Source organism: Nocardia brasiliensis NBRC 14402 (assembly GCF_000308475.2).
GTDB classification, from domain to species: domain Bacteria; phylum Actinomycetota; class Actinomycetes; order Mycobacteriales; family Mycobacteriaceae; genus Nocardia; species Nocardia brasiliensis.
The window spans coordinates 1-92357 of record NZ_BAFT02000091.1 but is presented as its reverse complement, the minus strand read 5'-3'; the positions used below and the strand labels follow the sequence as shown (position 1 = coordinate 92357).

The following is a 92357-nucleotide window of genomic DNA, read 5'->3' as shown; positions in this document are numbered from 1 at the left end:
GGGCCTGAGTGCCGCCCCCACACGAGCTTCCGCGCCTGCACTGCCTTGCTGCATCGCTTTCGGTTCTGCCGCACGCTTTCTGCGCTGACGCACCCGCTGTGACGTGGCATAGCGGGTGCGTGAACGCGGAAGTGGTGCGGCAACGCAGACGCACCCGGTGGCGGGGGCATATCGGGTGCGTGGGCGCAGAAGTGGTGCGGTAAGGGAGGTCCGCGACCCGTGGTGCGTGGTGCGTGGTGCGTGGAGTGTGGTGCGTGGAGTGCGGTGCGGTGTGGTGCGGTGTGCGGAGTCTAGTGCCGGGGGCATCCAGCCGGAGGGGGAAAGAGACGGGCGCGGGGGCCGTCCACGTAGGGGCGGCGCGCCTCAGCCGACGCGGCGGAAAGGGGTGCGGCGGGACTGCTGGGTGCCGGTGCCGGGCCAGTTGCGCTTGCTGAGTTGTTTGTCGACGGCGGCGACGACCTCGGTGACGCCGATGCGGAGCAGGCCCGCGTCGGGTGTGTCGGCGTAGGGGTCGCCGAGTTGCCCGGCCCAGAGCACGGCGTGGCGGTTCAGCAGATGCGGGGGAGGCCCGGCCCAGCGCGGCGGTGTGGGGCCGAAGAGCAGGACGGTGCGGGTGCCGAACGCGGTGGCCAGGTGCGCGACCCCGGTGTCGCCGCAGACCACCAGGCTCGCCTCCGCGACGGTGGCGGCCAGTTCGGTCAGGTTTTGTTCCCCGGCGAGTACCCGGCCGATCGGTAGTCCGGCGCGCGCGGCGATGTTCAGCGCGATCTCCCGCTCGTATTCGTCGCCGGTGAGCACCACCTCCCGGCCCAGCACCAGCAGATGCCGGACGACGGCGGCGAACCGGTCGGGCGGCCAGCGCCGGGCGGGCGCGCCCGCGCCGACGTGCACCACCACGCAGTCCCGGTGGCTGGTGGTGGAGACCGGCGGCACCAGGCCCAGGTTGCGCCGGTCGGCCACGATCTCGTCGGATTCCAGCAGATGGCACCAGCGGTCCACCTGATGCATGTCCGGCTGCCACTCGGGGCCGGACAATTCCGGGAACGCCGGATTGCGATAGCTCAGGATGCGCCCCGGCTCGGTCTTCTCCAGCGCCACAATGCTTTCGGTGCTCGGCCCGTGCAGGTTCACGGCCAGCTGCGGTCCGGGTGCGTCCCAGCGCAGGGCGCCCGCGTCGGCGGTGGGCACCATCGTGTCGACGGAGGCGATCAGGTCGACGATGGGCTTGAGGCGAGGCGGCGCGGCGAGCACGATGCGGTCGTGTGGCCTGGCACGACGCAGCGCACGAAGCGCCGGGACCGCGGTGAGCAGATCACCGAGCCCACGTGCCTGCAGCACGAGTACAACCGCCACCCTCTTCTCCTAGCCACCCGGGACCCACGAAAACGTGACCCACATCCGTTTCACCCCAGGAGAGTGCACCCGACGAGAGCCATTGAGAGATAACTACCCGACCCCCAGCGGCGATAAACCCCGGCGCGCCAGGCGTTACTTATCGCACCCGGTGCTGAGGACAACTAACCTCGTGACATGACCTCCCGGCTCAACCCGTACCTCAGTTTCGGCGACACGGCCCGCGCAGCTCTGGAGTTCTACCGCGACGTGTTCGGCGGCACCCTGACCATCAGCACCTTCGGCGATTTCAGTGACGCGGAGGCGCCCGGCGCCGAGCTGGTCATGCACGGCATCCTGGAGACCCCGAGTGGGTTCACCCTGATGGCCGCTGATACCCCGCCCGGCATGGAATACAAACCGGGAAGCAGCATTTCGATCAGCCTCAGCGGTTCCGACGCCGCGGAGTTGCGCGGCTACTGGGATCGGCTCGCGGCCGCGGGCACGGTCTCGGTGCCACTGGAGAAGCAGATGTGGGGCGACGAGTTCGGCCTGTGCCAGGACCGGTTCGGCACCGGCTGGATGGTCAATATCGTCGCCGACGCGGACGCCGCCGGTGCGCCGAGCGGAAACGGCGGGTAATTCGCGGTAGCGCGACGCCGCGGGTTCGGGGAGCAAATGTCCAGGGAACCTGTGTAGCAGGGCCTAACATCTGATCATGACGACAAACAGCGTGCTCGAGGGTCCTCTGCAGTCTCTTGCCCGCAGTGCGTGGCAAACAATTTTGGTCACCGGCATCCTTTCGGTGATCCTCGGCGTGATCATTCTCGTGTGGCCCGGCGTCACCCTGCTCGCCGCGGGTGTGCTGTTCGGCATCTATCTGGTGGTCAGCGGCTTCCTGCAGCTGATGGCCGCCTTCGGCGCGCCGACCGGCACCGGGATGCGGGTGCTGGCCTTCATCAGCGGCGTGCTGTCCATCGCGATCGGCGTGTTCTGCTTCCGCGACGAGCTGACTTCGATTCTGCTGCTTGCCATCTGGATCGGGATCGGCTGGTTGTTCCGGGGCGTCGCGGCGGTGATGATCGCGCTGTCCGAGCCGGACGTGCCGGGCCGCTGGTTGACCGTGTTCTTCGGCGTGCTCACCGTGATCGCGGGCATCGTGCTGATCGCATGGCCGTTGTCGTCGGTGGCCACGCTGGCCGTCGTGGTCGGCGTGTGGTTGATCGTGCTCGGCGTGATGGAAATGATCACGGCGTTCGGAGTCCGCAAGGACGCCAAGCGGCTTCAGCACTCCGGTATCTGAACCGGTCGGTTCTTTTCGTGGTCGCGGCCGCCGTGTCCCGCCGGGCACGGCGGCCGCACCGCGTTCACCTGCACTCTTTCCGCCGGGACCGCGCTCGTGTCAGAATGCAGGCGCAATAGACACCGAGGTCGGCATCGGGGTTGGTCGACATCGAAATGAACTGGAGGCACGAATGTTTCGTACTGCTGGGTTTGTCGGTGCGGTCGCCCTCGCGGGTGCGGTCGGTTTTCTGGCACCGGGCACGGCGCAGGCCGCGACCGGCACGGTGACCATCAACAACACCGCGCACGACAACCCGGTCGGCTGCATCAAGGCCGAGGACAACTTCTACACGACGCTGCAGATCTCCGTCGGCAACGCGACCGACCGGGCGATCAAGGCGTATGCGAGCGGCGACTGCTCGGGCGCGTCCTTCGGTGAGGTGCCGCCGGCGACGATCGGCTACCTGCCCAAGGGCGGCAGCGTTTTCGTCGAGTAAATGGCTCGGTCCGCTGCCGGCCGCGGTCGGCAGCGGACCTCCGCCCCACGATTCGAACCGTGACTACCCGATGTATCCGCCCGGCGTGGACCGCCGGTTCACGAATCGAACCGCAACTATCCGATGTATCCGCCCGGCGCGGACCCCCGCCTCACGATTCGAACAGCGACTGCCCGATGTATCCGCCCGGTGCGGCAACCCCCGGCGGAATGACGAACACCGCCGAACCCACGGGCGTCGTCCACACATTGAGCGCGTCGAACTCCGCGAGCCGCTGCTGCACCGGTAAGAACTGGGCGTCCACGTCGCGCTGGTAGGCGGCGAACAGCAGGCCCGAGTTCGAGATCTGCCCGGCCGCCGGGGCATCGTCGTAGTTGTAGCCGCGGCGCAGGAAACGTTCCCCGTCGTGGGTGTGATGCGCGCGGGCGATATGCGAGGACGGCGGGATGACCGGGATGCCGTTCGCGTCGACCGCGGCGAAATCCGGTTCGTCGAATTCGTCGGTGCCGGTGAGCGGAGCCCCGGTGGCGACCGTCCGGCCGACAGTGAGTTCCCTGCCCTCCTGGTCGATCTCATCCCAGGTGTCCAGCGTCATCGCGATGCGTCGCAGCACCAGCGAGGTGCCGCCCGCCAGCCAGGGTTGCCCGGCACCGTCGTCCCAGACCAGCCGATCGAAATCGGGAGTACCGGGCGCGATGTTCACCGTGCCGTCCACCTGACCCATCAGGTTGCGCGGGGTCCGGCCCGGGGCGGCGTCCCGGAATCCGCGCTGCACCCAGCGCACCCGCACCAGCGACGCGACACTGCGGCACAGCACGCGCACCGCGTGCGACACGGTCGTCGCCTCGTCCGCGCACACCTGCAACAGCAGATCGCCGTCGGACCACGCCGGATCGAGGCGGTCGATGGCGAACGGCGGCAGCGGACGCAACCAAGCCGGTCGGCGCTGCGGCACGCTCGCGAACACCGCCGGGCCCAGTCCGATGGTGACGGTGAGCCGGGACGGGCGTTGCGCGAGTTCGGGTTCGGTGTCAGCCAAGGCCGGGCGGCCCTGGGTCAGGCGGGCGGCGTCACCGGTCCAGATCTTCAGGATGCCGATGATGTCGTCACGGGTGACGCCCGCTTTCAAGTCGAAGGCGACGAACGTGGCGTGCGTCTGCGGTGCGGTCGCGATCCCCGCCTGATGCGGACCGTAGAACGGCTCGATCGCGGCGGGCGGTTGCTCGTCGCGAGCCACAGTGAGTGCGCCCCAGCCGAGCCCCGCCGCGCCCGCCGCGGCGGCACCGCCACCGAGCAGGCGACGGCGGTTCAGGCTCGGCCGCGCGCCGGTCCGCTCAGCCACCGTGCGTCGGGGCCTGCGCGCCGTCCGCGTGATCGGGTGCGTAGTTCTCCTGGTTGCCGGAGAAATCACGCACCTGCGCGGTGAACGTGGTGCTCGAGCCGTCCTCGAAGGTGAGGGTGACCGGGGTTTCGGCACCGGTGCGCAACGGGCCGGTGAGCCCCATGAACATGATGTGGTCACCACCCGGCCGCAGCTCGGTCTTCCCGTGCGCCGGAATCACGAAACCGCCCTGCTTCGGCCGCATCGTCTTCGTTCCGCTCGCGTCCGCCACCACCTCGTGCAATTCCACCCGGCTCGACGCCGGACTCGACGCCGACACCACCGTGCGCGGCTGGTCGCTCCCGTTGCTGAGCTGTCCGAACGCCGCCGACATCCCGCCGTCCGCGGCCTTCACCCACTGATCCGTGATCGTCACCGCCTCCGCCGCCTTCGCCTCGGCCTTCTCATTCGATGAACAAGCGACGAGCAGCAGCGGAACGGCGGCAGCCGCCGCCACACCACGCAGCAGGACAGTGGTACGGGAAACCGTTGTGGGGGTACGCATATGGAACTCCGATCGAGAAAAGGAATATGAACCAGCCGATATCGCCCGAGGGGGGCACGATGAACCGCGTTCGCAGCTCGCGAAATCGGTTGCGCCGCTGAGCGAGAACGCCGCACCCGACGCCGACCGGGCCGCGTGCAGTCAGGGCGAGACGCACACGTCGAGCCGCAGCAGTCGCACCCAGAGCCGCCGAGTCGACAGCCTTACCGAGCCGGCCGTCAGCGGGCCGTCGCCGTGGGCTGCGCCGTTGCTCGTCGAGCCGGTGGCGTTGCCGAGCTGGCCCTCACCGGGCTGCCGACGTGGGCCGCGCCGTTGCTGGTCGAGCAGGGTGGCGTTGCCGAGCCGGTTGGCCTTGGCCGCCTGTCTGCGTCGGCTGTGTCGGTAGCTCGTCGAGCCGGTGACGTTGCCGAACCGGTCACGTCGCTGTGCCGTAGGCACCGGCTGCCCGGGTGCGTTGGCCTGTGCCGATCGCTCGGTGAGCTGTCGGCGCAGGCCGTATCGGCGGTGTCACCCGATACGGCGTTGCCGCGCCGACGGAACTACCGAGCCGTCGCCGGGCTCACTGGCATGCGGGCTGCCGGCACGGGCTGTAGCTCGCTGAGCCAGTGACGTTGCCGAGCGATCGTGCTGCCGAGCCGGTGGCGTCGGCCGCCCGCCGGTCGTGCCGATAGCTCGCTGAGCCAGTGGCGCTGCTGAGGCTTTGCTGTGTCCGTCACCCCTTCCGAGTCAGCGGGTTCCCGAGTCGGCGGGGTGGCCGACCTGGTCACGTTGCCGTGCCCGGCGGCGCTGACGGCGTATGCCCGCGCCGCTGGCTCGGTGAGCTGTGGCGTGGCAGTGCCGCTGATGTCGCCTGATATGGCGTCGCCTGGCAGGCGGCGTTGCCCAGCCGACGGCGTTGCCGAGTCGGTTACGTTCGCCGAGCTGACAGCGTTGCCGAGTCGGTTACGTTTGCCGAGCCTCAGCGTTGCCGAGCCGGTTACGTTCGCCGAGCCTCAGCGTCGCCGAGCCGGTTACGTCTGCCGAGCTGACAGCGTTGCCGTGGGTGGCAGCGTTGCCGGGTAACGGCCCGGGTCTCACAGAGACGGTGTTGGCGGCGGTTGTCGTATGGCGAGTCCTGTTGTTCGGCAACGGGACTCGGGCGATACGGCGGCTGCGGGACTGCTGCGGTCAGGGGGTGGGCGGGGGTCCGCGGCGGCCGAAGCCGGAGCTGCGGAGTAGGCGGCGGGGTGTGGTGAGCGATCCGAGGGGGATCGCGTAGGCCGGTTCGAACGGGGGAGCCGGGGCGGTGTGGAGCACCCGCACGGCTTGGCTTGCGGCGGAAAGGGCTCGGACGACGGCGAGTTCGGCGCCGCGGATGAGCGCGGCACCCAGGGGGATGGCGGCGAGGTGTGCGCCGAGCATCACCGCTGACATGCCCGCGCTGTGCTGGTGTCCGGGTGCGGCGGTCAGGGCGAGGTGGCCGACCGCCTGCCCGATCGCCAGCAGCCCCATGATCTCGGCGACGCCATAACGGTTCCGTCGCACACCGACCAGCACACCGACCCCGGTGCACGCGGCGATCAGCAAAACGAGGGGAGACTGCGTGGCCGACACGGTGCCACCACCGACCGCATGGGCCGCGATACTCACCGCCCCCGACGCGGAGCCGACGAACGCACCGCGTACCCGCGCCATGCTCGCCACCGGATTCCGCACCGGCCCATCGTACGGGCCACCCTCACCCATCCTTCCGCCCGCTCCATGCCACTACGAACGATGCCCGACGGTCGTGCGTAGCTCCGAAGGGGCCCGTCTCGCAGGCCGCCCCGGCCTCCCGCCCCATTTCCCCGGATCTCCGCCCCCGTTCTCCCATGCGACCATGAATGCCTGACGTCTGCCGGGTGCGCGAAGTCTCGACGAGACGCTCGCATCGAGAGGTCAGGCGGGCGCGAATTCCACGGCTGCGCATCCGGCGGGCCACCTCAGCTGCCCTTTCGAACCCGCTCGGTCATGCGACGAATGCGTGGCGCCTGCCGGGCGCGCGAAGTCTGCATCGGTGCTCGTATGAGCTGGTCAACTGATCACCAGGTAATGGTGGCGGCATCGGCCGAGAGCCCTCCGCCACCATTACCTGGTGATCAACTGTCCAGCTCGCAGAGCGCGTGTCGGCGCACGCTTCAGGGGCACCTCGGGACTGAGCATCGGGGATAGGGGCCTCGCGTGGCGCCGCCGCCCAACGGTGTCACCTGGGTGGGACTGGGCGGGTCACTCTCCCTCGCGCCGCTGGGCGCGGACGCATGCGTCTCGGCGAATCTGCCTGCGCTGTGGTGTTCGCCGGGACTCGACATGCGGCGAGGCGCGTGGGCTCAGAGGGGTCGGAATCCGGAACCGATGCCGCCGGTGCGATCTATGTCCGCGAGCACCATGCCGATCTGGGTGGCGACGGCGACGTCATGCAGGGGGCCTGCGGCGGATTTGCACATCAGGTCGACGGCGGGGAGGTCGGTGGCGGGGATGCCGATGTGTCCGACGTTCATGCCGATGAGGCGGTCGCCGAGGGTGACCGGCCCGCCGGAGTCGCCGGGCTGCGAGCAGGACTGGTTCTGGAACCACCACCGGTGCGTATCCCAGACGACACCGCAGTTGTATCCAGTGGTCCGTCCGTGTTTGCACACCACGTCCCCGGGGCGTGGCGGTGCGCCGACGCCTCCGATCACGGTCGCGGCGACCTGTCTGCTCGGCCGCACCTTGGCGTGGTCGAATTCGACTACCGCATAGTCGTTCTGGTGGTCGACGGCGGCGACCGTGCCGACCACGCCCGCGTCCGGGCTCTGCTCGGCCCGCACGGACATGCCGAGCTCCGCGCAGTGCCCCGCGGTGAGCCCGACCAGCCGGTCCGCGCGGTCGTAGCCGATGGTGGTCAGGGTGCACGCGCCGCGCCCGAGCAGGATGCCCGAGCCGCCGCCGAGGCTGGTGCTCGGCTCGACCGCCGCCGCGACACCGTGCGCACCGGCGGCGCAGATCAGGGTGAGCGCGCCGACTGCGAGCTGTCTGCCGAACCGTCCCAGCGCAACCATGTCGCACCTTTCGTTCGCGGACACGCGTCAGGGCCACCCGGAATTCTCCCAGACCAGCCGGTCTGTGGCGCGGTCGATGACCGTTCCGTGACCAGATCTCGGTGCAAGCGCAATCAGGCGGCGAGGAACTCGGTCAGGTGGGCGAGCAGGGCTTCCGGCCGTTCTTCGGCGATGAAATGGCCGCATTCGGGAATGGCTGCGCCGGTGACGTTTTCGGCATACGCACGCCAGATCTCCAGGGCCGGTATCTCTTCGAGGAAGCTGGCGGCGCCCCACAGGGCGAGCACCGGCATGCGCAGGCGGTGGCCCGCGTCGGCATTGTCGTGCTCGGTGTCCAGTTCGGCCGCGCGGTAGTCGTCGAAACCCGCGCGCAACGCGCCGGGAGTGCTGAAGGCGCGGATGTATTCGTCGATGGCTTCGCCGGGGAGCCCGTGCCGATTGACCGTCCAGGTTTCGAAGAAGTACCGCAGATACCCGGAAATATCGTGCCCGACAAGACGTTCCGGCAGATCGGGTTGCAGATGAAAGAACCAGTGGAAGAAGCGCCGTCCCAGCGCGGCATCCATCCGCCGCCAGGTCTCTCTCGTCGGAATGATGTCGAGCACAGCGAGTTTCGTGATCTGATCGGGTCGATCGAGGGCCCAGCGGTGGGCTACCCGCGCGCCACGATCGTGGCCGACCACGGCGGCGGTATCGAAGCCGAGGGATTCGAGCAGCGCCGCGGCGTCGGCGGCCATCGTCCGTTTGTCGTAGCCGGTTGTCGGCTTGTCGGTGTGCCCGTAACCCCTTAGGTCCGGGGCGATTACGGTGTGCCGTTCGGTCAGGGCGGGCAATACGCGCCGCCAGCAGTAACCGGTTTGCGGCCAGCCGTGCAACAGCACCAGCGCCGAACCCGATCCCGCGCGCCGGTAGTGCATGTGGATGCCGTTCACGGTGGCGACCCCGCGGCTGATCTCGACCATAGGAGCATTCTCGGCCGGGTCGGGCAGGTCCGGCGGGGAATCGGGTCATCTGCCCGGCGGGTTCACAGCGTGATGGCCGCGCGCACGAGGTTGTGATCGGACAACCCGTCGACGTCCTCGACGGTCACCTCGTGCACCGTCGCGTCGCGCACCACGACGTGATCGATGTACTGCGATTTCGCGCCCGAGGAGCGGGGGCGGGTCGGCAGCGCGCCGGGGGAGAGGCCGGCGACGGTGAAGCCCGCGCCGAACTCCGTGGCGACGGTTTCGCGGTCGATGTTGTAGTCGCCGAGCAGCACCGCCGGGTATTCCGGTGTGCTGGAGGCCAATTCGGCCAAGCGGCGGAACTGGCCCGCGCGCCGCCGGTCGCCGGTCACGTGCGTCGCGATGACGAGCACGCCCGCGGCGGTGATCACCAGCGCGCCCTTGCCCGGGTCGTCGGCGAAGGATTCGGCCGCGATCTCCCGGCTGGGTCCCGCGACGATCAGCACCAGGTGTTCACTCGGATCGCGCAGCTGGCTGGCGTGCCTGCGCGCCGTGGGCAGGCGTTGATACTGCATGGAATGCACTGTGCGGTCGGGCAATCCGGCCCGCAGACTGATCAACTGGTCCCCGCTGACCTCCTGCAGCGCGATCAGCTGTTCGGAGCGGGCCGCGATACGCTCGGTGACCGCGTCGATGCGCGCCGCCTCGTCCGGCCATCTGCTGGAGACGTCCTCGTACCAGTTCTCGGCATGAATGCGATGCAGGACATTCCAGGTGGCAACGGTGATCACATGTCGCGATGCTAGGCGACGCGCGCCCACCCCCGCCCGGCGGAGCGGCGTCTCGCGTCGCCGGACGCGCGAGGCGGCGATCTTCGTGACCCGACGGCAACCTGCTGATGCGCTGGTGAGCGCTGCCGTGCCGGTATAGAAGGAGGTCGGTGATCCCCACATTGCAGTCCCCACCACGAAATGGAGACCGAATGCGCACCATCTGTCTCGGCCGGATTCTCCCGGCTGCGATTGTTCTGGCGGCGACGACCGTGCTGGTCGGTCATGCACCGAGTTCCGCGGCCGAGCCCGGCAGCGGCGATGTGGTCCGGTTGTCTTTCGACAGTAGATCTCCCGATGCCGAGGACGAGGACCTGCGCTGCATGAATCTCGACTCGGACACCACCGCTTCCGCGGCCTCGTGTGAGCCCGCTGCCACTGCGTCACGGCAGCGTTGGGAGTGGAAGATCGTCGCCGACGGCTTCGTTCAGTTGAAGAACGTTGCGACCGGGTTGTGCTTGGACAGCGGCGGGGAGAGCGGAATCGTCTATGGATTCTCCTGCAGCGCCGACAGCGCGAACCAGCGGTTCCGCTACAACCTGAGGGGCACCGCGACCCGCCTGATGAGCGGGGACAGCAGGTATGCCTGCCCGGACATCGTTTTCGGGGATGACAAGGTGCGAATGACCTCAGAGAACCGGAGGTGCCTGAACGACGGCGGCCTCTGGCAAGTAGCGGTCCTCGGCTGACCGAGGGATCGGCGCGACTCGTCCGGCGCAGCAGCGACGAGTCGCGGCCGCCTCCCATCGAGCACCTCACAGGAATCAACCTATGCAGATATAGCGATCTATGCATATGATGTGGTTATGAGCAGCAACGGACGAGCAGCCGGGCACGACCACAAAAGCGCAGGGATAGGGGAACGATCGGAGCTGATCTTCGCGATCGCCTCCGGTATCACCTACGCCGCGGGCATGACCGCGAAATACCTGGTATCCGCACCCGAGTGGGTGGCCATCGTGCTGTTCGCCGCCACCTATTTCTTCGGCGGCTTCTTCACGATCCGCACCGCGATCGCGACGGTGCGGCGCGGCCGGTTCGAGGTCGATTTCCTGATGCTGGTCGCGGCGGTGGGCGCGGCTATGGTCGGCAAGTGGGCCGAGGGTTCGGTGCTGTTGTTCCTGTTCAGCCTCGGGCACGCGCTCGAGGAGTACGCGATGGGCCGGGCGCAGCGGTCGATCGAGGCGCTGGCCGAACTCGCGCCGGGCAGCGCGCTGGTGCGCGGTCCGGACGGTGCGGTGCGTGAGGTGCCGGTCGACGAGCTGGCGATCGGCGATGTGGTTGTGGTGCTGCCGAATTCGCGGCTCGCCGCGGACGGTGTCGTGGTTGCGGGTGTGAGCAGTGTCGACGAATCCTCCGTCACCGGCGAGAGCATTCCGGTGGAGAAGGCGCTGGTCGCCGATGCGCAGGCCGCGCTGTCGAGTAGCACTCCTGTACCGGAAACGCATCGGGTGTTCGCGGGCACGATGAACGGCGCGGGCGCGATGGACGTCCTGGTGACCAGCCGGGCCGCCGACAGCATGCTGGCCCGGGTCATCACGATGGTGCGTGAGGCCGATACCCAGAAATCGCCGACCCAGCGGTTCATCGACCGGTTCCAGGTGTTCTATGTGCCGGTGGTGCTGGCCGGCGTGCTCGGCGTCCTGGCGTTCGGTGTGTTCGTCAATACCGAGCCGTTCGCGGACAGCTTCTACCGGGCGATGGTGGTGCTGGTCGCGGCGAGCCCGTGCGCGCTGGCGATCGCCACCCCGAGCGCGGTGCTGGCCGGGATCGCGCGGGCCGCGCAGGCGGGCGTGCTGGCCAAGGGCGGCGGCCCGCTCGAGACGCTGGGCCGGGTGCGTTCGATGGCGTTCGACAAGACCGGCACGCTCACTTGGGGCCGGCCCCGGGTCACCGATATCGTCCCGGTGCGCGCCGAATTGCGTGACGAGCTGATCACCACGCTGTTCGCCGTGGAGTCCTACAGCGATCACCCGCTGGCGGGCGCGATCACCCGTGACCTCGCGCTGTTGGTGCCCGCCGGCGCCGAACGCACTGCGTCGGAGGTGAATTCGGTGACCGGCCGGGGTGTGACCGCGCTGGTGGACGGTCGTGCCACCGAGGTCGGCAACCGCACCATGTTCACCGAACTCGATCCCGCGGGTCTGCCCGCGGCGCTCGTCGAGATCGTGGACGACCTGCACGATCAGGGCCGTACCACCATGATCGTCCGGCACGCGGGCGCCTACCTGGGTGTCGTCGGTGTGATGGACAGCCCGCGCGCGGAGGCGGCGCCCGTGGTGGCCCGGCTGCGGGAACTCGGGATCGACAACATCGTCTTGATCTCCGGGGACAACCAGCGCGTCGCCGACGCGGTCGCCGCGGACATGGGTCTGGACGCCGCGCACGGCGGGTTGCTGCCCGAGGACAAGGTCACCATGGTCAAGCGGCTGGGCGGCCGCAACGGCACGGCGATGGTCGGCGACGGCGTCAACGACGCGCCCGCGATGGTGAACTCCTCGGTCGGCATCGCGATGGGGGCGAGCGGCTCGGCGGTCGCGCTGGAAACCGCGGATGTGGCGCTCATGGTCGACGATATCGGCAGGCTGCCGTTCGCGGTGGCGCTGAGCCGGCGGACTGCCGGGATCATCCGGCAGAACCTGGCCTTCTCCTTGCTGATCGTCGTCGCGCTGGTGCCCGCGACGCTCCTCGGGCTGCCCATCGGCCCCGCGGTTTTCATCCACGAAGGCTCGACCCTGCTGGTCGTCGCGAACGCGCTGCGCCTGCTGCGCTTCCGCCGTGGCGCCGAGCACGAGGGCATCGAGCACGAGCCGCGGCCGGTCGCACAGCAGTAACGCGGACCTAGTGCGGATCGGAAGTTTGTTCGACGGGATCCCACCGGCGCACGAACGCGGTGAACGCGGTTCCGGTGCGGTCCCGTACGGCCGCGGCGATGATGTCCCACGGCGAGACGACCTCGAAGTCGAAATCCGCGGTGAGCATCAGCGTCGGCGGATCCCCGGCGGCGGGTTGCACCGGCCAGCTCCAGCGCGCGCCGGTGCGCCGGATGAGCAGTTCGCCCAGGTAGGTCGCTACGCCGGCGACGAACGGCCCGACCTCCGGTGCGTCCAGCGCGGCCAACTCGCCGAACCGGCGCAGCACCTCCGCCTCCAATGCGTTCAACGTGGTTCCGTCGCGGAAGTCCAGTTGGATATCGTCGGAAAGGTCGGCCCGCAACCACTCCAGCCGTCCCTCGGCCTCACCAGGCCAATCCCTGTATTGCAGGCGAGGATTCATGTCCGCAGCCTAAAACACCGCCCGGCTTCGCGCGTCGTGCCGAATCCGATCCGGCCGTGTCCCGCGCCCGGCCCGCACACGGAATCTCCACATTTGATGCGGCGGCTCTCCACAGGTGGTGGCTAGGGTTTGCGTGCATGGAGCAGAACGGAGCGGGTGGGGGACAGGTGCTGCGGCGGATCCTGGTGGTCGACGACGAGGTGACCATCGCGGAGTCCGTCGCGGCCCGGTTGCGCGCCGAGGGATTCACCGTGGACCTGGCGCACGACGGGCCGGGCGCGGTGGCCGCGGCCGCCGCGCTGGCCCCCGACCTCGTCGTGCTGGATGTGATGCTGCCCGGGTTCGACGGGCTCGAGGTCTGCCGCCGGATCCAGGCGGAGCGGCCGGTGCCGGTGCTGATGTTGACCGCGCGGACCGACGAGACCGACCAGCTGATCGGGCTCGGCGTCGGCGCCGACGACTATCTGACCAAACCGTTCTCGCTGCGGGTGCTCACCGCCCGGGTGCACGCATTGCTGCGCCGGGTGGAACGGGCCGCCGATCGGGACGGCACGGTGATCGCCGTCGGTGATCTCCGCATCGATATCGACCAGCGCCGGGTCTGGCGGGCCGAGGTCGAAGCCCAGCTGACGCCGCTCGAATTCGATCTGCTGGCCCGGCTGGCGCGCCGCCCGCGCGTGGTGCTGGCCCGCGAACGGCTGCTCGAGGAAGTGTGGGACTGGGCCGATGCCGCGGGAACTCGCGCGGTGGACAGTCATATCAAGGCGTTGCGGCGCAAGCTCGGCGCGGACCTGATCCGGACCGTGCACGGCGTCGGCTACGCCCTGGAGGCACGGTGAGCACGGACCCCGCCGATCCCGGGTCCGGGGGTGTGCTCGCGCGGCGACTGCGGCTCACCTCGGACTGGGTGGCGGACGTGCTGCCGCGCCCGTTGGACCCGGTGCGTTCGATCAAGGTGAAGCTGGCCATCCTCATGCTGTGCGCCGGCGGCATCGCGTTCGGGTTCTTCCGGTTCAAGATCGGCTGGCTGCCGCCGAGGACGACGGTCGCCGCGATGGTGATCGCGCTGGCCACCTCGCAGTTTCTCGCGCACGGCATCACCAGGCCGCTGCGGGAGATGACCGCGGCGGCCAAACGGATGGCGCAGGGCGACTACACCCGCCGGGTGCGGGCGAGTTCGCGCGACGAGGTCGGGCAGCTGGCCGAGGCGTTCAATCAGATGGCCGCCGATCTCGCGGCCGCCGACCAGCAGCGCCGCGACCTCATCGCGAACGTCTCGCACGAATTGCGTACGCCGATCACCGCGTTGAGCGCGGTGCTGGAAAACCTCGTCGACGGTGTCTCCGAACCGGATCCGAAGACCTTGCGCACCGCGCTCGCCCAGACCGAGCGACTGAGCCGGCTGGTGTCCGAACTGCTCGATCTGTCCAGCATCGAGGCCGGCGCGTTTCCGTTGGACCGCGAAAAGCTCGATGTGGCACCGCTGTTCGCCGAGGTGGTGGCCGAGGCCGAGGTCGCGGCGGCCGCGCTGGGCCGCGGCGTGTACTTCACCAGTCACGTGCAGCCCAGTGCCGCAACGGTGTTCGCGGACCGAGCCCGGCTGCACCAGGTGTTGCTCAATCTGCTCGACAACGCCGCCCGGCACGGTCCGGCCGGTGGTGAAGTGCGCGTCACCGCGCGCCGACTGCCCGGGGAACTCGTGATCGAGGTCGCCGACGACGGGCCGGGCATACCGCGTGCGGACCGTGCGCGCGTCTTCGACCGATTCACCCGCGGAGGTCGCTCCGACGGCGGCGGCACCGGCCTCGGCCTGGCCATCTCCCGCTGGGTGGTGGACCTGCACGGCGGCACCATCGCCGTCACCGATCCGGGCTCCCGGATCCGCGTGGTCTTGCCCGACTGATTCCTACTCCCACCGCACCCTGGGCCGCCATCCGGTCCCGGGGCGATCCCGCACACCCTCAGGAGGGTAGTCATGCACGAAAATGCCACCGGAGCAATGTCTTCGACGCTGTCCGGCACGCAGCAGGTCCACCACAAACTGCCGCGCTCCGCGCCGCGGCCGGCTGCGCAGTCGATGCGTATTCCACCGAAAATCCCACGCTGGCAACGGGTCACCCACCCACCCGGCGCACTGGCCGCCACACTGCTGATCGGCCTCGCCGGAGCCGTCCTGATCCCACTGGACCGCCCCGGCCTCGGCTGGCTCCTGGCCGCCGCCATCGCGGTCGGCGCGATCTACGCCGTCGACCGCAACGCCCGTAAAATACTCGCCGAATCCCCCGAACCACCTGTCGCAGCGCAGATCCCGAACCCAGCCGGAGAGGCGGTGACATCGAACCGCGGAGGGGACGGCTCGACGTCCGTGCCGCAACCCACTCCAACACCAACAGTCAGCAACGACGCGACAATCTGGGCCAACCCTGCAACCCGCGCTACTCCCGCCCCCGCCCCTGAGCCCCCGTCCGGCGATGTGCCCGCGGCGCAGGACGCCCCCGCGCACCACGACGTGCCCGCGTCCGGCGATCATGCCGCGGCCGCCGAAGACTCCGCGATTGGTGATGCTCTCGTGTCCGGCGATGACCGCGCGTCCGGTGATGTGCCCGCGGCTGAGGATGCCCCAGTCCGTGGGCCGGAGCCCCGGCTTGGCGACAGGGCTGCGCGGATGTTCTGGGTGGCAATGGTTTTGGTGTTGCCCGCGGTGGGGGTGTTCCGGGCTGCGGGGTGGTTGTTCGTGTGCTGTCTGGTGGGGGCGGGGGTGGCGGCGTCGCTGGCTGTGGTCGGCCGGAGGTCGGCGAATGGGGCTTGGTTCGATGTGTTCGCGGTGCCGCTGCTGGCGGTGCCGGGGGCGCAGTGGCTTTTCGCCGGGGTGGGGCGGATGCGGGCGGGGGCGGCGCGGCGGGAGTGGGGTGTCGCGCTGTCGGCGGTGGTCACGCTCGGGTTGCTGGCGGTGTTCGTGCCGCTGCTCGGCGGGGCCGACGCGACGTTCGCGGCCCTGTTCGACGCGGTGACGCCGCGGGTCGACGGCGGCCTGGCGTTCCAGTGGATCTTCCTGTTCACCGTGCTGGGTCTCGCCGCGGCCGGTGCGCTCTACCTGCTGGCTGCGCCACTGCTGCCTGCTTCGGAAAGTGCTGGGGGACTGCGGGTTCGGCAGCTGCGCCGGATCGAGTGGGTGTTGCCGGTGGGCGCGTTGACGGTGCTGTTCACGGTGTTCGTCATCGCGCAGTTCGTGGCGCTGTTCGGCGGCGACGACTATGTCCAGCGCACCGCCGGGCTGACCTACGCCGAGTACGCGCGGACCGGATTCTGGCAGCTGTCGGTGGTGAGCATCCTGACCTTGGCCGTGCTCCTGGTGGTGCTGCGGTGGGCTGATCAGGCGACGGCGGGCGACCGGATGTGGTTGCGGGCCTTGCTCAGTGCGGTGGCGGTGCTCTCGTTGATCATCGTCGCGTCGGCACTGGGCCGGATGTGGACCTATCAGCAGGCTTACGGGTTCACCGTGCTCCGGCTGCTGGTGGAGGTCTGCGAACTGTGGCTGGGCCTGGTCTATCTGCTGGTGCTCGCGGCCGTGCTCAGTCTGCGCCGAATGTGGTTGGTGCGCACCGTGCTCGGTAGCGCGATGGCGACCGTGCTGGCGCTGGCCGTGGTGAATCCGGAACGACTGATCGCCGACCAGAACATCGATCGCTGGCAGCAGGGTAAGCCGTTCGACGTCGGCTATCTGACCGTGCTGTCGCCCGACAGTTTGCCCGCGATCGATCGCCTGCCGGAGCCGATGCGCACCCAGGTGCGCGAAAGTATCCACGAGCGAATGGATTCCGACTCGTGGAACAGCTGGAACCGGTCGCGCGCGACGGCACGCCGGTGAGTCAGTCCTCGTCGGGCAGCACCCGGCCGGACACGTGCTCCTGCGCGAGCCTGCGTAACGCGGAGAGCATCGTGTCGCCGAGAATCGTTCCGACGATGGCGGTTTCGGTCATGCGCTCGACCGTCGGCACGCCGCGGACGAGTTCGATGTCGATCGCGGCGACGGCTTCGGCGGCCGCGGCGTAGTCGTCCATTTTGGCGATCACGTCGGCGTGCCCGAGCTGGCGCAGCGCGGCGCACACATCGGTCAGGGTGTGGCGGGCGGGGTTCTCGTCGTCGACCGACCATTCGCGGCGGGCGAGCAGGTCGGCCACGTCGGCCTCGGCGGCGGTCTGCTGGTCGGCGCCGACCGGGGAGCGCCGGGCGCCGAGTGCGTACATGGCCTCGCCGAGGGCCTGGCGGGCGGTCAGGTCGCCGGTGTCGAGGACGGAGATCAGCTCGCCCGCCGCGCTGATCGAGATGCCGCCGATGTCGACGAGCGCGCGGATCAGGCGCAGCCGGTTGACGTGCTGGTCGCCGTATTCCACCTGGTTGTGGTGAGTGCGTAGGCCGGGTGGCAGTAGGCCTTCGCGCAGGTAGTACTTGATCGTCGCGGGCGGCACGCCACTCGTGCGACTGAGTTCGGCGATCCGCATGGGCGACTCCTGCTCGGTCGGGGCTATTGACAGTGGGAAGTACAGCTATCCATAATCACGCTAGATAGTACAACTATCGATAGCAGTACTCCGCACTGTCTGTCTGCCTGGCTCGTCGAAAGCAGCACCCATGACCTCCGCATACCGGCCCGCGGCCGGCCGTCCCGCCTTCCTGCACTGGCATCGCCCGTTACTTCTGCTCGCCGCCGCGATGGCGCTCCTGACCGTCTTCGCGATCGGCGGGATGATCGTGGACGACCGCGTGCTCACCGGCCTGCCGATCTGGACCAAGGCGGTGAAATTCGCGCTCTCCACCCTGATCTACGCCGTGACCTGGGCCTGGCTGATCGACCAGCTCACCGCCTGGCGACGGGCCGCGTGGTGGGCGGGCACCGTCGCCGCGATCGGCCTCGGCATCGAACTGGTGATCATCGTGATCCAGATCGTCCGGGGCACCACCAGTCACTTCAACTTCACCACCCCGCTCAACGGCGCGCTGTGGTCGGCGATGGGCTCGACCATCATCGTGGTCTGGCTGGCCACCGTGCTGGCCGCCGCCGCGCTGTTCCGCAGCCCCGCGCGCGATCGCGCCCGTGACTTCGCGATCCGTTCCGGCGCAGTACTTTCCGTGATCGGCGCGGCCCTCGGCATGCTGATGACCCAACCGACCCGGGCCCAGCTCGACAGCGGCGGCTCGATCCGCGGCGCGCATACCGTCGGTCTCGCCGACGGCGGTCCCGGCCTGCCGATTCTCGGCTGGAGCACCGTGGGCGGCGATCTGCGTATCCCGCATTTTCTGGGCATGCATGCGCTGCAAGTGATTCCGCTGGTGCTGATCGCGGTGGAACTCGCGGCCCGGCGCCTGCCCGCGCTGCGCGAGGTGCCGGCGCGACGCGGCGTCATGGTGGTGGCCGGCGTGGCCTACGCGGCGCTGCTCGCGGTGCTCACCTGGCAGGCCCTGCGCGGTCAGTCGGTGGTGCATCCGGACGCGCTCACCCTGCTCGCTTTCGGCGTAATCGCGTTCGCCGCAACAGCTTCGGTCGTGGTGATCCTGCGCGGTGCGGCACCGCAGAAACCAGCCGCGCCGGCCTTGGTCTCGACCGGCGGCGGTGTCCGATGACCAGCTTCCTGTTCGACCTGACGTTCTATACCGCCGCCCCGTTCTGGGCGTTGATGATCCTCGCCCCGTGGTGGCGGTGGACGTCCACCATCGTCGCCTCCCCGCTGATCTGCGTACCGCCGATGCTGATCTACGCGATCGTCGTGCTGCCGGACTTCGGGACTGTGTGGTCGGCCGTGTCCGGCGCGGACCTGGCCGGCATGCAGGTCCTACTCGGAGGCAGCGCGGGCGCCGCGGCCGCCTGGGCGCATTTCATCGCGTTCGACCTGTTCCTGGGGCGCTGGATCTTCCTGGACAGCCGGCAGCGCGCTCTGCCCGCGCTGCTGATCAGCCCGCTGCTGGTGTTCACGATCATGCTCGCGCCGCTCGGTGTGCTGCTCTATCTGCTCGTGCGAGCGTTTCGCGCGCCGAGAGCCGAGGCCGGCGCGATGCCGTGACTCCGGCGAGCCACGAAATCAGGGATGCGAGCGATCGGCGGGGGACAGCGCCGCGAGCCGCCCGACGACGAGGTCGGCGACCGCGGCCATCCCCGCTGCCGTCGGATGGCACGGCGCTCCGTCGTAGGTCCTTCCCGGCCAAGGAAAGTAGAAGTCGACGGTCCACGGGTCGGCCGAGTCGGCGGCATGGTCCAGGCTCGGTGTGCGCACGTCGATCAGCTCGGCACCGAACTGCTCGGCGGCCGCGGCGGTATGTGCGGCAAGGGATTCGGCGAACGCGCGATAGTGGCGATCGACCGTCGAATCGGTGGGCGCGCGCCGCCCGAGCACCGACAGATAGTTGACCACCAGAATCGTGGCCTCGGGTGCGCGTTCCCGAATCGCGTGCAGCACCGCGGCGATTCGATCCTCGACCGTCGGCAATCGCCGCCGGACCGCGCGCGCGTCGCCCAGAGAGGCCAGCGGCGGGAGCAGCAGCAGCGGGCGCGGCAGGCGCCGGGCGATCAGGTACGGCGTCAGGCCGATGTCGTTGCCGCCGATCGTGACGGTGACCAGGTCGGTCTCGGGCGTGACCGCGGTGAGCTGCGGCGGCTGCCGGAACTGCCGCGCGTGCAGGAGGTGCTCGCAGGTCGCCCCGCTGCTGGTGACGTCGGTGAGCGACAGTCCGGCGGCCGCGGCCACGAGGTGTGGGTAGTCGCGTTGCGAGCGCCCGGCCAGCCGCGGCGTGCCCGGCACCCGCGGCGCGATACCCGGCCCCGAAGCGTACGAGCTGCCCAGCGCCACATATCGCTTGCCACGCCAGGCCGCCGCACCCGCCTGGGCCCCGCTGTTGTCCCGCACCGCGCTCATTTCGCTCCTGCCACCGGCCGCAGCCGGGCGCCGCTTCGCGTGTCGTGCCCAACCTTATGCGGGATCGCCGGGTCACGCGCGCCCGGCCAGGTGAGGGCCGCGGCCCCGCCGCAGCGGTGAGACGCGGATGAAACGCAGCGGAAAGGTCGGCGCGGCAACCTGGATCACGCAGGCGGCACTCGCCTGTTTCCGGGGGTGTTCCCGCCGGAGAATGCGGTGGAGGGGACCCGCGGTGCGGCGGCACGAGCACCGCGAGGCATTCTTCGGCGGGTGTGTCCATCGCGCGTACCATCCGAGTACCGGCATTTGCTCGGCGGACGTCGAAAGGGGAAGCGCGGCAACGGTTCCGCTGGGGCCGCGGCCGGCGCGGCGCAGCTATGGAGATCCAGGTGCTCGGCCCGGTGCTCGTCCGGGACGGCGATCGCGAGATCGTCATCGATCGGCCGCTCGAACGCGCGGCGCTGGTGCGGCTCGCGCTGGGCCGCGGCGCCGTGATCGCCGATGCCACGCTGGTGGCGGATCTGTGGGGCGAGGACGGCGGCGGCCGGCCCGTCGAGCGGCTGTGGTCGTTGATGTCGCGGTTGCGCGGCACCCTGGGCCCGCACGCCGGCCTGGTCGTGCGCTCGGCCACCGGCTACTCCACCACCGCAACCGTCACCGACCTGACCGCGGTGACGGCGGCCGCCGAGCGGATCGCCGTGGCGCAGCGGGCCGGCCGGACCGCGCAGGTGCGCGCGACGGCCGCCGAGGCGTTGCAGTGGTGGCGCGGCGCGGCCCTGGCCGACCTGCGCGGGGTGCCGTTCGCGGATTTCGAAGCGGATCGGCTGGAGCGGCGGCGGCTCGACCTCGTGGTGACGCGGATCGAGGCCGCGCTGGCCGCCGGCGCTGCGGCCGAGACCGTGCTCGAGCTGTCCCGGCTGGCCGGCGCGCAGCCGTTGCACGAGCCGCTGCATCGGCTCTCGGCGCTGGCGCTGTACCGCACCGGCCGCCAGCCCGAGGCGTTGGCGGTGCTGGATCGGCTGCGTAGCGGTCTGGCGGAGGAACTCGGCGTCGAGCCGGAACCGGCGACCATCGAGCTGCGCGATCGAATGCTGCGACACGATCCGGCACTGCGCCTGTCAACGGCCCAGGGGGAGGACGAAAAGCACTGGGGCAGTGGCCTTCCGGTTCCGGACACCTCGTTTCTCGGCCGCGCGGACGAACTGGCCGAGCTGGTCGGCCGGGTGGCGGGCGCGGGCCTGGTCACGCTGGTCGGGGCGGCGGGCAGCGGCAAGTCCCGGCTCGCGTTGGAGGCTGCCCGCGTGGTGGCCCGCACCGGCCGCGCGGTGGTGTTCGTCGAGCTGGCGGCGCTGCCGCAGGGCGCGGAGATCGCGCCCGCCCTCGCCGCGGCGGCAGGTATGGACGCGGTGCCGGGTGCCGAACTCGCCGACCCGGCCCCTGGTCTGGCCGACGCGCTGGTGGTCCTCGACAACGCGGAACACCTACTCGCCGAAGTCATTTCGACCGTCGACGCGTTGCTGGCGCACCGGGTTTCGGTGCTGGTCACCTCGCAGCGTGCGCTCGATCATCCGGGCGAGCAGGTCATGCCCGTCGGCGCGCTGGATCGCCGACCGGCCGTGGACCTGTTCGCCGAGCGGGTCGACGGCCCGCTGGCCGAGCCGGACCGCGACGCGGTGCTGCGGATCTGCGCGGCCGTCGAATGGCTGCCGCTCGGCATCGAACTCGCCGCCGGTCTCACCAGAACGCTGACCGTCGCGCAACTGTCGGACCGGATCGACGACCGGGTACGCCTGCTCGTCGGCGGCCGTCCCGATGCCGCTGGGGGCCGGCACGTCAGCCTGCGCGCGGCGCTCGATTGGAGCTACGAGCTGCTCGACGCGCCCGCGCGCACGGTGCTGCGCCGCAGCTCGGTCTTCGTCGGCGGATTCGCCCCTGAGGCCATCGAATCCATCGTTCCCGCAGCCGAACTCGGCGGCGCCGCGGTCGCCGACGTGCTGTCGGAACTGGCGCAGCGCAGCCTGCTCACGGTGCTGACCGACGGCGACTACCGCCGCTACGTGCTGCTGGAGACGGTGCGCGACCATGCCGCGCACCGGCTCGCCGCCGCGGGGGAAACGGCCGAACTGCACCGCAGGCACGCGATGTGGTGCCTCGATCACGCCTGCGCGATCGAGAGCCGGGACGGATTCAGTTCCGCCGCCAGCGTCGCCGCGATCTTCGCCGAGTGGCCCAATATCCTCGCCGCCATGACCCGCGCGCCGGGGACCGCGCACACCGAAACCGGACTGCGCCTGGCGATCACCATGCATCAGGCGTGGAACGCCCGGGCCTGGTACAGCGAGGCCAACCGGCATTTCGAGGCGCTGATCGACACCGTCGACGCCCGGTCCGAGCATCGGGTGCGGGCGCTGACCTGCTGGTCGTTCCACGCGATCATGCTCAGTAAGCTGGACCTGGCCGCCGAGTTGCTCGCCGAGGCGGCCGAACTCGTCGATCCCGCGGCGTCCAAGCAGGTCTTGCAGATCGACTACAACCGCGGCTGTATCGACGTCGAGCGCGGACACTATCGCAGCGCGATCGAGGCGCTGCAGGCCGCCGAGGCACATGCCGACGAGATGCACTATGTGCAGGGCGCGTCGGCGAGCGCGGACGCCTGCGGCTCGGCACAGCTGTTCGCCGGGCTGGCCGAGGACGCGCTCGAAAGCTACCGCCGCGCTACCGAATACGATCGGGTGCTCGGCGACGAACTGGGTCTGGCGCGCGGCCTGGCGAACCAGGCACGGGCGCTGTTCGATCTCGGCCGGTTCGACGAGGCGCTCGAGGTGGCCGCCGAGGCCGACGACTACAGCCGCCGGCTCGACGACCGGCACATGCTGGCCTTCACCGAACAGGTCAGGGGTGGGGTGGAACTCGCCGCGGGCCGCCTGGACAGCGCCGAGTCGCACTGTCGAATGGCGCTGTCGCACATGGGTATCGAGGTCAGCGTCGCCGATATCGATCTGGCCGACGTGCTCATCGCCCAGGGCGCGCTGAGCGAGGCGCGCACGCTGCTCGAGCGGGCCTACGGCGAAACCGAGCCGGGCCGCACCACCTGGTTCGCGGCCCGCGCGATCTCGGCCGCGTTGGCGCTGGCCGAGGGAAACCGGCGCACGGCAAGGGATCTGGTGGAGCGGACGCTGGCGGATTACGCGCGCGGTGGTTTCGGCTGGCGCCGTTACGTCGAGCGGCTGGGGCAGGTGCGCGAGCAATTGCTCGGCTAGTGCCGTCCGGCAGGAACGAATCGGTCCGCGCCGGCGCTCGTGCGCGGACCGTGCGGTCTCTCTTGGCGATTCGCCGGGCGCGGTCCGCGCGGGTGTGCAATGTTGTTACTGCGCAACGGCATTGAGGGGTGCCCGGCTGCGCTGAGCAGGCACCGGTAAGGGGGTGCGGCGGTCATGTCGTCGTCGAACATGTCCGGGGGGCACATCGCCGCACGTCGCGGCAGAGGTCGCGCAGCCGTGCCGCTGTGGCCGGGGATGATTCCCCCGCCGCGGCCGCAGCGCTGGCACGCCTACCGCACGCGCCGGCCCTGGTTGGTCGGCACGGTCGCGCTGGCCGGATCGATGGCCGCGGTCGCGGTGGTGCTCGTGTACACCGCGGAGGCCGGCGCGCCGCGTCAATCGGCCACCTACGCCGATCCGGTGCTCGGCGGCGGCCCCGGCTGCCAGCCGACCCGCGGCGACCAGCTGGTGCGCGGCAACGGCAGCGGTTCGACCGCGTCGGGACCGGACGTGATCCTCGCGTTCCAGTACGCCTACTACGTGGCCCGGTCCGGGTCCGACGCGCGGGCGGTGACCACGCCGGATGCCGCGGTGCCGCCGGTGTCGGTGATCGATGCGGGCATCCGGTCCGTACCGGCGGGTACACAGCATTGCGTGATGATCACGCCGATGGCCGACGGCCGCTTCGACGTGGTGATCACCGAGGTCCGGCCCGACGCCGCGGTGCGCACCTATCGCCAGTTCGTCACCGTGACCGCCGGGGCGGGCGCGGTCTCGATCGCGAAGATCGCGCCACCCACCTGATGGTGTAACGCGCGCGTACCAGCGGGTAATAAGAATGAAGGGGGGTTTGGTGGTGTCTTCGCATGTTATGGTCCGAAACCTTTGCACCCCTGCGTTTCTTGCATCGACCGATCGCGCATGCGAACACACACGGCGAGCCGTGCGTCCGCATCGCAGAATAAGCTGCACAGCACGGGGATCCGAGCCGCGAAGACCGTTGGCCGACCGTGCCGGCGCTACCAAGAGGAAGGGACTGTCGAGTGTTCAGGCGTATCGCAATCGTCAACCGAGGTGAGGCTGCGATGCGGCTGATCCACGCCGTGCGGGAGCTGGCCGCGGAGACCGCGACAACGATCGAAACCATCGCGCTATACACCGACGTGGATCGCAACGCCACCTTCGTGCGGGAGGCCGATACGGCCTACGACCTCGGCCCCGCGGCCGCGCGGCCGTACCTGGACCTGAAGGTGCTCGAACGCGCGCTGGTGGCGACCAAGGCCGACGCCGCGTGGGTCGGCTGGGGCTTCGTCGCCGAAGACCCGGCGTTCGCCGAGCTGTGCGAGAAGATCGGCGTCACCTTCATCGGCCCGAACGCCGACGCGATGCGCAAGCTCGGCGACAAGATCGGCGCGAAGCTGATCGCCGAGGAGGTCGGCGTGCCGGTGGCGCCGTGGAGCCGCGGCGCGGTCGAGAGCCTGGACGCCGCGCTGGCGGCGGCCACCGAGATCGGTTACCCGCTGATGCTCAAGGCCACCGCGGGCGGCGGCGGTCGCGGTATCCGCATGGTCGCCAGCGCCGACGAACTCACCGACGCCTACGAGCGCACCAGCCAGGAGGCCGCGCGCTCGTTCGGCAGCGGCATCGTGTTCCTGGAGCGGCTGATCACCGGCGCCCGCCACGTCGAGGTGCAGGTGATCGCGGACGGTCAGGGCACCGCGTGGGCGCTCGGCGTGCGCGACTGCTCGGTGCAGCGCCGCAACCAGAAGGTCATCGAGGAGTCGGCCTCGCCGCTGCTGAACGCGGAGCAGGTCGGCGAGCTGAAGGCCTCGGCCGAGCGGCTGGCCGTCAAGGTCGGTTACCGCGGCGCGGCGACCGTCGAGTTCCTCTACCACGCGGGCGAGCGGATCTTCGCCTTCCTCGAGGTGAACACCCGACTGCAGGTCGAGCACCCGATCACCGAGTCCACCACCGGCTTCGACCTGGTCAAGGCGCAGCTGCACGTGGCGTCCGGCGGCAAGCTCGAGGGGCAGCCCCCGGTCGAGCGCGGCCACGCCATCGAAGCCCGGCTCAACGCCGAGGACCCCGACCGCGACTTCGCGCCCTCGCCGGGCCGCATCGCCCGCCTCGACCTGCCCGCGGGTCCGGGCATCCGGGTCGACACCGGCGTCAGCGAGGGCGACACCATCCCGGCCGACTTCGACTCGATGATCGCCAAGATCATCGCCTACGGTCGCGACCGCGACGAGGCACTGGGCCGGCTGCGCCGCGCGATGGCCGACACCACGGTGATCATCGAAGGCGGTGCGACCAACAAGAGCTTCGTTATCGACCTGCTCGATCAGCCCGAGGTGATCGACGCCAGCGCCGACACCGGCTGGATCGACCGGGTCCGCGCCCAGGGCAGGCTCGTCTCGCACCGCCACTCCGCCGTCGCGCTGGCCGCCGCGGCCATCGGCGCGTACGAGGAGGAGGAACACGCCGAACAGGAACGCCTGCTGTCCACCGCGGCCGGCGGCCGCCCGCAGGTGCAGCACGAGAGCGGCCGCGCGCTCGATCTCGCGCTGCGCGGGGTGAGCTACCGCGCGCGCGTCGCGCGGGTCGGTGCGAACCGGTTCCGCGTCGGCGTCGAGGCCGGCGACGACATCCGTACCGCGGACGTCGAGCTGGACCGCTTCGACGAGCACACCGGGCAGATCGTCGTCAACGGCACCCGCTACCGCCTGCTCACCGGCTCGCACGGCACCGTGCACCTGGTCGAGGTGGACGGCGTGACGCACCGCGTCAGCCGCGACGAGGGCGGCGTGGTCCGCTCGCCCGCGCCCGCGCTGGTGGTCGCCCTGCCGCTGGAGATCGGCGCCGAGGTCGAGGCGGGCGCGCCCGTCCTGGTGCTGGAGAGCATGAAGATGGAGACGGTGCTGCGCGCGCCGTTCAACGCGCGGCTCAAGCAGTGCGTGGTCTCGGTCGGCACCCAGGTGGAGACCGGCGCGCCGATGCTGTGGCTGGAGCCGCTCAGCGACGAGGCGGACGCCGAAGACGAGGGTCCCGCGGAAACGATCGAGCTGGACCTGCCCGCCGCGCCCGCGGCGCTGCCCGCGCGCGAGCGCACCCGCCGCGGCCTCGAGGATCTGCGCAGCCTGCTGCTCGGCTTCGACGTCGACCCGCACGACGAGGGCCGGGTGCTCGACGACTACCTCGCCGCGCGTCGCTCGTCGGTCGAGGACGGCCAGCGTCCGCTCACCGAGGAACTCGACCTCATCGAGGTCTTCGCCGACCTCGCCGAGCTGAGCCGCAACCGGCAGGCCGGTGACGAGATCGGCGGTCACGTGCACAGTGCGCGGGAACGCTTCCACACCTACCTGCAGAGCCTCGACGTCGAGCGGGCCGGACTCCCGGAAGCGTTCCAGGCCAAGCTGTCTCGCGCGCTCGAGCACTACGACGTGACCGAGCTGGATCGCACGCCCGAGCTCGAGTCCGCGGTGTTCCGCATCTTCCTCGCCCAGCAGCGCGCGTCCGTCGCGGCCTCGATCGTCACCGCGCTGGTGCGCACCTGGCTCGGCGAGGCCCCGCCGGACGAGGCGCAGCACGAGCCCGCGGCCCGCACCCTGGAACGGCTGATCGCCGCGACCCAGGTCCGCTTCCCGGTGGTCGCCGACCTCGCGCGCGGTCTGGTGTTCTCCTGGTTCGGTCAGCCGCTGTTGCGCCGCAACCGCGCGCGGGTCTACGCCGACATCCGCAACCACCTGCGCTACCTGGACACCCACGCGGACGCGCCGGATCGCGCCGAGCGCATCGCCGAAATGGTGCGCAGCACCGAGCCTTTGGTCCGGATCCTCGGCCAGCGGCTCAACCGCGACGATCTCGACAACGCGATCATGCTCGAGGTGCTGACCCGCCGGTACTACGGCAACAAGGAACTGCTCGGGGTCCGCACCACGGTGGCCGCGGGCTGCACCTTCGTGGTCGCCGAGCGGGCGGACTCGTCGGTGGCCTCGGCCGCGGTGAGCTTCGACGCGCTGGGCGACGCGCTGCGCGGTCTCGCCGAGCTGGCCGGCGAGGAAGACGCCGTCGACGCCGACATCTACCTCGCCTGGCCGCAGCAGCCGGAGGACTTCGCGGTGATGGCGCAGCTGCTCGACGAGGTGGTCAAGCAGTACCCGCTGCCGGCGCAGGTCCGCAGGCTGACCGCCACGGTCGCGGGCAGTGGCGCCAACGTCATGCACCATCACTTCACCTTCGAGCCCTCGCCGAGCGGCATGGTCGAGCAGCGGCTGATCCGCGGCCTGCACCCCTACATCGCGCAGCGGATGCAGATGGAACGGCTCAGCAAGTTCGACCTGACCCGCCTGCCGTCCTCGGACGAAGAGGTCTACCTGTTCCGCTGTGTGGCGCAGGAGAATCCGTCCGACGACCGCCTCGTCGCGTTCGCCCAGGTGCGCGACCTGACCGAGCTGCGTGAGCACGAGGGCCGGTTGATCGCGCTGCCGACGGCGGAGAACACCATCGCCACCTGCCTGGACTCGATCCGGCGGGCCCAGTCGCGGCGGCCGTCGAAGAACCGCTTCAACACCAACCGGATCGTGATCTACGTGTGGCCGCCGAGCAGCCTCACCCGCACCGAGTTGCTGGTGATCGCGGACCGGGTGCTGCCCACCGCGGCCGGCGCGGGCCTGGAGGAGATGCTGTTCATCGCGCGCCAGCGCGATCCGCAGACCGGTGAGCTCAACAAGACCTCGATGCGGATCTCCTTCGACGCCACCGGCGGTCACGAGCTGATCGTGGAAGAGCCTTCCACCGCCCTGGTCGAGCCGCTCGACGACTATCGGCTCAAGGTGCTGCGCGCGAGCAGCCGCAACACCGTGTACCCGTACGAATTGACCGGTCTGCTCGGCACTTTCCGCGAGTACGACCTCGACGACACGCACCGGCTGGTGCCCGTCGACCGGCCGAAGGGGCTCAACTCCGCGGCGATGGTCGCGGGTGTGGTCAGCACGCCGACCACCCGCCATCCCGAAGGCGTCCATCGGGTCATCCTGCTCGGCGACCCGACCAAGTCGCTCGGCGCGCTCTCCGAGCCGGAATGCCGGCGGGTGATCGCCGCGCTGGATCTGGCCGAGCAGATGCGGGTGCCGCTGGAGTGGTACGCCCTCTCCTCCGGCGCGCGCATCTCGATGAAGTCCGGTACCGAGAACATGGACTGGGTGGCGGCCGCGCTCAAGCGGATCGTCGAGTTCACGCAGGACGGCGGCGAGATCAACATCGTGGTCTCCGGCATCAACGTCGGCGCCCAGCCGTACTGGAACGCCGAGGCGACGATGCTCATGCACACCAAGGGCATCCTGGTCATGACGCCGGACTCGGCGATGGTGCTCACCGGTAAGCAGGCGCTGGACTTCTCCGGCGGCGTCTCGGCCGAGGACAATTTCGGCATCGGCGGCTACGACCGCGTGATGGGCCCGAACGGGCAGGCGCAGTACTGGGCGCCGAACCTGCTCGCGGCCCGCGAGGTGCTGATGTCGCACTACGACCACACCTACATCGCACCGGGCGAGCTGCACCCGCGGCGCGCGGAGACCTCCGATCCGATCGACCGCGACGTCTCGGACTTCCCGCATCTGCTCGCGGGCAGCGACTTCACCACGGTCGGCGAGATCTTCTCGGCCAAGGCGAACCCGGATCGCAAGAAGCCCTTCGATATTCGCACCGTCATGCGCGCCGTCTCCGACCAGGACCACCCGGTGCTGGAACGGTGGGCGGGCATGGCCGACGCGGAGACCGCGGTCGTGCAGGACGCGCACCTCGGCGGTATTCCGGTGTGCCTGCTCGGCATCGAATCGCAGTCGGTGCCGCGCCGCGGCTTCCCGCCCACCGACGGCCCCGACACCTACACCGCGGGCACCCTGTTCCCGCGGTCGTCGAAGAAGGCGGCGCGGGCGATCAACGCGGCCAGCGGCAACCGGCCGCTGGTGGTGCTGGCGAACCTGTCCGGCTTCGACGGCTCCCCGGAATCGATGCGCAAGCTGCAGCTCGAGTACGGCGCCGAAATCGGCCGCGCGATCGTCAACTTCCGTGGGCCGATCGTGTTCTGCGTGATCTCGCGGTACCACGGCGGCGCGTTCGTCGTCTTCTCCAAGACGCTGAACCCGAACATGACCGCGCTCGCCATCGACGGCTCGTTCGCCTCGGTACTCGGTGGCGCGCCCGCCGCCGCGGTGGTGTTCGCCGGTGACGTGAACGCCCGCACCGCCGCCGACGAGCGGGTTCGCGAGCTGGAAGCGCGGGTCGCGGCCGCCGCGGTCGCCGAGCGCGGCCCGCTCAAGGCCGAGCTCGACGAGCTGCGTTCCTCGGTGCGCACCGAGAAGCTCGGCCAGGTCGCCGCGGAGTTCGACCGGGTGCACAACATCCAGCGCGCCGTGGAGGTCGGCTCGGTGGACGCGGTGATCAGCGCGGCGGAACTGCGTCCGCGCATCTTCGAGGCGATCGAGGCGCACCTGAGCGCCAAGGTCGTCGAGGCACAGCCGAGCTGAGCTCGGCGGTAGCGCACAGCCTCAGCGTCCGGCCCGGTGGAGTCCACTCCACCGGGCCGGACGCGTTGGTGCGCTTGCTCCCGAAAACTCGTCCCGAACTCGACCCATCCGCCGCTGTCGGCCAGGCGAATTCCGTTCCGTCCACTCCCCAGCACGGCTGCGAGCCGTCTCGACGGAAGCGAAAGACAACGATGACAGTTATGCGACGTTCGGTCGTGGCAGCGATGATGCTCAGCGCGGCGCTGGCCGGCGCGTCGGCCTGCTCGTCCGACAAGTCCGATACGGCTGCCGAGACCTCGTCCTCGGCGGCGATGACGACGTCCGCGGCTGCCGCCGCGGGCGATCTGGTCGGCCCGGGCTGTGCGGCCTACGCCCAGCAGGTGCCGACCGGTGCGGGCTCGGTCAGCGGGATGGCGCAGGACCCGGTGGCGACCGCGGCCTCGCACAATCCGCTGCTGACCACGCTGGTCGCGGCGGTATCCGGCAAACTCAACCCGCAGGTGAATCTGGTCGATACGCTCAACGGCGGCCAGTTCACGGTGTTCGCCCCGGTCGACGCGGCGTTCGCGAAAATCGATCCGACCACGGTGGATTCGCTGAAGACCGACTCGGCCACGCTCACCAAGATCCTCACCTATCACGTGGTGCCGGGCCAGGTCGGTCCGGATCGCATCGCGGGCACGCACAAGACCGTCCAGGGCGATACCGTGACGGTCGCGCGCACCGGTGACGACATCAAGATCGGCAACGCGTCGGTGATCTGCGGCGGCGTCAAGACCGCCAATGCCACCGTGTACATGATCGATACCGTGCTCATGCCGCCCGCTGCCTGATCTGCCCCACTGTCCGCCAATGGTCCCTCCCCTCAGGAGTCGAGCTCGACGTGTTGCTGTCGCAGATCCCTACCCTGTTCGCCCTCGCCTGCGGTGGAACGGGGAGGTGACCATGCCGGAGGAACCGAAGCTCACCGCGATCCGCCTGCGCCGCACCGGCGGCGACGGCGGACCGTCCTGTCCGCCCCGGGACAATCCGGAGGAAGCGGCGCTGACCCGGCGGCTGCTCGGGCTGCTGGACACGGTGGCGTCCGGCGATCGAGACGCGTTCACCGAGTTCTATCGGGCGACCAGCCACCGGGTGTTCGGCCTGGCGCTGCGCATCCTGCGCAGCCACGCCGCGGCCGAGGAGATCACCCAGGAGGTGTATCTGCAGGTCTGGTCGCTGGCGGCGGGTTACGACCGCAAGCTGTCCAGTCCGATGGGCTGGCTGATGATGCTGACCCACCGGCGGGCGGTGGACCGGGTGCGCCGGGAACAGTCCGCCGCCACCCGCGACATCGCATACGGCCAAGCACATCTGGGCCGCGACCACGATGTCGTCGCCGAGGAGGTCGGGCAGCGCTTCGACGAACAGTCGGTGCTGGACTGCCTGGACACGCTGACCGAGATCCAGCGCCAGGCCGTCGCGCTGGCCTACTACAGCGGCCGCACCTACAGCGAGGTGGCCGACCACCTGGCGGTGCCGCTGCCCACCATCAAGAGCCGGATCCGGGACGGATTGAAACGGCTGGAGAATTGCCTGACAGGGAGTGATACCCGATGAACGACACCGAGCGGTCCGGCAGGGATCTGCTCGATCTGGCCTACCCGTACGCCATGGACGCGGTCGCCGAGCTCGAGCGGCGCACCATCGAGCACCGGCTGCGCGAGGCCGACCCGGCCGTCGCCGCCGCCTTCGCCACGATCGTGTCCGGGGTGCGGGAAACGTTGGCGGCGTTGACCGTACTCGATGCCACGGCGCCGCCACCGACGCTGGAAGCCACGCTGCTGCGGGCGCTGGACATCTCCGCCGGTGCACCGGCCAAACGGGGGATCGGGCGACTGCGCTGGGTGGCGGCGGCCGCCGCCGTGGTCGTCGCGATCGGTGCGGGTGCGGTGGTGTACCGCAACAGCACGCAGCCGCCGTCCGGGATCACCGCACAGGTGGTGCTCGCCCAGCCGGACGTGCTGGTCCGGTCCGCGCCGGTCGCGGGCGGCGGTCGGCTCGTCGTGTACACCTCGGCCGGAATCGGGGCCGCCACAGCGTCTTTCGAGGATGTACCCGCGCCCGCGCCGGGGCGCTCCTATCAGATGTGGCTGGTCGCCACCGACGGGGCGACGCGCTCGGTCGGTGTGATGACCGAGCTGCCCAGCGGCCCGGCGGTGGTGACGCGCTTCGCCGCCGTCGACGTCCTGGCCGTCACCGACGAACCGGCCGCCGGTTCACCGAAGCCGACCGGGGACGCCATCGCGAAGATCGGGCTCGCCTGATCCGTACTTCGGAGCGGGATTCGTAACGGATCGGCGGTGTCACGCCCGCGGAGTTCTATTCGCCCACGCTCGACGAAGGAGCGAACCATGAAACAGAGTGTGGCACAGCCCTATCCGAATGCGGTCGCCGAGCGCCCTGCACGCGGTATCCTTGCGGCCGCGCTCGCCGGGGTGCTCGCGGCGCTGACCGTGCTCGGCGTCGGCCATCTCGTCGCCTCGGTGCTCGATCCGGCCGCCTCGCCTTTCTACGCGATGGGCGCGTCGGTGGTCGACCACACCCCGCACGCGTTGAAGGACGCCGCGATCCGCCGCTTCGGTAGCAACGACAAACTCGCCCTGTTCATATCTATGGCCGCCGTGATGCTGATCTTCGCCGCGGTGCTCGGCGTACTGGAGCGCAAACGCCCCCTCGGCACCTCGCTACTGGTACTGCTCGGCGCGATAGTCCTCGGCGCAGCCCTCCAACGCCCCACCGCCACACCGCTGTTCGCTGTGCCGACCATAGTCGGCGTGGTCGCCGGAGTCCTGGCCCTGCGCCTGCTCACCAGAGCCGCGAGGGCTGCCAACGCGGCATCGACGGCGAAACCTGCTGGAGCCGAAGGACTTCCGGACAGTGAGCGACCCGGCGGCGCAACTCGCATGTCGGATACGAAAATAGCGGGGACCGTGCAGGTTCCAGACGAAGACGCGCGCCCTTCGTGGTGGCGGGCACTCGCGCGGTCGGTCGGCGTCAATCGTCCGCAGGAGGCGGCATCAGCGGAAGGCGGTAGCGCCGGGGGTGTTCCGGCCGGCGCGGAATCGGGCCAGGCAGAGTCCGCACCGGGTCGGGAAACGGCCCGGGCTGTGCAGCCTGTAGTCCAAGGCAGGCCGTCGGAACATCGTTCGCGGCGGCGGTTTCTGGCGCTTGCGGCGGGGTGGGGGCGGTTGCGATGGGAGCGGGGGTGGCAGGGCAGTGGATCGGGGCGCGGTTGCGGGATGTGGTGGCGGATCGGGCGAAGTTCGTGGTGCCGCGGGCGCAGGCGGCGGCAGCGCCGAGTCCCGAAGTGGCGCCGCGGGTTCCGGGGCTCACCGAATTCGTGACGCCCAATGATCGGTTCTATCGGGTCGACACGGCCTTGCAGCTGCCTGCGCTGACCAGTGGCGAATGGCGGCTGCGGGTGCACGGGTTGGTGGAGCGGCCCCGAGAGTGGGATTTCGACGCACTGCGGCGGCGAACCGCGGTGCAGCGCATGATCACGCTGACGTGTGTCTCCAACGAGGTCGGCGGCGAGCTGGCGGGCACGGCCGTCTGGACCGGATACCCCTTGGCCGAACTGCTGGCCGAGGTGGGTGTGCGTCCCGAGGCCGATATGCTGCTGTCCCGCAGCGTCGACGGATTCACCGCGGGCACACCGGTTTCGGCGGTCCTGGACGGCCGGGACGCTTTGCTCGCGGTCGGCATGAACGGCGCGCCGTTGCCCATCGCGCACGGCTACCCGGCCCGGCTGATCGTGCCCGGCCTCTACGGCTACGTCTCCGCCACCAAATGGGTGATCGACCTCGAACTCACCCGGTTCGACCGTGCCGAGGCGTACTGGACCGAACGGGATTGGGCCGCACAGGCGCCCATCAAGACCGCGTCCCGGATCGACGTGCCCGCCTCCTTCGCGACCGTGCCCGCCGGGGAGGTCGTGGTCGCCGGTGTCGCCTGGGCCCAGCACCGCGGCATCGACGCGGTCGAGGTGCAGGTCGACGATCAGCCGTGGCAACCGGCCACGCTGGCCGCGGAATACTCCCTCGACACCTGGCGGCAGTGGACGTGGCGCTGGCGCGCCGAACCCGGCACGCACACCTTGCGCGTGCGCGCGACCGACCGTGCCGGGATCACCCAGACCGACCATCGCGCACCGCCGTTCCCCGACGGCTCGACCGGTTGGCACAGTCGCGTCGTCACCGTCGGGTGAATCCGCGCCGGACCGTATTTCCGCGACCGTGACGTGAATGCGACGCCGTGCCGAAACTATTGGCACAGTGCGGGGTACGCGATCGTACCAGTATCGCGGGCTTATCCGACAAGTGTTGATATCCGGCTCATCATTCGTCCGATGATGACCCGATTCACCGCGGTTATTCTGACACCAATTGATCATGTCCACCATAAGTGGGCAGGCGGGTTCAGCGAGGCACCGCCGCACCTCGGATGAGTTCAGCAAGGAGCGTGGCAATGTCCACTGGCGTAGCTCCGGAAGGCTCCCGAGGATCACCGCGATACATTCCGGGCGCATTTCCCGGCGCATCCGATCGGGTCCGCGAAGTACTGGCCGAACGGGTTGCCGCGCGCTCGCCGAACATGGTGCTGGCAAGCACCTATGTGCCGCCGGACGGCGTCGTCGCGGCCTATCTGCTGCATCGCTTGCTCAGCAGCGGCGACACCACCGGCGTCGCATGGCATTCGGTGTTCGTGAATTCCGGTGTCGAGGCGCTCGGCACCGTGGCGAAATACCTGCGCAATCGGCACAATCGCCGCGCCGCCGGGGGGCACTGCCGCGTTCTCGTGCTGGACCCCACCGGGACCGCGTACTACGCCTTCGGCCATGCGGTGCCCGGGCTGCGGGCGCTCGTCGCCGACGACATGCGGATCGTGGACTCCGCCGAAGAGTTCTCGGGTCTGCTCGCCACCGGGTGGGATTCGTATGTGGTAGTCCTCGATGGCCTTTCAGCAGGCGAGGCGGCCGCGCTGCGCGGCACACTGGCGGCAGAGCGTGCGAAAGGACGCCCGGTCGCCTGGGGCCTGCTCGGCGCCGAAGGCGCGCTCGGTTTCTGGCGCACCGCCGCGACCTGCGCTGACCTCGCCTTTCTGGGCGAGGTCTGTGTCGGCAACGAGATGCCCTGTGGCACGGTCTCGTTCACCAGGGACATGTTCGCGCTGTGGAACAACACCATGGACAGCATCGCGCACGTGTCGACCTTCGGCGGCAATGGGCTCGCCATGCAGATGCTGTGCGAGACCGTGATTCGCTGGCGTCCGACCGGTCGTCACGAACGCGCGGCGATCGAGCGCATGCGGTACAGCACCGCGACCCGCAGCGCCCGCCTGCGCATGCACGCCAACACCTGGCAGACCAGGGCGATCGATCTCGCCGCGATCAACGTCACCTTCGACCGGGCCGAGGGTGTCACCTATCGGCGGGGCACTCGCGTCTACACGGATCTGGCGTCCGGCACCGGTCCCGCGTTCCGCGGACACAACGTGCAGTCGGTCGAGATGATTCGCACGACGGGCACCGGTGACCAAACCTCGCGCCTGGAACGCGAACTCGCGCGCCTGACCGGACTGCCGTTCCTGTTGCCCGCGGTGAGCGGGCAGAGCGCCGTCGACAACGCGGTGCTCACCGCGCTGTGCTGCCGGCCCGGCCGGACGGCCGTGCTCACGTTGCGCGGCAACTATTCCGGGAAGGGCCCGCTCTCGCTGGCGTTGAGCCGAACCAGTTCGTTCTTCCGCGACCGCGACCGGAATGCTTTCAGCCCTTATCCGGTCGACGTGCTCGAGGTGGATCCCGAGGACACCGCCGCCCTGCGGCAGGCGCTGCGCCGCGACGATCTCGCGCTGGTCTGGCTGGAACTCGTGCAGGGTTACGACTGCCTCGAGATATCGCCCGGCGTGCTCGACGAGATCGAGCGGCACCGCGCGAGCGCCGGCTTCCTGGTCGGGGTCGACGAGATATTCAGCGGTTTCTGGCGCTGCGATATCGACCATTTCCTGACCTGTACCGGTCGCGGCTTCCGCCCGGATCTGGTCGCTTTGTCGAAAGCGCTGAGCGACGCGCTGATCCCCATCGGCGCGACGTTGCTGTCCGCGGCGGTGTTCGAGCAGTTGTCGCACGCCGCGCCGGACACCGCGCAGTGGCTGCGCACGCACTATCGCAACGATCTGGCGGCCGGCCTGGCCGGTGCGGCGATCGCGGCGGCCGAGCCGGACCGGCACCAAGCGGCGCAGGTGGCCGCGGCCTTGGAGGAGATGCTGCGGCGCGCCGCGCGCGCATCGCTGTTCGCGGGCTATCGCCGGGTCGGCCTGCTCGGCAGGCTGGTGCTGTCCCCGCGGGCGATCGGCGCGCAGCCCCGCCCGTCGGTCCAGAATTACGCCGAGGCGGTGATCGCGCGCTTGATCATGCGGCGGTGCGGGGCAATTACGCTGCAAATGCGGATAGCGCCGAGTACCGCCGGCGCGGACGCGGACGAGTTGATCGCCGCTATGGCGCGGGTCGGGGAGTTTCTGGAACGACTGCCGCGATGGACCGTGGACCGCACCACGCTCGCTGCGGCGGCGGGCACGATCGGGCGGGAAATAGCGGCGGGCATCGCAAGGATGCGGGAAGGATACGGTGATCGAATAGCTCGGTCCCCGGAATGAGAACGGATTATCGCGTCCGGTGAAACGACAACGTGCACAGCTAAAATCGTTGATTTGTACATTCCATCGTCAGTGGAACAAAGCGATGGTCGAACTGTTTACGTGCTACCCTGGTGAGCATTCGCTGGGAATGATGGGAGCGTGAGATGGCTTGTCACGCAATGGAACCGATCCAGCGGATCACAGCGCACCGCAATCGCGCGGCACACTCGCGCCACTCGTCCCTGTTCCGGCGGTGAACGAGGGCCGCGGCTCCGGCGCCGCGGCGCACCGGCAGGTGACCATCCGTGTCGTGGTCTGCGCGGACAGCGCCCTGATGCGCAGAGGGCTGTGCGCACAATTCGACCGTGAGCCGGATATCGATGTGGTGGACGATGTTTCGGGCGGCCACGCCTTACTCGGAGCGGTCCGGGCGCACGCGCCCGACGTCGTGCTGCTCGTCGGCGCCGTCGAAGGAAAGCACCGCCTGGCCGAGCTCGTCGCCGCCGCGAAGGTGATCATGGTGATGCCGGAGGAAGAAGTCGCGCGCGCGGTCAAGCTCGTGCGTGCGGGCGTGCGAGGACTGCTGTCCTCGGGCTGCTCACCGTTCGAGCTGCTGTGTGCCATCCGGGTGGTGGCGGTCGGCAACCGGCTCGTGGTGCCGCCGCAGATCGTCGGCGGCCTCGACCACGTCGTCGCACCCGCGGTGGCGCGCAACTCCGATATGCAGGTGGCAGGCAGCCTGACCCGGCGCGAGGCCGAGGTGCTCGGACTCCTCGCGCACGGCCGTTCGAATGCTGAAATCGCCCGGCAACTCTCGGTTTCGGCGACCACGGTGCGCAGCCACGTGCACCACGTGCTGCAGAAGCTGTCGGTCGGCACGCGCGGGCAGGCGGTCGCGGTGGCCTACGAGACCGGTTTGATCGCGCTGCTCGAGGCCGGCGCCGCGGGCAACGGGCACGACGACGACCGCGCCGCGCTGCGCGGCGGCCGTCAGTGGCCCATGCCGAGTCCGCCGTCCACCGGAATCACCGCGCCGGTGATGTAGCCCGCGTCCGCACCGGCGAGAAAAGCCACCACCCTGGCGATCTCGGCGGCCGCGGCGATCCGGCCGAGCGGAATCTTCTTGGTGACCTCGGCGCGCCACTGCGGGGTGAGCGACGCGGTCATGTCGGTGTCCACGAACCCGGGTGCGACCACGTTGACCGTGATGTTGCGCGCGCCCAGCTCCCGCACCAGCGACCGAGCCAGCCCGATCAGGCCCGCCTTGGAGGCCGCGTAATTCGTCTGCCCTGCCGAGCCGAGCAGCGCCGTCACCGACGACACCAGGATGATCCGGCCGCGTCGCTGCCGGATCATGGTCCGCGCCGCGCGGTTGATCACCCGGAACGCGCCGACCAGATTGGTGTCCACCACCGAGGCGAACTCGTCCTCGGTCATCGCGGCCAGCAGCACGTCCCTGGTGATGCCCGCGTTGGCGACCAGCACGTCGACGGGGCCGAGTTCCTGTTCGATCAGCGCGAACGCGGCGTCGACCTGCTGTTCGTCGGTGACATCGCAAGGGACGCCGAACAATCCGTCGGGTGGCGCGCCCTTGCGCATCGAGACCGCCACCGGTTTGCCGCCGCGCGCGAGCTCACGGGCGATGGCCAGCCCGATCCCGCGATTTCCACCGGTGACGAAGGCGGAATGGTTCATCAGCGCACCTCCTGGCGGCTCACTCGGATCGTTCGCGCAGCACCGCGGCGAGGTCGAGGCCGCGCACGGCCCGCAGCCCGGGCAGCAGCGACACGGTCGCCACGCAGAGCACGACCAGTGCCGCGCTGCCGAGCGTGCCGGGGCGGACCACCAGATCCAGCTGGAACTGGTCGTTGGCGTAGGTGGACAGGAAGCTGTGCCCGCCGAGCACCCCGAGCACCAGGCCCGGCCCGATGCCGAGCAGGGTGAGCAGCAGGTTCTCACCGGTGATCAGGCGCGCGAGCATGCCGTGCGGCATCCCCCCGGCGCGCAGCACGCCGACCTCGCGCCGCCGCTCGACGATATTGATCGACATGGTGGTGAAGATGATCGCGAACGCCATCAGCCCGCCCAGGGCCAGCATCACGCCGATGAACACGAAGAAGAACCCGGCGTACCGGTCGATCAACCGGTTCACCTCGTCGAGATCCTCGTAGGCCGCGACACCGGGCCGCTCGGACAGTGCCCGCCGGACCTGGTCGGGGTCGGCGTGCGGTGCCAGGCGCAGCAGGGCGGAGTTGATCGGCACCGGCGCCCCGGCGAGTGCATCGAGCTGCTCGAGCGTGCAATAGGCGAAGGTGCCGATCGGTTCGTCCAGCACGCCCGCGATCGGCACGTGAACCGCTTGCGCGCCAGGCACTTCGACCTCGACGAGGTCGCCAGTCGAGACGCCCAGCAGCTGCCGGACGCCCTTGCCGACCAGCAGGCCGCGCTCCGGCCGGACGGCCGGGCTCCCCGGCACCGGCCGCAGTCCGTGCATCGTGGTGTCGCGCGGCAGCGCGATCAGCACGGTCGCATAGGTGGCGCGGTTCGCGGCGAGGGTGATCGGCATCTGCACCATCGGTTCGGCGGCGGCGACACCTGCGGCCCCGGTGAGTTCGGTAAGGCGGCGCTGGTCGGCCGGGACGGTGAAATCGACGCGGGCGTCGGCGGTTTGCACCTGATGGAAGGACACGTCCAACGCCTCGGTCATGGTGTCGAGCATCGTCCACGAGGTGAGCATGACCACCAGGGACAGCGCGGTGCCGAGCACGGTGCTCCAGGTGCGCCGCGGACTGCGCCCGATCGCGCGCAGTACCAGCAGCCAGCGGGCCGGTAGCCGGCGCAGCACCGGAACCACCCGCTCCAGCAGGCTGATTCGGCCCGGCCCCGGCGGCGGGGTGCCGCGCATCGCCGCCGCGGGCGGTGTGCGGAAGGCGAGCAGGGCCGGGGCGAGCGCGCCGAGTGCGCCCGCCGCAACACCGAACAGCAGCGCGCCGATCAGGGTGATCGGCAGAATCTCGACGACCGCCGCGGACGCGGGCAGGTCGATCGCCCGGAGGTAGACCCGGCTCAACGCGCCGGATCCGGCGAGTCCCACCAGGATTCCGCCGAATGCGCCTGCCAGTCCCGCCACGATCCCGTACTGCAGGTAGTGCCACAGCAGCGTCACGCGCGACACGCCGCCGGCCAGCAGCACGCCGATCACCGGGCGCTCGGCCCGCACCCGCCGATGCAGCAGCACATACGACACCAGACCGGCGACACTCAGGAACAGCAGCGGAAACAGATAGGCGAGCTGACCGAAGGCGTCGATATCCATGCGCAGCAACCAGTTCGACGGTTGTTCCGCCCGGGTGAGCACCTCCGTCGCGCCGTGCGTGGCGGCCAGTTCCCGAATCCGGGTGAGCGCGTCGGAACTCGGCGGTTCGGCGAAGCGGAGCACCACTTGCTCGGCGGCGCCGGCGGCCAGCGCGGTCGCCAGCGGCTCTGCGGCGAAGAGGACGCCGAAATTATCTGGCAGCGGGAACATGTCGCGGCGGCTGCGCGCGGGCCAGAGGTATTCGGCCGAGGAGGCCACGCCCACGACGGTCACCTCGCGCCACCCGCCGGGCCCGAGCACGGACAGCGTTGCGCCGCTGCGCAACCCGAAGTGCTCGGCCATATGGTGTTCGACCAGGACCTCGTTCGCGCCCGGGTACCGCCCGGACAGCAGCGTCGGGGCGTTCACCGCCGGCGGCCGGTCGGCGGGCAGGCCGACGACGCGGCCGCGCAGTTTGTCCGCCCCGACCCGCAGCGGCAGATCGACCTGCGCGCGCACGACCGCATCCGCGACCTCCGGCAGGGCGTTCGCCGCTGCCGCGAGTGCGGCCGTGTCCCCGCCGCTCACCCAGACATCGGCGAAACGTTCCGTCTCGAAGGTGCCGTCGTAGGAGGCGTTCAAATTCCGGTAGGCCCCGTAGGACGCGGTGAACAGCGCCACCCCGAGCATGATGATCATCGTCTGCGCGGCGAACTGTGGCCACTGGGCGCGCATGTCGCGCAACACTTTCCGGTGCAGTGTCGGATGCCGGGTCACCAGGCGACCTCGTCGGCGGGCAGGGGAGCGGCCTGTCGGAGGTCGGCGACGATCCGCCCGGACCGCATGCGCAGCACCCGATCGGCGATGGCGGCGATCGCCTGGTTGTGCGTGACGAGTACGACCGCGTGGTCGGCCCGGTGGCACAGGCGTTGCAGCAGCGCCAGCACGCTGCGTCCGGTGTCGAGGTCCAGCGCGCCCGTCGGTTCGTCGCACAGCAGCAGCCGCGGCCGGTTCACCAGCGCTCGCGCGATCGCGACCCGCTGCTGCTGACCGCCCGAGAGCTGCGCCGGGAAACGATCCGCGCAATCGGCCAAGCCGACCTGGGTCAACACGTCGTGTACCCGGACGCCGACCGGTCCGCCGGTCAATTCGGCCAGCACGGCGATGTTCTCGGCCGCCGTGAGCGTCGGCACGAGATTGAAGAACTGGTAGACGAAACTCAGCGTGGTGCGCCGCAGCCCCGCCATGCCCTTCGCGTCCAGGTCGGTGAGGGTGTGCCCGTCGATGCTGATCACCCCGGTGGTCGGGGTCTCGATCCCGCCGAGCACATTGAGCAGCGTGGTCTTGCCCGAGCCCGAAGGGCCCAGCACGACGAGCAATTCGCCCGCCGCGATGGTCAGGTCACACTCGGCCAGCGCGTGCACGGCGGTGTCCGCACTGCCGAACGTCTTCGAAACACCGCGCAGCACAGCGAGTGTGGTGGCCGAGGGTATCGTGGTCGCGCCGTGATCGGGGCCGGGGGAGCGGGTCATCGCTACCCGGTCCGGCGCGTGGCGTGGACGCGAACCTGTCCGAGCCGGCCCGCCGCCCCCTGCGCGGCGAGCGTCTCGAAGAAGCCGAGACCGTCCTCGAACAGCTTGTCGCCCAGGATCTCGCGGCCCTGCACCGCGAAGCGCCGATACGATTCGGCCCAACGCTCGTTGATCGCGATGAACATCTCGGTGCTGTCCTGGACCTCGATATCGGTGAATCCGGCGTGCGCGAGCAGCCGCCGATAGCCGGCCGGTGTCTGCGCGAACAAGCGACCGTAGACGGTCAAGGCGCGCAACGTCGCCGGGTCGCGCGGGATCGGACCGGTGAGCACCTCGTCGGTGAAAGCCAGGCGGCCGCCGGGTTTCAGCACCCTGGCGCATTCGGTGAGCACGCGGTGGCGGTCCGGCACGATGACCAGACTGTCCACGCTCACCACGGCGTCGAATGTCGCGGCGGCGTAGGGCAGTTCGCGGGCATCCCCGTGGTCGAACCGGATCGGGACCGCGGCGGGGGCGCGGCGGGCGATCTCGATCGCGGGCTCGGAGTAGTCGAGACCGGTGAGCGTGGCACCGGTCGTCTCGGCGAGGTAGCGCGCGATACCGCCGGTACCGCAGCAGAGATCGAGCACGGCCTGGCCCGGCGCCAAGCCCGAGGTGTGCGCGATCTCGCGCAGCTGATCGCGGGTGGTCCAGCTCAGCTGGCCGACGTAGCCGCCCCGGTCCTGCCAGAGATAGGCCATCATGGCCTGCCCCGACGGCGTGAGCGTGATCTGGCGGTGGGTCAGGTCGTAGATGTCGCGGGTTTCCTCGATCACGGTGCGCACGAGAGCATCTCCTAGTCGTCTGAGCTCAGGATGTGAGTGAGGCGCCACCGTCGGCGACGATGGTCTGGCCCCGGATCCAGCTCGCGTCGTCGGTGCACAGGAAGGCGACGACCTTGGCCAGATCTTCGGGCGTGCCGATCCGGCGCATCGGGCCGGCCTCGGCGACCTGGCGCACCCATTCGTCCGCGCCCGCGAGCGCGCGGACCGAATCGGTTTCGATGAGCCCGCCGCAGACGGTGTTGACGTTCACGCCCGGCGCGAGTTCCACGGCCAGATAACGCCCCATCGATTCGATCGCCGCCTTGCACACGCCCAAGCCGCCGTAGCTGGGCAGGTAGCGGCGGCTGCCCATGCTCGACAGCAGCACGATGGCGCCGCGCCCCTGCGGCATGAGTGCGTAGGCCGCCCGGCAACCGAACAGCGCCGCGGTGATATTGGTGTCGAGGGTGTAGCGCCAATGCGGGGTCTCCAGCGCGAAGAGCGGTTTCATGATCGCCGAGGCGGCGTTGTTGATGTAGAAGTCCACCGCGCCCCACTGCTCGCCGATATCCGCGAAAAGCTTTTTCAACTGGTCTTTTTCGCCGACGTCGACGCGTAGTGCGAGGGCGCGCCTGCCCTTTCGCTCGATCTCGGTGACGACCTCACGTGCGGCGGATCGTTTGCGCCAGTAGGTCAGGATCACGTCCGCGCCGCGGTCGGCGAACTCCAGTGCGATCGCCCGGCCGATGCCGCGGGAACCGCCGGTGATCAAGACGGTCCGCCCTGCCAGATCTGCTGTCATACTGCGCCTTTCGTCCGTTTAGAAGGCCACCGCACGCGGGGCTCACGCGCTGCCGAGCACCACGGCGGCGACCTCGGGTCCATCCACGTTGCGGCTGAGCGTGATCGCGAACCGCGCGTCCAGAGCGGTCGGCCGATGCGTGACGATCTCGACCGCGCGGGCCGCGTCGTCGGCCGCGCCGAGATTGAGCGTCGGCGCCACGACGCCGTCCCGCACGCTCAGACAGGCGAACGCCACTTCGGCGACATCGGTGGCCGGGCCCATGTGCCCGGTCGCGGCCTTGGTTCCGGTGAGCCGCAACCGGTCTCGCCGCGCCAGCGCATGCGTGATGCCGTGCAGCTCGGAGCGATCGCCGCTCGCGGTGGCATCGCCGTGACCATAGATGTAGCCGACCGCGCGGGGATCGATGGCAGCGTCGGCCACGGCCCGTACGAGCGCGTCGCGCACGCCGCTGCCCTCGGGGTCGGGCGCCAGCGGGCGGCCGCGGTCGGTGGCGGCGCCGAAACCGACGATCTCGGCGAGGATGTGCGCGTCGTTGGCCCGTGCCAGGTCGAGATCGGCGAGGACGAGGGCGGCCGCGCCCTCGGCGCAGATATAGCCGTCCCGGTACCGGTCGTACGGCCGAACCGAGCGCACACCGTCGGCGCAGGCCGAAGCCAGCCCGAACTCTCGCAGCGCGAGGCGGGCGAATTCGTCGGCGCCCGCGTCGGTGCCACCGCAGACGGCGACGTCGGCCCGGCCGTCGCGCACCGCACGGAAGGCCCGGCCGACGGCGCACAATCCCATGGCCGAGCCGTCGACCAAGGTGCTGTTCGCGCCGCAGATCTCGTGCCGGATGGTGATCTGGCACAGGGCGGCGTTCGGCAGGCCGGAGAGCAGGAAATCGGGTTTGGCCCGGCGCAGTGCCGCCTGGCCGAGCCGCGTGTAGTCGAGGGTGCCGTCGGGGCGTCGCGCACCGGCCAGCACCGGCGCGAAGCGGTCGAGGTAGTTCTTCTCGTCCTCGTTCTCGTTGGAGCCCATATAGATTCCGCGCCGCGGCGGCGCGGCGGCCCGGAACACCGCGCCCGCGTCGGCGATCGCCAGATCGGCTGCGTACACGCCCAGCCGGGACGCCCTGGTGAGGCGCTTGAGATGCTTGCGGTCGGCGAGCGCGACGGGGTGCTCGGCATCGTCCACCGCGCCGATATAAGCCAGCTCCGGCGGGCCGTCGCCGTCTCGTCGCCGTAATCCGGTCTCGGCCGCCAGGATTCGCCGCCACTGCCTGCGATAGTCGATACCGAGGCAGGACAGCACGCCCGCGCCGACGACGGCCACCCGATGCCTCATTGCCCGCTCACCTTCGATCCGTTGAGCCGCAGCACTCGATAGTGGCGGCGGGTCGCCGCGGGATCCTCGAATTCGGTGAGCGCGTAGGTCCGGCAGCGGAAGGTCGCGGTCGCGATCTTGCGGCCGTGCGCCTGCGCGGCACCCCGGAAGTCCAGCTCCGCGCCGGGGACCGGGCCCGCGCCGTTCCCGCCCTCGATGCGGTCCACCTCGACGGTCAGCCGATCGCCGGGCACCGCGAAGTCGATGAACTTGCTGTGCTGCACCGCACTGAGCACCACGGTGGTGCGGAATTCGCTGTGGGTGAGCACCAGCCAGCGCGCCAGCTGGGTCATCGCCTCCAGCACCAGCACGCCGGGCAGAATCGGCTGCTGCGGGAAGTGGTCGGCGAAGTAGTCCTCGCTCATCGCGGCGTTCTTCACGCCGACGGCGCGGCGGCCGCCGTCCACTTCGGTGATCGCGTCGACCATGAGAAACCGCACGGATACTCCTATCCCACTCCGCCGACCAGAATGGCCTGCCCATTGAGGTAGGCACTCTCGCGAGCGCCGAGAAAAACGGCGACGTCGGCGACGTCCTCCGGCGCGATCGGGCGCGGCATCGCCGCCCGGCGCGCGAGATACGCGGCGACCGCGCGGATATCGACCTCGAAGCCGCCGAAATACTCCCGGCTGACTCCGCTGTCGGCGAGCGTCGGGCAGATCGCGTTGACGCAGACACCGCGGCGCCCGACCTCCTGTGCCACGCTGCGAGTGAAGCCGATCACCGCCGCCTTCGCGGTCGCGTACGCGACTTCGTCCGCGCCGCCGGTCAAGCCGAGCGCGGAGGCGACGTTGATGATGCGGCCGCTGCGCCGGGGCAGCATCCGGCGCACCGCCTCCCTGCTGCAATAGAAGACGGTATCGAGGTTCACCCGCAGCATCCGGCGCCAGTCGGCGTCGTTGTGGAAGACCAGCGGCGAGCGCAGCGCGCCGCCCGCGTTGTTGATCAGCACGTCGAGCCGGCCCCACGTCTCGTCGGTGTGGGCGAACAGGCGGGTCACCTCGGCGGGTTCGGTCAGGTCGGCGACGAACGCGGAAACCGGTGCGGCGGCAACGGCTTCGACGGCCTTCACCGCCGCCTGCAACCGGGTCGTGTCGACATCGGTGAGCACCAGCGTGGCGCCCTCCTCGGCGTACCGGGTGGCGATGGCCGTACCGAAGACGCCCGCGGCGCCGGTCACCAGGGCGACGGAATCGTTCAGCCGGTTCATCGCCACCCCTGCCCGGCGAGCAGCACGCATGCGAGCGCATAGTCGCCGTCGTGGCTCAACGTCACTGCGGCGCCGGTGAGTCCGCGCCGCCGCGCCAGCGTCGCCATGCGGTGGTGCAGCAGCAGGCGCGGTGCGCCGGTCGTGCGGCATACCTCGATATCGCGCAGCCGCCGGGTCGCCGGGGGCACCCCGAGTCCGAGGTGCAAGGCCTTCAGCGTGGCTTCCTTGGCCCCGAACCGGGCCGCGAAATGCGGTGCCGGATCTCGGAACGCGGTGCAGTAGGCGATCTCGTCTGGACGGAACACTCGCTCGCAGAACGCATTTCCTGTGGTAAGTAAGGACCGTATCCGGCCGACTGCCGCGATATCGACCCCGGCCGACAGCGCGGTCGGGACCGAAATAGCTGGAAGCAGTACCGAATTCGATGCGGTGCGGGTCACGGTAGTCGCTCCGCGCCGACGGTTGCTCCGTAGTGCCGCTCGACTGCTCTGCGGTAGGCCAGGTTCAGGCCGATGACCGCCCGTTTCTTCGCCGCGGAGCGGGGGCCGGGCAGGTCGGCGTCCGCTCGGTATCGGCGCAGGCGCTGCCGGGTCAGCTCCCGGGAATAGGTTCGGGTGTACAGGTATTCGAGGCCGTCCTCGAGCCGGCGGACCGTCATGGACATCGGGGCCACCGAGGCCCGCAGGTGCGAGGGACCGCCGGGACCGGGGTCGATCATGCGGCCCGCGCGCAGATGTTCCGCGTGCAGCGGTACACCCGGACCGCTGCCGAGCGGGTTGAAATGACAGATCTCGATCTCGTTCTCGACGACGAACTCCAGGGTCCGCTCGAACACATCCGGTGTGTCACCGGCGAAGCCGAAGACGAACGACCCGATCACCCCGATACCCGCGTCGTGCAGCCTGGCGATGAGGGCGCGGTAGTCGGCCGGGCGGCTCCAGCTCTTGTCCGAGGCGACCAGGTTCTGCGGGTGGACCGACTCCAGGCCCAGGAAGACGAGCATGCACCCGGCGTGGCCGGCCGCCTCGGCCAGCGCCGGACGCTGCGCGATGGTGATGGTCGCCTGGCTGCCCCACAGCACCTGTCGCGGTGCGAGTTCGGCGAACAGGGTCCGGGCGTAGCGTGGGTTGCCCACGATGTTGATATCGGAGAACTGTACGAAATCGCCGCTGCGCGCGTCGATCTGCGCGAGCACGTGCTCGATCGGGCGGGTACGGAAGCGCTCGTGGTGATAGCGGGTCTCGATGCAGAAATTGCACGAGAACGGGCAGCCCCGGGTCGCTTCGACCGGGAACACGTAGTCGTGCGGCGGCAGATGCTCGGGCCCGTAGCGCGGCAGCGTCGCCAGATCCACCGGCCCGCCGGTGTATACGGGCCGTAGCCGGTCGCGGCTCGCATCCTCGAGTATCTGCGGCCATACCTGCTCGACCTCGCCGCGCACCACCGAGGCCGCGCCGATCCGCTCGGCCTGCGGGTCGTAACTGGGGAAGTACCCGTCGACGACGACCGGTATGCCCAGCGCGCCGAATCCGTGTACCAGCTCGCCGGTGCGCCGCTCGCCGAAGAACTTCGAGGTGACCGCCACCAGATCGATATCGGCGAAACGGGTGAAATCGGTGATGGGCGTAGCATTCTCGTCGAGCACGGTGGCCCGGTGCTCGACCGTGGTCATGGCGGCGCGGTAGGCCAGGTTCACCGGCACCGGGTTGAGCATGCGGTTGCCGTAGATCACGCTCTTGTCCCGGACGTCGGGATTCACGAACAGCACGTGCATATGCGCCGCCCCTCTCAGACTGGTGTCAGCACGTCGTCGGCGGCCCGGCGCACCACCAAGGTGCCGTTCTGGCCGCCGAGGCCGAACGAATTGGTCAGCGCCACCTGCACCGGCAATTGCCGCGCGGTACCCGGCACGTAGTCGAGATCGCATTCGGCGTCGCGATGGCGATAGTTGACGGTCGGCGGCACCGTGCCGGTGCGCACGCTCAGCACCGTGCTGATGAATTCCACCGCACCGCAGGCGGCGATGAGGTGGCCGGTCATCGACTTGTTCGCAGTGACCGCGAGACCGGTTGCCGCGCTGCCGAAGACGTGCTTGATGGCGATGGTCTCCACGCGATCGTTGAGCAGCGTCGCGGTGCCGTGCGCATTGACCAGTTGCACCTGCTCGGGGCGCACGTCCGCGTCGGCGAGAGCCGCGCGCATCGCCAGCGCGGCTCCCGCGCCGGCCGGATGGGGTTCGGTGAACCGGTGTGCGTCAAGGGATCTGCCGAAGCCCGCGACTTCTGCGTACCAGGGCGCCGACCGGGCGCGGGCGTGCGCCTCGGTCTCCAGCACGACCATGCCCGCGCCCTCGCCGACCACGAAGCCGGTGCGTGTGGCGTCGAACGGCCGGCCGGTCCGGCCGGGCAGGTTGTCGGTGGAGGGTGCGCCGAGCGCGACCAGCCCGGCCATGCCCAGCGGGTTGATCATGGAATCCATTGCGCCGCAGAGCGCGACGTCCAGACGGCCACCCCGGAGCAGCCGGAACGCGGTGCCGATCGCGTGCGCGCCGGCCGCACAGGCGGAGGTGACCACGGTGGCCGGGCCGGTGATACCGAGGTGCGCGGCCAACAGCCCGACCACCAGATCCTGTGGGTCGCGGATCAGTGAGACCGGATCGATCGCTGTCGCGCCCGCCAGCGGACTGGGCAGCGCGAACCGGCCGCTGTGGTCGAGATGGTTCGCGATATCGGTCATGCGCACCAGGCCGAGCCCGGCACCGAGCACCAGACCGACCCGGTCGGTGCCGACCAGCATCGACCGCCCTGCGCTCGTCAGGGCGCTGTCGGCCAGTGCCATGGCGCAGGCGGCGAGGGCGAAGCGCGCCTGCCGGTCCGCGTGCAGTGCCGCCGGAAACGGCCCGTCCCAATAGTCGGACAGCGCGAAATCGGCGACCTCGGCGGCGATCCGGGTCGGCAGCGACGAGGCGTCGAAGAGCGTGATCGGCGCCTCCCCGGAGCGGCCCGCGACCAGGTTGGCCCAGAACTCGCGGCGGCCGAGCCCGATGGGGGTGACCGCGCCGAGCCCGGTCACGACCACCCGGTTCACGGCGTCACCGGCTTGTCCGGCACCGACCGGATCCGCTGCACCGGCCACCCGGAGTAGTAGCGGAACCGATTTTCCTCGGCCGCGACCTCGGCCGGATCCCGAATGTCTTGCAGCACATAGTTCAGCCGCGCGATGCGCGCGATGGGCGTGGTCTCGTCGTAGGCCGCGCAGCTGAGCTGGGCCCACCGCCTGCTCAGGCCGAGCAGGCGCGCCTCCACCCGCATTGCCCGGCCGGGCGGCAGCTCGCCGACGATCTCGGCGCGATCGATCAGGCACAGGAACGCCGACACTGTGAAGTCGGTGCTGAAATGCACCAGCCAGCCTGCCACCTGGGCCATCGACTCGAGCAGCAGCGAACCGCTGAGCAGTCTGCGCCCCGCGTAACCGGCGCCCAGATGGTCCTCGGTGAGCGTGACATGTTTGACCGCGACCATGGATTCGCCCTTGGTCGCCTCGAGTACCCGGTCGTAGAGCAGGAACCGCATCACGTCCCCTTCGCCTCGAACGCGCCGAACACGACGCACTCGCTCTGGCCCTGGAACCCGGCGGCCAGGCAGGCGACGGCGGTGTCATCGCGTAGCCGCCGTGGCTTGTCCCGCACCAGGTCCACAGCCGAATTTGGTGCGGGGTACCGGAGATTCACGATCGGGGGGATGTAACGCTCGTTCAGGCTGAGCACGGCGAAGACGCTCTGCAACGGCAGCGCCGCTGCCAGTAGATGCCCGGTCGCTCCTTTCGTCGCCGTCACCGGCACGTGCCCGCCGAGCACCGCGTCGATCGCGGCCGCTTCGGTGGCATCGCCCGCGGGCAGGCCCGGCGCGTCGGCGTACACCGCGCCGATCCGCTGCGGTGGCAGCGCGCTGTCGCCGAGCGCCGCGGCCAGTGTGCGCTCGATCGCGTGGCGCGGCGGAGCGGGTTCCGGGCCGTCGGGCACGCCGACGGCCGCGCCGTGGCCGAGCACCTCGGCGAGTACGTGTGCGCCCCTTGACCTTGCGTGGCCGAGGGTCTCGAGTACCAGTACCGCAGCGCCTTCACCGGGCACGGTGCCGGTGCGGTCGCGGTCGAACGGCCTGCACGAGGCCGCCGCCGGATCGGTGGTCCGCGCGACCACACCGAAGTAGAGCAGGCGTTGCAGCGCAGCGAGATTCAGCCGCGGGCTGACACCACCGGCCAGCATGACCTCGGCGTCGCCTTCGGCGAGCATGCGCACCGCGGCCCCGATCGCCTGCCCGCCCGCCTCCCCGAACGGACTGAACGAGGCGTTCGGCCCGTGCAGTCCGTACTGCATGGCGATCTGACACAGCGTGGCGTTGTTCAGCATCACGATCGACACCATGGGCGAGATCGCGCGCCAGCCGGTGCCGCAGAACCGATCGATGTCGAATCCGCCGGTCTCGCCCCGGGATCGGCGCGCGGCCGGCTCCAGATCGGCGACGTCGTAGTCGATCATCGTGACGCCCAGCGTGATTCCCGTCGCGTCCCCGTCCATGTTGCCGCGATGCAGTTTCGCCGAGGTCAGCGCCTGACCGGCGGCGGCGAAGGCCATATGCGTGTGCAGCCGCATGGCCCGGGCGGCCTTGCGATCGGTGATCCAGTCCCGCGGGTCGATAGCGTGCACCCGGCCCGCTGCCAGGGGCCGGTCGACACCGGCGCGCAGCGTGAGGTGCTCGGCCAGCTCGCGCAGCGGTGCCACCCCGGATTCCCCGCGCAGCAAGGCCTGCCACTGGGTGCGCGGGTCGTTGCCCAGTGCCGACACCGCGCCAAGGCCGGTCACCACCACGCGTTCACCCATGACCGTCACCGTCGGCCGGGCCGGGCCACCGGCGCAGCACGATACTCGCGTTCTGGCCGCCGAACCCGAACGAGTTGCTCATCGCGACGCGCACCTCTTGTGTCCGAGCGGTGTTCGGTACATAGTCCAGATCGCAATCCGGGTCCGGGTATTCGTAGTTGATGGTGGGCGGCAGCTGACCGGTGCGCAGCACGTGCAGGCAGGTGACGCATTCGATCGCGCCCGCGGCCGCGATCGAGTGGCCGATCATCGACTTCTGCGAGCTGATCGGGATTCTGGCCGCCCGATCGCCGAAAACCTTGTGCACGGCCCGGGTTTCGGCCCGGTCGTTGATCAGCGTCGAGGTGCCGTGTGCGCTGATGTAGTCGATGTCCTCGGCCCGCAGCCCGCCGTCGACGAGGGCGCCCGACATCGCCAGTACGGCCCCCTCCCCGTGCGGCGGACTGTCGGTGATCCGGTACGCGTCGCAGGAGGTGCCGTAGCCGGCGACCTCGGCCAGCGGTGCGGCGCCGCGCCGCAGCGCGTGCCCGAGTTCTTCCAGCATGACGAACGCGGCGCCCTCACCCATCACGAAACCGCAGCGCCTGCGGTCGAACGGGCGGCTGGCCGCGGCGGGCCGGTCGTTGAACCGGGTGGCCAGCGCGGTGAGCAGGTCGAACGAGGAGATGCCGAGGAAGGTGAGCAGGGAATCGCAGCCGCCCGCCAGCACCATGTCCGCATCGCCCTCGCGGATCCACAGGGCGGCCTCGCCGATGGCCTGGGTGCCGGAGGCACAGGTGGCCGAGACCGTCATGGTGGGCCCGGCCGCACCGCAGACGTGCGCCAGGGCCGCCGCGGCGGCGTTCTTGCGCATGCTGTGCCGCTGCGCGGCCAGCAGGCCGACGAATTCCTTTTCAGGACCTTTCTTTCCGGCACGTCGGCTGGTGTGCAGCAGCCCGTCCAACGCGTCGATGTCGTACATCTGCCCGGACGATCCCACGCATACGCCGAACCGCTCCGGTGGGGTATCGGAGTGCGCGGCACGGTGGTTCGCGGCGGCGCCTGCGGCGAGCCCCAGTTGCACGCCCCGGGGCAGCGCCGCGCCGAACGCGTGATCGGCATCGGTGAGGTGCCCCGCAGAGGCCGCGGCGGCGAGAAAGCCGTCCGCGACCTCACCTGCGACCCGGGACCCGAGCCCGGAGGCATCGAAGCGGGAGGTCGTGCGGATGCCGGAGCGACCGTCGACGAAGCCACGAAAGCTCGTCTCGGCGTCCCAGCCGAGCGGGGTCACCATCTCCGCCGCCGTGACGACCACCCGGCGGGTGGGTGCTTCGCCGGACACCGCTCACTCCGCGATCGCGCCGGCGGGTGCGCCCGACTGCGCGGTGGCGGCCTCTGCCGCGGCCGCCTGTGCCCGGCTCTGCTCGACCAGCCGGGCGACCTCGTCGAGCTCGCGGATCTCCTCGAACCAGTTCTGGTTCAGCTCGTCTCCGGGGATCGCCACGAGTTCGGTTCCGCAGCTGTCACATTCGGCGCGGAACTCACCGTCGTCGTTGCGGCGGAAGGCCCGAGCGCCGCCGCAGGCCGGGCACTGCTCCGGGATCGTGTCCAGCAGCCGCCGGCACAGACCACTCCAGGTCTCCACCGTCCAGAGCGCGGCCACATCCTCGACCCGCATGCCGGGCTCGACCTTGCTGAGATCGACGCCGAGCAGGCGTTCGCGCACCAGGTACGCACCGAGCGGGGTGAGTCTGCGCAAGGTGTCGACCGCGGCGCCCGCGCCGAACACGTCTTCGGCCTGTTCGTTCAGATCGTCGCGCGGCACGGAGATCGGCAGGAACTGCTCTAGCCGGAACGTGATGTCCAGGAAGTCGATCGATTCCGCGCCGAGCTCCGGAATCAGCAGTTTGCCCGATGTCACGTCGTCGAGTTCGACGGCCAGTGCCAACGCGACCGCGTTGCGCACGATGTCGGACAGTTCGTCCGGACTCAGCATGGACGCCACGGCGTTCCTCCTCGGATCGGTGTACAGGTGGTTGTTCTGTCTGCGGCGCGGATCTCAGCCCTTGGCGGTGAGCCGGGCATAGCGGGCGAGCACGCCGTCGAGGCGGCGATAGAGTTCGTCGACCTCGTCGGTCGTGATGGTGAGCGGCGGCACGATGCCGATGGTGCCGCCGAGGCCCTCCGCGCCCTGGCTGCCGATGATCAGCCCGCTGAGGGCGAGCCGATCCTCGATCACCTGCCATTGCTGTTGCGGGATGGGCTCTTTGGTCGCGCGGTCCTTGACCAGCTCGATACCCATCAGCAGTCCGGCGCCGCGGATATCGCCGACGATGGTGTGCTCGCGCAGGTTCTCGAACTTGTCGAACAGGTACTTGCCGGTCTGGCGCACCTGATCGACGATGCCGTCGCGCTGCATGATGTCCAGCGTCGCCAGCGCGGACGCGCAGCACAGCGGATTGCCGTTCGTGGTGCTGCCGGTCGCGATGAAACCGTCGACGGCGGAGAGGAATTCACGGTAGACGACGTCGCGCACGACGACCGCCCCGAATGGCAGGTAGCCGCTGTTGATGCCCTTGGACAGCGCCATGAAGTCCGGCCGCACCCCGAAGTAGTCGGCGCCGAACCACTCACCGAGCCTGCCGAATCCGGTGATCACCTCGTCGTAGGCGAGCAGCAGGTCGTTGCGGTCGCAGATCTCGCGCAGCCGTTCGTGGTATTCGCGGGTCGGCACGATCGCGCCGCCGACGCCCAGCGCCGGCTCGACGAGCACGCCCGCGATGGTGTGCGCGCCCAGCCGCTCGATCATCAACTCGATCGTGTCCGCGCACGCGAGCGTGCACGTCCCGGCGCAACCGGATGCGCAGCGGTAGGCGTAGGGCGAGGGCGCGTGATGGAAGCCGGGAGTCAACGGCTCGAATTGCTTGCGGAAGCGGCGGAACGCGGATCCGGTGGCACTCAACGCGCCGTAGGTGACGCCGTGGTACGCCCGATCCAGCGCGATCACACCGAGTTTGGTGGTGTCGTCGCCGAAGCGGAGCCGCTGATACTGGCGCATCATTTTCAGCACGGTCTCGTTGGCCTCGGACCCGGTGGAGGCATAGAAGACGGTGTTCAGCCCCTCCGGCGTCACCGCGGCCAGACGACGGGCGTATTCGTCGGCCGCCTGATGGGTGGCGCGTTCGATCGGGAAGTAGAGCAGCTTGCCCGCCTGCTCGCGGATGGCGTCGATGATTTCCGGATGTGCGCCACCGAGACTCAGATTGCACAGACCGCCGAAGGCGTTGAGATATCGCTTGCCCTCGGTGTCCACCACCCACACGCCGTCCGCGGCGGCGATGCTGATGCCGCGCCTGCGAAAGCCGCGCATGTTGGTGAATCCGTGCCAGAATGTCGAATCCGGTTCCGAGGCAATCTGATTCGGCATGACACTCCTTGTGTGCTGGGTGTGATCCGTCCGAGTGCATTGACGATAGCCTTGGGTACGGCTGTGTTTCCTCGGCCGATCGATCACACCTGACTCAACGCTCGATGGAGTCCGCGGTAGCGCTCCGCAGACCATCGAGGGCCGGAGCCGCCGTTGTCCGCAGGGTCGCGAGATCCCAACCCGCGCGGCGACATTCGAGCCCGGCCGCGGCGGTCTCGGCGACGATCGTGCGCATGTCGACCGCCCACCACTGTTGCGTGCTGGCCGACTCCCGCAGCGTTCGCCCGTCCTGGGTCACCCGGCACAGCGTGGTCAATTCGATCCGTCCCGGCTTGTCGGCGGGCCGCGATCCGAGCCACAGTTCGTGGCGGCACCGGCCGATACGCGCGACACCGACCCGGATCGGCCGCACGGTGCGATCGGCGGGAAACGGAGCGGCATCCACGACCGCGCGACAGCCCGGGGCGAGTCGCTCGGCGAGCAACCGCCACAGCCGCCGCCGGTCCGCGGGCGGAAGGTAGCCGAGCACGCCGCAGGCGACCAAGCCGCCGAATCGCGCTGGCAAAGAGGTGTTTTCGAGCGTGGTCGCGGCGATGGTCACCTGCCGGGCCAGTGCCGGATCCGCCAGCACGCGGCTGGCGAGCGCCGCGCGCATGGCGGGTGAGGGCTCGATCGCGAGGATCGGGACGCCGGGCACCGCCGCGCCGAGGATCTCGACGACCAGCCCGGTGCCCGCGCCCACGTCCACGATGGGCGAATCAGCTTGCGCGGCAAGCGACATCGCGGCCACCAGGGCCGCGGTGCGCGGCTTCCAGTACGGGCGACCGGCGATATCGTAGAACTCTGCCGCGGCACCGTAGATATCGGTCATCACGCAGTGCCCCGTACGGTGGAGGGCAGCCGATGTTCGAGAATCTGGCGCATGTTGCGCAGTTCGAGCACATCGCAGGCGTGGAACAGCGGCCACATCGACCCGGGCCAGACGCGGCCGCGGCGCGGGGACAGGTGCGGATAGGGATTGCGGTCGTAGTACGGATGCCGCCAGATCGTCCACGACACCAGGGCGCCGCTGCGCCGCTGCACCCGGCGCGCGGACAACACGCGGCCGCAGAACACCATCCACAGATCGTCGCCCTGATCGAACGCCGATTCGTAGTCGACGGTGCCGACCTCCCGGTTGCCGGTGATGCGCAGGTGGATCTTCGTGCCGGGATCGGTGGCGTCCTCACCGACGTAGCGCCCGGTGCCGCCCTCGGGGCGGAAATTGCGCATGCTGTAGGTGAATTCCTCCACGCTGCGGATATCGAGCAGATAGTCGTAGAGCACTTCGGGCGGGCAATCGACGTGCTGATGCACGGTGTACACGTCCTGGTCGAGCGGGCCGTTGCGCAGTCGTTTGGTCAACGCCAGCAATTCACCGGTGGCGTCGGCGCGCGGCACCGTCTCGCATCGGAACAGCCCGGGAATGTCGTCGAGCGGGGTGGTCATGGTGTTCTCCCTCGGTTCCAGCGGTCGAGTTCGCGGCACAGTACGGGCGTCGGGAAGTAGCGCAATCCGAGGTCCCGGAAGTGCCGGGCGACAGGGGATTCGAGCATCATGACGTCGCCGACCACCCTGGCGCGGTGCTGCTCCGCGTCCACCCGGGGCATACGGCGGCGTGCGAACCTGGTGAGCGCGATATCGATGTGCGCGGCGTCGACGCGCACCAGTTCGTCGTCGAGTACCGCCGCCGATTCCATCGCCAGGGACGCGCCGATACCGGTGGTCGGCACCAGCCCGGCCGCGGCGTCCCCGAGTAGCACGACGCGTCCCCGAACCCATTGAGGGACAGTGACTTCCATCAGGTCCAGGCATTCGACCCGGTCGGCGTCGCGCAGCGTGCGCAGGATCACGCAGTCGTCGATGCGGCGGCGGTCGCTCGGCGGCCACTGATGCGGGGCCGTACCGTCGAACGCGCCTGAGATCGCCACGAAACAGGCCACTCGGTCCTGGGTCGGGTACGCCGCCACGATGCGTCGCAGGCCCCACGTCTCGTGCAGCTCGCCCGGCGGCGTGCTGCCGCGGCGGGCCCACCAGCACCAGATGCGCCAGCCGAAGTGGCGTTCGGCGGTGTGCAACCGCGCCTGCTGCCTGGTGCGCGAGCGGATGCCGTCGGCACCGACGACGAGGTCGAAATCGCCTTCGCGCCCGTCTGCGAAGCGCACCCGCACGGTCGAACCGATCTGGCGCATCCTGGCGACCTCGGTCTCCAGGTCGACCGGCGTGCCACCGTTGGCGGATTCGAGGATGGCGAGCAACTCGGCGCGCGGGGTGGCTCGCGGCAAACCCGTTCGCGCGCCCAATCGTTCGAGATCGAAGGTACGCAGCACGGCGCCGTCACGATCGTGCACGACATAGCGCCGCAGTGGCGCGCTGGTGTGGATGAACGAGTTCCACAGGCCGAGGTCACGCAGCACCCGGCTGCCCGCCGGCCACAGGGTGATCGCGGAACCGTGATGACTGTAACTGCTGATCGTGTCGATCACGGTGGGGCGCACGCCGCGCTGGCGCAGCCGCGCGGCCAGGGTCAGCCCGGCGATACCGCCGCCGACGATCAGTATTCTCACCTGTCCGCTCCCTGCGGCAGCGGTGCCGGAAGCAGTGCCGCGGCCGCGCTTTCGCCGGAGCGGCAGCAGGCCTCGAGCGAGGTGCCGAGCAGATAGTCACCGGCCAGGGCGATGCCGGGCAGCGGTGCGAGCGCGGCGGCGAGGGCGGTCAGGAAGGTGTCGTAGTGCGGCAGGTAGGCACAGTACGCGCGCGGCCAATGCCGGATGGCCGCCGCGGTTCTGGGCTGCGGCGACGTGCCGAGGTGGGCGCGCAGGCGCTGTTCGGTCTCGGTGACCAGCTCGAGCACGTCGGCCTCGGTGGGTTCGCTCAGGCGGCCGTGCTTACCGGAGAAGGTGTACCGGACAAGGTTTCTCGTCGTTGTGCCGTAGCTGCCGACGTTGCTGCACGGCTGGTCGTCCAGTGCGAGGGCGCGCACATCGGCGGCGAAGACGTCGTGCGCATAACTCACCACCGCGACCGTGGCCGGGCAGTATCGGACCGACCGCAGCAGCCCCGCAGCCGTTTCCGAGAGCTCGGCCAGCAACGGCGCCGCCGCGTAGGCGGGCGTGCACACGACGACGGCGTCATACCGGGTCCGGCTGGACCGACCGCGGGCATCGATCGCCTCGACGTATATCCGGTTCTCGGACCGCGTGATGCGGGTGACCGTGGTGCGGTAGCGGATCTCCGCGCACGCCTCGACACGGGCCAGCAGTGTGGCAAGGCCGGTGGTCGGCTGGTCGAAGCGGTCGAGCAGCATGCCCATGTTGACGCCGAAAGTGCCGAGGTAGCTTTCCTCGGGCTCGGCGCCGTTCATCCGCACGGTGATCGGCCGGAGGAAGTTGGCGGTGGTATCGCGGCCGAAATGTGCCGACAGCGGCCGATCGTCCCGGCGTGCCAGCTTCGCGGCGAGCTCGGAGCCGAGGAAGCGCGCCGACTCCGTCGCGCGGACTTTCCTGGCGAGCCCGTCGAGCTTGCCCAGGTCGCGCCAATCGCACATGCGCGCGATGGCGCGCAAGGTCTCGGTCCGGTGCGCGCTGTCGAGGGGGACCAGCTTGCCCGCCACGAGGCGAGCGGTGTTGATGCCGAACGGCTCGTATCCGGTCCCGCCCAGCAGCTCGAGCATCGCCCGCAGCCGGGTGTAGCGGCGCCCGATGTTCTTGCCGCCCAGCAGCACTGCGCGTCCGTCGAGTTCGGCGGCGCCGACGCGGCCGCCGACCCGATCCGCCAGTTCGAAGATCTCCACCGCACAGCCGGCCCGGCGCAGCGTCAACGCGGCGGAGACCCCGGAGACACCGGACCCCACCACCGCGACTCGTTCCGGTGTCGTCACGGTCGTACCCCCTTCAGCCCGAACCGGTTTCGTCGAGCAGGTCGAGGGTGACGGCGCCGATCGCCGCGCCCGCCTGCTGGAAGCCGACGCGCACCCGCCGCCGCGGGGAACCGGCAGCGCCGGAATATGTTTCGTCGATCGCAGCCGTGCAGTGCGTGACCAGGTCGGGCTCGCAGAAGTTGCCGAAGTCGACGTCGCACCCGACGAGAAGACAGCGCTGCGGTGGCACGCCTCGGTGCTCGGCCAAGGTCGCCAGACCCGCCTGGCGGGCGGCCTCCAGCAGCAACATGCCGGGCACGTGGTCCATCGGATGGTCGAAGAAGAACGGGTGCGCCGGATCGAAGACCAGCCGGAAGGACATGCCGCCTGCGATGGTCGTCACGCCATGCGCGAGCAGGACGTTCTTCGGGTGCTCCCGGCCGACCCGCTGCGGTGCGAGCAGCGCTGCGGGGTCGACGGGGTCCGCGGGTTCGGGCCCGCGCGCGAGCGTCTTCTTGCGGGCCTTCTCCCGGATGTAGTCGTAGTAGTGCTGGGGTAGCGGCAGCCACCGGCCGCCGGCTCTGGCGCACTCGTTGCCGTCGACGATGAGCGTCACGGGATGCTGCGCGAGCCGCTCGGAGGTACGAGCGTTGACGATGGTCACCACCCGCGCGGGCGCGGGCCCGGCACGCAGGAACTCGGGGGCGAAGACCTCGATCCGCATATCGCGGAAGACCAGGAACTGATTGTCCGGCACCTGGACGAACGCGTGCGCCACGTACTCGGTCACCTGGCGGGTGACCTCCATGATCGCGATCGGATCCAGGTAGTCCGGATTGCCGCCGTCGTTGAACAGCACGTGGCTGCGCGGCAGCATCGCGGCCACCGCCCATTCGCGCTTGCCGAGCACCGCGGCGTCGGTGAGGAACACCTCGTTGACGGCGCTGCGGTGCACCGTCGAGCGCGGCACGGTCTGCTCGAAGCGTAACTCCGACAGTGCGTTTCGGCTGCCATCGGACGAAGGACGAGTCGTTGTTGCGGTCGTGTCCACGGTTGCCTCTCGTCGAGGAGCGGGCCGGTACCGCGGCGAGCGGCTGCGGGGCCCGGCTACCGGGAGCGTATCGACGTCGACCGGCGCGAATCATCGTGCGTTCGGTGAACCGCGCTCAACGTCTGACCGAATACCGGTGCCGCAGTGGGCGTTACGCTCGTCCCGTGCTCGATTCACGGACCGCCGGGCCGCCGCGATGTGCCCTGATCTTTCCCGGCCAGGGTGCGCAACGTCCGACGATGGGCGAGCGATGGCGCGACACCGCGCAGTGGCGGATCGTCGACGAGGTCTCCGGCTGGACGGGGCGCGATATCGCCGAGTTGCTCCTGCGCACCGGCGAATCGGAGTTGCGCCGAGCGGATTCCGCACAACTGGCGATCTTCACCATGTCGTTGCTGGCGCTGGATTACCTGACCGAGCGTCGCTCGATCGGCCCGATACACGCCTGCGCCGGACACAGCCTGGGGGAGTACACCGCACTGGTGGCGGCGGGAGCACTGACACCCGAAACCGGTGCGAAACTCGTGGCCGCGCGAGGTGCGGCGATGCGCTCCGCGACGCTGCGGTGGCCCGGCACGATGGCCGCGATCCTCGGTGCAAGCAGCGAGGTGGTCGAGGCGTTCGCCGCCGCGGCGCGCGCCGGTGGCGCGCGGGTCTGGGTGGCCAACCTGAACGGGCCGCGCCAGGTCGTGGTGTCGGGCACCGTCGAGGGCGTCGACGCGGTGACCCAGGACGCGAAGCTGGCGCGGCTGAAAGTGGTGCGGATACCGGTCGGCGGTGCGTTCCACACCCCGCTCATGCGGCCCGCGGTACCGCTGCTGCGGCGGGCCTTGGCGGCGGCGGAGTTCGAGCGGACCGATGTGGCGGTCGTCGCGAACGTCGATGCCGGGCTGTACACCGCCGCGCGCTGGCGGGCGCTGGCCGAACGGCAGCTGACCGCGCCGGTGCGGTGGACTGCCGTGCTCGCGACGCTGACGCGCCTGGGTTGTACGCGACTGGTGGAGGTGGGGCCGAGCCGGATACTGGCGAAATCCATCGGCCGCGGCGACCCTGCGCCGACGGTGCGGTACTTCGGCTACCCAGGGGAGTTCGCGCCGTGACGGGGGATCGGGCCGGACTGCGGTTGACCGAATTGGATTGCGTCCATCTACGTCTCGACAGCGCCGGGCATCCGATGCACTGGATGCTCGCGCTCCGGCTGGAGCCGGGCGCCCCGATCACGGTCGACCGGCTGCGGGCTCGGGTGGCCGCGCGCGCCGGGGCACACGCGCTGTATGGGCTGTGCCTGCCTGAGCGGCCGCGCCGCCGACCGGCTTTCGCCGCGGCCGTGGATCCGGCTGTGCGGGTGCGGCACACCGCGGTGCCCGATCACAGCGGTCTGCTCCGATTGATCGAGCAGCGCATGGCCACCGCGCTGCCGCGCGGCGTGCCGCCGTGGGACATCACCCTGGTCGACGAGGCCGACCGCGGCGGCCAGACGGTGCTGCTTCGCGTGCACCACTGTCTGAGCGATGGACTGGCCGCACCGGGCTTCGCGGCCTTGGTCGTCGACACCGCCACCGCGCACGACTACGACAGATTCGTTACCGCGCAACGTTTTCCCTTCAAGCGCGCACTCACCTGGCGTACCTGCACCGAGGTGCCCCGGCAGTATCGCGCCGCGCGTCCGCTGCGCCGAGCGGGCCGGGTGCTGCCGTTCCCGCCCGCGGACTGCGCCCGGCAGGTGGCCGAGTTCTCGATCCCGATCCGGACATTGCGGCAGCACGCGGCGGACGCGCGGGGGTCGAGCACCGAATACCTGCTGGCGGCGGCCGCGGCGGCCTATCGGCAGCTGATCCCCGGAACCGATCGCGACGGGCTGCGGGTCATGGTGCCGGTCACCCTCGACGCGGCGGCGCGACATACCGGAAATGCCACGGTGTCCGCGTTCTTGGCGGTCGATCCGCCGGGACCGGGGATTACGGATCAGGTCAGGGTGGTGCGGGAGCGGTTGGCCGCCATCGACCCGGTGGACCAGGGCCGCGCGCTGGCCTCGGCCGGGGCGGATCTGCAATACCTGCCGTGGCGGGCGCAGACCCGGTTGATGGCACGGATGGTGCGTGACACCTGCCGGCTCAGCGTCAGCGTCACCCCCGGATTCGCGATGCGGCGCACCATATTCGGGCACAGCGTCGATGCGACGGTGCCGTTCTCGCCGCTGATGGCCGACGAATTGATGGTGACCGCGTTGATCCTGCGTGACCGGCTGACCGTCGGCGTGGTCGCCGACCCGAAGGTATTGCCCTGTGCCGTTGGGGATTTCGCCGAACGTCTGCGCGCGCTGGTGCTGAGCTCGGTGTAGCGCGGTGCGGGCTACGGATTCCAGCGGGTGATCTCGGAGATCACCATTCGTTGCGGCAGTGCCCGCAGCATGGCGTTGCGCAGCGCGCTGCCGAACCTGGTGCGCCGCTGCATCACCGGGATCAACCAGCGTGAACGGTTCTGCACCGCGTCGACCCTGGCCCGGCGGCGCTGTACGTATCGCCGCAACGCCTCGGGGGCCTGGGCGGCGTCCACCTTCGACAGTTCCTCGGCGAGCACCAGCGCAGATTCCATTGCCATCGACGCCCCGACCCCCGCTGTCGGCAGAAACGCCGCGCCCGCGTCGCCGAGCAACACCACGCGTCCGAACCGCCACCGCGGCAACCGAAGATCGTCCAGGTCGAAGCAGCCGACGCGATCGACGGCGTCGAGCGCGTCGATCATCCACTCCATCGGCCCGGCCACCCCGGCCAGTCGATCGCGCAGCCGGGCCGGAGTGGCGGGCGCGCCCGCGGCCGGCAGCGCGGCGGCACAGCCTACCGATCCGGTGGTGGGGTTGTAGCCGAAATACCGTCCGACTCCCCAGAATTCGTGCGATTCGTCGGCCGCCACCGCGTGACCCGGCGTCCACCAGGTCCACAGCCGCAGGCCGCTGCGGCGCATGCGCACGGGGCCCGCGACCAACCCGCGTACCGCCGAATCGATGCCGTCGGCACCGACCACCACATCGAATTCGGCCGTCGTGCCATCGTCGAAGCGCGCCAGCACGATTCGTTCGTCCTGCTCGAGACCGGTGACGGTGCGCGCCATCTGTACCGGGGTACCGCCCCCGTAGGATCCGAGCAGTTCGATGAGTTCGGCGCGCCGCAGCGCCCGGGGCACACCGGCGCCGAGTCGACCGCCGAAGTCGAACGTGCGCAGCGGTTTGCCGCCGTCGACGTGGGTGGCGTAGGTGTTGATCGGCACGGTCAGCGTGTCGAACCGGTCGCCGAGATCGAGGTGCCGTACCACCGCGCGGCCCATCGGCCACAGCGTGATCACGTATCCGACATCCCCGTATCGGGCGACCCGTTCGACGACCATGGGCTCGATGTCGTTGCGCCGCAACGCCGCGGCCAGGGTCAGGCCCGCGATACCGCCGCCCACCACCAGGATGCGCGGCGTCATGGCCGGTCCTTTCGTGCCTTGTGCACGCTCCGAGTCTATTTCCGCGGCGGGGGCCGGATCATCGTCCGACAGTTGATCTCCGCACCGCACCGGGCCGTTCGTTGAGCGCGGCCGGATCATTCGATCCACGACCGCCGCCCGGCCGCTGGATAAGGTGGAGCTGTGTCCGAGGCCACCCTGCACGTGCTGCTCGACATCGTCGAGACCGACCTCGGGATGGTGGTGCCGCAGGAGGAGCCCACGCAGATCGCGGTCGGCGATCTCGGCGTCGACTCGGTCGCGGTCGCGATCGGTCTCGTCGCCATCGAAGAACGCCTCGGCGTCCGGCTGACCGAGCGCGAGTTGCTCTCCTGCTGGACGATCGCCGATATGGTCGAACTCATCGACGCGGCGCTGCGTTCGGCGGCGGGATCGGCCGAGTAGGTCAGCGGAACTGCCGAGCGACTCGTCCGATCTCGGTGACCGGCGGTTCGTCGTAGAGCCACTCGCGGGCGATTCGGTGCCAATTGTTGGTGGTCTCCAGCTGTCCCAGCGCGGCGAAGGTGAACAGATCGGCGCGGCGGGAGAAGACGTGTTCGGCGGGCAGCCGCTGTTTGCGCATGCCGCGGAACTCGGCCGCCCTGGGGTCGACGGCGAGAATCAAAGCCCCCGTGGCGAGTTCGGGGGTGATGGTGATCTCCTCGTCGACCAGGTGCCAACCGGCGGCGGCCCAGACGTAATCGAGTACCTCCTCGGCGTCCACACCGGAGTCGGGATCGAGGATGCCGCGCGCGACCCACATGTCGAACAAATCGTCGGCGCGGCATTCGCCGGCCGCCTGCAAACAGGCACGTTCCACCTCGACGTGCTCCGGATCCATCCGGTGGTAGAGGCCGAAATCCACGAAACCGAGCCTGCCGTCGGCCGCGAGCAGGATATTGCCGGGATGCGGGTCGCCGCAGAATTCGAGATCGGTGAACAGGGATCCGACGTAGAAGCGATAGATCAGCTCGCCGATCCGGTCCCGATCCGCCGTGGGCAGCCGCCGAATCTCTTGGTAGGGCTGCCCTTCGAGGTACTCGGTCACCAAAACCTGTGGACCGCAGAACTCTTCGACGCTGTCGGGCACCGTGACGAACGGGTGTCCGCGGTAGCGCGTGGCCACCCGGTGCTGGGTCCGCGCCTCGCGCAGGTAGTCGAGTTCGCTGCCGATATTGCGCGCGATCTCGTCGAGCACCTCGGCGTCGGCGGCGCTGGGCAGCATGGACTTCCACAGCTTGCTGAACATCGCCAGATTGCGCATGTCCGCCTCGACGGCGGCGTCCACTCCCGGATATTTGACCTTGACCGCGACCTCGCGTCCGTCGTGCAACCGGGCCCGGTACACCTGGCCGATCGAGGCCGCGGCGATCGCGGTTTCGTCGAAATCGGCGAAAACCCGTGCCAGCGGCCCGAGATCGTCCTCGATCACCGCGCGCATGGTCGAAAACGCCACGGCGGGGGCCTGATCGCGCAATTCGGCGAGCTTGACCCGGAACATCTCGCGATGCGATTCCGGCAGCAGATCGACGTCGAGCACCGAGAGCATCTGCCCGAGTTTCATCGCCGCGCCCTTCAGGCCGCCGAGCACGGTGACGAGCTGTTGTGCCGCTTGCAGTGTCGATCGTTCGGCGAGTACCTGCCGGGCGGCTTCGGGCTTCCCGACCATGGACAATCGGGTGCCGACGCCCCGCAGGGCCTGGCCCGCGGCCAGGCGGCCGAGCTTGCTGCCGCGCGCGAGACGGCCCTTCGGCACCCGATCGCCCACTGTCGTACCTCCGTTGGCCCAACATGCCGCGTGACGCGGTGGCACCCACTCTCGCATACTTCCGCCCCGGTCTAAACTGAGCGAAGCTCATTTTTTGCACGACAGCAGGCAGGAGTACCCGATGCCGTCGAAAGCCGTGGGGGAGCGCAGGCGTCCTACCCAGGAACGCGCCCGGGCCACGCGCGAGCACATCCTCGATACCGCCGCCCGGCTGTTCGGCGAACGCGGTATCGCCAACACCTCGACCAACCGGATCGCCGCCGAGGCCGGGGTCAGCATCGGCACGGTGTACCGGTACTTCACCGATCGCTCCGTGATGGTCGAGGAACTACTGCGGCGCCTGCTCGAGAACATCGAGCGCCGCTTCTCCCAGCGGGTGTTCGGGCTCGGCGAGAAGCCCAGCCTGGAGGTGATCACCGAGATCCTGGAGGTGATCACCGACGAACTGGTGGAGAACGCGCTGCTGGTGCGCGCGCTGGTGGCCGGGGTGCAGTTCTACAACAGCGGTATCCCCGAGTTCGAACCGCGGCTGCGACTGCTGGTGAAGGTGATGGTCATCCAGGTGCTCGGCCCCGGTGACGACCACGAGTACGACGTGATGACCTTCGTGCTGATCAACACCGGTTTCGCCGCGGTACTGCGCGCCTCGGCGCTCGAGGTGGACAGCGCCGAGCGGGCCGAGGCGGTCCGGATGACGGCCAGGATGATGGCCGCCTGGATGGATACCGAGATCAAGCGGGTCCAGGCCTGAAAAAGTGAGCACCTCGCTATCTCCGGTACTGCGCGACACACCATGCCGTGCGCCCCGGTCTGGCATTTCTCCTGGTGAGCGGCGGTAGGCGGGCTCGTCACCGGCCGTGCAAAGAGGAGTAGAAGGTGAGCGGGCGCTCGGTTTACCGTTGCTGCCAAGAACAAAGACCCCGGTAACAATGAAGTTCTCGGCGTGGCAGAAGTCCTCGGTTACTTGCCGCCAACGCCGCAGCAACTGCGGAGTAGGGAGACCAGGAGGCCACTGGTGACCATCGACAGTCTCGATCGCCCCGAATGTGGTGTGCTACGCCGCCAGATCTCGTCGTCCGCCCGCGATCTCGACGTGTTGACGCGGACCGTCATCACCCATCTGGCGGCCGGCCCGATGGCGGAGACCGTGCGGCGCGGCGAGGTCAAAACCGTGGTGCGGATCTGCCTGGAGTGGTTGATCCAGCGGTTGAACGGGCATCCGGTGCCCACCGTCACCGACCGGCTGGAATCCGCCGCGGGCGAGTGCGCCCGCGCGGGCATCCCCATCGACACGGTGCTGCACGCGGTGAACGAGGGGTGCAAGCTCGGACTGGACCTGATCGCCCGGCCCGGCCCCGCGGAGACGCTCGGCGTGGTGACCGGCATCGCCCGGGTGGTCGAGCTGTCCAAACTGGTCACCGTCGAGGTGAGCAAGGCCTACGTCCGCGAGCACAAGGCGGACGCGGCCGAACATCAAACCGAGACCCACAACCTGACCTCGGCGCTGCTCGGCGGACAACTGGGGGGCAGCGAGTTGTCCTTCGCCGCAGAGTATTTCGTGCTCGCCGTCGCGCTGCCCGCCCACCCCGACGAAGGACGGCCCGGGCTGGATCGGCAGGTGGTCGCCCGGCGCAAGCTGCGCCGCCTGCAATCGGCGCTCGCGACCGAACTCGGCGGCCAGGCGCTCTCGCTGCTCTCGGTCGACGGTGGCACGATACTCGTGCCCGGCACCGCGCGCGCCGACGCCGAACTCGACGATCTGGTGCAGGCGCTGGCCGCGGCGGCGTGCGTGCCGATCACCGCCACCGTCGTGCTCGCCCGTCCCGAGGGGGTGCCCGCAGCGGCCCGGCAGGCGCACGAATTGCTCGATACCGCACAGCGATTGGGTCGCGGGCCCGGCGTGCACCGCTTCGCCGAACTGGCCTTGCAGCATCAGTTGAGTCGTCCGGGGATCGGCCGCGACCTGCTCGGCCATCATCTCGCGCCGCTGGACGAACATCCGGATCTGCGCGAAACCTTGCAGCTCTACATCGACAGCGATCTGAGCAGGCAGCGCACCGCCGAACAGCTCGGGGTGCATCCGAATACCGTCGACTATCGGTTGCGGCGCATCGGGGAACTGACCGGCTTCGACCCGGCCCGAGCCGGTGGATTGTGGTATCTGCGTTCGGCATTGGTGGCGCGATTGGGATTCGTCCCATCGGACGGCCCGCCATAGTGATCGGTCTCGAGTAACAGCCGCGCGAATATATATCGAGGTCACAGCCTGGGTCGCGGCATCACAGCGCGGTGCGGCCGACGGCGGTGAATTATCCAGGAACGGAACGGAATCAGTGCTTTTCGCCGGTAATCGGGCGAATCTTGTTGCGTATTCTTCCCTTTGTGCCGAGGCCATTGTCGTCTCGTACATGACGCCGCGGAGAAATTATGCGCAACAAGAATTCCGCTCTGCTCCGGCGAATCCTATATCCGGCCACGGGACTGCTGGCGGGGCTCGCGGTCGCGGTCGCGCAGTGTCCCGCGCACGCGGAACCGATCAGGCATGCGGACGCGGTGCAGGCTTTGCCCGCGCCGCTCGCCGAACTGGTCGGCGCCGTGCTCTCGGCGTTGGAAAACCGTGCACCGCTGGTGGTTTCGCCTCCGCCGCCGCGGTACGCGCCCGGCACCGCGATCGTGGTCCTCGGCTACGGTCTGCTGCCCGACGGCACGATGCGCCCGACCCTGGTCGACCGCCTGCGGGCGGGCTGGCTCGAGGCGGTGCTCGCCCCCGCCGCGCCGGTCATCGTGACCGGCGGCAACCCGCACAACGGCGTCACCGAGGCGGACGCGATGGCGCAGTGGCTCATCGCGCACGGCATCGCCCCCGAACGCATCCACCGGGAGCCCCTGGCCCGCTCGACCGTCGAAAACGCAACCCATTCCGCCCGCCTCATGCGCGAAATCGGCACGACCACCGCCGTAATCGTCACCTCCGCCGACCACATAGACCGAGCCGCCACAGATTTCGCCGCCGCCGGGGTGAAGGTCACCGCGGCCGTCGCCGCCGAGCAGGTGCCGGAACCGGGTGCGTGAGCGCGCCAAGTCAGTTGCCGCACCCGTTCCGTGTTCCCGCACCCGCTGTGGCCTGACACAGCAGGTGCGGGAACACGGAACGGGTGCGTTTGATCGGGAGGGCGCGCGCGACGGGGCCATTACCTGGGAGGTAATGGTTTGGGGGTGGGGGTGTTCGTAGGATCGGGGGGTGACTGGGCGGACGGCGGGGGATTTGTTGCGGCATTGGCGGCTGGAGCGGCGGCTGAGTCAGTTGGAGCTGGCGGGGCGGGCGGAGACCTCGGCGCGGCATCTCAGCTTCATCGAGACGGGGCGGGCGACGCCGAGCCGGACGATGCTGGTGCATTTGAGCGAGCACCTGGAGATACCGTTGCGTGAGCGCAACCGGCTGCTGCTCGCGGCCGGGTATGCGCCCGCCTATGCGGAACCGGCGCTGGACACGCCCGCGATGGACGCGATCCGCGGTGCGATGGAGCAGATCCTGATCGGTCACGAGCCGTATCCGGCGCTGGCGATCGACCAGAACTGGACCATGATCGACGCGAATTCCGGGGTGGCGCTGATGCTCACCGGCATAGACCCGGCCCTGCTGCAACCGCCGGTGAACGCACTGCGCCTGAGCCTGCACCCGGACGGGTTGGCGGGCCGCATCGTCAACCTGGCGCAATGGCGCGGCCATCTGTTCGCGCGGCTGGCCAGGCAGGTCGAGGTCACCGGTTCGCCGCAGCTGGCCGAACTGTTCGAGGAGCTGCGCGCTTACCCCGGCGGCGAGATCGATCCGATGCTGCCCGAACCCGACCAGTCCGTGGTCCCGTTGCGATTGCGGCACGAGGGCGCGGAACTGTCCTTCCTGAGCGTCACCACCGTGTTCGGCACGCCGATGAACGTCACCGTCGCCGAACTCGCCATCGAATCCTTCTTCCCGGCCGACGAGGAGACGCGGAAGCAGCTCACCGCATGAACCTCGCCCAGCACCTCGACGCCCTGCTGGACACCCGGGTCCGCGCCGTGACCGATCTCGGGGCGAGTCACGCGTGGACGCTGCACCGCGCCGACTTGGCCGACGACCGTAGCGTTTTCGTGAAGGCGTCCGCCGAACCGACCACGGTCTTCGCCGCCGAGGCGAGCGGTCTGCGCTGGCTCACCACCGATGCCCTGGTCCCCGACGTGCTGGCCGTCGACGAACACCTCATCGCCCTGCCCTGGTTGGCCGATGTCGGCGCAACGGCCACGGCCGCGGAACGTCTGGGCCGTGAACTGGCTGCGGTGCACGCGAATTCACCGCAGACCTTCGGCGCGCTCTGGCCTGGGTGGATCGCCGAACTGCCCTTGGACAACACCGCTTCCCCCGGCCCGTGGGGGAGTTGGTACGCCGAATATCGTCTCGCCCCCTACCTGCCCGGTGCCGCACCGCATCTCGGTCCCGACGGAATTCGCTTGCTGGAGCGCGTGATCGACCGTATCGACCTGTTGGCGGGCCCGCCGGAACCGCCCGCGCGCATCCACGGCGATCTCTGGTCGGGCAACCTGATCTGGACCGCCGAGCGGGCCGTGCTCATCGATCCGGCCGCCCACGGCGGGCACCGGGAAACCGATCTGGCCGTGCTCGCCCTGTTCGGCGCCCCGCACCTGGACCGAATCCGCGCGGCCTACCACGAGTTCCATCCGCTGGCCGCGGGCTGGCGCGCGCGTATCCCACTGCATCAATTGCACCACTTGCTGATCCACGTGGTGTTGTTCGGCGGCAGCTACCGCGCGCAGACCCTCGCCGCAGCCACGGCAGCGCTGGCTAGCTGAATCGCGCGGTGGCTCAGCTGGTGACGATCGGCTGCTGCACTCGCGCGATCAGATGTTCCACCAACGTCATCAATACCGTCTTGCACGATCCCCGATCGCGGGCGTCACACAGCTGTACGGGAGTGTGCGGATCGAGGTCGAGCGCGTCGCGCACCTCGTCGACCGTGTACACCGGCGCCCCGTCGAAACAGTTCACGCCGACCATGAACGGCAGTCGCCGCCGCTCGAAGAAGTCCACGGCGGCAAACGAATTGCCCAGCCGCCGGGTATCGGCGAGCACGACGGCGCCGAGCGCGCCGCGGGCCAGCTCGTCCCACAGGAACCAGAAGCGGTCCTGTCCGGGCGTGCCGAACAGGTAAAGCACCAGGTCCCGGTCGATGGTGAGCCTGCCGAAGTCGAGCGCGACCGTGGTGGTGGTCTTCGACTCCACCCCGGACAGATCGTCGACGCCGGTGCTGACCTCGGTGATGAGTTCCTCGGTGCGCAGCGGGGCGACCTCGCTGATAGCCGAGACCATGGTCGTCTTGCCGACGCCGAACCCGCCGGCGACGAGGATCTTGACCGAGGCGGCCAGGTGCGGCGTGCCGCTCGGGTCAAATTTTTCGGATTCCATCCAGTACCGCTCGCAATATGTTGAGGTCTTCGGGCCCGGCTTCCGTCGGAACCGGAGCACGGAATATGAGTTGCCCGTCGCCGATCAGGTCGCCGACGAGGATCTTCGTCACCGCGAGCGGCAAACGCAACTGTGCCGAGACTTCGGCCACCGATTGCGAAACCCGGCACACCCGAAGGATATCGGCGTATTCGGGTTCGGTTCGGCGCAGTGGGCCCGCGGCTTCGTCGGTGACGACCGACGTGAGCATGTCCAGCTCGGGACCTGCTCCGGTGGTGCGCCCACGCGTGAGCGCGTAGGGCCGGACCAGCGGGCCGGCCGCCTCGTCGAACCAGGGCTCACGCGGTTGGGTCATGGCAGATGCGGTTCTCCCTGCCCGACGAGATCGTGTCTCGGCGTGGTGGACAGATAGGTGCCGACCCGTTGTACGGTCAGGTTCATCTCGTAGGCGACCATGCCGAGGTTCGCGGACTCGATCGCTTGCAGTGCGAGACAGGCGTTGTCGCCTGCCGAGGTGACGAACAGCACCGCCCGGTCCAATTCGATGACGGCCTGGCGCACGCCGCCGCCGTCGAAGCGGTTACCCGCGCTGCGGGCCAAACCGTAGAGCGCGGAGGACATCGCGCCGAAATGTTCGGCGTCCTCGCGGGTCATCGCGCTGGAGCGGCCGAGCAGCAGTCCATCGGTGGACAGCACCACCGCGTGCCGTACTCCGGCCAGCCGGTCGACGAGATCGTCGAGTAGCCAATTGAGATCACCTGTGGGAGTAGCGGACACGCCTACCCTTCCTGTTCGTCCGGGATGATAGCGGAGCGGCGGCCCTGCCTTGTCCCGTTCTCGATGGCGGACATGAGATCACGAGCCTGCTCCGCGGACCGTGCCTGCGGGGCGGGCGAAGCGGGCGGTTCGGGGGTCGGTTCCGCCAGCGGCGCAGCGAGATTGGCCTGCCTGCTGCGGCGCGGCAGGGCGGGCCTGGTGTCACCGTTGGGCTGCGGGGCGGCGTACTGCGGCGGCTGCGGGGCCGGGGATTCGAGCGCCAGGGTGGCGACGGCCCCGGTGGCGGGCTGCGGTGCGGCCGCCGATTCGGCGGCGGGTGCGGCGGGCAGGCGCCTGCGCCGACCGGGGTCGGTCAGCTCCGAAGGTGTCTGCGGCGGTACCGAATCGGTGACGATGAGCGCGGACGGAATGAGCACGATGGCCTTGATGCCGCCGTAGTCGGACTCCGAGAGCCGCACCGTGACACCGTGGCGCCCCGCGAGCTGGGCGACGACGAACAGGCCGAGCCGGGAGTCCGCCGACAGCGCCGCGACACCGAAATCGGGTGGGGTGCGCAGCATGTCGTTGAGCCGGGCGAGTTCGCCCTCGGACATGCCCATGCCCTGATCGCTGATCTCGGTGACCACGCCCTTGCCGACCACGTTGCCGCTCACCTCGACCCGCGATTGCGGTGGGGAGAACGCGGTGGCGTTGTCCACCAGTTCGGCGAGCAGGTGGATGAGGTCGGCGACCACGGTGCCGACCACGTGCACCTCGGGCAGCCGGGCCACCCGAACCCTGGCGTAGTCCAGCGTTTCACCGACCGAGCTGCGCACCAGATCCAACAGCGGCACCGGGTTGCGCCACTGCCGGCCGGGCTGGCCGCCGCCGAGGATGGTCAGGTTCTCCGCGTTGCGGCGTTCCCGGGTGGCCAGGTGGTCGAGCCGGAAGAGCGTGTCGAGCAGGATCGGATCCTCTTGCCGCTGTTCGGCTTCGTCGAGGATCTCCAGTTGCCGGTGCACCACGATCTGGCTGCGGTGCGCGATATTGAGGAAGACCGACTTCACGCCTTCGCGGGTGCGGGCCTCGGCGACCGCGGCGCCGATGGCCGCGGCGTGCGCGTGCTGGAAAGCCTTGGCGACCTGGCCGATTTCGTCGTGACCGAAGTCGAGCACCGGCGTTTCGACCGCGGGGTCGATGGTTTCGCCCTCGTTGAGCCTGCGCATCGTCTCGGGTAGCCGCTCGTCCGCCATCGCGATGGTCTGCCGGCGCAAACGCTTGAGCCTGCGGATGATCCGGTTGGCCAGCACCAGCGCGATGAGGAAGGCGACGATGCTGACCACGAGCACGCCGCCGCCCGCGTACAGCGAGTTGGCCGCGGAGTTGTTCGCCTTGTCCTCGGCTAGTTCCTGGGAGTGCCGGTTCTGGGCGATCCACACATCGATCAGGCCGCGGTTCACCTCGGACGCGGCGTTCTGCCACTCCGCGTTCGACAGCGGCAGCGCGGGCTGCTTCGAGCTGGTGGAGCTACTCGAACTGCTGGAACTGCTCGAATTATTCGAGCTGCTCGAATTGTTCGCGGCCGCCTGCGTGGTCAGATGCCGCTGGGCGACAGCCGATTCCATCAGCGACAGCTGCTGCCAGGCATTGCTGCCGGTGAGTGCCTGCAGCCGGTCGTGCTGTGCCTTGTCGGCGCTGAGTTCGGTGGTCAGGTTGCCGATCTCGGCGTGATAGAAGCCGACCTGGCGCAGGAATTCCTCGACCGGGATGGGCGTGGCTCCGTTGCTGGTGGAAAGCATGACGCCGAGCGCGTTGCTGCGCGACATCGCTTCGGCCGCATTGAGAAACCGCATGCCGTCGGCGATCGCGACGCCGATCTCGGTGTCCGGCGCGGTCTGTTCGGCGATGCCGGTGCCCACGGAGATCACGTCGAGCAATCGGTTGTAGAACATGTACGCGTCCGAGGGCGGCAGCTGACCCGCGTCGGTCGCCATCCGCACCTGCGTCATCTGGCTGAGCAGCGTGTTGAAGCCCGCGACGTCGTCGCCGATCTTCGAATCATCCACTTCGCGAAGGCCGTTCGATACCTCGATGAGTCCGCGCATCGCGCCGTCGAGGCGGATCCGGGCCGCGGCGAGGGCGGGCGGAACGGTGTCGTCACCGGCGAGCTGGGCCAGGGTCAGGCGGCGTTCCTGCTGCACTGCCTCCATGAGCTCTCTGGTCTGCGGGATGGCGTTCTGATTCTGTACCGCCCACTCTTTCGCCTTGGTCCCCTCGGCTACCAGGTACCCCGCTGCGCCCACGCCGACCACAAGCAGAGTCAGGCTCGGAATGAGCGCGATTGCCAGGATCCGCGTACGAACCCCGAGCCTCGCTCTGAACATCGGCACAACCTAAACCACAAAAGGGACTGGGCGGGACCAGTGTCCCGCTGAATGAGACTCGAGTTGACTTTCCAGTGAACGGCAGCAGACCGCGGTGTGACCGGCCGGCGCGGCGTTCGGAGCCGGATTCGGGGCCGGATCTGTTCCGCTTCGGCGGCGATGACCGCTGTCGCGGTACTGCGCGGTCCGCGCACGGCGTAGATTGTGTGTACCTCGCGGTAACACGAGATCGCATCGACTACGTAGGAGGCCACGATGCCCGCGCCGGAAGCTGCCGTCTTCGACCGTCTGAGCGGGCTCGCCGCGATCGACAATCCGGACGAGCGTGCGCGTAAGACGATCGCCGAGACGTTCAGCGGTAAGCCGCTCGGCAGTGTGCCGGTCGGCACCGCCGACGACGTGGCGGCCGCGTTCGAGAAGGCCAGGGCCGCGCAGACGCGCTGGGCGGCGCGTTCGGCCGCCGATCGCGCCGCGGTGCTGGAACGCTATCGCGCGCTGGTGGTGGAGCACCGCGAATTCCTGATGGACGTGGTCCAGGCCGAGACCGGCAAGGCGCGCTGGGCGGCGCAGGAAGAGATCATGGGCCTGATGTTCGCGGCCCGCTACTTCGCCAAGGCCGCACCCGGCCTGCTCGGCGCGCACAGCGTGCCCGGCGCGTTCCCGGTGCTGAACCGCACCTCGGTGCGCCATCAGCCCAAGGGTGTCGTCGGCGTGGTCGCGCCGTGGAACTACCCGATGCTGCTGTCCATCGGCGATTCGATCCCCGCGCTCATCGCGGGCAATGCGGTGGTGGTCAAGCCGGACAGCCAGACCCCGTTCTCCTCGCTGGCCAACGCCGAACTGCTCTACCGTGCCGGCCTGCCGCGGGACCTGCTCGCGGTGATCCCCGGCCCGGGCACCGTGGTCGGCACCGCGATCGTGGACAGCTGCGACTACCTGATGTTCACCGGATCCTCCGCGACCGGCCGCACCCTGGCCGAACAGTGCGGACGCAGGCTCATCGGCTTCTCCGCCGAACTCGGCGGCAAGAACCCGATGATCGTGGCCCAGGGCGCGAACCTGAACAAGGTCGCCAAGGCGGCGGTGCGGGCCTGTTTCTCCAACGCGGGCCAGCTGTGTATCTCGATCGAACGGCTCTACGTGGAACGGTCGATCGCCGACGAGTTCACCGAGAAGTTCGTCGCCGCCGTGCAGGCGGCGAAACTCGGTGCGGCCTACGACTATTCGGCCGATATCGGCTCGCTCATCTCCGAGGCCCAGCTGGAGACGGTGACCAAGCACGTCGCCGACGCCACGTCCAAGGGTGCGAAGGTGCTCGCCGGTGGCAAGGCCCGGCCGGACCTGGGCCCGCTGTTCTACGAGCCGACCGTCCTCGCCGAGGTCACCGACGAGATGGAATGCGGTCGCAACGAGACGTTCGGCCCGCTGGTCTCGATCTATCCGGTCGACAGCGTCGCCGAGGCGATCCGGCTCGCCAACGACACCGAATACGGCCTGAACGCCAGTGTCTGGGCCGAGAGCAAGTCCGCAGGGGAGCGGATCGCCGAGCAGTTGCACGCGGGCACCGTCTGCGTGGACGAGGGCTACGCCCCCGCCTGGGGCAGCACCGCCGCGCCGATGGGTGGCATGGGCATCTCCGGCGTCGGGCGCAGGCACGGCCCGGACGGACTGCTCAAGTTCACCGAGCCGCAGACCGTCGTCGTCACCCGGTTCCTGAATCTCGATGCGCCCCCGCTGGTTTCGCAGGACAAGTGGCAGCGGTTCCTGATGTCGGTCGCGCGCAGCCTGCGGTTCCTGCCCGGACGCTGATCAGCGCCCGCCAGGTGGTCGTGCGCCACCTGGCGGACACTGCCGCCGGGCATCGCCCGCGCCGTTCGACGCGAACGGGGTCCGCAGGCCCGGAGGTCCTAGGTCATCCGATCGGCCCCGGTGCGCGGTGGCGGCAAGGTCGCCACCTCCGCATCGGTGAGCAGTCGGGATCGGATGCGGAAGCGCACGTCGTCGGGCGCCTCCAGGGAGGAGCCGCTACCGCGTCCGCTCACCACGTCCACCGTCAGGTGCGTGTGCTTCCACACCTCGTATTGTTCGGCGCACATCCAGAATTCGGTGTGCCAGGGCAGATAGCCGAGCAGCACGTCGGCACTGCCCACCGGGCATTCGCGCACCGGGAACCAGCGCGGCGAGGCGGCGTCGCCGTAGTCGTCACACTGGTGCAACAGCACGGCGCCGTGGTAATCGATCAACTGCCGCAACACATTTCGCGCCCTGTCCGTGATGGCGACCCGCTGCGCTCGCTGCTGCATCAGAAGAACCCCTGTTTGTTGGGCGCATAGCTGACCAGTAGATTCTTGGTCTGCTGGTAGTGATTCAGCACCATCTTGTGGTTCTCCCGGCCGATCCCGGACTTCTTGTAGCCGCCGAACGCGGCGTGCGCGGGGTAGGCGTGATAGCAGTTGGTCCAGACCCGGCCCGCCTTGATCGCGCGGCCCATCCGGAACGCGGTGCTGCCGTCCCGGGTCCAGACACCCGCCCCGAGACCGTAGAGCGTGTCGTTGGCGATGCGCACCGCTTCCTCGACGGTGTCGAACCGGGTCACCGCGACCACCGGCCCGAAGATCTCCTCCTGGAACACGCGCATGGTGTTGCTGCCTGCCAAGATCGTGGGTTGCATGTAGTACCCACCGGGTAGCCCGTCCACCTTGCGGGCCTCCCCGCCGGCCAGCACCCGAGCGCCCTCCTGTCGTCCGATGTCGATGTAGGACAGGATCTTTTCGTACTGCTCGGGGCCCGCCTGTGCGCCGATCATGGTGTGCTCGTCGAGCGGGTCGCCGCCCGCGATGGCGTTGGTGCGCTCGATGCAGCGGGCCAGGAACTCGTCGTAGATCGAGGAGTGGATCAGCGCGCGCGACGGGCAGGTGCACACCTCGCCCTGATTGAACGCGAACATCGTGAAGCCCTCGATCGCCTTGTCCAGGTATTCGTCGTCGGCGGCGAGCACGTCGGGCAGAAAGATGTTGGGGCTCTTGCCGCCCAGCTCGAGCGTCACCGGCACGATGTTCTCGCTGGCGTACTGCAAGACCAGCCGCCCGGTGGTGGTCTCGCCGGTGAACGCCAGTTTCGCCACCCGCGGACTGGCGGCCAAGGGTTTTCCCGCCTCCACACCGAAACCGTTGACCACGTTGAGGACTCCGGGCGGCAGCAGATCGGCGATCAGCTCGACCACGAGCAGGATCGAAACCGGGGTCTGTTCCGCGGGTTTGAGCACGATGCAGTTGCCCGCGGCGAGGGCGGGCGCGATCTTCCACGCGGCCATCAGGATCGGGAAATTCCACGGAATGATCTGCCCCACCACACCGACCGGTTCGTGGAAGTGGTAAGCGACTGTGTCGCCGTCGATCTCGGCGATGCTGCCCTCCTGCGCCCGGATCGCGCCCGCGAAGTAGCGGAAGTGATCGACCGCCAAAGGCAGGTCGGCGGCCAGGGATTCGCGGATCGGCTTGCCGTTGTCCCAGGTCTCGGCTACCGCGAGCCGCTCGCGGTGTGCCTCGATACGCTCCGCGATCCGTAACAGGATGTTCGCGCGCTCGGTCGCCGAGGTGAGGGCCCAGCGCTCGGCGGCGGCATGGGCGGCCTCCAGGGCCATATCGATATCGGCGGCACTGGATCGTGCCACGGCGCAGAAGTTTTCGCCGTCCACGGGGGAGGGATTGTCGAAATACCGTCCCGTCATGGGCGGCGCCCAGTCACCGGCGATGAAGTTGTCGTAACGGCCGGCGAAACTGACGATGCTGGTGTCGGACCCCGGTCTCGCGTAGATCATGCACTCGCTCCTCGCAGAATCACTGTGGTCGGGTCACTATGACCCGCCAAGGTTGGTGCGAGGTTGGTGTGACCGACGCGCGTGCAACTGCACGTGCATTCAGGAGCGCAGGGCCGTGTGCAACCGGGCGGCGACCACGGCGCGACGCACGTCGTCGAGGGGCAGCAGCCGCAGCGCGTGCTCGTGCACCGCGATATCGCCGGGCGCGCGTTCGCCGAAGGTGACGGCGTGTTCGGCGCGATCGCTGGCCAAGACCGCATTGCGCACACCGACATCGAGATACGAGCGCCACTGCACCACGCCGGGCGTGTCCGAACCGGGCAACAGTGGGCCGCGATAGAGCCAGACCGCCGAGGTGGTGTCGCCCGCCGCCACGGCGGCCAGCAAGTCGACCGCATCGCAGGCCACCGGCCCGGTCAACAGGTAGCGGCGGTTGGTGATCTCGCCGCCGGTGGCGCGGCGCAGATGCGACACATCGGCCTTGAGCGTGCTGGCGGAGACCGTGCGATCGCCGTACACGGCGGCGTGCAGTCGCTCGGGTGTGAACCCGTCGGGTTCGAGTGCGAGCAGAGCCAGGATCTCCAGCTGACGCGGTGGCAGCGGGACCGGCCGGCCATCGCGCATCAGCCGTGCGGTGCCCAGACATTCGAGCCGGACGCCCGGCGTCGGCGTGGGCTCGGCGGCACGCAGCATCGTTTCCACCGCGGTGACCAATGCCCGCACCGAGGTCAGCACCAGCGGGTGCGAGCGATCCCAGGAACTGGACAGGTCGAGCACGCCGAGCTGTCTGCCGTCGGGCGCGTGGATCGGCGCCGAGTAGCACACCCAGCCGTGCAGCGCGGCGATCAGATGCTCGGCGGAGAACACCGAACAGGGGCGGTCGTCGTGCAGGGCCAGCGATAAACCGTTGGTGCCCATGTTGCTTTCGTTCCAGCAGCCACCGGGCGCGAAGTTCACCTGCTCGGCCTGCTTGCGCAGCGAACGGTCGCCCGCCGACCACAGGATCGTGCCCGCCTCGTCGGTGACCACGGCGAGATAGCCTGCGTCCTCGGCGATTCCGCGCAGTTCACCGGACAGCTCGGTGATCGGCGTGCGCAGCGGGGATTCCGACCAGAGGTCGGCGACGTCGTCCAGACCGGGGGCGACCGTGCGACTCGGATCCACCGTGTGCAGCGAACGCTGCCAGGATTGGGCCACGTCGGTGCGGAGCAGGGTGGGCCGCGACGGCGGTGGCGTGGCGGTATTCGGAGCCGTAGCCCAGCGCTCCCATTCCTTTTCCAGTTCGGCCCGCCGCTGGGTCAGGGTGCGGAACTGTGCCACCTCGAAGAACCCCATCGTCGTGTGAGCTCACATTCGCTCTCTCATTCTGGCGTATGCAAGACGGCGGTGGGAGGGTTTGCCGACATACCGAACGGTCCTTGCGGCGTATCTCCGTGTCGCACCCGGCGTGGCGGACTACCCTCGGAGGATGGCGACCGTTTCACGGCGGGCCCAGCTGGCCGACGTGCACGAACTGGCTTCCGGCATGCCGTATGTGACACGCCTCGATGGCCCGCGGGGCAACCCGATCTATCAGGTGGGCGGGAAATCGTTCGTGTTCTTCCGGACACCGCGCCCCGACGCCTTCGACCCCGACAGCGGCGAACGCTACACCGATGTCATCGTCTTCTGGGTGTCCTCGGAATCGGAGAAACACGCCCTGGTGCAGGACCCGCGATTACCGTTCTTCACCACCGCTCACTTCAACGGTCACCCCTCGGTGCTGGTGCGCGGCAGCCGGATCGGCGAACTCACGCACCGGGAACTGGCCGAGGCGATCCAGGACGCGTGGCTCGCGCGGGCCTCCGGCAGGCGGGCGGCCGACTGGTTGGCCGCCAACCCGCCGCGCTAGCTCACTTGTTGAGGAAGATGCCCGCCACGTCGGCGTTCTTGATCGGCGTGTCGGCGTTGCGCTGACCACCGCACAGCAGGTCGACCGAGACCATCGTGGCGTCCACCACGGTGCCCGCGGGCTCGTGATCGTCGTTGGTCTGCTGCTTGACGAACTTGGTGATCGTGACGCGCTTCTTGTCCTGGTCCTGCTGGACGTAGTCGCTGCACTTGGTGTCGCCGCCCTTGTTGACGGCGCGTTCCACGTCACTGCAGCCGGCGAGCATCAGTGCGACCGCCGCGATCGCGAGGCCGGCCTGCCCGGTCCGGGACAGCGTGCCGTTCATGTGCTCCTCCTGAATACTTCGTCGCCGCGGCCGTCCGCGGCGATCGTCACCACCCTAGAGCCCACGCCGCGCGCCGCATGCCGGGCGCGCGGGCGAGTCAGGGAACCGGTGGCGGTACCGGCTCCCCGTCCCGGCTGTACCCGATCAGGCGCGAAAGATGCGCAACGGGATATCGAGTTCGGCGGGGGTGAGCGAGCCGTGGTGGCCGACCATCATCGACTGCAGCGGTTCGGCGCCGCTGCGGATGATGCCGCCGGTGCCGCGCGGCGCCACGACCACCTCGCCGATCCGCTCGGCGACCCGCGGGGACACGATCGGGCCGAACCACCCGCGCTCGATCACCTCGGTGCGGGACAGCACCGCGTAGTCCGGGCCGAGGATCTCCGTCCAGGCCGCCGCGACGTCCACGGCCGCGCCCGTTTCGGTGTACACGTGCCGGGCGCGCGGTTCCCCGCCCAATTGCCGCACGCCCGCGCGCAGCCCGTCGTGCTCGTCGAAGTCGATGCGCTCACCGAGTTCGACCATGCCGTGATCGGCGGTGACGCACAGCGCGGCGTCGCGCGGCAGCCGCTCGGCGATATCCGCGGCGATCCGGTCGACATGGGCCAGCTCCAGCAGCCACGCGTCCGAGGACGGACCGCGCACGTGCCCGGTGGTGTCCAGATCGCCGTAGTAGGCGTAGACCAGCGTGCGATCGCCGGCGCGCAGGCCGATGCCGACCCCGTCCACCAGGTCGCCGACCGAGAACGCGGGACGAAACGCGCACCCGCGCAACACGGCTCGGGTGAGACCCGAACCGTTCTGGTAGTTCGGGGCCACCTGCGTGACCACGATGCCCTGCGCGGCCGCGCGTTCGAAAACCGTTGCGGTGGGCTGGAAATCCTCCGGCACCAGCTGGTTCAGCAGATCGACGCGCGCCCCCTCGCCGTGCAGCCGCCAGCGCAGCGAGTTCACCAGCCGATCCTGCTCGGGCACCCGCATCAGATAGCCGACGATGCCGTGCTCGCCGGGCGGCACACCGACGCCGAGCGAACTCAGGCTGGTCGCCGTGGTGCTCGGGAACCCGGTGGTGAGCGCCACCGACGGCAGGCCCGACAAGAACGGCGCCACACCGGGATTCGCGGCCAGCGCGGCGGCGCCGAGCCCGTCGATCAACAGGACGCACACCCGGTCGGCGGCGATATCGAGGCCGAGCCGGTCCCGCTCGTCCGGCACGCCGAAACCGGCGAGCAGCGAAGGGAACAGGTCGGCGAGGGAGCCCGTACCGTAACGGGGCGCAGCGAACACGATCGTCAGGATGTCAAGGCCGGTGCGGTGCGGGCAAGGGCGGGGTCAGGCCTGGCCCGTCTCGAACCGGCTGACCTTGCCGTCGCGCACGGTGAACCGCCAGCTGGTGCGCATCGAACCCCAGCGCGAATTGGTGTAATCGGCAACCAGTTCGGTGCCGCCGTCGTCGACCGACTCGACCTGCATCCGCGCGTTGCTGCCGAAGACCTCCGAGTCGGTCCACTGGCCGATATTGCGTTCCACGCCGTCGTCGGACATGGTCGCGTCCTCGGTGAGCGCGGCGAAGAACCGATCCTGGTCGTTGGCGTTGAGCGCGTCCACGAATTCCTGCACCACGGGATCTAGCTGAGTCATCCGGTTACCCCTCTCGGATCAGGTGACAGCACATGAGCGGTAGGGCGGCAAACCTTCGGCATCCACTCTAGGACAGAAGCGGCATCCGTGCCGGGACGGCGCTCGTCACGGTGTGGGGAGGTGGAATTCGGCGCGCAGCGCGTCGAACAGTTCGGGATAATCCATGCCGTAGGTCGTCGCGGCGGCCCGCACCGCACAGCAGGCGGCTCTGAGCGGGTCGTCGATATCGGTCGCGGCGGAATACGCCCAAACAGCTTTGTGCTGCTGGATCTGCTCGGTGTTGCCGGGGAGACCGGACACGATCGTGACCGGGATCTCGGGATCGGTGTCGATCCGCGTCACTATTCGGGAGCCGTTGCCGAAATCCGGCGGTGCCGCCGCGTGGTCCCCGGCGTCCAGCGCGGCGAGACCGGCCCGGAAATCGGCGAACTCCGTCAGTCCCGCGCGTTCGAATGCGCGATGCACGCACCAGCGGGCCAGCTCCCGCTGTCGTGCGGGGGACAGCGCCACGATGCCGTCGACCAGATCTCGGTCCAGACCGGAGAGGACCTGTGCGTCGTAATTGCCGAAACCTGCCGTGAGCACATGTGCGGGTGGTCGCCCACCCCACGTCGCCACCCGCTCGTGAAAAGCCTTGACATCCGGGTGATCGTGCGGGACCCGCTGCACGAGCCCGTCGGCGTCGCGGATGTAGGACCGGTCGTAATCGGGTATCGGCAGCGTTTTCGCCGGTGCCGAATACGCGGTATCGGTCTTGTGCAGTTGCCGAATTCCGTTGTCTGCCTCGGTAGTCGGCCACAGCACGAGCCGATAGGTCTCGGACGGTTCGGCCACCTCCAGATCCCAATTGTCGTCGCGGCCCCGGGCATAGGCGCGAATCCGATACCGCCCCGGCGGTATCGGCTCGAAGCCGGGCACCACCTCGCCGTCCAACCGCAGTACCCGCAGTTCTCCGGTGGATTCGAGCCCGGCCTCCTCGACGGCCTCCCATTCGGCGAGGTCGCTGTCCTCGGGTGCGGCGTCGGTCGTCACCACCGTGACCCTCACCGGCCCATAGGCGATTCCGGTCAGCACGGTCACGAATCCTGGGCCCGGACACAACAGGGTGCCCTCGTCCCGGGTGTCGAGTGTGTCGGCGTCGACCGCCCCCACACTGAACTGATGGTGGTCGACCTGAACCGGCGCCACACCCGCCATGGTTTGTTCCCTTCGTCAGCCATCGTCGTTTGTCAGAACATCCGGCGCATTCGGAAGTTGATCACGGACGGGTGCGCTCTGTCATCGACTGAGACTGGGGAGCAAGGCGATGGCAGTGCCTGTGGGAAACGGGAATCGGGGGGCTGGTAGACAGGGGATCGTGACGGCGCAGCGGGCTTTTCGATTCGGTGTGAACATGGTGGCTCCGGATTCGCGGACCCTGTGGATCGAGAAGTGCCGCAGGGCCGAGGAACTGGGGTTCGACGTGATCGGGGTGGCCGATCATCTGGGCTGCCCGGCGCCGTTTCCGTCGATGGTGCTGGCCGCCGAGTCGACCGAACGGGTGCGGGTGAACACGTTCGTGTTGAACACCTCGTTCTACAATCCGGTATTGCTGGCCCGCGATATCGCGGGCGCGGATCAGCTCACCGACGGGCGGGTGGAGATCGGGCTCGGCGCGGGCTACGTGCGATCCGAATTCGAGTCCGCGGGAATACCTTTCGAGTCCGGCCGCAAGCGGGTGGCGCACCTGGAGCGGACGGTCAACACGTTACGGACCCTGTTCTCCGATCCCGAATACCAGCCGCGCCCAGCTCAACCGGCGGGCCCGCCGCTGCTGATCGCCGGCTGGGGTGACCGGCTGCTGCGCCTGGCCGCCGAAAACGCCGATATCATCGCTTTTCCCGGCGCTTCGGCGACCGAGAACGGCGGCCCGTTGCATCTGGCCGGCTTGGCCGAGATCGGCGAACGGGTCGAGTATGTCCGTGAACTGCTCGGGAAGCGTTCGGGCAGTGTGGAATTCAATCTGCTCGTGCAGCGCGTGGTGCCGCCCGCCGAGCGCGCCGCCGTGCTCGAGCTGTTCGGCCCCGCCCTCCCCGAAGATGTCGCCGATCGCCCGGAAGAGTTGCCCACCTTGCTGATCGGCACCCCGGACGAGATCGCCGACCGCGTCCGGGCCCACCGCGACCGCTACGGTTTCAGCTACATCACCGTGCTCGAGCACAGCATGGAACAGTTCGCCCCGGTGATCGACCTGCTGCGCTAGACGCACCAGTTCCGCGTTCCCGCACCCGCTATGGCGTCGCGCAGCGAGTGCGGGAACGCGGAACTGGTGCGCGAAATCCTAGGGGAGCAGGTCGATGATGACCCTGGGGTCCAGTTGGCGGAGTTTCTTGGGACGCGCTGTGAGACAAGGCCAGTCGCGGGCCACCGCCTCGGCGGCGGCATGCCCGGCGGGCAACAGTAGTTCGGCGTCGGGGTTGCCGGCGAAGGCGGCGCCGAGTCGCTCGGAGGCGCCGCGGTCCAGGGCGGTGATGATGGTGTGCGGCAGTTCCAGCAGCACATCGAGGATGTCGAGGCGGTGCGGCGGGATGTGCGCGCGAGCGGCCGCCAGTGCGGTGGCTGGGACGACGATGGTGTTGTTCGCGCCGACTGTCGCCCAGACCACGGCCTGGGCGTAGTTGGCTTGATTGGCCCAGCTGACGACGGCTGCGGTATCGAAGACGACACCGCCCAGGGCGGGGGTTTTCACGCGGCGCCGAGGTGTGGCCCGCCTGCCTCCTCCTCGGATAACGGCGGTAATCCTTGAATGGCGCGGGCGCGGTTGATCAGATCCAGCGGCGGTCTGCCGCCGAACACCTCTTCGAGCTTGGCCAGCGACACGGCCGTGCCGAGCCGCGCGAACACCGATTCGGCGACGAACGCCGCCACCGACTCGATCCGCCCTTCGGCACGCCAGCGTTCGAGGGTACTGACCAGTTCCTCGGGCAACGTGACGGTCACCTTCCGGGTGCGATGCGCGCGAGGCTGGCCCATTCTGGAACCTTATCCCGAGATCGTTCTGGACGGGAAGGGTCCGGCCGGGGCGGAAGTTCGCGCGCGGGAGCATCTTTCACCGCCGGGGCGGTGAGCAGAACGGCCTCCCGGATGGGCCCGAATTGATGTGATCTACGTCACAATGCCGTGGGTATTTTGTCGGTGCCGGGTGGCATGGTGTTCGTATGCCTTTCGCCGAAACCGCTCCCGGCACCGATGTCATCCGGTTGCTCGGAGCCAGTGAGCACAACCTGCGCAATGTGTCGCTGGACATCCCCAAGAACAAGATCACCGTTTTCACCGGGGTGTCCGGTTCCGGCAAGTCGTCGATCGTGTTCGACACCATCGCCGTGGAATCGCAGCGGCAGCTCTATGCGACGTTCCCCGCGTTCATCCTCAACTTCCTGCCGCGCTACGAGCGCCCGCACGCGGAGGCGATGGAGAATCTCACCGCGCCGGTGATCATCGACCAGCAGCCGGTCGGCGGCGGCCCGCGCTCGACCGTCGGCACGATGACCGACATCTTCTCCATGGTGCGTGCCATGTTCGCTCGCTTCGGCGCCCCGTCGGCCGGATTCGTCTATCACTATTCGTTCAATGTGCCGCAGGGCATGTGCCCGGACTGCGACGGCCTCGGCGTCTCGGTGCGGGTCGACCCGGACCGCCTGCTGGATCGCAGCAAGTCGCTCAACGAGGGCGCGATCCTGTTGCCCGGCTACGGCGTCGGCAGCGGCGACTGGCAGCTGTACGGCAATTCGGGGCGATTCGATCTGGACAAGAAGATCGCCGACTACACCGAGGCCGAATTCGCGGATCTGTTGCACGGTACCGGCGGCAAGGTGGAACTCACCTTCGCCAAGGGCACCTGGAAAGCGGACTACGAGGGCATCGCCGCCAAGTTCACCCGCACCAAACTGCAACGCGACACCTCCGGCCTCAGCGAGAAGACCCGGGCCCAGATCCAGCAGTTCCTCACCGAGGGCGTCTGCGGGACCTGCCACGGCGCCCGGCTGAACGCGGCGGCGCTGGCCACGAAGATCGACGGCCGCAATATCGCCGACTGGGCGGCGCTGCAGATCACCGATCTGATGGCGGTACTGGACGAGATCACCGACCCGGCCGCGGTCGGGCTGGCCGCCGCGATCCGCACCGCGCTGCAGCGGGTGGCCGATATCGGGCTGGGCTACCTCAGCCTGGACCGGGCGACCTCGACGCTGTCCGGCGGTGAAGGGCAGCGGCTCAAGATGATCAAGCACCTGTCGAGCACGTTGATCGGCATGACCTACATCTTCGACGAGCCGAGTGTCGGACTGCATCCGCGCGACGTGGGCCGGTTGAACGATCTGCTGAAAGCCTTGCGGGACAAGGGGAACACGGTGCTCGTGGTCGAGCACGATCCCGACGTGATCCAGATCGCCGACCATATCGTGGACGTCGGTCCGCGGGCGGGCCTGCACGGCGGCCGGGTGGTGTTCGAGGGCAGCTTCGAGGAATTGCGCGCGGCCGATACACCGACCGGCGCCGGGCTGCGCCGGCCTTTCACGGTGAAGCAAGACTTCCGGAAGGCCGAGGGGGAGTTGCTGATCGAGCACGCCACCGTGCACAACCTGAAGGACGTGACCGTCGGCATCCCGACCGGCGTGCTGACCTCGATCACCGGTGTGGCGGGTTCCGGCAAGAGCAGCCTGATCCGGGACGTCTTCGTGGTCGAGCGCCCGGAGGTGATCTTCGTGGATCAGTCGGCCATCGGCGCATCGTCACGTTCCACTCCCGCAACGTATCTGGGATTGATGGACCCGATCCGCAAGTTGTTCGCCAAGGCGACGGGGGAGTCGCCGGGGTTGTTCAGCTTCAATTCGGCGGGTGCCTGCAAGCAGTGCGAGGGGCGCGGCGTCATCATCACCGAGATCGCCTACATGGATCCGGTGACCACGCACTGCGATGCCTGCGACGGGCGGCGCTTCTCCGACGACGTGCTCGCACTCACCTTGCGCGGCAAGTCGATCGCGGATGTGCTGGAGCTGACGGCCGAGGAAGCGCTCGCGTTCTTCCCGGAGAAGGCACTGAACGCCAAGCTGCGCACCATGAACGAGGTCGGCCTGGACTACCTGAGCCTCGGCCAGGCGATGAGCACCCTGTCCGGCGGCGAGCGGCAGCGCATCAAACTCGCCACCCAGCTGGGCAATACCGGCAGCGTCTACGTGCTCGACGAACCCACCACCGGCCTGCACATGTCCGATGTCGACACCCTGCTCGCCCTGCTCGACGGCTTGGTCGAGCGCGGCAACACCGTCGTCGTCATCGAACACAATCTCGACGTCGTCGCCCACTCCGACTGGGTGATCGACCTGGGCCCCGACGGCGGCAAGGCCGGCGGCGAGGTCGTCTTCACCGGCACCCCCGCCGACCTCCTCACCGACCCCCGTTCCCTCACCGGCGAATACCTGCGCCGGTACAAGGCGGCATAGGTCTCCGGGGTCACGCCATCGATCCGTGTCCGGCAGTTCAGCGGGGCTCGCTGAACTGCTGGGTGCCGGTGACGCGGAGGAGGTCGAGGGCGGAGGCGGCGGGAGTGTTCGGTTCGGCGGAGTAGACGACTACGGTTTGGTCGGCATCGGGGACCAGGAGGGTGTCGCATTCGACGACGAGAGGGCCGAATTCGGGGTGATCGATGGTCTTGGTGGCAGTGCGCCACAGGCTGGATGGCCGTTCGCGCCAGAGCTGTTCGAATTCTGCACTGCGCCTGCGGAGTTCGGTGATCAGTCGATCGAGATCCGGGTCGGTCGGGTAGCGGGCTTTCGCGCTGCGCAGGGTGCCGACGCCGTACCCGCCGATCATGCGGACCTCTTCGGGTGTGTGCCGGACTCGGCTCATCTCGGTGCCGAGGAAGCACTGCCAGATCATATTGCGTTGCGGGACCGGCCACGCGGAGAAGTCGCCGAGCAGCGCGATGGCCATCGAATTCCAGGCCAGCACATCGCTTTTCGCAGACATCACCAGTGCGGGCAGGTCGGACATCCGATCCAGCAGTCGTAAAACGCTGGGCCGCACCACCATCGCGATATGACCGGCCTGCGGCGGGGCGGCCCCGCCGAGTTGGAAGAGCAGGTTGCGATCGTTGTCGTTCAGCCGCAACGCACGTGCCAGCGCGGCCAGCACCGCAGTGGACGGGTGCGGGCCACGGCCCTGCTCGAGCCGCACCACATAGTCGACGCTGATGCCCGCCAGCTGCGCCACCTCCTCGCGGCGCAAACCGGACACCTGGCGCCGCAGCCCCGCGGGCAGGCCGACATCGCGCGGCTGTGTCCGGCCGCGGGCCTGCCGGAGCAGGGCGGCGAGTTCGGCACGGTCCATCGTCCGATCATCCCGCACCCGGCGCGGCACGGGGTGGTACCGCTGATCCCATGACGAGCCCGCCCTGTTCAGACAGGGTCCGGACGCCAAAGCTGAACGTATGACGACGACGACAACGGCACTGGTGACCGGAGCGAACAAGGGCCTCGGCCGGGAGACCGTCCGCAGGCTGGGCGAACTGGGCTGGCAGGTGTTCCTCGGCGCACGGGACGCCGAGCGCGGCAAGCGGGCGGCGGCCGAACTGACCGAGCAGGGTTGGAACGTCGAGTTCGTGCAGCTGGACGTGACGTCGGTCGCCTCGATCGAGGCTGCGGTCGCCGCGGTACGGGAGCGGACGCAGGCGCTGGACGTGCTGATCAACAACGCGGGTATCCCCGGCAACTTCCTGGCCCCGGAGCAGACGCAGGCCGAGGACCTGCGTCCGGTCTTCGAGACCAATGTGTTCGCGCCGGTCCAGGTGACCCGTGCGTTCCTGCCACTGCTGCGCGCGGCGGCGCACCCGCGCGTCGTGATGGTGTCGAGCGGCATGGGCTCGCTGGCCGTCACCTCGGACCCGGAACGACTGGAATCGTCGCTGCCGAACCTGAACTACAGCCCGTCGAAGGCGGCGCTCAACATGATCATGTCGCAATACTCGCGGGCGCTGCCCGAGATCCGCTTCAACGCCGCCGATCCCGGTTACACCGCAACGGATTTCAACAACAACGGCGGCTATCAGACCGTCACCGAGGGCACCGACGCCATCATCGAGCTGGCCACCGCGGGACCGGACGGCCCCACCGGTGGATATTTCGACCGGCAGGGCCGGCTGCCCTGGTGACGTCGCGGCCGCGTGCCTACCTCGCGCCGCCGTTGACGTAGAGCGTCTGGCCGCTGACGTAAGACGCTGCGTCGCTGGCGAGGAACCCGATGACCGCGGCGACCTCGGCAGGCTGCCCGACCCGGCCGAGCGGGGTGCGTTCGGCGACCGACTGCTGATGTTCCTCGGCCGACATGCCGACGCGGTTCGCGGTCGCGGCGGTCATCGCGGTGGCGATATAGCCGGGCGCGACGGCGTTGACGTTGATGTTGTACGGCCCGAGTTCGATGGCGAGGGTAGCGGTCAGGCCCTGGATACCGGCCTTGGCGGCGGCGTAATTGGCCTGACCGCGATTGCCGAGCGCGGACCGGCTCGACAGCGAGACGATCTTCCCGTAGCGCTGGGCCACCATGTATTTCTGCGCGACCTGCGCGCAGTGGTACGCACCGGTGAGGTTCACCGCGAGCACCGCGTTCCAGTCCTCCTCGGCCAGCCGGAAGAACAGGTCGTCGCGTGTGATGCCCGCGTTGTTGATCAGGATCTGGGGACTACCGAGATCGGTGGCGATCTGATCGAAGACCGACTCGACCGACGCGCGGTCGGTGACGTCGCAGACGTAGCCGCGGGCGGTGCCGCCCGCGCGCGTGATCTGTTCGAGGGTGTCCTCGGGGGCGTTGCGGTCGAGCACGGCGACCGCGGCGCCCTCGACCGCCAGCTGTAGCGCGGTGGCCGCGCCGATGCCCTGCGCCGCACCCGTCACCACGGCGACCTTGTCGGTGAACCGGTCCTGCACTGCGTTCTCCTCTCTCAAAATGCCTGTTCGGCAAGCCATTCGGGAAACTCGGTGAGATCGGTGAGGACGACGTCGGCCCCCGCGGCCCGCAGTTCGGCGGCGTCACACGGGCCGGTGGTGACCCCGACCGCGAGCACACCCGCGGCCTGCGCCCCGCGCATATCGCCGGCGTGATCGCCGACGAAAAGGTGGGCGCCTTCCTCGCGCAGCACGCTCGCCTTGCCCGCGGACCACAGGTCACCCGCGAGATGGTCTATCCGCCAACCGAGTTCGTCGATGTGCAGCTGAGCGAGCGGACCGTGCTTGCCGGTGACCACGAGCACCCGCCCGCCGCGCGCGTCGACCGCTGCCAGCGCGGCCTCGGCCCCGGGCATGGCCGGAATGCTCGACACGATCGACGGATACAGTTCGCGGTACCGGATGACCAGGGCCGGGACGAGTTCTTCGGGTGCGCCGGCTTCGGCGAGCAGCGTGGCCAGTGGCGGGCCGAGTCGATCCGCGAAATCGGCGCCGCGCAGCGGCACGTCGAATTCCACCGCGAGAATGTCGACGGCCCGGCCGACTCCCGGCCGCGAATCGATCAGCGTCATATCGAGGTCGAAGCCCACCGTCCAGGTCACCACCCGACCCTAACGGCCGCACCGGACGCCCGCACCCGAGCATCGGGCGGCCGCCGGGTCGGGCCGGGTGGCTGGGCGACTGGGGGCTCGATCCGGCGCAGCCCCTCGCGTGGAGGCGGTGGCTCAGGTTAGCCTAACCTTATGGCAACCACGACGCGCACGAACCGCCCGACCATGGCCTACGCGACGCTACAGGTCAGCCGGGTGGCTCAACTGACGCCGCACATGGTCCGCATCACGCTGACCGGACAGGACCCGGACGCGCTGATCAACGTCGGGCCCGATCAGTACACCAAGGTCTTCTTCCCGCTGCCGGGCCAGCGGCGGCCCGTCGTCCCGCCCCCGCTCGACAGCGCCGATCAGGCGATGAGCTGGTATCACCGGTATCTCGCCATGCCCGACGCGATCCGGCCGCCGATGCGCACCTACACCGTGCGTGCACAACGCCCCGAACTCGGCGAACTGGACATCGACTTCGTCCTGCACACCGAACACGCTGGGCCTGCGTCGGATTGGGCGGCCAAGGCGGTGCCCGGCGCCGAGATCGGCATGCTGTGCCCGCCGTTCGCACTGTACTGTCCCGAGCCCGCGGTGGCGTGGCAGCTGGTGGTCGGCGACGAATCCGCGATTCCCGCAATCGGTTCCATCATCGAGGGGCTCGACCCGGGCGCGGTGCTGCGCGCGTTCATCGAGGTCTCGGGTCCGGACGAGGAGCAGCGCTTCGACACCGCGGGCGACGTGCGGATCGACTGGATCCACCGCGGCGACCGGCGACCCGGTGACGCGGTGGTGGCGGCGGTACAGGCCGCCGAGTTCCCCGACGGCGCGCCGTACGCGTGGATTTCCGGCGAGGCGAATCTGGTCAAACTCACCCGCAGGCATCTCGTTCGGGAACGCGGTATCGACAAGCACTCGATCACCTTCACCGGTTACTGGCGGGTCGGGCGCACCGAAGAGGACAACGGCCGGGAGAACGTGCGGCGGGCCGCGGCCGGGGAGCCGCTCGTCGACGAGGACTGACCGCGCACCGGCGTATGTAATGCTGGTGGCATGGTGGGATTCGTTGCGGCGGTGCGCCGATGACCTCGGATGCGGAACTGGATCCGGCGGCGGTCGAGATCGGCAGCTTCTTTCCGGTGCCGCCGCAACAGGTGTGGCGCGCGCTGACCGAACCGGACCTCATCGAACGCTGGCTACTCCGCTCGACCGGGTTCGCCGCGACCGTCGGCACCCATTTCATCTTCGAGATCCCCGCCCGGACGCCCGGCGAGGTCGCCTGTGAGGTCCTCGTCGCCGAGCCCGGCGCGCAGCTGACCGTCAGCTGGGTAGACCTGCGGGCCAAATACCCGGCCCGCTGGGTGGTCGATTGGACGATCCGGCCGCAGGGCCGCGGCACCCGACTCGTCTTGACCCAGACCGGTTTCGACATCGAGAACCGCAGGCAGAAGATGGCGCGCAATGCGCTGGAGCGCGGGTGGCGGACCACGCTGACCCGGCTGGGTGCGGTGCTGGACGAGATGGCCGAGTGAGAGTGGACGGCGGGCTGTAAATGCCTGGCACGCAACTAGGTTCGGGAAGAGTGCCTGGTTGACTGCGCGAGCACGCGGCAGGCGAAGGGAAGGCTCTCGTGGCGCCGGTTGCTGACGTCCGGCCCCGAATTGTGCTCGGGAGACTCGCGGTGCCGCCTCGAGTCGACGGCGTCCGAGACGTATCTCGGGCGCGTAATGCGCTGGGTGCAAGTATCGCTCGGGCCGGTGCAGCAGTGGTCCTTGGCGTCGGGATCGAGCTCGTTCTTCGATCCCTGGCGCAAACGAGCGTGGTGAGTCGCGCGGTCGACTGCTTCTGGTGCGGTGCTTGCCGCCGGTAAATGAATGGCGGGCAATCGAGTTCGCGGGCGCAGGTCCGTGCGGTGCTCTAGGGTCGGAGGCGGGGAGGCGAGTCGATGAAACAGCGCGTCGACGTGCGGGCGTGGGAGTCGAGCCGGCACCGGGGGAGGCGGGGCGCGGCAGGAGGGCAGCATGGGGCATGTCGAGCACAGCGCGGCGTGTAAAGCGCCGGTGGACTTCACCTTCACCTACGTCGCGGACTATCGCAACGTCCCGAAATGGATGTTCGGCATCCGGCACTTCACCCCGGTAGGTGACCAAACCTCCGGTGTCGGAGCGGTTTTCGACACCGCACTGCATCTCGGCCCGACCACTCTGCACCTGCGCGCCGACACCACCGAATGGATCGACGGCTCCCGGGTGACCATGCGGGCCATCAAAGGCATCGAAGGATCGATCCGCTGGGACTTCGAGGCGCTGACCCCGGAAACCACGAAGGTCAGCGCCACCGCCGACTATCGGGTCCCCGGTGGTTTCGCGGGCCGGTTCCTCGATCGAGTGATCCACGCCTTCATCGGCCCTGCCATCCGGCATACGGAAAAACACCTCCGCGAGCAGATCGAGGCCAGCTACCGGCAATCCCGCCCGCACCCCGACTGACCGCGCCGCTCGTCTTCGGCATCGCAATGATTCACGTGGAACGAGTCCGTCCGTAACTCCAAGCGCCCCAACATCGTTCACCGAGCGCAAGTCTGCATCGAGTGCGAGTTCGCAACGACTGCCACGCCTCGGACCCGCCCGCGGCTGCTTCGCACCCGAACCGGCCGCGTTGCGGTTTCGTCGCCGAACTTATCCACCGTTCGGGACCGGAACCGATCTCGGGTTCGTGGTCCCTCGCCGTCGCCGCACCCGTTCTGTGCAGCCGCACCACTTCTGAGTTCTCGCACGCGCTGTGCCATGCGGAAACGGGTGCGAAGACACGGAAAGCGTGCGGGAAGTCGGCAACACCGCCGCGTCCGGCGAAATGCCGCGGCGGTGGGCGACGGCCGACTGACCGAGCACGGCCATGCGCTCTGCGGACAGCGGGTGGGGTCTGTGAAGCCCCACCTATCTGTCGCTTGGTCCACCCGCCGGAAGCGGCGCGTTCGGTCCGGACAGTCCGGGCGGGCGTTCCGCCGCACCCACTTTCAGACCGGGGGCAGGGTGGCGTCGGGGAACGAGTGGTGTTCGTGGGTGACGGTCCAGCGGTCGTTCTCCTTGCGCAGACCCAGCGTCAGGCGGAGGCGGCGGGCGGGGTTCTCGGCGAATTCTTCAGGGGTGCCACACAGGAGCAGGGCGTGCGCGAAGGCGACGTCGGCGCCCGCGGTGATGTCGAGGGAGACGATCTCGAAGGTCGCGCCCTGGGCCTGCCATTCGAAGAAGCCGGGCCAGGCCGCGCGGTAGGCGTCGATACCGCGCAGTCCTTCGTCCGGCGGCGGGACGTCGAACATGACGATGTCGGGTGCGTGATCGGCGAGGACGGTGTCGAGGTCGCCGGCGTGCACGGCTGCGGCCCACCGCTCGATCAAGACCCGGATCTGCTTCTCGTCGTCCGACATCGTCAGTCGTCCCTTCGTCTGGGCCTCACCGGCACCGATCGGCATCTGTGAGCCTGCCGAAAACGCGCATGCGACGCAATGGATTCCGGGGGATATGTGAT

The 92357-nt window shown here is 69.3% G+C and carries 85 protein-coding genes and 1 pseudogene; 35 read left to right on the top strand and 51 right to left on the bottom strand.

From position 1 onward, the window contains the following. Nucleotides 1-363 precede the first annotated feature (363 nt). The gene (locus tag TY25_RS31500; protein WP_042262233.1) at nt 364-1353 is read right to left on the bottom strand and encodes a glycosyltransferase family 9 protein; all 990 of its coding nucleotides are present in this window, start codon (nt 1351-1353) and stop codon (nt 364-366) included. A 177-nt stretch (nt 1354-1530) separates the two neighbouring features. Between TY25_RS31500 and TY25_RS31495 the strand changes: the two genes are divergently transcribed. The 3 genes from TY25_RS31495 (at nt 1531) to TY25_RS31485 (ending at nt 3113) form a co-directional block, all read left to right on the top strand. Continuing rightward, complete coding sequence (locus TY25_RS31495; protein WP_042262231.1) at nt 1531-1974, top strand: VOC family protein; 444 nt, start codon at nt 1531-1533, stop codon at nt 1972-1974. Nucleotides 1975-2050: 76 nt separating this feature from the next. Continuing rightward, the gene (locus TY25_RS31490) at nt 2051-2635 is read left to right on the top strand and encodes an HdeD family acid-resistance protein (RefSeq protein WP_042262229.1); all 585 of its coding nucleotides are present in this window, start codon (nt 2051-2053) and stop codon (nt 2633-2635) included. Nucleotides 2636-2807: 172 nt separating this feature from the next. After that, complete coding sequence (locus TY25_RS31485; protein ID WP_042262227.1) at nt 2808-3113, top strand: hypothetical protein; 306 nt, start codon at nt 2808-2810, stop codon at nt 3111-3113. A 151-nt stretch (nt 3114-3264) separates the two neighbouring features. Here the strand turns inward: TY25_RS31485 and TY25_RS31480 are convergent, their stop codons facing one another. The 7 genes from TY25_RS31480 to TY25_RS31450 form a co-directional block, all read right to left on the bottom strand. Then, nucleotides 3265-4455 carry a Dyp-type peroxidase gene (locus TY25_RS31480; protein WP_042262225.1) on the bottom strand — a complete coding sequence of 397 codons (1191 nt, stop codon included), beginning with the start codon at nt 4453-4455 and terminating at the stop codon, nt 3265-3267. Then, entirely contained in the window at nt 4448-4999 is a 552-nt protein-coding gene (locus tag TY25_RS31475) for a copper chaperone PCu(A)C (RefSeq protein WP_042262223.1), read from the bottom strand. Before TY25_RS31475 ends, TY25_RS31480 begins: the two co-directional genes overlap by 8 nt. Before the next feature lie 141 nt (nt 5000-5140). Then, nucleotides 5141-5437, bottom strand: a complete 297-nt coding sequence (locus TY25_RS31470) for a hypothetical protein (protein ID WP_042262220.1) — start codon at nt 5435-5437, stop codon at nt 5141-5143. Between the two features lie 729 nt (nt 5438-6166). Next, complete coding sequence (locus TY25_RS31465; protein WP_052383321.1) at nt 6167-6694, bottom strand: hypothetical protein; 528 nt, start codon at nt 6692-6694, stop codon at nt 6167-6169. A 650-nt stretch (nt 6695-7344) separates the two neighbouring features. Next, nucleotides 7345-8055 carry a S1 family peptidase gene (locus TY25_RS31460; RefSeq protein ID WP_042262219.1) on the bottom strand — a complete coding sequence of 237 codons (711 nt, stop codon included), beginning with the start codon at nt 8053-8055 and terminating at the stop codon, nt 7345-7347. Nucleotides 8056-8168: 113 nt separating this feature from the next. Beyond that, entirely contained in the window at nt 8169-9017 is an 849-nt protein-coding gene (locus TY25_RS31455; protein ID WP_042262217.1) for an alpha/beta fold hydrolase, read from the bottom strand. A gap of 62 nt (nt 9018-9079) precedes the next feature. Continuing rightward, nucleotides 9080-9793 carry an endonuclease/exonuclease/phosphatase family protein gene (locus tag TY25_RS31450; protein WP_042262216.1) on the bottom strand — a complete coding sequence of 238 codons (714 nt, stop codon included), beginning with the start codon at nt 9791-9793 and terminating at the stop codon, nt 9080-9082. Between the two features lie 191 nt (nt 9794-9984). Between TY25_RS31450 and TY25_RS31445 the strand changes: the two genes are divergently transcribed. Further along, nucleotides 9985-10521 (top strand): RICIN domain-containing protein, encoded by a 537-nt coding sequence (locus tag TY25_RS31445; protein ID WP_042262214.1) that lies wholly within the window; start codon nt 9985-9987, stop codon nt 10519-10521. A 117-nt stretch (nt 10522-10638) separates the two neighbouring features. After that, the gene (locus TY25_RS31440) at nt 10639-12666 is read left to right on the top strand and encodes a heavy metal translocating P-type ATPase (protein WP_052383319.1); all 2028 of its coding nucleotides are present in this window, start codon (nt 10639-10641) and stop codon (nt 12664-12666) included. Between the two features lie 7 nt (nt 12667-12673). On the opposite strand, the gene TY25_RS31435 is transcribed toward TY25_RS31440, so the two are convergent. Continuing rightward, the gene (locus TY25_RS31435; RefSeq protein ID WP_042262210.1) at nt 12674-13108 is read right to left on the bottom strand and encodes a hypothetical protein; all 435 of its coding nucleotides are present in this window, start codon (nt 13106-13108) and stop codon (nt 12674-12676) included. A gap of 137 nt (nt 13109-13245) precedes the next feature. On the opposite strand from TY25_RS31435, the gene TY25_RS31430 reads away from it, so the two are divergent. The 3 genes from TY25_RS31430 to TY25_RS44275 all read left to right on the top strand — a co-directional run bounded on the left by TY25_RS31430 (nt 13246) and on the right by TY25_RS44275 (nt 16976). Further along, complete coding sequence (locus tag TY25_RS31430) at nt 13246-13947, top strand: response regulator (protein ID WP_088606755.1); 702 nt, start codon at nt 13246-13248, stop codon at nt 13945-13947. Between the two features lie 134 nt (nt 13948-14081). Then, a complete protein-coding gene (locus TY25_RS31425) occupies nt 14082-15011 on the top strand; it encodes a HAMP domain-containing sensor histidine kinase (protein ID WP_370466255.1) in 930 nt (309 codons plus the stop codon). 72 nt (nt 15012-15083) lie between these two features. Further along, complete coding sequence (locus TY25_RS44275) at nt 15084-16976, top strand: DUF4153 domain-containing protein (RefSeq protein ID WP_226887292.1); 1893 nt, start codon at nt 15084-15086, stop codon at nt 16974-16976. Nucleotide 16977: 1 nt separating this feature from the next. Here TY25_RS44275 and TY25_RS31415 read toward each other — a convergent pair whose 3' ends face one another. Then, entirely contained in the window at nt 16978-17610 is a 633-nt protein-coding gene (locus TY25_RS31415; RefSeq protein ID WP_042262208.1) for a MerR family transcriptional regulator, read from the bottom strand. A gap of 130 nt (nt 17611-17740) precedes the next feature. Between TY25_RS31415 and TY25_RS31410 the strand changes: the two genes are divergently transcribed. Both TY25_RS31410 and TY25_RS31405 read left to right on the top strand, forming a co-directional pair. After that, nucleotides 17741-18730 (top strand): hypothetical protein, encoded by a 990-nt coding sequence (locus tag TY25_RS31410; protein WP_042262206.1) that lies wholly within the window; start codon nt 17741-17743, stop codon nt 18728-18730. Beyond that, a complete protein-coding gene (locus TY25_RS31405; RefSeq protein WP_042262203.1) occupies nt 18727-19167 on the top strand; it encodes an ABA4-like family protein in 441 nt (146 codons plus the stop codon). Before TY25_RS31410 ends, TY25_RS31405 begins: the two co-directional genes overlap by 4 nt. 18 nt (nt 19168-19185) lie before the next feature. On the opposite strand, the gene TY25_RS31400 is transcribed toward TY25_RS31405, so the two are convergent. After that, nucleotides 19186-20016, bottom strand: coding sequence for an SGNH/GDSL hydrolase family protein (locus tag TY25_RS31400; protein ID WP_052383318.1), 831 nt, complete (start codon nt 20014-20016; stop codon nt 19186-19188). A 377-nt stretch (nt 20017-20393) separates the two neighbouring features. Here TY25_RS31400 and TY25_RS40920 point away from each other — a divergent pair, with 377 nt between their 5' ends. The 9 genes and pseudogenes from TY25_RS40920 to TY25_RS31355 all read left to right on the top strand — a co-directional run bounded on the left by TY25_RS40920 (nt 20394) and on the right by TY25_RS31355 (nt 37526). Beyond that, nucleotides 20394-23276 carry an ATP-binding protein gene (locus TY25_RS40920; protein ID WP_052383317.1) on the top strand — a complete coding sequence of 961 codons (2883 nt, stop codon included), beginning with the start codon at nt 20394-20396 and terminating at the stop codon, nt 23274-23276. A 174-nt stretch (nt 23277-23450) separates the two neighbouring features. Then, complete coding sequence (locus TY25_RS31390) at nt 23451-24080, top strand: DUF8176 domain-containing protein (protein ID WP_226887293.1); 630 nt, start codon at nt 23451-23453, stop codon at nt 24078-24080. A 239-nt stretch (nt 24081-24319) separates the two neighbouring features. Then, nucleotides 24320-29803: an ATP-binding protein gene (locus TY25_RS31385; protein WP_042262200.1), complete on the top strand. Its 5484-nt coding sequence runs from the start codon at nt 24320-24322 to the stop codon at nt 29801-29803. Between the two features lie 191 nt (nt 29804-29994). Beyond that, nucleotides 29995-30636 (top strand): fasciclin domain-containing protein, encoded by a 642-nt coding sequence (locus tag TY25_RS31380; RefSeq protein ID WP_172595801.1) that lies wholly within the window; start codon nt 29995-29997, stop codon nt 30634-30636. A gap of 112 nt (nt 30637-30748) precedes the next feature. Then, nucleotides 30749-31402 carry an ECF RNA polymerase sigma factor SigK gene (gene sigK, locus TY25_RS31375; RefSeq protein WP_042262196.1) on the top strand — a complete coding sequence of 218 codons (654 nt, stop codon included), beginning with the start codon at nt 30749-30751 and terminating at the stop codon, nt 31400-31402. After that, nucleotides 31399-32109 carry an anti-sigma factor gene (locus TY25_RS31370; protein WP_042262194.1) on the top strand — a complete coding sequence of 237 codons (711 nt, stop codon included), beginning with the start codon at nt 31399-31401 and terminating at the stop codon, nt 32107-32109. The genes sigK and TY25_RS31370 overlap by 4 nt, the downstream gene beginning before the upstream one ends. Nucleotides 32110-32196: 87 nt before the next feature. Continuing rightward, a pseudogene (locus tag TY25_RS44800) lies at nt 32197-34052 on the top strand (molybdopterin-dependent oxidoreductase). A gap of 260 nt (nt 34053-34312) precedes the next feature. After that, nucleotides 34313-36499 (top strand): aminotransferase class III-fold pyridoxal phosphate-dependent enzyme, encoded by a 2187-nt coding sequence (locus tag TY25_RS31360; protein WP_162184242.1) that lies wholly within the window; start codon nt 34313-34315, stop codon nt 36497-36499. Between the two features lie 235 nt (nt 36500-36734). Then, nucleotides 36735-37526 (top strand): response regulator transcription factor, encoded by a 792-nt coding sequence (locus tag TY25_RS31355; RefSeq protein ID WP_052383316.1) that lies wholly within the window; start codon nt 36735-36737, stop codon nt 37524-37526. Here the strand turns inward: TY25_RS31355 and fabG (TY25_RS31350) are convergent. From fabG (TY25_RS31350) to TY25_RS31250, 21 genes are all read right to left on the bottom strand, one after another. Continuing rightward, a complete protein-coding gene (gene fabG, locus TY25_RS31350; RefSeq protein ID WP_042262192.1) occupies nt 37472-38176 on the bottom strand; it encodes a 3-oxoacyl-ACP reductase FabG in 705 nt (234 codons plus the stop codon). The genes TY25_RS31355 and fabG (TY25_RS31350) overlap by 55 nt on opposite strands. Nucleotides 38177-38195: 19 nt before the next feature. Continuing rightward, nucleotides 38196-40553 (bottom strand): FtsX-like permease family protein, encoded by a 2358-nt coding sequence (locus TY25_RS31345; protein ID WP_042262191.1) that lies wholly within the window; start codon nt 40551-40553, stop codon nt 38196-38198. Further along, nucleotides 40550-41308, bottom strand: a complete 759-nt coding sequence (locus tag TY25_RS31340; protein ID WP_081869229.1) for an ABC transporter ATP-binding protein — start codon at nt 41306-41308, stop codon at nt 40550-40552. Before TY25_RS31340 ends, TY25_RS31345 begins: the two co-directional genes overlap by 4 nt. A gap of 2 nt (nt 41309-41310) precedes the next feature. Next, a complete protein-coding gene (locus TY25_RS40915) occupies nt 41311-42132 on the bottom strand; it encodes a class I SAM-dependent methyltransferase (protein ID WP_052383315.1) in 822 nt (273 codons plus the stop codon). A gap of 25 nt (nt 42133-42157) precedes the next feature. Continuing rightward, on the bottom strand, nt 42158-42913 hold the full coding sequence (locus TY25_RS31330; RefSeq protein ID WP_042262190.1) for an SDR family oxidoreductase: 756 nt from the start codon (nt 42911-42913) through the stop codon (nt 42158-42160). A 42-nt stretch (nt 42914-42955) separates the two neighbouring features. After that, the gene (locus TY25_RS40910; protein WP_081869228.1) at nt 42956-44239 is read right to left on the bottom strand and encodes a beta-ketoacyl-[acyl-carrier-protein] synthase family protein; all 1284 of its coding nucleotides are present in this window, start codon (nt 44237-44239) and stop codon (nt 42956-42958) included. Then, nucleotides 44236-44718 carry a 3-hydroxyacyl-ACP dehydratase FabZ family protein gene (locus tag TY25_RS31320; protein WP_146153937.1) on the bottom strand — a complete coding sequence of 161 codons (483 nt, stop codon included), beginning with the start codon at nt 44716-44718 and terminating at the stop codon, nt 44236-44238. Before TY25_RS31320 ends, TY25_RS40910 begins: the two co-directional genes overlap by 4 nt. A gap of 8 nt (nt 44719-44726) precedes the next feature. Then, nucleotides 44727-45488 carry an SDR family NAD(P)-dependent oxidoreductase gene (locus tag TY25_RS31315; RefSeq protein ID WP_042262255.1) on the bottom strand — a complete coding sequence of 254 codons (762 nt, stop codon included), beginning with the start codon at nt 45486-45488 and terminating at the stop codon, nt 44727-44729. After that, complete coding sequence (locus TY25_RS43300; protein WP_162184241.1) at nt 45485-45928, bottom strand: holo-ACP synthase; 444 nt, start codon at nt 45926-45928, stop codon at nt 45485-45487. The genes TY25_RS31315 and TY25_RS43300 overlap by 4 nt, the downstream gene beginning before the upstream one ends. Next, nucleotides 45925-47262 (bottom strand): B12-binding domain-containing radical SAM protein, encoded by a 1338-nt coding sequence (locus TY25_RS31305; protein ID WP_042262189.1) that lies wholly within the window; start codon nt 47260-47262, stop codon nt 45925-45927. Before TY25_RS31305 ends, TY25_RS43300 begins: the two co-directional genes overlap by 4 nt. A gap of 14 nt (nt 47263-47276) precedes the next feature. Then, a complete protein-coding gene (locus tag TY25_RS31300) occupies nt 47277-48623 on the bottom strand; it encodes a beta-ketoacyl-[acyl-carrier-protein] synthase family protein (RefSeq protein ID WP_201773728.1) in 1347 nt (448 codons plus the stop codon). Beyond that, entirely contained in the window at nt 48572-49060 is a 489-nt protein-coding gene (locus tag TY25_RS40905) for a hotdog family protein (protein ID WP_052383309.1), read from the bottom strand. Before TY25_RS40905 ends, TY25_RS31300 begins: the two co-directional genes overlap by 52 nt. Further along, a complete protein-coding gene (locus TY25_RS31290; RefSeq protein WP_042262187.1) occupies nt 49060-50367 on the bottom strand; it encodes a beta-ketoacyl-[acyl-carrier-protein] synthase family protein in 1308 nt (435 codons plus the stop codon). Before TY25_RS31290 ends, TY25_RS40905 begins: the two co-directional genes overlap by 1 nt. Then, nucleotides 50360-51688, bottom strand: coding sequence for a beta-ketoacyl-[acyl-carrier-protein] synthase family protein (locus TY25_RS31285; RefSeq protein WP_052383308.1), 1329 nt, complete (start codon nt 51686-51688; stop codon nt 50360-50362). The genes TY25_RS31290 and TY25_RS31285 overlap by 8 nt, the downstream gene beginning before the upstream one ends. Nucleotides 51689-51691: 3 nt before the next feature. Next, entirely contained in the window at nt 51692-52351 is a 660-nt protein-coding gene (locus TY25_RS40900) for a phosphopantetheine-binding protein (protein ID WP_052383307.1), read from the bottom strand. Between the two features lie 54 nt (nt 52352-52405). Further along, nucleotides 52406-53773, bottom strand: coding sequence for an aminotransferase family protein (locus TY25_RS31275; RefSeq protein ID WP_052383306.1), 1368 nt, complete (start codon nt 53771-53773; stop codon nt 52406-52408). A 94-nt stretch (nt 53774-53867) separates the two neighbouring features. Continuing rightward, on the bottom strand, nt 53868-54644 hold the full coding sequence (locus tag TY25_RS40895) for a class I SAM-dependent methyltransferase (protein ID WP_052383305.1): 777 nt from the start codon (nt 54642-54644) through the stop codon (nt 53868-53870). After that, a complete protein-coding gene (locus TY25_RS31265; RefSeq protein ID WP_042262186.1) occupies nt 54644-55261 on the bottom strand; it encodes a hypothetical protein in 618 nt (205 codons plus the stop codon). Before TY25_RS31265 ends, TY25_RS40895 begins: the two co-directional genes overlap by 1 nt. Next, complete coding sequence (locus TY25_RS31260) at nt 55258-56379, bottom strand: FAD-dependent oxidoreductase (RefSeq protein ID WP_042262185.1); 1122 nt, start codon at nt 56377-56379, stop codon at nt 55258-55260. Before TY25_RS31260 ends, TY25_RS31265 begins: the two co-directional genes overlap by 4 nt. Then, a complete protein-coding gene (locus TY25_RS31255; protein WP_042262184.1) occupies nt 56376-57692 on the bottom strand; it encodes an FAD-dependent oxidoreductase in 1317 nt (438 codons plus the stop codon). The genes TY25_RS31260 and TY25_RS31255 overlap by 4 nt, the downstream gene beginning before the upstream one ends. A gap of 13 nt (nt 57693-57705) precedes the next feature. Then, nucleotides 57706-58722: a ScbA/BarX family gamma-butyrolactone biosynthesis protein gene (locus TY25_RS31250; protein WP_081869221.1), complete on the bottom strand. Its 1017-nt coding sequence runs from the start codon at nt 58720-58722 to the stop codon at nt 57706-57708. A 164-nt stretch (nt 58723-58886) separates the two neighbouring features. Between TY25_RS31250 and TY25_RS31245 the strand changes: the two genes are divergently transcribed. Next, nucleotides 58887-59822: an ACP S-malonyltransferase gene (locus TY25_RS31245; protein WP_088606761.1), complete on the top strand. Its 936-nt coding sequence runs from the start codon at nt 58887-58889 to the stop codon at nt 59820-59822. After that, complete coding sequence (locus tag TY25_RS43295) at nt 59819-61063, top strand: wax ester/triacylglycerol synthase domain-containing protein (RefSeq protein ID WP_042262179.1); 1245 nt, start codon at nt 59819-59821, stop codon at nt 61061-61063. The genes TY25_RS31245 and TY25_RS43295 overlap by 4 nt, the downstream gene beginning before the upstream one ends. 11 nt (nt 61064-61074) lie before the next feature. Here the strand turns inward: TY25_RS43295 and TY25_RS31235 are convergent, their stop codons facing one another. Further along, on the bottom strand, nt 61075-62190 hold the full coding sequence (locus tag TY25_RS31235; RefSeq protein ID WP_042262176.1) for an FAD-dependent oxidoreductase: 1116 nt from the start codon (nt 62188-62190) through the stop codon (nt 61075-61077). A gap of 162 nt (nt 62191-62352) precedes the next feature. Here TY25_RS31235 and TY25_RS31230 point away from each other — a divergent pair, with 162 nt between their 5' ends. Next, nucleotides 62353-62613, top strand: a complete 261-nt coding sequence (locus tag TY25_RS31230) for a phosphopantetheine-binding protein (RefSeq protein ID WP_052383304.1) — start codon at nt 62353-62355, stop codon at nt 62611-62613. 1 nt (nt 62614) lies between these two features. On the opposite strand, the gene TY25_RS31225 is transcribed toward TY25_RS31230, so the two are convergent. After that, nucleotides 62615-63976: an ABC1 kinase family protein gene (locus TY25_RS31225; RefSeq protein ID WP_042262174.1), complete on the bottom strand. Its 1362-nt coding sequence runs from the start codon at nt 63974-63976 to the stop codon at nt 62615-62617. 121 nt (nt 63977-64097) lie between these two features. Between TY25_RS31225 and TY25_RS31220 the strand changes: the two genes are divergently transcribed. The 5 genes from TY25_RS31220 to TY25_RS31200 all read left to right on the top strand — a co-directional run bounded on the left by TY25_RS31220 (nt 64098) and on the right by TY25_RS31200 (nt 68824). Then, nucleotides 64098-64727: a TetR/AcrR family transcriptional regulator gene (locus TY25_RS31220; RefSeq protein WP_014986030.1), complete on the top strand. Its 630-nt coding sequence runs from the start codon at nt 64098-64100 to the stop codon at nt 64725-64727. Nucleotides 64728-64991: 264 nt separating this feature from the next. After that, on the top strand, nt 64992-66194 hold the full coding sequence (locus TY25_RS31215; protein WP_042262172.1) for a PucR family transcriptional regulator: 1203 nt from the start codon (nt 64992-64994) through the stop codon (nt 66192-66194). A 209-nt stretch (nt 66195-66403) separates the two neighbouring features. Beyond that, the gene (locus TY25_RS31210; RefSeq protein WP_042262171.1) at nt 66404-67048 is read left to right on the top strand and encodes a YdcF family protein; all 645 of its coding nucleotides are present in this window, start codon (nt 66404-66406) and stop codon (nt 67046-67048) included. A gap of 169 nt (nt 67049-67217) precedes the next feature. Beyond that, complete coding sequence (locus tag TY25_RS31205) at nt 67218-67988, top strand: helix-turn-helix domain-containing protein (RefSeq protein WP_042262168.1); 771 nt, start codon at nt 67218-67220, stop codon at nt 67986-67988. Further along, nucleotides 67985-68824 carry a fructosamine kinase family protein gene (locus TY25_RS31200; protein ID WP_052383303.1) on the top strand — a complete coding sequence of 280 codons (840 nt, stop codon included), beginning with the start codon at nt 67985-67987 and terminating at the stop codon, nt 68822-68824. Before TY25_RS31205 ends, TY25_RS31200 begins: the two co-directional genes overlap by 4 nt. A gap of 13 nt (nt 68825-68837) precedes the next feature. Here the strand turns inward: TY25_RS31200 and TY25_RS31195 are convergent, their stop codons facing one another. The 4 genes from TY25_RS31195 to TY25_RS31180 are packed head-to-tail and all read right to left on the bottom strand — an operon-like array spanning nt 68838 to nt 72577. Beyond that, a complete protein-coding gene (locus tag TY25_RS31195; protein WP_014986023.1) occupies nt 68838-69437 on the bottom strand; it encodes a GTP-binding protein in 600 nt (199 codons plus the stop codon). Continuing rightward, nucleotides 69418-69792 carry a DUF742 domain-containing protein gene (locus TY25_RS31190; RefSeq protein WP_029900513.1) on the bottom strand — a complete coding sequence of 125 codons (375 nt, stop codon included), beginning with the start codon at nt 69790-69792 and terminating at the stop codon, nt 69418-69420. Before TY25_RS31190 ends, TY25_RS31195 begins: the two co-directional genes overlap by 20 nt. After that, the gene (locus tag TY25_RS31185; RefSeq protein ID WP_014986021.1) at nt 69789-70214 is read right to left on the bottom strand and encodes a roadblock/LC7 domain-containing protein; all 426 of its coding nucleotides are present in this window, start codon (nt 70212-70214) and stop codon (nt 69789-69791) included. Before TY25_RS31185 ends, TY25_RS31190 begins: the two co-directional genes overlap by 4 nt. Nucleotides 70215-70216: 2 nt before the next feature. Continuing rightward, complete coding sequence (locus TY25_RS31180; protein WP_042262244.1) at nt 70217-72577, bottom strand: sensor histidine kinase; 2361 nt, start codon at nt 72575-72577, stop codon at nt 70217-70219. 255 nt (nt 72578-72832) lie between these two features. Between TY25_RS31180 and TY25_RS31175 the strand changes: the two genes are divergently transcribed. Continuing rightward, nucleotides 72833-74386, top strand: coding sequence for a succinic semialdehyde dehydrogenase (locus TY25_RS31175; RefSeq protein ID WP_042262166.1), 1554 nt, complete (start codon nt 72833-72835; stop codon nt 74384-74386). Between the two features lie 98 nt (nt 74387-74484). On the opposite strand, the gene TY25_RS31170 is transcribed toward TY25_RS31175, so the two are convergent. The 3 genes from TY25_RS31170 to TY25_RS31160 form a co-directional block, all read right to left on the bottom strand. Then, complete coding sequence (locus tag TY25_RS31170) at nt 74485-74880, bottom strand: DUF779 domain-containing protein (protein ID WP_042262164.1); 396 nt, start codon at nt 74878-74880, stop codon at nt 74485-74487. Beyond that, entirely contained in the window at nt 74880-76397 is a 1518-nt protein-coding gene (gene exaC, locus TY25_RS31165; protein ID WP_042262162.1) for an acetaldehyde dehydrogenase ExaC, read from the bottom strand. The genes TY25_RS31170 and exaC overlap by 1 nt, the downstream gene beginning before the upstream one ends. Nucleotides 76398-76496: 99 nt before the next feature. Continuing rightward, the gene (locus TY25_RS31160; RefSeq protein WP_042262161.1) at nt 76497-77732 is read right to left on the bottom strand and encodes a sigma-54-dependent transcriptional regulator family protein; all 1236 of its coding nucleotides are present in this window, start codon (nt 77730-77732) and stop codon (nt 76497-76499) included. 133 nt (nt 77733-77865) lie between these two features. Between TY25_RS31160 and TY25_RS31155 the strand changes: the two genes are divergently transcribed. Next, complete coding sequence (locus tag TY25_RS31155) at nt 77866-78288, top strand: MmcQ/YjbR family DNA-binding protein (protein WP_042262157.1); 423 nt, start codon at nt 77866-77868, stop codon at nt 78286-78288. Between the two features lies 1 nt (nt 78289). Here the strand turns inward: TY25_RS31155 and TY25_RS31150 are convergent, their stop codons facing one another. The 4 genes from TY25_RS31150 to TY25_RS40890 all read right to left on the bottom strand — a co-directional run bounded on the left by TY25_RS31150 (nt 78290) and on the right by TY25_RS40890 (nt 81451). Continuing rightward, nucleotides 78290-78613, bottom strand: coding sequence for a hypothetical protein (locus TY25_RS31150; RefSeq protein WP_014986014.1), 324 nt, complete (start codon nt 78611-78613; stop codon nt 78290-78292). Nucleotides 78614-78757: 144 nt separating this feature from the next. After that, a complete protein-coding gene (locus tag TY25_RS31145; RefSeq protein ID WP_081869219.1) occupies nt 78758-79900 on the bottom strand; it encodes an alkaline phosphatase family protein in 1143 nt (380 codons plus the stop codon). Between the two features lie 45 nt (nt 79901-79945). Next, the gene (locus tag TY25_RS31140; protein ID WP_042262155.1) at nt 79946-80254 is read right to left on the bottom strand and encodes a nuclear transport factor 2-like protein; all 309 of its coding nucleotides are present in this window, start codon (nt 80252-80254) and stop codon (nt 79946-79948) included. Nucleotides 80255-80359: 105 nt separating this feature from the next. Then, nucleotides 80360-81451, bottom strand: coding sequence for a hypothetical protein (locus TY25_RS40890; RefSeq protein WP_052383302.1), 1092 nt, complete (start codon nt 81449-81451; stop codon nt 80360-80362). Between the two features lie 160 nt (nt 81452-81611). Between TY25_RS40890 and TY25_RS31130 the strand changes: the two genes are divergently transcribed. Further along, nucleotides 81612-82496 (top strand): LLM class F420-dependent oxidoreductase, encoded by an 885-nt coding sequence (locus TY25_RS31130; protein WP_081869218.1) that lies wholly within the window; start codon nt 81612-81614, stop codon nt 82494-82496. Between the two features lie 78 nt (nt 82497-82574). Here the strand turns inward: TY25_RS31130 and TY25_RS31125 are convergent, their stop codons facing one another. Both TY25_RS31125 and TY25_RS31120 read right to left on the bottom strand, forming a co-directional pair. Then, entirely contained in the window at nt 82575-82982 is a 408-nt protein-coding gene (locus tag TY25_RS31125) for a hypothetical protein (protein ID WP_042262152.1), read from the bottom strand. Next, complete coding sequence (locus TY25_RS31120; protein WP_042262150.1) at nt 82979-83266, bottom strand: hypothetical protein; 288 nt, start codon at nt 83264-83266, stop codon at nt 82979-82981. Before TY25_RS31120 ends, TY25_RS31125 begins: the two co-directional genes overlap by 4 nt. Nucleotides 83267-83451: 185 nt before the next feature. On the opposite strand from TY25_RS31120, the gene TY25_RS31115 reads away from it, so the two are divergent. Next, nucleotides 83452-85734 (top strand): ATP-binding cassette domain-containing protein, encoded by a 2283-nt coding sequence (locus tag TY25_RS31115; RefSeq protein ID WP_042262148.1) that lies wholly within the window; start codon nt 83452-83454, stop codon nt 85732-85734. Between the two features lie 37 nt (nt 85735-85771). On the opposite strand, the gene TY25_RS31110 is transcribed toward TY25_RS31115, so the two are convergent. Continuing rightward, complete coding sequence (locus TY25_RS31110) at nt 85772-86620, bottom strand: helix-turn-helix transcriptional regulator (protein ID WP_042262146.1); 849 nt, start codon at nt 86618-86620, stop codon at nt 85772-85774. Nucleotides 86621-86720: 100 nt separating this feature from the next. On the opposite strand from TY25_RS31110, the gene TY25_RS31105 reads away from it, so the two are divergent. Continuing rightward, nucleotides 86721-87440 carry an SDR family oxidoreductase gene (locus TY25_RS31105; RefSeq protein WP_042262143.1) on the top strand — a complete coding sequence of 240 codons (720 nt, stop codon included), beginning with the start codon at nt 86721-86723 and terminating at the stop codon, nt 87438-87440. A 16-nt stretch (nt 87441-87456) separates the two neighbouring features. Here the strand turns inward: TY25_RS31105 and fabG (TY25_RS31100) are convergent, their stop codons facing one another. Together fabG (TY25_RS31100) and TY25_RS31095 are read right to left on the bottom strand one after the other, a co-directional pair. After that, complete coding sequence (fabG, locus tag TY25_RS31100; RefSeq protein ID WP_042262140.1) at nt 87457-88251, bottom strand: 3-oxoacyl-ACP reductase FabG; 795 nt, start codon at nt 88249-88251, stop codon at nt 87457-87459. Next, nucleotides 88227-88832 carry an HAD family hydrolase gene (locus TY25_RS31095; RefSeq protein WP_052383320.1) on the bottom strand — a complete coding sequence of 202 codons (606 nt, stop codon included), beginning with the start codon at nt 88830-88832 and terminating at the stop codon, nt 88227-88229. Before TY25_RS31095 ends, fabG (TY25_RS31100) begins: the two co-directional genes overlap by 25 nt. 141 nt (nt 88833-88973) lie before the next feature. On the opposite strand from TY25_RS31095, the gene TY25_RS31090 reads away from it, so the two are divergent. The 3 genes from TY25_RS31090 to TY25_RS31080 all read left to right on the top strand — a co-directional run bounded on the left by TY25_RS31090 (nt 88974) and on the right by TY25_RS31080 (nt 91318). After that, nucleotides 88974-89852 carry a siderophore-interacting protein gene (locus TY25_RS31090; protein WP_081869215.1) on the top strand — a complete coding sequence of 293 codons (879 nt, stop codon included), beginning with the start codon at nt 88974-88976 and terminating at the stop codon, nt 89850-89852. Between the two features lie 59 nt (nt 89853-89911). Next, the gene (locus TY25_RS31085) at nt 89912-90361 is read left to right on the top strand and encodes an SRPBCC family protein (RefSeq protein WP_042262137.1); all 450 of its coding nucleotides are present in this window, start codon (nt 89912-89914) and stop codon (nt 90359-90361) included. 489 nt (nt 90362-90850) lie between these two features. Continuing rightward, a complete protein-coding gene (locus TY25_RS31080; protein WP_042262134.1) occupies nt 90851-91318 on the top strand; it encodes an SRPBCC family protein in 468 nt (155 codons plus the stop codon). A gap of 527 nt (nt 91319-91845) precedes the next feature. Here the strand turns inward: TY25_RS31080 and TY25_RS31075 are convergent. Further along, nucleotides 91846-92256 (bottom strand): YybH family protein, encoded by a 411-nt coding sequence (locus tag TY25_RS31075; RefSeq protein ID WP_042262234.1) that lies wholly within the window; start codon nt 92254-92256, stop codon nt 91846-91848. Nucleotides 92257-92357 lie beyond the last annotated feature (101 nt).

Excerpts from the sequence above, each read along its gene's own strand:
- TY25_RS31340 (WP_081869229.1), bottom strand. The coding sequence starts at position 41,308 with ATGACCCGCTCCCCCGGCCCCGATCACGGCGCGACCACGATACCCTCG.
- TY25_RS31445 (WP_042262214.1), top strand. The coding sequence starts at position 9,985 with ATGCGCACCATCTGTCTCGGCCGGATTCTCCCGGCTGCGATTGTTCTG.
- TY25_RS40890 (WP_052383302.1), bottom strand. The coding sequence starts at position 81,451 with ATGGCGGGTGTGGCGCCGGTTCAGGTCGACCACCATCAGTTCAGTGTG.
- TY25_RS31330 (WP_042262190.1), bottom strand. The coding sequence starts at position 42,913 with ATGACAGCAGATCTGGCAGGGCGGACCGTCTTGATCACCGGCGGTTCC.
- TY25_RS31105 (WP_042262143.1), top strand. The coding sequence starts at position 86,721 with ATGACGACGACGACAACGGCACTGGTGACCGGAGCGAACAAGGGCCTC.
- TY25_RS31155 (WP_042262157.1), top strand. The coding sequence starts at position 77,866 with ATGGCGACCGTTTCACGGCGGGCCCAGCTGGCCGACGTGCACGAACTG.
- TY25_RS31475 (WP_042262223.1), bottom strand. The coding sequence starts at position 4,999 with ATGCGTACCCCCACAACGGTTTCCCGTACCACTGTCCTGCTGCGTGGT.
- TY25_RS31410 (WP_042262206.1), top strand. The coding sequence starts at position 17,741 with ATGACCTCCGCATACCGGCCCGCGGCCGGCCGTCCCGCCTTCCTGCAC.
- TY25_RS31360 (WP_162184242.1), top strand. The coding sequence starts at position 34,313 with ATGTCCACTGGCGTAGCTCCGGAAGGCTCCCGAGGATCACCGCGATAC.
- TY25_RS40910 (WP_081869228.1), bottom strand. The coding sequence starts at position 44,239 with ATGAGGCATCGGGTGGCCGTCGTCGGCGCGGGCGTGCTGTCCTGCCTC.
- TY25_RS31370 (WP_042262194.1), top strand. The coding sequence starts at position 31,399 with ATGAACGACACCGAGCGGTCCGGCAGGGATCTGCTCGATCTGGCCTAC.
- TY25_RS31405 (WP_042262203.1), top strand. The coding sequence starts at position 18,727 with ATGACCAGCTTCCTGTTCGACCTGACGTTCTATACCGCCGCCCCGTTC.
- TY25_RS31435 (WP_042262210.1), bottom strand. The coding sequence starts at position 13,108 with ATGAATCCTCGCCTGCAATACAGGGATTGGCCTGGTGAGGCCGAGGGA.
- TY25_RS31120 (WP_042262150.1), bottom strand. The coding sequence starts at position 83,266 with ATGGGCCAGCCTCGCGCGCATCGCACCCGGAAGGTGACCGTCACGTTG.
- TY25_RS31115 (WP_042262148.1), top strand. The coding sequence starts at position 83,452 with ATGCCTTTCGCCGAAACCGCTCCCGGCACCGATGTCATCCGGTTGCTC.
- TY25_RS40895 (WP_052383305.1), bottom strand. The coding sequence starts at position 54,644 with ATGACCGATATCTACGGTGCCGCGGCAGAGTTCTACGATATCGCCGGT.
- fabG (WP_042262140.1), bottom strand. The coding sequence starts at position 88,251 with ATGGCTTGCCGAACAGGCATTTTGAGAGAGGAGAACGCAGTGCAGGAC.
- TY25_RS31460 (WP_042262219.1), bottom strand. The coding sequence starts at position 8,055 with ATGGTTGCGCTGGGACGGTTCGGCAGACAGCTCGCAGTCGGCGCGCTC.
- TY25_RS31110 (WP_042262146.1), bottom strand. The coding sequence starts at position 86,620 with ATGGACCGTGCCGAACTCGCCGCCCTGCTCCGGCAGGCCCGCGGCCGG.
- TY25_RS31190 (WP_029900513.1), bottom strand. The coding sequence starts at position 69,792 with ATGACCCAACCGCGTGAGCCCTGGTTCGACGAGGCGGCCGGCCCGCTG.
- TY25_RS31425 (WP_370466255.1), top strand. The coding sequence starts at position 14,082 with ATGCTGTGCGCCGGCGGCATCGCGTTCGGGTTCTTCCGGTTCAAGATC.
- TY25_RS31160 (WP_042262161.1), bottom strand. The coding sequence starts at position 77,732 with ATGGGGTTCTTCGAGGTGGCACAGTTCCGCACCCTGACCCAGCGGCGG.
- TY25_RS31430 (WP_088606755.1), top strand. The coding sequence starts at position 13,246 with ATGGAGCAGAACGGAGCGGGTGGGGGACAGGTGCTGCGGCGGATCCTG.
- TY25_RS40920 (WP_052383317.1), top strand. The coding sequence starts at position 20,394 with ATGGAGATCCAGGTGCTCGGCCCGGTGCTCGTCCGGGACGGCGATCGC.
- TY25_RS31140 (WP_042262155.1), bottom strand. The coding sequence starts at position 80,254 with ATGACTCAGCTAGATCCCGTGGTGCAGGAATTCGTGGACGCGCTCAAC.
- TY25_RS31170 (WP_042262164.1), bottom strand. The coding sequence starts at position 74,880 with ATGCAGCAGCGAGCGCAGCGGGTCGCCATCACGGACAGGGCGCGAAAT.
- TY25_RS31210 (WP_042262171.1), top strand. The coding sequence starts at position 66,404 with ATGCGCAACAAGAATTCCGCTCTGCTCCGGCGAATCCTATATCCGGCC.
- TY25_RS31400 (WP_052383318.1), bottom strand. The coding sequence starts at position 20,016 with ATGAGCGCGGTGCGGGACAACAGCGGGGCCCAGGCGGGTGCGGCGGCC.
- TY25_RS31455 (WP_042262217.1), bottom strand. The coding sequence starts at position 9,017 with ATGGTCGAGATCAGCCGCGGGGTCGCCACCGTGAACGGCATCCACATG.
- exaC (WP_042262162.1), bottom strand. The coding sequence starts at position 76,397 with ATGATCTACGCGAGACCGGGGTCCGACACCAGCATCGTCAGTTTCGCC.
- TY25_RS31195 (WP_014986023.1), bottom strand. The coding sequence starts at position 69,437 with ATGGAATCCGAAAAATTTGACCCGAGCGGCACGCCGCACCTGGCCGCC.
- TY25_RS31390 (WP_226887293.1), top strand. The coding sequence starts at position 23,451 with ATGTCGTCGTCGAACATGTCCGGGGGGCACATCGCCGCACGTCGCGGC.
- TY25_RS31080 (WP_042262134.1), top strand. The coding sequence starts at position 90,851 with ATGGGGCATGTCGAGCACAGCGCGGCGTGTAAAGCGCCGGTGGACTTC.
- TY25_RS31180 (WP_042262244.1), bottom strand. The coding sequence starts at position 72,577 with ATGTTCAGAGCGAGGCTCGGGGTTCGTACGCGGATCCTGGCAATCGCG.
- TY25_RS31305 (WP_042262189.1), bottom strand. The coding sequence starts at position 47,262 with ATGCACGTGCTGTTCGTGAATCCCGACGTCCGGGACAAGAGCGTGATC.
- TY25_RS31275 (WP_052383306.1), bottom strand. The coding sequence starts at position 53,773 with ATGCCGAATCAGATTGCCTCGGAACCGGATTCGACATTCTGGCACGGA.
- TY25_RS31485 (WP_042262227.1), top strand. The coding sequence starts at position 2,808 with ATGTTTCGTACTGCTGGGTTTGTCGGTGCGGTCGCCCTCGCGGGTGCG.
- TY25_RS31265 (WP_042262186.1), bottom strand. The coding sequence starts at position 55,261 with ATGACCACCCCGCTCGACGACATTCCCGGGCTGTTCCGATGCGAGACG.
- TY25_RS31085 (WP_042262137.1), top strand. The coding sequence starts at position 89,912 with ATGACCTCGGATGCGGAACTGGATCCGGCGGCGGTCGAGATCGGCAGC.
- TY25_RS31380 (WP_172595801.1), top strand. The coding sequence starts at position 29,995 with ATGACAGTTATGCGACGTTCGGTCGTGGCAGCGATGATGCTCAGCGCG.
- TY25_RS31440 (WP_052383319.1), top strand. The coding sequence starts at position 10,639 with ATGAGCAGCAACGGACGAGCAGCCGGGCACGACCACAAAAGCGCAGGG.
- TY25_RS31150 (WP_014986014.1), bottom strand. The coding sequence starts at position 78,613 with ATGAACGGCACGCTGTCCCGGACCGGGCAGGCCGGCCTCGCGATCGCG.
- TY25_RS31495 (WP_042262231.1), top strand. The coding sequence starts at position 1,531 with ATGACCTCCCGGCTCAACCCGTACCTCAGTTTCGGCGACACGGCCCGC.
- TY25_RS40905 (WP_052383309.1), bottom strand. The coding sequence starts at position 49,060 with ATGCGGTTCCTGCTCTACGACCGGGTACTCGAGGCGACCAAGGGCGAA.
- TY25_RS31200 (WP_052383303.1), top strand. The coding sequence starts at position 67,985 with ATGAACCTCGCCCAGCACCTCGACGCCCTGCTGGACACCCGGGTCCGC.
- TY25_RS31235 (WP_042262176.1), bottom strand. The coding sequence starts at position 62,190 with ATGACGCCGCGCATCCTGGTGGTGGGCGGCGGTATCGCGGGCCTGACC.
- TY25_RS31220 (WP_014986030.1), top strand. The coding sequence starts at position 64,098 with ATGCCGTCGAAAGCCGTGGGGGAGCGCAGGCGTCCTACCCAGGAACGC.
- fabG (WP_042262192.1), bottom strand. The coding sequence starts at position 38,176 with ATGAACCATTCCGCCTTCGTCACCGGTGGAAATCGCGGGATCGGGCTG.
- TY25_RS31075 (WP_042262234.1), bottom strand. The coding sequence starts at position 92,256 with ATGTCGGACGACGAGAAGCAGATCCGGGTCTTGATCGAGCGGTGGGCC.
- TY25_RS31490 (WP_042262229.1), top strand. The coding sequence starts at position 2,051 with ATGACGACAAACAGCGTGCTCGAGGGTCCTCTGCAGTCTCTTGCCCGC.
- TY25_RS31175 (WP_042262166.1), top strand. The coding sequence starts at position 72,833 with ATGCCCGCGCCGGAAGCTGCCGTCTTCGACCGTCTGAGCGGGCTCGCC.
- sigK (WP_042262196.1), top strand. The coding sequence starts at position 30,749 with ATGCCGGAGGAACCGAAGCTCACCGCGATCCGCCTGCGCCGCACCGGC.
- TY25_RS31315 (WP_042262255.1), bottom strand. The coding sequence starts at position 45,488 with ATGAACCGGCTGAACGATTCCGTCGCCCTGGTGACCGGCGCCGCGGGC.
- TY25_RS31290 (WP_042262187.1), bottom strand. The coding sequence starts at position 50,367 with ATGGGTGAACGCGTGGTGGTGACCGGCCTTGGCGCGGTGTCGGCACTG.
- TY25_RS44275 (WP_226887292.1), top strand. The coding sequence starts at position 15,084 with ATGCACGAAAATGCCACCGGAGCAATGTCTTCGACGCTGTCCGGCACG.
- TY25_RS31415 (WP_042262208.1), bottom strand. The coding sequence starts at position 17,610 with ATGCGGATCGCCGAACTCAGTCGCACGAGTGGCGTGCCGCCCGCGACG.
- TY25_RS31090 (WP_081869215.1), top strand. The coding sequence starts at position 88,974 with ATGGCAACCACGACGCGCACGAACCGCCCGACCATGGCCTACGCGACG.